The sequence below is a fragment of the Rossellomorea sp. y25 genome (assembly GCF_038049935.1).
Classification (GTDB): domain Bacteria; phylum Bacillota; class Bacilli; order Bacillales; family Bacillaceae_B; genus Rossellomorea.
Genome location: NZ_CP145886.1, coordinates 3,934,297 through 4,049,639, shown reverse-complemented (window position 1 = coordinate 4,049,639; position 115,343 = coordinate 3,934,297). Strand labels below are relative to the sequence as shown.

Annotated in this window: 109 protein-coding genes, 1 tRNA gene, 1 other RNA gene, 1 pseudogene and 3 riboswitches (2 of these 115 only partly in view); of the genes and pseudogenes, 100 read left to right on the top strand and 12 right to left on the bottom strand. The window is 43.1% G+C overall.

The window, feature by feature from the left end:
• The 7 genes and pseudogenes from flgK to AAEM60_RS20355 form a co-directional block, all read left to right on the top strand.
• Positions 1 to 1,559, top strand: the 3' portion of a protein-coding gene (gene flgK, locus AAEM60_RS20385) for a flagellar hook-associated protein FlgK (protein ID WP_299743049.1). It extends 4 nt beyond the left edge of the window; the window shows 1,559 of its 1,563 coding nt (coding positions 5-1,563); the start codon falls outside the window, past its left edge; the stop codon is at positions 1,557 to 1,559.
• A 14-nt stretch (positions 1,560 to 1,573) separates the two neighbouring features.
• The gene (gene flgL, locus AAEM60_RS20380) at positions 1,574 to 2,479 is read left to right on the top strand and encodes a flagellar hook-associated protein FlgL (RefSeq protein ID WP_299743052.1); all 906 of its coding nucleotides are present in this window, start codon (positions 1,574 to 1,576) and stop codon (positions 2,477 to 2,479) included.
• Positions 2,480 to 2,554: 75 nt separating this feature from the next.
• Positions 2,555 to 3,145 carry a DUF6470 family protein gene (locus tag AAEM60_RS20375; RefSeq protein ID WP_341356995.1) on the top strand — a complete coding sequence of 197 codons (591 nt, stop codon included), beginning with the start codon at positions 2,555 to 2,557 and terminating at the stop codon, positions 3,143 to 3,145.
• A gap of 18 nt (positions 3,146 to 3,163) precedes the next feature.
• Positions 3,164 to 3,607 (top strand): flagellar assembly protein FliW, encoded by a 444-nt coding sequence (fliW, locus tag AAEM60_RS20370; protein ID WP_341356994.1) that lies wholly within the window; start codon positions 3,164 to 3,166, stop codon positions 3,605 to 3,607.
• 4 nt (positions 3,608 to 3,611) lie between these two features.
• Positions 3,612 to 3,833, top strand: a complete 222-nt coding sequence (gene csrA / locus AAEM60_RS20365) for a carbon storage regulator CsrA (protein ID WP_341356993.1) — start codon at positions 3,612 to 3,614, stop codon at positions 3,831 to 3,833.
• Between the two features lie 158 nt (positions 3,834 to 3,991).
• On the top strand, positions 3,992 to 4,723 hold the full coding sequence (locus AAEM60_RS20360; protein WP_341356992.1) for a flagellin: 732 nt from the start codon (positions 3,992 to 3,994) through the stop codon (positions 4,721 to 4,723).
• A 337-nt stretch (positions 4,724 to 5,060) separates the two neighbouring features.
• Positions 5,061 to 5,174, top strand: a pseudogene (locus tag AAEM60_RS20355) (flagellin); the annotation flags it as partial.
• 435 nt (positions 5,175 to 5,609) lie between these two features.
• Here AAEM60_RS20355 and AAEM60_RS20350 read toward each other — a convergent pair.
• Complete coding sequence (locus AAEM60_RS20350) at positions 5,610 to 6,464, bottom strand: DNA endonuclease (RefSeq protein ID WP_341356991.1); 855 nt, start codon at positions 6,462 to 6,464, stop codon at positions 5,610 to 5,612.
• A 145-nt stretch (positions 6,465 to 6,609) separates the two neighbouring features.
• On the opposite strand from AAEM60_RS20350, the gene flaG reads away from it, so the two are divergent.
• From flaG to cobD, 33 genes are all read left to right on the top strand, one after another.
• Positions 6,610 to 6,969 carry a flagellar protein FlaG gene (gene flaG, locus AAEM60_RS20345; RefSeq protein WP_341356990.1) on the top strand — a complete coding sequence of 120 codons (360 nt, stop codon included), beginning with the start codon at positions 6,610 to 6,612 and terminating at the stop codon, positions 6,967 to 6,969.
• Between the two features lie 15 nt (positions 6,970 to 6,984).
• A complete protein-coding gene (locus AAEM60_RS20340) occupies positions 6,985 to 8,508 on the top strand; it encodes a flagellar hook-associated protein 2 (protein WP_341356989.1) in 1,524 nt (507 codons plus the stop codon).
• A gap of 22 nt (positions 8,509 to 8,530) precedes the next feature.
• A complete protein-coding gene (gene fliS / locus AAEM60_RS20335) occupies positions 8,531 to 8,935 on the top strand; it encodes a flagellar export chaperone FliS (protein ID WP_341356988.1) in 405 nt (134 codons plus the stop codon).
• Positions 8,932 to 9,273: a flagellar protein FliT gene (locus AAEM60_RS20330; protein ID WP_341356987.1), complete on the top strand. Its 342-nt coding sequence runs from the start codon at positions 8,932 to 8,934 to the stop codon at positions 9,271 to 9,273. The genes fliS and AAEM60_RS20330 overlap by 4 nt, the downstream gene beginning before the upstream one ends.
• 88 nt (positions 9,274 to 9,361) lie before the next feature.
• Positions 9,362 to 9,706 carry an MmcQ/YjbR family DNA-binding protein gene (locus AAEM60_RS20325; RefSeq protein ID WP_341356986.1) on the top strand — a complete coding sequence of 115 codons (345 nt, stop codon included), beginning with the start codon at positions 9,362 to 9,364 and terminating at the stop codon, positions 9,704 to 9,706.
• 6 nt (positions 9,707 to 9,712) lie between these two features.
• Positions 9,713 to 10,468, top strand: a complete 756-nt coding sequence (locus tag AAEM60_RS20320; protein ID WP_299743083.1) for an ABC transporter permease — start codon at positions 9,713 to 9,715, stop codon at positions 10,466 to 10,468.
• A 238-nt stretch (positions 10,469 to 10,706) separates the two neighbouring features.
• Complete coding sequence (locus tag AAEM60_RS20315; protein WP_341356985.1) at positions 10,707 to 11,270, top strand: transposase; 564 nt, start codon at positions 10,707 to 10,709, stop codon at positions 11,268 to 11,270.
• Positions 11,271 to 11,639: 369 nt separating this feature from the next.
• A complete protein-coding gene (raiA, locus tag AAEM60_RS20310; RefSeq protein ID WP_113971339.1) occupies positions 11,640 to 12,218 on the top strand; it encodes a ribosome-associated translation inhibitor RaiA in 579 nt (192 codons plus the stop codon).
• A gap of 156 nt (positions 12,219 to 12,374) precedes the next feature.
• Positions 12,375 to 13,211: a DUF1028 domain-containing protein gene (locus AAEM60_RS20305; protein ID WP_299743091.1), complete on the top strand. Its 837-nt coding sequence runs from the start codon at positions 12,375 to 12,377 to the stop codon at positions 13,209 to 13,211.
• Positions 13,212 to 13,340: 129 nt separating this feature from the next.
• Positions 13,341 to 14,471 (top strand): SEC-C metal-binding domain-containing protein, encoded by a 1,131-nt coding sequence (locus AAEM60_RS20300; RefSeq protein ID WP_341356984.1) that lies wholly within the window; start codon positions 13,341 to 13,343, stop codon positions 14,469 to 14,471.
• A gap of 604 nt (positions 14,472 to 15,075) precedes the next feature.
• Positions 15,076 to 17,586: a preprotein translocase subunit SecA gene (gene secA / locus AAEM60_RS20295; RefSeq protein ID WP_341356983.1), complete on the top strand. Its 2,511-nt coding sequence runs from the start codon at positions 15,076 to 15,078 to the stop codon at positions 17,584 to 17,586.
• Positions 17,587 to 17,959: 373 nt separating this feature from the next.
• A protein-coding gene (gene prfB, locus AAEM60_RS20290) for a peptide chain release factor 2 (RefSeq protein WP_156142358.1) occupies positions 17,960 to 19,061 on the top strand; the annotation gives its coding sequence in 2 pieces (ribosomal slippage) (positions 17,960 to 18,031 and positions 18,033 to 19,061; 1,101 coding nt in all).
• A 545-nt stretch (positions 19,062 to 19,606) separates the two neighbouring features.
• Positions 19,607 to 20,479: a YitT family protein gene (locus AAEM60_RS20285; RefSeq protein ID WP_341356982.1), complete on the top strand. Its 873-nt coding sequence runs from the start codon at positions 19,607 to 19,609 to the stop codon at positions 20,477 to 20,479.
• A gap of 79 nt (positions 20,480 to 20,558) precedes the next feature.
• Positions 20,559 to 20,873 (top strand): cytochrome c551, encoded by a 315-nt coding sequence (gene cccB / locus AAEM60_RS20280; protein ID WP_299743105.1) that lies wholly within the window; start codon positions 20,559 to 20,561, stop codon positions 20,871 to 20,873.
• A gap of 509 nt (positions 20,874 to 21,382) precedes the next feature.
• Positions 21,383 to 22,069 (top strand): cell division ATP-binding protein FtsE, encoded by a 687-nt coding sequence (ftsE, locus tag AAEM60_RS20275; protein ID WP_299743108.1) that lies wholly within the window; start codon positions 21,383 to 21,385, stop codon positions 22,067 to 22,069.
• The gene (gene ftsX / locus AAEM60_RS20270; RefSeq protein WP_299743111.1) at positions 22,059 to 22,943 is read left to right on the top strand and encodes a permease-like cell division protein FtsX; all 885 of its coding nucleotides are present in this window, start codon (positions 22,059 to 22,061) and stop codon (positions 22,941 to 22,943) included. The genes ftsE and ftsX overlap by 11 nt, the downstream gene beginning before the upstream one ends.
• A 39-nt stretch (positions 22,944 to 22,982) precedes the next feature.
• Positions 22,983 to 24,332, top strand: coding sequence for a peptidoglycan DD-metalloendopeptidase family protein (locus AAEM60_RS20265; RefSeq protein ID WP_299743114.1), 1,350 nt, complete (start codon positions 22,983 to 22,985; stop codon positions 24,330 to 24,332).
• 170 nt (positions 24,333 to 24,502) lie between these two features.
• A riboswitch (cyclic di-GMP riboswitch) is annotated at positions 24,503 to 24,592 on the top strand.
• A 131-nt stretch (positions 24,593 to 24,723) separates the two neighbouring features.
• Positions 24,724 to 24,954: a hypothetical protein gene (locus tag AAEM60_RS20260; RefSeq protein WP_341356981.1), complete on the top strand. Its 231-nt coding sequence runs from the start codon at positions 24,724 to 24,726 to the stop codon at positions 24,952 to 24,954.
• A gap of 198 nt (positions 24,955 to 25,152) precedes the next feature.
• A complete protein-coding gene (gene rpsN, locus AAEM60_RS20255) occupies positions 25,153 to 25,422 on the top strand; it encodes a 30S ribosomal protein S14 (protein WP_282138593.1) in 270 nt (89 codons plus the stop codon).
• A gap of 30 nt (positions 25,423 to 25,452) precedes the next feature.
• Positions 25,453 to 25,698, top strand: coding sequence for a type B 50S ribosomal protein L31 (locus AAEM60_RS20250; RefSeq protein WP_299743124.1), 246 nt, complete (start codon positions 25,453 to 25,455; stop codon positions 25,696 to 25,698).
• 60 nt (positions 25,699 to 25,758) lie between these two features.
• Positions 25,759 to 26,133: a hypothetical protein gene (locus AAEM60_RS20245; protein WP_341356980.1), complete on the top strand. Its 375-nt coding sequence runs from the start codon at positions 25,759 to 25,761 to the stop codon at positions 26,131 to 26,133.
• A 334-nt stretch (positions 26,134 to 26,467) separates the two neighbouring features.
• The gene (locus AAEM60_RS20240; RefSeq protein ID WP_341356979.1) at positions 26,468 to 27,037 is read left to right on the top strand and encodes a class I SAM-dependent methyltransferase; all 570 of its coding nucleotides are present in this window, start codon (positions 26,468 to 26,470) and stop codon (positions 27,035 to 27,037) included.
• A gap of 33 nt (positions 27,038 to 27,070) precedes the next feature.
• On the top strand, positions 27,071 to 27,694 hold the full coding sequence (locus tag AAEM60_RS20235) for a hypothetical protein (RefSeq protein ID WP_299743132.1): 624 nt from the start codon (positions 27,071 to 27,073) through the stop codon (positions 27,692 to 27,694).
• Positions 27,687 to 28,268: a redoxin domain-containing protein gene (locus AAEM60_RS20230; protein WP_341356978.1), complete on the top strand. Its 582-nt coding sequence runs from the start codon at positions 27,687 to 27,689 to the stop codon at positions 28,266 to 28,268. The genes AAEM60_RS20235 and AAEM60_RS20230 overlap by 8 nt, the downstream gene beginning before the upstream one ends.
• Positions 28,269 to 28,359: 91 nt before the next feature.
• Positions 28,360 to 28,743, top strand: a complete 384-nt coding sequence (locus tag AAEM60_RS20225; RefSeq protein ID WP_299743972.1) for a DUF302 domain-containing protein — start codon at positions 28,360 to 28,362, stop codon at positions 28,741 to 28,743.
• Positions 28,744 to 28,868: 125 nt separating this feature from the next.
• Entirely contained in the window at positions 28,869 to 30,008 is a 1,140-nt protein-coding gene (locus AAEM60_RS20220; RefSeq protein WP_299743138.1) for an aminotransferase class I/II-fold pyridoxal phosphate-dependent enzyme, read from the top strand.
• Between the two features lie 95 nt (positions 30,009 to 30,103).
• A riboswitch (SAM riboswitch) is annotated at positions 30,104 to 30,222 on the top strand.
• A 332-nt stretch (positions 30,223 to 30,554) separates the two neighbouring features.
• A complete protein-coding gene (locus tag AAEM60_RS20215; protein WP_341356977.1) occupies positions 30,555 to 31,850 on the top strand; it encodes an O-acetylhomoserine aminocarboxypropyltransferase/cysteine synthase family protein in 1,296 nt (431 codons plus the stop codon).
• A 402-nt stretch (positions 31,851 to 32,252) separates the two neighbouring features.
• Positions 32,253 to 33,326: a homoserine O-acetyltransferase gene (locus tag AAEM60_RS20210; protein WP_341356976.1), complete on the top strand. Its 1,074-nt coding sequence runs from the start codon at positions 32,253 to 32,255 to the stop codon at positions 33,324 to 33,326.
• 174 nt (positions 33,327 to 33,500) lie between these two features.
• Positions 33,501 to 34,946 carry a S41 family peptidase gene (locus AAEM60_RS20205; RefSeq protein ID WP_341356975.1) on the top strand — a complete coding sequence of 482 codons (1,446 nt, stop codon included), beginning with the start codon at positions 33,501 to 33,503 and terminating at the stop codon, positions 34,944 to 34,946.
• Between the two features lie 234 nt (positions 34,947 to 35,180).
• Positions 35,181 to 36,377, top strand: a complete 1,197-nt coding sequence (locus AAEM60_RS20200) for a PDZ domain-containing protein (protein WP_341356974.1) — start codon at positions 35,181 to 35,183, stop codon at positions 36,375 to 36,377.
• 87 nt (positions 36,378 to 36,464) lie between these two features.
• On the top strand, positions 36,465 to 37,172 hold the full coding sequence (locus tag AAEM60_RS20195) for an adenosylcobinamide amidohydrolase (protein WP_341356973.1): 708 nt from the start codon (positions 36,465 to 36,467) through the stop codon (positions 37,170 to 37,172).
• A complete protein-coding gene (gene cbiB, locus AAEM60_RS20190; protein ID WP_299743156.1) occupies positions 37,169 to 38,134 on the top strand; it encodes an adenosylcobinamide-phosphate synthase CbiB in 966 nt (321 codons plus the stop codon). Before AAEM60_RS20195 ends, cbiB begins: the two co-directional genes overlap by 4 nt.
• Positions 38,106 to 39,185, top strand: coding sequence for a threonine-phosphate decarboxylase CobD (cobD, locus tag AAEM60_RS20185; RefSeq protein WP_341356972.1), 1,080 nt, complete (start codon positions 38,106 to 38,108; stop codon positions 39,183 to 39,185). The genes cbiB and cobD overlap by 29 nt, the downstream gene beginning before the upstream one ends.
• 46 nt (positions 39,186 to 39,231) lie before the next feature.
• On the opposite strand, the gene AAEM60_RS20180 is transcribed toward cobD, so the two are convergent.
• The 4 genes from AAEM60_RS20180 to AAEM60_RS20165 form a co-directional block, all read right to left on the bottom strand.
• Positions 39,232 to 40,467, bottom strand: a complete 1,236-nt coding sequence (locus AAEM60_RS20180; RefSeq protein WP_341356971.1) for a dicarboxylate/amino acid:cation symporter — start codon at positions 40,465 to 40,467, stop codon at positions 39,232 to 39,234.
• A gap of 176 nt (positions 40,468 to 40,643) precedes the next feature.
• Positions 40,644 to 42,053 (bottom strand): HAMP domain-containing sensor histidine kinase, encoded by a 1,410-nt coding sequence (locus tag AAEM60_RS20175; protein ID WP_341356970.1) that lies wholly within the window; start codon positions 42,051 to 42,053, stop codon positions 40,644 to 40,646.
• Positions 42,019 to 42,711 carry a response regulator transcription factor gene (locus tag AAEM60_RS20170; protein WP_299743165.1) on the bottom strand — a complete coding sequence of 231 codons (693 nt, stop codon included), beginning with the start codon at positions 42,709 to 42,711 and terminating at the stop codon, positions 42,019 to 42,021. Before AAEM60_RS20170 ends, AAEM60_RS20175 begins: the two co-directional genes overlap by 35 nt.
• A gap of 23 nt (positions 42,712 to 42,734) precedes the next feature.
• Positions 42,735 to 43,967, bottom strand: coding sequence for a hypothetical protein (locus tag AAEM60_RS20165; RefSeq protein WP_341356969.1), 1,233 nt, complete (start codon positions 43,965 to 43,967; stop codon positions 42,735 to 42,737).
• Positions 43,968 to 44,135: 168 nt separating this feature from the next.
• Here AAEM60_RS20165 and AAEM60_RS20160 point away from each other — a divergent pair, with 168 nt between their 5' ends.
• Positions 44,136 to 45,086: a polysaccharide deacetylase family protein gene (locus tag AAEM60_RS20160; protein ID WP_341356968.1), complete on the top strand. Its 951-nt coding sequence runs from the start codon at positions 44,136 to 44,138 to the stop codon at positions 45,084 to 45,086.
• 58 nt (positions 45,087 to 45,144) lie between these two features.
• On the opposite strand, the gene AAEM60_RS20155 is transcribed toward AAEM60_RS20160, so the two are convergent.
• Positions 45,145 to 45,996, bottom strand: a complete 852-nt coding sequence (locus AAEM60_RS20155; protein ID WP_299743171.1) for a DUF1206 domain-containing protein — start codon at positions 45,994 to 45,996, stop codon at positions 45,145 to 45,147.
• 186 nt (positions 45,997 to 46,182) lie between these two features.
• Positions 46,183 to 46,320: riboswitch (cyclic di-AMP (ydaO/yuaA leader) on the top strand.
• A gap of 242 nt (positions 46,321 to 46,562) precedes the next feature.
• Here AAEM60_RS20155 and AAEM60_RS20150 point away from each other — a divergent pair.
• From AAEM60_RS20150 to AAEM60_RS20120, 7 genes are all read left to right on the top strand, one after another.
• Positions 46,563 to 47,219, top strand: a complete 657-nt coding sequence (locus AAEM60_RS20150; protein ID WP_299743173.1) for a TrkA family potassium uptake protein — start codon at positions 46,563 to 46,565, stop codon at positions 47,217 to 47,219.
• Between the two features lie 3 nt (positions 47,220 to 47,222).
• Positions 47,223 to 48,545, top strand: coding sequence for a TrkH family potassium uptake protein (locus AAEM60_RS20145; protein ID WP_299743175.1), 1,323 nt, complete (start codon positions 47,223 to 47,225; stop codon positions 48,543 to 48,545).
• 220 nt (positions 48,546 to 48,765) lie between these two features.
• Entirely contained in the window at positions 48,766 to 49,845 is a 1,080-nt protein-coding gene (gene serC, locus AAEM60_RS20140; RefSeq protein ID WP_299743177.1) for a 3-phosphoserine/phosphohydroxythreonine transaminase, read from the top strand.
• Positions 49,846 to 49,847: 2 nt separating this feature from the next.
• Positions 49,848 to 51,023, top strand: coding sequence for a phosphoglycerate dehydrogenase (locus tag AAEM60_RS20135; protein WP_299743179.1), 1,176 nt, complete (start codon positions 49,848 to 49,850; stop codon positions 51,021 to 51,023).
• A 70-nt stretch (positions 51,024 to 51,093) separates the two neighbouring features.
• Positions 51,094 to 51,864, top strand: a complete 771-nt coding sequence (locus AAEM60_RS20130) for an alpha/beta hydrolase (protein ID WP_341356967.1) — start codon at positions 51,094 to 51,096, stop codon at positions 51,862 to 51,864.
• A gap of 77 nt (positions 51,865 to 51,941) precedes the next feature.
• On the top strand, positions 51,942 to 52,583 hold the full coding sequence (locus AAEM60_RS20125) for an HD domain-containing protein (RefSeq protein WP_299743183.1): 642 nt from the start codon (positions 51,942 to 51,944) through the stop codon (positions 52,581 to 52,583).
• A 72-nt stretch (positions 52,584 to 52,655) separates the two neighbouring features.
• Complete coding sequence (locus AAEM60_RS20120) at positions 52,656 to 52,886, top strand: CsbA family protein (RefSeq protein ID WP_341356966.1); 231 nt, start codon at positions 52,656 to 52,658, stop codon at positions 52,884 to 52,886.
• Positions 52,887 to 52,957: 71 nt separating this feature from the next.
• Here the strand turns inward: AAEM60_RS20120 and AAEM60_RS20115 are convergent, their stop codons facing one another.
• Entirely contained in the window at positions 52,958 to 54,955 is a 1,998-nt protein-coding gene (locus AAEM60_RS20115) for a peptidoglycan recognition family protein (protein ID WP_341356965.1), read from the bottom strand.
• 623 nt (positions 54,956 to 55,578) lie between these two features.
• Between AAEM60_RS20115 and uvrB the strand changes: the two genes are divergently transcribed.
• The 6 genes from uvrB to AAEM60_RS20085 all read left to right on the top strand — a co-directional run bounded on the left by uvrB (position 55,579) and on the right by AAEM60_RS20085 (position 63,118).
• Positions 55,579 to 57,561 carry an excinuclease ABC subunit UvrB gene (gene uvrB / locus AAEM60_RS20110; protein WP_299743190.1) on the top strand — a complete coding sequence of 661 codons (1,983 nt, stop codon included), beginning with the start codon at positions 55,579 to 55,581 and terminating at the stop codon, positions 57,559 to 57,561.
• Between the two features lie 7 nt (positions 57,562 to 57,568).
• Positions 57,569 to 60,442, top strand: coding sequence for an excinuclease ABC subunit UvrA (uvrA, locus tag AAEM60_RS20105; protein ID WP_299743193.1), 2,874 nt, complete (start codon positions 57,569 to 57,571; stop codon positions 60,440 to 60,442).
• Between the two features lie 630 nt (positions 60,443 to 61,072).
• Positions 61,073 to 61,387, top strand: coding sequence for a DUF4870 domain-containing protein (locus AAEM60_RS20100; protein WP_113970834.1), 315 nt, complete (start codon positions 61,073 to 61,075; stop codon positions 61,385 to 61,387).
• Between the two features lie 22 nt (positions 61,388 to 61,409).
• Positions 61,410 to 62,537, top strand: a complete 1,128-nt coding sequence (locus AAEM60_RS20095; RefSeq protein WP_341356964.1) for a DUF4097 domain-containing protein — start codon at positions 61,410 to 61,412, stop codon at positions 62,535 to 62,537.
• 21 nt (positions 62,538 to 62,558) lie between these two features.
• Positions 62,559 to 62,762, top strand: a complete 204-nt coding sequence (locus AAEM60_RS20090; RefSeq protein ID WP_299743205.1) for a PspC domain-containing protein — start codon at positions 62,559 to 62,561, stop codon at positions 62,760 to 62,762.
• Positions 62,762 to 63,118, top strand: a complete 357-nt coding sequence (locus tag AAEM60_RS20085; RefSeq protein ID WP_341356963.1) for a phage holin family protein — start codon at positions 62,762 to 62,764, stop codon at positions 63,116 to 63,118. The genes AAEM60_RS20090 and AAEM60_RS20085 overlap by 1 nt, the downstream gene beginning before the upstream one ends.
• A 127-nt stretch (positions 63,119 to 63,245) precedes the next feature.
• On the opposite strand, the gene AAEM60_RS20080 is transcribed toward AAEM60_RS20085, so the two are convergent.
• Positions 63,246 to 63,911 (bottom strand): N-acetylmuramoyl-L-alanine amidase, encoded by a 666-nt coding sequence (locus AAEM60_RS20080; protein ID WP_341358029.1) that lies wholly within the window; start codon positions 63,909 to 63,911, stop codon positions 63,246 to 63,248.
• 266 nt (positions 63,912 to 64,177) lie between these two features.
• On the opposite strand from AAEM60_RS20080, the gene hprK reads away from it, so the two are divergent.
• The 15 genes from hprK (at position 64,178) to trxB (ending at position 77,778) form a co-directional block, all read left to right on the top strand.
• Complete coding sequence (gene hprK, locus AAEM60_RS20075; RefSeq protein ID WP_299743211.1) at positions 64,178 to 65,113, top strand: HPr(Ser) kinase/phosphatase; 936 nt, start codon at positions 64,178 to 64,180, stop codon at positions 65,111 to 65,113.
• Positions 65,114 to 65,177: 64 nt separating this feature from the next.
• Entirely contained in the window at positions 65,178 to 66,014 is an 837-nt protein-coding gene (gene lgt / locus AAEM60_RS20070) for a prolipoprotein diacylglyceryl transferase (RefSeq protein ID WP_299743214.1), read from the top strand.
• A 19-nt stretch (positions 66,015 to 66,033) separates the two neighbouring features.
• Positions 66,034 to 66,999, top strand: coding sequence for a nucleoside recognition domain-containing protein (locus tag AAEM60_RS20065; RefSeq protein ID WP_299743217.1), 966 nt, complete (start codon positions 66,034 to 66,036; stop codon positions 66,997 to 66,999).
• A complete protein-coding gene (gene ppaX / locus AAEM60_RS20060; RefSeq protein WP_341356962.1) occupies positions 66,971 to 67,621 on the top strand; it encodes a pyrophosphatase PpaX in 651 nt (216 codons plus the stop codon). Before AAEM60_RS20065 ends, ppaX begins: the two co-directional genes overlap by 29 nt.
• Positions 67,618 to 68,157: an acyltransferase gene (locus AAEM60_RS20055; protein WP_341356961.1), complete on the top strand. Its 540-nt coding sequence runs from the start codon at positions 67,618 to 67,620 to the stop codon at positions 68,155 to 68,157. Before ppaX ends, AAEM60_RS20055 begins: the two co-directional genes overlap by 4 nt.
• Before the next feature lie 218 nt (positions 68,158 to 68,375).
• Positions 68,376 to 69,563 (top strand): ATP phosphoribosyltransferase regulatory subunit, encoded by a 1,188-nt coding sequence (locus tag AAEM60_RS20050; RefSeq protein ID WP_341356960.1) that lies wholly within the window; start codon positions 68,376 to 68,378, stop codon positions 69,561 to 69,563.
• Complete coding sequence (gene hisG / locus AAEM60_RS20045; RefSeq protein ID WP_299743228.1) at positions 69,560 to 70,183, top strand: ATP phosphoribosyltransferase; 624 nt, start codon at positions 69,560 to 69,562, stop codon at positions 70,181 to 70,183. Before AAEM60_RS20050 ends, hisG begins: the two co-directional genes overlap by 4 nt.
• 198 nt (positions 70,184 to 70,381) lie before the next feature.
• Positions 70,382 to 71,653, top strand: a complete 1,272-nt coding sequence (gene hisD / locus AAEM60_RS20040; protein ID WP_341356959.1) for a histidinol dehydrogenase — start codon at positions 70,382 to 70,384, stop codon at positions 71,651 to 71,653.
• Between the two features lie 57 nt (positions 71,654 to 71,710).
• Positions 71,711 to 72,295, top strand: coding sequence for an imidazoleglycerol-phosphate dehydratase HisB (gene hisB / locus AAEM60_RS20035; protein ID WP_299743978.1), 585 nt, complete (start codon positions 71,711 to 71,713; stop codon positions 72,293 to 72,295).
• A gap of 3 nt (positions 72,296 to 72,298) precedes the next feature.
• On the top strand, positions 72,299 to 72,934 hold the full coding sequence (hisH, locus tag AAEM60_RS20030; protein ID WP_341356958.1) for an imidazole glycerol phosphate synthase subunit HisH: 636 nt from the start codon (positions 72,299 to 72,301) through the stop codon (positions 72,932 to 72,934).
• A complete protein-coding gene (gene hisA / locus AAEM60_RS20025; protein WP_299743236.1) occupies positions 72,931 to 73,665 on the top strand; it encodes a 1-(5-phosphoribosyl)-5-[(5-phosphoribosylamino)methylideneamino]imidazole-4-carboxamide isomerase in 735 nt (244 codons plus the stop codon). The genes hisH and hisA overlap by 4 nt, the downstream gene beginning before the upstream one ends.
• Positions 73,659 to 74,417, top strand: coding sequence for an imidazole glycerol phosphate synthase subunit HisF (gene hisF / locus AAEM60_RS20020; protein ID WP_299743239.1), 759 nt, complete (start codon positions 73,659 to 73,661; stop codon positions 74,415 to 74,417). Before hisA ends, hisF begins: the two co-directional genes overlap by 7 nt.
• The gene (gene hisIE, locus AAEM60_RS20015; RefSeq protein ID WP_341356957.1) at positions 74,414 to 75,043 is read left to right on the top strand and encodes a bifunctional phosphoribosyl-AMP cyclohydrolase/phosphoribosyl-ATP diphosphatase HisIE; all 630 of its coding nucleotides are present in this window, start codon (positions 74,414 to 74,416) and stop codon (positions 75,041 to 75,043) included. Before hisF ends, hisIE begins: the two co-directional genes overlap by 4 nt.
• A 125-nt stretch (positions 75,044 to 75,168) precedes the next feature.
• Positions 75,169 to 76,680, top strand: a complete 1,512-nt coding sequence (locus tag AAEM60_RS20010) for a tetratricopeptide repeat protein (RefSeq protein ID WP_299743245.1) — start codon at positions 75,169 to 75,171, stop codon at positions 76,678 to 76,680.
• Positions 76,681 to 76,830: 150 nt separating this feature from the next.
• Positions 76,831 to 77,778 (top strand): thioredoxin-disulfide reductase, encoded by a 948-nt coding sequence (gene trxB, locus AAEM60_RS20005; protein WP_299743248.1) that lies wholly within the window; start codon positions 76,831 to 76,833, stop codon positions 77,776 to 77,778.
• An 83-nt stretch (positions 77,779 to 77,861) separates the two neighbouring features.
• Here trxB and AAEM60_RS20000 read toward each other — a convergent pair whose 3' ends face one another.
• The gene (locus tag AAEM60_RS20000) at positions 77,862 to 78,014 is read right to left on the bottom strand and encodes a Fur-regulated basic protein FbpA (protein WP_299743251.1); all 153 of its coding nucleotides are present in this window, start codon (positions 78,012 to 78,014) and stop codon (positions 77,862 to 77,864) included.
• 182 nt (positions 78,015 to 78,196) lie between these two features.
• Here AAEM60_RS20000 and AAEM60_RS19995 point away from each other — a divergent pair, with 182 nt between their 5' ends.
• The 13 genes from AAEM60_RS19995 to AAEM60_RS19935 all read left to right on the top strand — a co-directional run bounded on the left by AAEM60_RS19995 (position 78,197) and on the right by AAEM60_RS19935 (position 94,747).
• Positions 78,197 to 78,511 (top strand): MerR family transcriptional regulator, encoded by a 315-nt coding sequence (locus tag AAEM60_RS19995; protein WP_299743253.1) that lies wholly within the window; start codon positions 78,197 to 78,199, stop codon positions 78,509 to 78,511.
• A gap of 508 nt (positions 78,512 to 79,019) precedes the next feature.
• Complete coding sequence (locus tag AAEM60_RS19990) at positions 79,020 to 79,736, top strand: GDSL-type esterase/lipase family protein (RefSeq protein ID WP_299743256.1); 717 nt, start codon at positions 79,020 to 79,022, stop codon at positions 79,734 to 79,736.
• A gap of 435 nt (positions 79,737 to 80,171) precedes the next feature.
• On the top strand, positions 80,172 to 80,630 hold the full coding sequence (locus tag AAEM60_RS19985) for an 8-oxo-dGTP diphosphatase (RefSeq protein WP_113970858.1): 459 nt from the start codon (positions 80,172 to 80,174) through the stop codon (positions 80,628 to 80,630).
• A gap of 48 nt (positions 80,631 to 80,678) precedes the next feature.
• Positions 80,679 to 81,572 carry an RNase adapter RapZ gene (rapZ, locus tag AAEM60_RS19980; protein ID WP_044338286.1) on the top strand — a complete coding sequence of 298 codons (894 nt, stop codon included), beginning with the start codon at positions 80,679 to 80,681 and terminating at the stop codon, positions 81,570 to 81,572.
• On the top strand, positions 81,569 to 82,531 hold the full coding sequence (locus tag AAEM60_RS19975; protein WP_341356956.1) for a YvcK family protein: 963 nt from the start codon (positions 81,569 to 81,571) through the stop codon (positions 82,529 to 82,531). Before rapZ ends, AAEM60_RS19975 begins: the two co-directional genes overlap by 4 nt.
• Positions 82,532 to 82,588: 57 nt before the next feature.
• Positions 82,589 to 83,533 carry a DNA-binding protein WhiA gene (gene whiA, locus AAEM60_RS19970; RefSeq protein ID WP_299743267.1) on the top strand — a complete coding sequence of 315 codons (945 nt, stop codon included), beginning with the start codon at positions 82,589 to 82,591 and terminating at the stop codon, positions 83,531 to 83,533.
• A 27-nt stretch (positions 83,534 to 83,560) separates the two neighbouring features.
• Positions 83,561 to 83,818, top strand: coding sequence for an HPr family phosphocarrier protein (locus AAEM60_RS19965; protein ID WP_044338500.1), 258 nt, complete (start codon positions 83,561 to 83,563; stop codon positions 83,816 to 83,818).
• A gap of 403 nt (positions 83,819 to 84,221) precedes the next feature.
• Entirely contained in the window at positions 84,222 to 85,823 is a 1,602-nt protein-coding gene (locus AAEM60_RS19960) for a diguanylate cyclase (RefSeq protein ID WP_299743280.1), read from the top strand.
• Between the two features lie 97 nt (positions 85,824 to 85,920).
• Positions 85,921 to 86,871: a HEAT repeat domain-containing protein gene (locus AAEM60_RS19955; protein WP_341356955.1), complete on the top strand. Its 951-nt coding sequence runs from the start codon at positions 85,921 to 85,923 to the stop codon at positions 86,869 to 86,871.
• Entirely contained in the window at positions 86,868 to 88,280 is a 1,413-nt protein-coding gene (locus AAEM60_RS19950) for a glycosyltransferase (protein WP_299743286.1), read from the top strand. Before AAEM60_RS19955 ends, AAEM60_RS19950 begins: the two co-directional genes overlap by 4 nt.
• Positions 88,277 to 91,510: a hypothetical protein gene (locus AAEM60_RS19945; RefSeq protein ID WP_341356954.1), complete on the top strand. Its 3,234-nt coding sequence runs from the start codon at positions 88,277 to 88,279 to the stop codon at positions 91,508 to 91,510. Before AAEM60_RS19950 ends, AAEM60_RS19945 begins: the two co-directional genes overlap by 4 nt.
• A gap of 2 nt (positions 91,511 to 91,512) precedes the next feature.
• Entirely contained in the window at positions 91,513 to 91,884 is a 372-nt protein-coding gene (locus AAEM60_RS19940) for a response regulator transcription factor (RefSeq protein ID WP_299743292.1), read from the top strand.
• A complete protein-coding gene (locus tag AAEM60_RS19935; protein WP_299743296.1) occupies positions 91,871 to 94,747 on the top strand; it encodes an ATP-binding protein in 2,877 nt (958 codons plus the stop codon). Before AAEM60_RS19940 ends, AAEM60_RS19935 begins: the two co-directional genes overlap by 14 nt.
• Before the next feature lie 47 nt (positions 94,748 to 94,794).
• Here the strand turns inward: AAEM60_RS19935 and clpP are convergent, their stop codons facing one another.
• Entirely contained in the window at positions 94,795 to 95,391 is a 597-nt protein-coding gene (gene clpP, locus AAEM60_RS19930) for an ATP-dependent Clp endopeptidase proteolytic subunit ClpP (protein ID WP_098352025.1), read from the bottom strand.
• 580 nt (positions 95,392 to 95,971) lie between these two features.
• Here clpP and AAEM60_RS19925 point away from each other — a divergent pair.
• The 17 genes from AAEM60_RS19925 to AAEM60_RS19845 all read left to right on the top strand — a co-directional run bounded on the left by AAEM60_RS19925 (position 95,972) and on the right by AAEM60_RS19845 (position 112,573).
• Positions 95,972 to 96,043, top strand: a tRNA-Arg gene (locus AAEM60_RS19925).
• Between the two features lie 251 nt (positions 96,044 to 96,294).
• Positions 96,295 to 97,635, top strand: a complete 1,341-nt coding sequence (gene rpoN, locus AAEM60_RS19920) for an RNA polymerase factor sigma-54 (protein ID WP_299743306.1) — start codon at positions 96,295 to 96,297, stop codon at positions 97,633 to 97,635.
• A 133-nt stretch (positions 97,636 to 97,768) separates the two neighbouring features.
• On the top strand, positions 97,769 to 98,014 hold the full coding sequence (locus AAEM60_RS19915) for a glutaredoxin family protein (protein WP_341356953.1): 246 nt from the start codon (positions 97,769 to 97,771) through the stop codon (positions 98,012 to 98,014).
• 149 nt (positions 98,015 to 98,163) lie between these two features.
• Entirely contained in the window at positions 98,164 to 99,183 is a 1,020-nt protein-coding gene (locus tag AAEM60_RS19910; RefSeq protein WP_341356952.1) for a sugar-binding transcriptional regulator, read from the top strand.
• Positions 99,184 to 99,237: 54 nt separating this feature from the next.
• On the top strand, positions 99,238 to 100,245 hold the full coding sequence (gene gap, locus AAEM60_RS19905) for a type I glyceraldehyde-3-phosphate dehydrogenase (protein ID WP_044338275.1): 1,008 nt from the start codon (positions 99,238 to 99,240) through the stop codon (positions 100,243 to 100,245).
• A 182-nt stretch (positions 100,246 to 100,427) separates the two neighbouring features.
• Positions 100,428 to 101,612 carry a phosphoglycerate kinase gene (locus AAEM60_RS19900; protein ID WP_341356951.1) on the top strand — a complete coding sequence of 395 codons (1,185 nt, stop codon included), beginning with the start codon at positions 100,428 to 100,430 and terminating at the stop codon, positions 101,610 to 101,612.
• A gap of 59 nt (positions 101,613 to 101,671) precedes the next feature.
• Positions 101,672 to 102,436, top strand: a complete 765-nt coding sequence (tpiA, locus tag AAEM60_RS19895) for a triose-phosphate isomerase (protein ID WP_299743325.1) — start codon at positions 101,672 to 101,674, stop codon at positions 102,434 to 102,436.
• The gene (gene gpmI / locus AAEM60_RS19890) at positions 102,429 to 103,964 is read left to right on the top strand and encodes a 2,3-bisphosphoglycerate-independent phosphoglycerate mutase (protein ID WP_299743328.1); all 1,536 of its coding nucleotides are present in this window, start codon (positions 102,429 to 102,431) and stop codon (positions 103,962 to 103,964) included. The genes tpiA and gpmI overlap by 8 nt, the downstream gene beginning before the upstream one ends.
• Before the next feature lie 13 nt (positions 103,965 to 103,977).
• Complete coding sequence (gene eno / locus AAEM60_RS19885) at positions 103,978 to 105,270, top strand: phosphopyruvate hydratase (protein WP_044338271.1); 1,293 nt, start codon at positions 103,978 to 103,980, stop codon at positions 105,268 to 105,270.
• A gap of 532 nt (positions 105,271 to 105,802) precedes the next feature.
• Positions 105,803 to 106,030, top strand: coding sequence for a preprotein translocase subunit SecG (gene secG / locus AAEM60_RS19880; protein ID WP_044338270.1), 228 nt, complete (start codon positions 105,803 to 105,805; stop codon positions 106,028 to 106,030).
• A 362-nt stretch (positions 106,031 to 106,392) separates the two neighbouring features.
• Positions 106,393 to 107,139: a carboxylesterase gene (locus AAEM60_RS19875; protein ID WP_341356950.1), complete on the top strand. Its 747-nt coding sequence runs from the start codon at positions 106,393 to 106,395 to the stop codon at positions 107,137 to 107,139.
• A 27-nt stretch (positions 107,140 to 107,166) separates the two neighbouring features.
• On the top strand, positions 107,167 to 109,509 hold the full coding sequence (rnr, locus tag AAEM60_RS19870; RefSeq protein WP_341356949.1) for a ribonuclease R: 2,343 nt from the start codon (positions 107,167 to 107,169) through the stop codon (positions 109,507 to 109,509).
• A 120-nt stretch (positions 109,510 to 109,629) separates the two neighbouring features.
• On the top strand, positions 109,630 to 110,100 hold the full coding sequence (smpB, locus tag AAEM60_RS19865; RefSeq protein WP_044338267.1) for an SsrA-binding protein SmpB: 471 nt from the start codon (positions 109,630 to 109,632) through the stop codon (positions 110,098 to 110,100).
• Positions 110,101 to 110,250: 150 nt separating this feature from the next.
• Positions 110,251 to 110,614, top strand: a transfer-messenger RNA (tmRNA) gene (gene ssrA / locus AAEM60_RS19860).
• A 274-nt stretch (positions 110,615 to 110,888) separates the two neighbouring features.
• Entirely contained in the window at positions 110,889 to 111,281 is a 393-nt protein-coding gene (locus AAEM60_RS19855; protein WP_341356948.1) for a DUF3139 domain-containing protein, read from the top strand.
• A gap of 138 nt (positions 111,282 to 111,419) precedes the next feature.
• Positions 111,420 to 111,809 carry a cupredoxin domain-containing protein gene (locus AAEM60_RS19850; protein WP_299743359.1) on the top strand — a complete coding sequence of 130 codons (390 nt, stop codon included), beginning with the start codon at positions 111,420 to 111,422 and terminating at the stop codon, positions 111,807 to 111,809.
• A 203-nt stretch (positions 111,810 to 112,012) separates the two neighbouring features.
• A complete protein-coding gene (locus tag AAEM60_RS19845; protein ID WP_299743362.1) occupies positions 112,013 to 112,573 on the top strand; it encodes a hypothetical protein in 561 nt (186 codons plus the stop codon).
• Between the two features lie 2 nt (positions 112,574 to 112,575).
• Here the strand turns inward: AAEM60_RS19845 and AAEM60_RS19840 are convergent, their stop codons facing one another.
• The gene (locus AAEM60_RS19840) at positions 112,576 to 113,988 is read right to left on the bottom strand and encodes a PQQ-dependent sugar dehydrogenase (protein WP_341356947.1); all 1,413 of its coding nucleotides are present in this window, start codon (positions 113,986 to 113,988) and stop codon (positions 112,576 to 112,578) included.
• A 279-nt stretch (positions 113,989 to 114,267) separates the two neighbouring features.
• Here AAEM60_RS19840 and AAEM60_RS19835 point away from each other — a divergent pair, with 279 nt between their 5' ends.
• Positions 114,268 to 114,786: an undecaprenyl-diphosphatase gene (locus AAEM60_RS19835; protein WP_299743367.1), complete on the top strand. Its 519-nt coding sequence runs from the start codon at positions 114,268 to 114,270 to the stop codon at positions 114,784 to 114,786.
• Between the two features lie 117 nt (positions 114,787 to 114,903).
• Here the strand turns inward: AAEM60_RS19835 and AAEM60_RS19830 are convergent, their stop codons facing one another.
• Positions 114,904 to 115,343: the 3' portion of a hypothetical protein gene (locus tag AAEM60_RS19830; protein WP_299743369.1), read on the bottom strand. It continues 49 nt past the right edge of the window; 440 of the gene's 489 nt are visible here — the last part of the coding sequence; its start codon lies off the right edge, out of view — the gene reads right to left on this strand; the stop codon is at positions 114,904 to 114,906.

Below are 115,343 nucleotides of genomic sequence, written 5' to 3'. Positions count from 1 at the left end.
GATCCACTTTTATGGGCCTTGAAACGGCTAAACGTGGGATGTACACCCAACAAGGAGCCCTTTATACGACAGGTCATAACATCTCCAACGCAAATACCCCCGGTTACACCCGACAACGTGTCAATTTTGCACAAACAGAACCTTACCCGGCACCCTCCATGAACCGTCCGCAAATTCCCGGTCAAATTGGAACAGGCGTTGAAGCCGGTTCGATCCAGCGGGTTCGTGATTCTTTCTTAGACACGCAATATAGAGGGGAAAATAATAAGCTTGGCTACTGGGATACGAAAATGGAAGCCATGAAGAAGATGGAGGAAGTGATGAATGAACCATCTGATTCAGGTTTGTCGAAAACGATGGATATGTTCTGGCAATCCCTTCAGGATCTAGCCGTCAATCCTACCAACTCAGGTGCCCGGTCTGTCGTGCGTCAGCGTGGAATCGCCGTTGCTGAAACGTTCAATTATTTATCATCGTCTTTAACAAGCGTGAGAAACGATTTGAAAAGTGAATTGTCTGTGAGTGAAACGCAAGTTAACTCTCTTACAAGACAGATTGATAGCATTAATAAACAAATTGCCGAAGTAGAGCCCCACGGCTATCTTCCGAACGATTTGTATGATGAACGAGATCGTTTAATTGATGAGTTATCAAAACAGGTCACAATTAAAACAAGTTACCAGTCGAATGGTGGAGGGTCTTCTCCTATGGCTGAAGGTTCCGTGACCATCACATTAGTAGGGAAAGACGGAAAGAATCCGGTGAATCTGGTTGATAAGAGTGGAGCTAAGGAACTCAGTCTTTCATTTAATGGAGAACAAGATACGGTGGATTCTGTAACCATCGGTGGGGAAACGATTGCTATAAAAGAATTTTTATCAAAAGGTGAAGGGAAATTGAGGGCCCTTATCGATACATATGGATTCGAAAATGAAAAAGGTGAGGCAGAAGGATCTTACGTCGCCATGCTCCAAGAATTAGACAACATGGCGTTTGAATTTGCGAAAGCCTTTAATGATCAGCATCAACAAGGCGTAACAGCGGAACAAATCAATAATCCGACCTCCGCAGCAGAAACACCTAAATTCTTTCAGGATTCAAAAGATCCTTCATCAGATCTGGATCCGGATAATAAAGAAGGATTCGCTCAACGAATTCAAATAGCTGATGAACTTAGCAATCTCGACAACATAGCCACAGCCAGTGCAGAAAATCCCACCCTGGGGGATGCAACAAATGCGCTGGCCCTTGCTGATATCATCACAACCACTAAATTACCTTATGGGGAAAAAGAATCATCTTTTCAAGGTCATTTCGAATCAGTTATTGGAAGCATGGCGGTTGAATCACAGGAATCTTTGAGGCTTGCGAGCAACTCGAATGTCCTGAGATCAGCTGTTGAGGAACGCAGGATGTCGGTAAGCGGCGTTTCCCTTGATGAAGAAATGACCGACATGATCAAATTCCAGCATGCCTACAACGCCTCTGCCAGAATGATCACACTACAGGACGAAATGCTCGATAAAATCATCAACGGCATGGGAACCGTTGGAAGGTAGGTAGGTGAACGAATATGCGCGTAACGCAAAGTATGCTGACGGCGAACTCGATGAGAAATCTCAGTTCTTCTTATGGGCGGATGGGGCAACTACAGGACCAGTTGGCGACGGGGAAGAAGATTACCAAGCCTTCCGATGATCCTGTCGTTGCGATGAAGGGTATGTTCTATCGCTCCAATCTAACGGAAATCGAACAATATAAAAGGAATCTATCAGAACTTTACTTATGGATGGAGAATTCAGAGTCCGGGATTGATCATGCCAATCAGGGACTGCAGCGTGTTCGGGAATTGACACTGCAAGGGAAGAACGGATCCCTCAGTGAAGAAGACCGTAAAGCGGTGGCCGTTGAAATTGAACAAATAAAAAAGGACCTTGTCAGTGTGGCTGAAACAAAAGTGGCAGGCCGTTACATTTTTAATGGAACAGATGTCGGAAATTCTCCAATGAAGGATGGATCACCTGCAGATGGGACCGCCCCGAGGGTAGCTGATAACATACTCAATGGAACAAATGGTGAATACGCCATTGAAGTTTCACAGGGCGTATCACTAAAAGCAAACGCCAACCCATCAAATGTTTTTAGTCAACAACTATTCAACACAGTACACTCAATCCAAAAAGCATTAGAATCGGGAGATGTTTCAAGCCTTGATACGGAACTTGAAAACTTGGATGAAGTGATGAATACACTTTCAGCGGAACGTTCAGACCTGGGCGCCCGATACAATAGGCTGGAAATGATCGATGACCGATTGGCTCAGCAGGAAGTGACCGCCAGCCGTATTCTCTCGGATAACGAAGACGCAGATATCGAAAGAGTGATCACCGACCTGAAAACCCAGGAAAGTGTCCACCGTGCCGCCCTTAGCGTAGGAGCAAGAATCATGCAGCCGACATTAATGGACTTCTTACGATAAAAGCAAGGGGACTAACCCTTTAAGGTGTTTTGTCACCTTAGGGGACAGTCCCTTTTTCATTGGAGGTGAACAGTCTTGAACATTCCACAAATACGGTTACAATCCACTCCGGCGGAACTCGGGATCCAAACGACTCCGGGACGAATGGATATCGAACAACCCAAAGCAGAACTAGATATTCAACAGCCGGCGGGGAAAATGGAGATTGAACGGAGGCCATCCAGATTAACCATCGATCAAACAGAGGCCAGGGCAGATATGGATTTGAAATCCGTGCGCCTCAGGATAGAAGAATACTCTCAACAAGGATACGAAGCCTGGTTGGCGGGTCTCGCCCGGGTGGCCCAGGATGGCGATGAACTCATGATGGTTGAACATGGAGGAAACGCGATAGCAGACCAGACAAAACGAAACAGCGAAAGTCCCATGTACGACTTTAATATTGGTTGGATCCCCTCTGCCGGAAGCGTCAAGATCGGGTATGATCCGGGAAGTGTAAGAGTGAACTTCGAACCTCAAAAAGTGATTAACAATTCTCGTCCACAGAAACCGACCATCCACTATACGCCTGCCAAAGTCGACATCAGTCTGAAACGATACGCCGATTTACAAATCGACTTCGCGAACTTGAAGCATGTCGGCATAAACTACGAACAAGAAATATAAAACGAAGGAATGAGAAGGATGAACATAGATACAAAATACCACGGCGTCATTGACATCCATTCAGAGGAAGTGCTGATATTTGAACACGGAATCCCCGGATTTGGAGAAGAAAAGCAATTTATTCTGCTGCCCCTCCCTGAAAATGAATGGTTTCACATCTTGCAATCGGTGACCACACCCCAACTTGGATTCGTGGTCACGAATCCGTTTGTATTCTTTAAGGAATATGACTTTGAATTGGATCAGGCGAGTGTGGAGTTACTAGAGAACCCTTCGGAAAAAGAGGTGCAGGTGCTTTCGATTTTGACTGTACGCGAAACCCTTCATGAATCAACCGCAAATCTCCAGGCTCCGATCATTATTAATCTGGCAAATCGCAAAGGAAAACAAGTCATCCTGAACAACACAGACTACCAAACCAAGCACCAGATCTTTGCCCAGCCTGCAGGAAAGAAGGGGTGAGGGGATGTTAGTACTGACAAGAAAAACGGGAGAAATCATTCAGATTGGGGATGACATTGAACTGACCGTGATTTCAGTAAGTGGTGATCAGGTCAAACTGGGAATCAATGCCCCGAAGAACGTAGATATCCATCGGAAAGAAGTGTACCTTTCTATCCAAGAAGAAAACACGGAAGCTTCGAAAGGCATCGACAATTTGTTTAATCTTTTGCCAAAAAATGAGTAATTATTTTTCTGAAGCTATTAAACACTAGTCAAAACGACCGATATTAGTAGTGTAAGCAATGAGGAAAAGGGCGGCCGACCTTTGTGACTCGTTGCAAACTACTAAACTTTTATAGTTCACATGGATGTGGGCTTACTTTCAAGGAGGAAATTTTAGTTATGAGAATTAATCATAATATTGCGGCTTTGAATACTTATCGTCAGTTGGGTAATGCAAATTCAGCACAATCAAGTTCAATGGAGAAATTATCTTCAGGTTTACGTATTAACCGAGCTGGCGACGACGCGGCGGGTCTGTCTATTTCTGAGAAAATGCGTGGTCAAATTCGTGGTTTAGACCAAGCATCTAAAAATGCTCAAGATGGTATTTCTTTAATTCAAACCGCTGAAGGTGCTTTAAATGAAACTCATGCTATTTTACAACGTCAGCGTGAGTTAGTTGTTCAAGCAGGAAATGCTGGTACACTTGAAGGTGATGACCTTACAGCAATTCAGGATGAAATTACTGAGTTGAATGCTGAGTTAGATGGTATTGCTGACCGTACAGAATTTAACGGTAAAAAGCTACTTGATGGAAGTTATACGGCTGATTTGCAAATTGGAGCAAATATTGGACAACAGCTTACTCTAACAATTGATTCAGGAGTAGCGACTGAGGGTTTTGATTCTGCTTCGTTAACAGTTAGCGGAATAGTAGCAGATGGTACTTCTTTTGATGCTGATGTTGCATTGGTAGATGCAGCAATCGCGAAAGTTTCTGCAACTCGTTCTAAACTTGGAGCTAATCAAAACCGTCTTGACCACACAATTAGCAACTTAGATAACTCCTCCGAAAACCTAACTGCCGCAGAATCACGTATCCGTGACGTAGATTATGCTTTAGCTGCTTAGCAGTGACAAGCACAGTCGTCCTGGCTGGTAACGGCTAGAGATCATAATTGGGTGAATTGCTGGAAACCCCTTAGAGCTTTTCTTGCCACAACGTAGTTGGAAACGACAAGCGTGATGGCTTTAACAAAAGAAGAGATTGGGCAATCAGCAGCCAAGCTCCTGTCTTGAAAGAGTGGAGAAGGTTCAACGACTAGGATAGACCATCTAAAAGCTAAGCTCATGGTGATGAAATCCGTAGGTGAAACAATGGTCATCAGCATTGTGAATCCGAAGTGCCCAACCCCTGCTAAAGGGTGAAGATATAGTCTGGTCATTTATGAAAGTAAATGTTCGCACGATGGCGAAAGAAATGATGAACCAAACAAAGAATTCTATTCTTTCTCAAGCAGCGCAAGCAATGTTGGCTCAATCCAATCAAATGCCTCAAGGAGTTTTACAACTTCTGAAATAGTTGATTAGAGGGCGTCCAGTTTGGTAACGAGCTGGAGTATTACTGGGTGAATTGCTGGAACTTCCTAAAGCTTTATCAACCACAACGAAACTGGAAACAGTAGGCGGAATGGTCGGAAAATGATAGAGATGCAACAATGGATAATCAGCAGCCAAGCTCCTGTGAGGAAACTCTGGAGAAGGTTCAACGACTAGAGAACACGGTCTAAGGCAAAGCTATGACTATGAATCTCGTAGGGCAGGAAATCCTGTTCGAAGTGCCCAGCCCCATACATACAAGGGTGAAGATATAGTCTATTCTATGATTGAAAGACATAGTCGCAAAGCAAGCGAACCAACAACCACAAGGAGTTTTACAACTTCTTCGTTAATTTTAAGTGGTTTACGAGAGACTCTGGGCTTCCTAGGGTCTCTTTTTTTTCTTCTTATAAAAAAATCACAATATCCCCTCTAGTCGTAATTCTCGTATCTTATACACTACAGACCAATAGCTTCTACATAAACTTTTCGCAATGTCTTTATCTTTTACACCACTCCTCTTCAGTAATATTATTTTTCTTACTTCGTCTTCAGTAAAATTTTTGAATCTACTCGACGAAGAAGCGACGATTTGATAATTAGGAAATTGTTTTAACAACTCTTGCTCCTCGCGTTTTAGCCTCCATTCCCAATTGGATTTATAGTACATACTTTCACAAGTCAAAGTAATTGGGGAAAGTAAATTCAGGAAATTGTATGTTAGGTCAGTTGAGGTTCCTTTTAAAATATAACCGTGACCATCTCTTCTTTTGTTTAGATTAAATTCAATTTGAAAGGTATCTAAAATGTGTTGTTTTAATACTTCAAGTTGCTCTTTGGGGTAGCTTTGAAGGTATAAGTAAATGTGAGGAGTTAAGTAAATCTTTTTATTTCGATGATTAATTCTTTTAGAGATTGATAGAGAACCGTCATCTAGATATAGAGCTGTTAAGAAGTAGGGGGAGGTACAGTATTTTAGAAGTTTTATCGGGACTTGCTTAGAGCGATTACTGTAGAAGTAAGGAAATAACTCAGTGAAAAGGGGATCAGATTTTGAACGCATGGTTTGGCTTTTCTTAGTAAGGTAGAAGAGACCTGGGAAGAAGGTGGCTTTCCAGATACGATAATTCTCTTGTTCTAAACCATAATGTTCACGATAACTATGATTTTTCCTGCGTGAGTTACGGTATATCTTTGTGATTTCACCATCACCCAGAATACTTCCTACTAGTAAATTTCGTTGAATAGAAGATAGATTCAGGAACTTCTCCATCCATAATACTCCTTTCGATTAGGAACTTATGTTCTGTTTCTATTATACTAAATCATCTTTATTGAAACAAAATAAAACCCTACCTCCCTAAACTTTCCCCACCAAAAACCGATATAACCCATATAACCCTCAGGAGGATCAAACGATGATTGATAAAGTGACAGGCAAAGTTTCCGAAATACAATCATTTACTAGATTAAAAAACCAAACAAGCGAAGAAGGGAAACAAATTCAAGCTCAGGAACGACACCATGAAGAAACCTCAACCAGAGAACCTGTCACCAAAGAAAAAATGGAAGATGTCGTTCATGGGATGAATGAGTTTATGTCCACTTCGAATACACACCTCAAATTTGAATTTCATGATAAATTACAGGAATATTATGTGACGATCGTGGATGATCTCACGCAGGAAATAGTGAAAGAGATACCAGCAAAGAAAATGCTCGATATGCATGCCGCGATGACGGAATTTGTTGGGTTAATGGTCGATAGGAAGATTTAACGGAAGGAGATACAAATGGCTGATATGCGAATTGGTGGACTTGCGAGTGGCATGGACACGGATCAAATCATTAAAGACCTGATGAAGGCAGAGCGAATTCCCTTAGATAAACTGGAACAGAAGAAGCAGTTCCTTGAGTGGCAGCGTGATGACTATCGGGATATGAATAAGATGATGTTTGACTTTAGTAACCTTATTTTCGATGGGGTGATGAGGAAGGCGACGTATACTCAGAAAACAGTATCTGTCTCGAACCCGAATGAAGTCTCTATTAGAAATATTAATTCTACTACCGACTTCTCAGGAATATTGAAGGTGGAAAAATTAGCTACTGCCGCTACTATGTACAGTTCGGCGATTACCCAGTCAGATGGGGGAGAATTCGATCCCAAAAAGAAGTTGAGTGAATCGTTCGGGATGACGGGTGAACAGAGCATCAAAGTAAAGGTAATCAAAGCCGATGGAACGATGGCGGCTGATTTTACCGAAATCAAATTTAATGCTGAAGATGAAACGTTGGACAGTTTAATCGCGAAGATCAATGCGCAGACCGGCGTCACGATGTTCTATGATCAACACACAAAGCAAATGTCTGTCATGAGTAAAAATACAGGTTCCAATGCTGGCGGTGCTGAAATCGAGCTGCAGGGAGATCTGTTTACTACCCATCTGAATCTTGATGCTGACAATGATACTGCCGTGGCTAATAATAGAGGCTCCATTGGAGAGAATGCCAAGTTTACATACAACGGAATGACGACTGAACGATCGTTCAACACATTTACTATCAACGGTTTTGAGCTAACGCTTAAGAATGCATCCAATACCAATGTAACCTTCGCGTCACAGCCTGACACGGATAAAATACTAGAGAAAATCGTCAAATTCGTCGACGAATACAACAAACTCATCGAAAAAGTAAACGGCGAAGTAAACGAAAAGAAATACCGTGACTTTCAACCGTTGACTGCTGAACAAAAAGAGTCGATGGAAGAAAAGGAAATCGAATTATGGGAAGAAAAGTCCCGTAGTGGAACGTTGCGGAATGATTCAGTGTTAACGTCGGGCCTGAACAAAATGCGAACAGACATGTACACACCTGTTTTAGGCGGTACATCAGGCATCGACCAGCTGGCACAAATCGGTATCAAAACGTCAAGCAATTACCTTGATCGTGGAAAGCTGATCATTGATGAAAGCAAGCTGAAAGAAGCCATTTCCAAAGATCCGAATGCCTTATACGAGATTTTTGCGAAAAATGGAGAGACCCCAGGTGAACAGGGAATCGCCCGCCGCCTTCGTGATACGTTGAAAAATACCATGGACAGCATTGAGAAAAAAGCCGGTAAAGCATCAAGTACGAATAATACATTTACCCTTGGTCGCCTCTTAAACAATATGGACAATCAAATGGATCGATTTGAAAATCGTCTGATCCAAGTCGAAGACCGCTACTGGCGCCAATTCACCGCCATGGAAAAAGCCATCCAGCGTTCCAACCAACAATCCATGTTCCTTATGAACCAATTTGGCGGCTAATCACAATTAAAGGAGTGTTACTATGGCCATCAACAACCCGTATACAGCATATCAGAACAACTCGGTCAACACCGCGTCACCAGGTGAGCTCACCCTTATGCTCTATAACGGAAGCCTGAAATTCATCCATATCGCAAAAAAAGCGATAGAAGATAAGAATATTGAACTGAAGAACACAAATATCCAAAAGACACAGGCCATCGTGAATGAGCTGATGGTTACGTTAAACATGGATCTTGAAGTCTCTCAAAACCTCATGTCCTTATACGACTACATCAACCGTCGCTTAACAGAAGCCAACATCAAAAATGATGCTTCTATTCTAGTAGAAATAGAGGGACTCATCACAGAGTTCCGCGATACGTGGAAAGAAGTCATCCAACTGAATCGCCAGAAGCAGCACGCAGGACAGGCTGGGCAGGCATGAGCTCGGTCGTTCTTTGTTATACCATCACGAAGCAATTGAAAGAAGCATTAGAACACATAGAAAATCGAGAATCCACGATCGAAATAATAGAGTCTCTTTTAGAAAAAAGACAGGGTATAATCATTGCAATCAAGCCTCCATTTACTGAAGAGGAACACGTACTTGGAAAGCAAATGATTGTATGGAACCAAGAAATAGATAGGAAACTCTCACAAATGCAGTCTTCAATAAAACGAGATTTGAACGGGTTATCCAAGAAAAAAACCTCCGTACAGAAATACTCCAACCCATACGAATCTTTACAACATGACGGCATGTTTTACGACAAAAAGAAATAGCGAAAAAACCTCGACCAACTCGAGGTTTTTTTCTTTTTCCAAATACTCTCATGCTATAATAATAGAAAAAATGCTGGAGGAAGCCGGGATGAAAAATCGTCTGGTAGATGAAATCAGAAGTCTTTGCGTCACCTATCCTGAAGTCCATGAACACATAGACGGCTTTGGACACACTTCTTTTCGAGTGAAAGACAAACCATTTGTGATCATTGGCGAAGAGAACAATTTCTCCTTATCTATTAAAACCCTCCCCACCATGCAAGAAATCTTACTGGAGCAGCCTGGCTACATAAAAGCTCCCTATATCGGTAGACACGGCTGGGTGTTGGTAGAGATAGAGGAAGTAGGATGGCAAGCAATTGAAGCCTTGATTCACGAAGGCTATTTGAGAGTGGCACCCAAGAAACTGGCAAATCAAGTTCGAAACGGATGAAGACATATGATCAACCTAATCACCAATGAACTTATAAAACAACTATCACGTCCCCGCATGTGGATTTCCCTTGGGGTCATCGTATTCATCAACACCATCGCATCCCTTTTCGTCTACATGCTATTCGACGGAATCCAATTCTCCTTCTGGGAATATATGAGAATCAGCTCGAACCTGCTCATTGTCCTGCAAGTCTTCTGCCTCATCATAGCAGGGGACATCGTATCAAGCGAGTTTTCGTCAGGTACCATCAAGCTACTGCTCATACGTCCGGTCAACCGTGTGAGGGTTCTTCTCTCAAAATACTTAACGGTTATCGTCATAGCAACACTTCTGACCACTGTACATTTTGTATTTTCGTCCATACTGGGCATACTCTGGTTCTATGACAGCTTCTTTGATTTCAGCGTGAACGTTTTTATTGTAGCGGGAGCATATGTGCTGAGATTTCTTGAGCTGGTCGTGATTTGTTCCTTTGCTTTCACTCTGTCTGTACTGACGAGAAGCAGTTCCTTTGCCATTGGATCGACCATCTTTCTGACATTCTCTGCAGGGACATTCTTACTTGTAATGAACGAAAGGGGAATGGAGTGGGGGAAGTATTTGTTGTTTGCAAATACGGATCTGCAGCAGTATTTCTTCGGAACACCACCTTTTGAAGGGATGACGTTTTTATTTTCTATTGGCGTTATTGTGGTGTACTTGATTGGATTTGGTGGATTGGCCGGGTGGTTTTTTGGTCGGCGGGATGTGGATGTTTAGGAAGTCCGTTCTTGATAGGGTGCCAGGCACGGAAGCATGATTTGGTGCCTGGCACCGATTAGGGGAAAAGTGCCAGGCACAAACAGGCAGAAAAGTACCTGGCACCAAAGGGTCAATTTGTACCTGGCACCAACTTTCACGTAGGACACCCATCAATCCGACAAAAAAGAGGTTTTTTTAATCTAAATGTCGAATGTAATTATTTGTCTAAAATACTCAAAGAAGAAAGGAAGATTCAATGCCTCGAAAGCCTAGAATTTGGTATCCTGGAGCTATATACCATGCGACTGCCCGTGGAAATAGAAAGAACAACCTCTTCCGTGACCGAAAAGATTATCAATACTATTTACTCCTGATACAAAAAACAAAGGAGAAAATCCCCTTCATTCTTCACTCATATTGCCTCATGCCAAATCATATCCACCTCATAATTGAAACCATTGAACACCCTTTGTCTCAAATCATCCATTACCTCCACTCTAACTACGCTAAGTATTTTAATAAAAGGTACGATTATATTGGTCATGTATTTCAAGATCGCTATTATGCCAAGTTAATCAAAAACTGGAAGCAGATGATGGATACCAGTAGTTATATCCATCTGAATCCTGTAAGGTCCAGGTATGTAAAAAGCCCGGAAGATTATCATTGGAGCAGCTATAAAACCTTTATAAAAGTCGGTTACAAGAATCTTGTAGATCCCACAAAGATATTAACAAACCTTGGTGATAATCCTCATGATAAGTACAAATTTTATGTGGACACCAAATTGAATACGAAAGATTGGGACGTAATTAAATAATAATGGGTGCCAGGCACAAAACGAGTTAAAAGTGCCAGGCACCAAACATGATAATAGTGCCTGGCACTTTCAGGTCTACCAAGACATTCACAATTCCGCCCCAAACCATTCACAAATCCTCCAAATTCCCACCGTTTATTCTCCTCAAAAAGTGAGAAAATAATAATAGAAAGAGTGAAAGGTGAACCCTACATACTCGCAGCCATCACCTCACTCTAATATTCTCCAAGCTCTTATCCCACACCACTTTCGACACCACATTACAAACTTTACGAAAAATTGACAAAAAATTTAGAAAGTTTAAGGAGGATTCACAAAGGGAATGGAGAATATATAAACATAGCTTTATTTTTAAAAGGAGGAGTTTACATGTTGAACTACAACATTCGAGGCGAGAACATTGAGGTAACTCCAGCGATTCGCGAACACGTGGAGAAAAAGATTGGCAAGTTAGACCGTTACTTTAATGAAACTCCTGATGCAAATGTACATGTTAATTTAAAAGTGTATCCTGATAAAAATACGAAAACTGAAGTGACTATTCCAATGCCGCAATTAGTGTTACGTGCAGAGGAACGCAACACGGATATGTATGCGGCCATTGATCTGATTGTAGATAAATTGGAGCGTCAAATTCGCAAACATAAAACAAGAGTGAACCGTAAGATGCGTGAAAAGGGCAGCCCGAAGGAGTTTTTCGCGGCTCAGGAAGATCTGAATCACGTTTCTCCAAATGGTGCAGCTGCGGTTGAACTGGAGGAAGAGGACGATACAGAAGTAGTAAGAACGAAGCAGTTCAATCTTAAGCCTATGGACAGTGAAGAAGCGATTCTTCAAATGAATATGCTGGGTCACACGTTCTTTATCTTCACAGACGCAGAGACAAATGCAACGAATATTGTGTACAAGCGTCGTGATGGGAAGTATGGCTTGATTGAAACGAACTAACTATTAAATGAGAAGATCCTGCAGTCTACATGACTGCAGGATCTTTCTAATAAGAAGGATTTTTGACAATTATTGTAGAAGTTTGTAAGTAGACATTATGTTTTCACCCTCAAAGATAGGATATTTATAGTAGAAGAACTTAAGGAGGACTTCACCATGACATATTCCATTGTAGGCTATGACCCGGAAGAGAAAGAGTGGGGGATTGCGGTACAATCCAAATTCCTCGGTGTCGGTTCTGTCGTGCCTTTTGCGAAAGCGGGAGTGGGAGCAGTGGCGACTCAGTCTTACGCAAATACCTCTTACGGGCCCCACGCACTTCAATTAATGGAAGAAGGAAAGACGGCAGAGGAAGCGCTGGATATCATCACACAGGATGATCCGGAGCGTCCTTTACGACAAGTAGGGTTAATTGATGCTGGAGGAAATCCCGCCACTTTTACAGGAGAAGGCTGCTATGATTGGGCTGGTGGACAAACAGGTAAGCACTTTGCTGCTCAAGGAAATATTTTAGTGGATGAGAATACCGTAAAGGCGATGGCAGAGACATTCGAGTCGACGACCGGATCTCTCGCTGAACGATTACTCCATGCACTCGATGCCGGTCAGGAAGCGGGGGGCGATTCCCGAGGCATGCAGTCTGCTGCGCTTCTAGTAGTGAAGGAAAGTGGTGGATATGGTGGCTTCAATGATCGGTATATCGATCTGAGGGTGGATGATCACGCTTCTCCTATTAAAGAATTGAAACGAATCTACCTGTTGCATCAGCTCTACTTTAAAGAGTCAGAGCCTGGTAGAGTCGTATTGCTGGAAGGTGAAATCCACGATGAAGTGGAGAGGGAACTTACACGTCTCGGCTATGCAAAAGAAAGACAGTCTCTTCATCAGAGCTTGAAAGACTATCTCCACACCGAGAATTTTGAAATGCGTGAACAGGATGAGAATTATATCGATTTAGATGTCTTGGATTATATGAAAAAACAAGGAGAATAGATTGGAAGGGAACCAGTCCAAAAGTGATTGGTTCTTTTTTCTTGTTCTAAAACAGTTTAAGGAACGCTGGAAATGTTATATAATGAACATTTGTGTACGGGACTCAAGAAGTTGGAGGTAAATACAAACATGAGTACAGTCGGAAGAAACGAACCATGCCCATGCGGCAGTGGGAAAAAATATAAGAAATGCTGTGAAAAAGAAAATGTTGTGAATATAGATACGCTGGTAAGCCAGGAGCTTGATGTGCTCCAGGCGCAGCTTTATGATTATATTGCTACGGCACAGTCAAAAGAGATGGAAGAATCCTATCACCACTACTTGGCGAAAATGGATCTGATGCAAGCGGATCCGGATATTTATGAAATGGCATTTGTCAGCTGGTACGGAGCGACTCAAAAGGATTCTGACGATGTTCGTTTGATCGAACGTTTTGTTGATAAGCAGTTGAGCACGGTGACTCGTCCTCAGACAGCTGAAGTACTGGAGTCTTGGAAAAACGTGCGTGTGACAGCAGGTACCGTAGAGAAGGTAGATGACAATACGTTACGTGTGGAAGAAGCCATCACTGGTGATGTGCTGATTGTAACTGAAAAGTTCGGTAAGTTAGAAGAGAATAGTTTCTTCTTGGGATTATTATTGCCGAATGGGGAGAAGTATCTTCCATTCGCTCAGTACTTCATTTATCCTGCGATTGAGAAAGCAGCGATGGAATTGGTTAAGATTCGATTTGAACAAGGTGAGTTTGAAACTCTGCATGACTACTTATCTGGTCAATACCTGGAAATAGCTGATGTCGGATTCGTTCTTTATAGTGCTGAGAAGAAAAAGACCGGAAAATCATCTGCGCCTAATAAAGCAAGTGATGCGGCAGACGCACCTTCTGGTTCAGATGAAAAGTCTGAAGACGCAATCGAAGGAGTTGAAATCTGGAAGACTCCTGAATATGTTGAAGCGATCACCTCTCTTCAAAACTTCCTGACTGAAAAAGGGGAAGATAAAGAAGAAAGTGAGCTGCTAGTAGCCGTATTGGAGAAATACTTCTACACAGAGCGCCCAACGATCCGCAATCCGAAAATCTATTCGGGAGCACTTGTGGACATGGCGAAAAACATAGACGAAATCAGCATCCGCCACGTTCAAAAAGAACTGGCCGAATACTTCGATGTCTCTGCCAACAGCATCTCAAGACGCAGTAAACAGATCTGGGAAAGCTACCAGGACACCGTCTACGAACTACTGAAAGCAACAAAAGCCTGACCATTCATATAATCAACATTCAAAAGTCGTCTGCATAGGCGACTTTTTTGTTTTTTGAGGGACGGACCTCACCTTTCACCAAATTTATGAGGGAATGCTGTAAAGTCTCCTACTCTTGTCGGATTGATGTGGTAGGTGAGGTCCGTCCCTCATCCCACTCATTCCCCTCATCCCAGAGCCACAACATATGAAATTAGTATGATAACGCCAAACATAGGATGACTTCTATATTCGTTGAGGTCCGTCCCTGAAAGGGAACCCCAATCGACGCTTTTTCTAGAGGGATGGACTTCGCAAATCATGATGAATCCAGGAATCCGGGTTGATAGTAAAGCATCTACCCATTGAAAGCTCTGTGATTGAGAGGTCCGTCCCTCCCTGAGTTGTAACCCATATAGGATAGTGGTAAGATTGGTAGGGAATATATCGTGTTTTTGTGGGAGGATATTTGGATTTTGTAGCGAATTTTTAGTAGAGTGATTGGAAGCTGATGATGGTGACTTTTTACATGAGTTTTTCAACAATCTCATCTGAATTTCATTTTCATTCGTTATACTAGTGACGTTCGACTCTCATTTAAACACAGATAAAGGAGCGTTTATACATGCTTGGTCTATTAAACAAAGTGTTCGATGCGAATAAAAGAGAATTAAAGAGGCTTGAAAAGCTGGCTGATCAAATAGAAGAATTAGGTCCCGATATGGAGCGTTTGACGGATGATGAAATCCGTGAAAGAACAGAACGATTCAAGGAGCGCTATCAAAAGGGTGAAGACCTTGAAGATATGATGGTTGAGGCTTTTGCTGTCGTAAGGGAAGCGGCTCGCCGCGTTCTGAACCAATATCCGTACCGCGTCCAGCTTATGGGTGGTGCCTCCCTTCATGGCGGGAACATCTCCGAGATGAAAACCGGTGAAGGTAAAACGCTGACAGCGACTATGCCTGTATATTTGAACGCGATCACTGGAAAAGGCGTTCACGTTATTACAGTCAATGAATACCTGGCCAGCCGTGATGCCGAGGAAATGGGCAAGCTATACAATTTCTTGGGACTTACTGTAGGCCTGAACTTAAACTCGATGTCTAAAGACGAAAAACGTGAAGCATACAAAGCGGATATCACGTATGGTACGAATAACGAATTCGGATTCGACTACCTTCGTGACAATATGGTCCTGTACAAAGACCAAATGGTGCAGCGTCCTCTTCATTTTGCCGTAATTGATGAGGTTGACTCGATCTTAATCGATGAAGCACGTACACCTCTGATCATTTCCGGTAATGCACAGCGTACGCCACAGCTTTATATTCAGGCAAATGCCGTCGTACGTACACTGAAAAAAGATGAAGATTACACATATGATGAAAAGACCAAAGGTGTTCAATTAACCGAAGAAGGAATCAGCAAAGTGGAAAGAGCCTTCCACATCGATAACCTGTTCGATATTTCACACGTAACTCTTAACCACCACATCAATCAAGCGTTAAAAGCTCACGTCAGCATGCACCGTGATGTGGATTATGTGGTTCAGGAAGGTGAAATCGTCATCGTTGACTCTTTCACAGGACGTCTGATGAAAGGTCGTCGTTACAGTGACGGACTTCACCAATCGATCGAGGCAAAAGAAGGTCTTGAAATCCAGAACGAAAGCATGACCATGGCAACGATCACGTTCCAGAACTACTTCCGTATGTACGAAAAGCTTTCCGGTATGACCGGTACGGCGAAAACGGAAGAAGAAGAGTTCCGTAATATCTACAATATGAACGTTATCGTAATCCCAACGAACAAGCCAATCGTTCGTGATGACCGTGCCGATCTCATCTATGCTTCTATAGAAGGGAAATTCCTTGCTGTAGTCGAGGATATCAAAGAGCGTCATGAAAAAGGACAGCCTGTACTGGTTGGTACGGTTGCCGTTGAAACGTCAGAGCTTATCTCTAAGCTATTGACGAAAAAAGGCGTTCGCCACAATGTATTAAATGCGAAAAACCATGGCCGTGAAGCGGAAATCATTTTAGAAGCCGGGCAGCTAGGTGCTGTAACGATCGCGACTAACATGGCCGGCCGTGGTACGGATATCAAGCTTGGAGAAGGCGTCATCGAACGTGGCGGTCTAGCCGTTATCGGTACCGAGCGTCACGAATCACGCCGTATCGATAATCAGCTTCGTGGACGTTCCGGACGTCAGGGAGATCCAGGTGTGACTCAGTTCTATCTTTCAATGGAAGATGAATTGATGCGCCGATTCGGATCTGACAATATGAAGAGCATGATGGAGCGCCTTGGGATGGATGACACTCAGCCAATCCAAAGTAAAATGGTCAGCCGTGCTGTAGAATCGGCTCAGAAACGAGTGGAAGGAAACAACTTCGATGCTCGTAAACAGCTTCTGCAATACGATGATGTTTTACGTCAACAGCGTGAAATCATTTATAAACAGCGTTATGAAGTAATCGATTCAGAAAACCTTCGTGAAATTGTTGAGGGTATGATCAAATCAGCGATCGAACGTCAGGTAGCAGCCCATACAGCAGAAGAAGATATGGAAAACTGGAACCTTCAAGGCATCGTTGATTATGTGAACGCGAATCTTCTTCCTGAAAACGATGTAACAGTCGATGATCTCCGCGGAAAAGAGCCGGAAGAAATGATGGATCTGATCTATGAAGATGTGAAACACCGTTACGATGAAAAAGAAGAAGAGCTTACTCCGGAGCAAATGCGCGAGTTTGAAAAAGTCATCCTGCTTCGCGCAGTTGATACGAAATGGATCGACCATATCGATGCCATGGATCAATTGCGTCAAGGTATCCACCTTCGTGCCTACGGTCAAACCGACCCACTGCGCGAATACCAGCATGAAGGATTCGCCATGTTCGAAAGCATGGTACTCGCAATCGAAGAAGACGTGGCAAAATACGTCATGAAAGCTGAAATCCGCAACAATCTTGAACGTCAGGAAGTAGCCACAGGTCAAGCGGTGAACCCGAAAGAAGAAGGCGGTAAAGCTAAGAAACAACCAGTCCGCAAGCAAGAAGACGTAGGGCGCAACGACCCATGCCCATGCGGAAGCGGCAAAAAGTACAAACACTGCCACGGCATAACTGGATAAATAAAAGAAATGAGATGATACCTGGGACTTATTTTGCTAAAATAAGTCCCAGGTACTTTTCCGTTTTTTATGGGTTCTCGGCCCATGTATTTTTTTATAGGGCCAAGGGCTTTCAAGAACAATTGTTGCAAAATAATTTAATTTTTTCATCGCTCTGTTCATTGATTCTTTGTATGATTGTAAGGGGATTTGCGAGACTCCTGCGGAAAAACGAGCTGGGCTAGACCCCGCAGCGAAGCAAGGAGGCTTGCCGGTTCGTCCGCGGAAAGGGAGCGAATCCCCTTATAATCAACACCCACACTAATTGAACAGAGCAACCGATTATTTTGAAAAAATAAATGCACAACCCAAATAACTATAGAGGTGACCACACATGGAACTATCAGAAATCAGAGCAGAGTTAGAAAAATCAGCTAAGACATTAGCGGACTTCAGGGGGTCTCTTTGACTTAGAAAACAAAGAGGCGAGAATTCAAGAACTTGACGAAATCATGGTTCAACCCGACTTCTGGGATGACCAGCAAAAAGCCCAGGGGCTGATCAATGAAGGAAACGGATTGAAGGATCTTGTGAATGAATACAAATCATTGCTTGAATCCCATGAAAACCTTGAGCTTACCCTTGAGCTTATCAAAGAAGAACCGGACGAAGAACTTCAAAAGGACCTTGAAGAGGAGTTGGGTGATTTAGTCAAACGATTAAATGATTACGAACTTCAGCTTCTTCTAAGTGAAGAACATGATAAGAACAATGCGATTCTTGAGCTGCATCCAGGTGCAGGTGGGACCGAGTCTCAGGATTGGGGTTCCATGCTTCTTCGCATGTACACGCGCTGGGGTGAGAAACGAGGTTTCAAAGTAGAAACCCTTGATTATCTTCCTGGAGATGAAGCGGGAATCAAGAGTGTAACCCTTGCCATTAAAGGTCACAATGCGTATGGGTATTTAAAAGCTGAAAAAGGCGTACACCGTCTTGTACGTATTTCTCCATTTGATTCGTCCGGCCGTCGTCACACATCCTTCGTGTCTTGTGAAGTCATGCCTGAGTTTAATGAAGAAATCGAAATCGAAATCCGTACGGAAGACCTGAAAATTGATACGTATCGTGCAAGTGGAGCCGGTGGGCAGCACATCAATACGACGGATTCGGCTGTCCGTATCACTCACTTACCGACGAATGTCGTGGTAACATGCCAATCTGAACGTTCTCAGATCAAGAACCGTGAGTCAGCCATGAAAATGCTTAAAGCAAAACTGTATCAAAAGCGAATTGAAGAACAAGAGCAAGAGCTTGCTGAAATTCGTGGAGAACAAAAGGAAATCGGGTGGGGAAGCCAGATCCGTTCCTACGTGTTCCATCCATACTCCATGGTCAAAGACCACAGAACCAACACAGAATCCGGTAACGTACAAGGCGTCATGGACGGCGACATCGATCCATTCATCAATGCCTACCTTCGTTCCAAAATTCAATAATAATTCCCAAGCTGAACCCACCTATCCAACGGAGGGTTCAGCTTTTTTCTGAATTTATTTAGGGACGGACCTCAAAGAGAGATGAGTTTCTTCCATTATATGTATAAATGTGAGGTTGGAATATACTCTAAATACACGGGCAAGCGCACAAACTACTGGTATTATTACGTTTGTAGAAAGGTGAATCTGAATTTTCCTTTGCGAAAACCGGACTTCAGTTGTATAACCTCCCATTTCTCAAGGTCCGTCCCTCACCACTATAACACCCCAACCCATTAATGCTTTACCACGTTATTGAAGTGTTATTTACACCACTATGTGCCCATGCTATACTCTCAAAGGTTGATTCAGAGCATGTTTGAAGGGTGAATTTTTCTATTTGTCACCTCAATTCATTACCTCTACGATCAGTTGAAAGAGACTATTGGTGAACAACCTTCCTCTTAACAGACGAGACGAAACCCTTGATTATAGGTCCGTCCCTCTGCATAAAGGAAGAGGTTGTACTCATACTATAAATACATAGGTTAAAGGAGTCGTACTGGATGGGTTTGAAAGAGAGACGTCGTGAGCAGGCATTTAATCCGCGGAAAGAGAAGTTGTTAGAGTATTTGTTTGTTGTGATTGGGTCAACGATTGTGGCCATTGCGTTTAATGTGTTCTTACTGCCGAATGAGGTTGCTTCAGGGGGAGTGAGCGGGATATCCACCATCCTTAAAGGTCTGTTTGATTGGAAACCTGCCTTTGTTCAATGGGCATTTAATATTCCGTTATTCATTGCAGGGTTAATCTTCCTGGGCCTTCAATTTGGTGTCAAAACAGCCATCGGTACGGTCTTCTTGCCATTAGTGGTGTTCTTAACAGAAGGTTGGGAGCCTTGGACAGAAGACCCTTTATTAGGCGCATTATTCGGCGGAATCGGTGTAGGATTGGGTTTAGGAATCGTCTTTCGAGGTAAAGCATCCACGGGAGGGACGGACCTGGCAGCCCAGATTGTAAACAAATTCACAGGTTTATCCCTTGGGACATGTGTGGCGCTTATCGATGGAATGATTGTTCTATCGGCTGCGATCGTGTTTGACATCGAGCGTGGTTTATATGCCCTTATCGGCTTATACGTAACTAGTAAAACAATTGATTTAGTTCAAGTCGGCATCAGTCGTTCAAAGATGGCTCTTATCATTACAAACAGACAGGAAGAAGTTCGCGAAGGAATCCTGAATAAAATTGATCGTGGTGTGACAAAACTATCTGCATACGGTGGTTATACGGACGATGAGCGCCCGATCCTTATGTGTGTGGTCGATCAAACAGAATTCACAAAACTGAAACAACTGGTCAAAACCATTGACCCCTCTGCTTTCGTCGTCACAATGGACGCCTCAGAGGTGTTAGGTGAAGGTTTCAAACGGGTTTAACCTTGGTATAATTAACTAATAGAGGGACGGACCTTGATACTTCCCGTTACTCTTAAAATGTTTTCCTAGGGGGATAAAAATGAAGAAAAAGCTACTTGGAATTGTTTTTGGCGCTTCATTGGTACTTGCAGCCTGTGGTGGCGGAGGCGAAGAAAGTACAGAAACAAGCTCTGGCGGAGTAGACCCTGAAAAAATCGTAAATAATAAATGCACCAGCTGTCACGGTGGAAACCTTGAAGGCGGAATGGGTCCAGCCCTTAATAAAATTGGTGCTGAATTAAACAAAGATCAAATCTTGGAAGTCATTCAAAATGGTAAAGGTCAAATGCCTGCAGGACTCATCAAAGGTGAAGAAGCAGAAGCAGTGGCAGAGTGGTTGGCGAATAAGAAATAAGTGAGGAAGAAGAGTCCCTGCGTGAGGATTCTTCTTTTTTTATATATCCACAAATTTTATCCTCTCGCTTTTTTAAATATTTGTTACAAAAGCTAATCCAATAACCGCTCTTAGAAATCAGCACTTAAACCGTTCGCGATTATAACCTAGTAACTTAATCAGATTAGCACCAGATTAGTATTCCTATAACAAGGATTCTCAATCTTTCGAATCTGGTGTTAGTACCTGATACTAGATACAAAAGACTACATTTTTCGTGAAAAATAGGTACAATTGTCAGTGAAAAAGGTAAAAAATTCACATTATTTTATGTTTTGAAACGTAAATGTAATAATTTTTTTCCTTAACATCGTATAAAGTGATGTTATAATAATTTTCGGGAGAGCAATTCGAGGTTTTTCGCCATTTCGTGTCTAATTATGGTAAAAACATTGTTGAGTTCATACCATGTACATATGTCGATAACAGCCAAGAGGGGAACTACATAATACAAATTAGGTGATTTTATAATGATAGAAATGAAAGACGTATATAAGCAGTACAACAATGGTGTCATGGCTGCTAATGGTTTTAACGTCCACATTAAGCAAGGCGAGTTTGTGTATGTTGTGGGTCCAAGTGGCGCCGGAAAATCTACTTTTATTAAGATGATGTATCGTGAAGAAAGACCTTCTAAAGGAGATATCATCGTAAACGGTATCAATCTGGCAAAATTAAAAAATAGTAGAGTTCCATACTTAAGAAGAAACGTTGGGGTCGTGTTCCAGGATTTTAAGTTGCTACCATCGCTTACTATCTATGAAAACATTGCCTTCGCACTTGAAGTAATAGAAGAACACCCTAAGCAAATCAAAAAGAGAGTTATGGAAGTACTTGACCTGGTAGGGTTAAAGCATAAAGCAAGAATGCTTCCTGATGAGCTGTCAGGGGGAGAGCAGCAGCGTGTATCAATTGCACGATCCATTGTGAATACGCCGAAGCTTGTGATTGCAGATGAGCCTACAGGGAACCTTGATCCCGAAACATCTTGGGATATCATGAACATCTTTGAAGAAATAAGCAACCGTGGTACAACAGTGATCATGGCTACACATAACCGGGAGATCGTAAATACTATCAAGCATCGGGTAATTGCCATTGAGAATGGCCGAATTGTTCGTGACGAACAGCGAGGTGATTACGGTTATGAAAGCTAGAACGTATGGTCGACACCTTAGAGAGAGTTTCAAAAGCATCGGACGTAACGGCTGGATGACGTTTGCATCAGTGAGTGCCGTTACCGTAACCTTACTGCTTGTCGGTGTGTTTATGGTACTAATGCTAAACATGAACAAGGTTGCAACCGATATTGAAAAAGACGTTGAAGTTCGCGTCCTACTCGAGGTTGGTACTGAAAAAGCTCAAATTGATGAAATAGATAAGAAGATTAACCAAATAAGTGGAGTCGAATCCGTCGAGTACTCCTCTAAAGAAGAGGAACTTCAGAACCTTGTGAAAGATCTGGGAGACGATTTCAGATTATTTGAACAAGATAACCCATTATATGATGTGTTTATTGTAAAAGCAGAGAATCCTCGAGACACAGGGAAGATTGCTGCTGAAATCAGCAAGTATGAGAATGTAAATGAAGCCCTGTATGGTGAAGCGAAGATCGAGAAATTATTTAACGTACTGGAAATGAGCCGAAACGTTGGCCTGGTGTTAATCATCGGTCTGTTGTTTACCGCCATGTTCCTCATCTCAAATACAATAAAAATTACGATTGTCGCAAGAAGAAGGGAAATCGAGATAATGAAACTCGTGGGTGCAACCAACTGGTTTGTACGCTGGCCATTTATACTAGAAGGATTATGGCTTGGAATTTTAGGTTCTATTATCCCGATCGCTCTTGTAACAACAGGTTACTACTATGCCTATGACTTTATTAAACCAAAACTACAAAACCATTTTATTCAGATATTGGATTTTACCCCCTTTATCTATCAAGTAAACGGATTAATTCTATTAATGGGTTGCTTGATCGGGGCATGGGGAAGCTTTATGTCTGTTCGTAAGTTCTTAAAAGTGTAAAATTTGATAGGTTGATAGAAGCTGAAAGGAGCATGCCGCTTGAACAAGAAGTATTTCATATCATTATCAATTGCAGCAGCATTAACAATCGGAAGTCTACCAACATTGGGGACAACTGCTAACGCTCATTCCTCCGTGGAGGATCTAAAGAAACAGCAAGATGACATTTCTTCTAAAAAAGAAGAAATTAACGGAAAGATTGATGAGAAAAAGTCAGAAATTAACCAAAACATCAATAAACAACAAGAAATCCAAACACAAATTGCTGAAATCAGTACAAAATTAAAAGATACTGAAAATAAGATAGCTGAAAAAACAAAAGAGATTGATGAAACAACTGCAGAAATCAATAAACTTAAAGAAGAAATTGAGGTTCTAAAGAAAAAGATTGAAGAACGAAACGAACTATTAAAAGAACGTGCACGTGCGATCCAGGAAAAAGGCGGCTCTGCAAATTATCTTGATGTACTACTTGGCGCGGACAGCTTCGGTGACTTCATCAACCGTGTAACAGCAGTAAATACAATCGTAAGTGCCGATAAGAAAATCATGGACGAACAAAAACGAGATCAGGCTGAATTAGAAAAGAAACAAGAAGAAGTAGAAGCAAAGCTTGCAGAATTAGAATCTACTAAAGCAAGTCTTGAATCTCTTAAACAAGATCTTGATAGTCAAAAAGCTCAAAAAGCTGAGTTATTCAAGCAGCTTGAAGCACAACAGGCTTCTCTTGAAGTAGAGAAAAAAGATCTTCAAAAAGAATCGGATGAGCTTTCTAAAATGGAACACCAGCTTGAAGGTGAAATCCAGGCTGAACAAGCACGCTTAGCAGAACTTGCACGTCAGCGTGAGATCGAGCGCAAACGTCAAGCGGAAGCAGAAGCGGCAAAACGTGCAGCAGCTCAACAACAAGCAACAACAAGCAGCAGCGGTGGTTCTTCTTCAGCTCCTGCTGAAACAGCTCCAAGTGCACCAGTAAGTGCCGGTGCCTGGACATCTCCAGCTTCCGGAACGATTACAACAAACTTTGGCTGGGACGTGTTGAACGGTAAAAAGCGTTTTCACTATGGTACAGATATCGCAGCGCGTGGCAGTGTTCCAATCTCTGCAGCTGCTGATGGATATGTCATCAAGAGTCACTATAGCTCAAGCTATGGAAATGTAGTATACATCACTCACTCAATCAACGGTCAAACATTCACAACTGTTTATGCCCACATGGCTTCTTCATCTGTAAGCACTGGACAAGCAGTTAACAAGGGAGACAGAATCGGTTACATGGGTAACACAGGATACTCTTTCGGACAGCATTTACACTTTGAACTTCATGCAGGTTCATGGAATGCATCGAAATCAAATGCTGTAAACCCACGTCAATATATTAACTTTTAAATTCTAATTAGAAACCCCGCTCATGAGCGGGGTTTCTTTTATGCGATAGAATCGATATACTTCAATTCTTATAGGTATAATGAGAAAAAGGAAGTAAAAACTCTCATTAGTATTTTCATATCCTTTTTCTTCTAGTATAATGACAACTATATAACTGAATTTGTATAGTCCTTCGACAAAGGCAAACTAATTGAAAAATTAGGACGCAAAACCACGGGTCTACCATTTTAAATGAGAATAACGATGGCCGGGTTACCGAAAACAATGGATTACAATGAATACTATTCCGAACGTTTATTAGTATCATTTAGCCTGCCTTTTTGGTGGGCTTTTTTATCTTACGACGTGTTTGGTAGGATTTGAATCTGTAGTAAGGATGATGATGTTGGAATTGACTGAATTAAAAAGGCAATTAAGAAGTTTTTGTAGAAGGAATAGGACTGCTTTGAGGTCTACTGATGTAGGTGAATATACAGCTGAAGAAATCACAGAGATAATTATCGAACGTATAGGTGCTGAAGAGGTTAAGAAAATCCTAATGGACATTGAAGTCATCAATCGCCGTAGCGGAGATACAGTTAAATACTTTATACTTATTTTAGAAGGTTTAAAAGCAGCATAGGACATATAAAACCGAATACCGGGTTGAATGGTATTCGGTTTTAACTATTTTAAATAGATTTCATTTTAGATCGGTTCTGGAAAGTTCACTCCAAAAGATAGCAGGTAAATATCATTGCAAAAAGATAGAGAGTATGTTTTAATGACATTATGCCGTTATAAAACGTAATGATTACGATTAAAGAAGGAGTGAATCATTTTGGCCAAGAAATCAAAGGTAGTAAAAGAGAAGAAGCGTCAGGAGCTTGTTCAGAAGTATGCAGATTTGCGCAGGGATTTAAAGGAGAAGGGTGATTATGAAGCGTTAAGGAAGCTGCCGAGGGATTCCTCGCCGACGCGATTAAACAGTCGCTGTGAAGTTACAGGGAGACCAAGAGGCTATCTCCGTAAATTTAAGATGTCCCGTATCGCTTTCAGAGAGTTTGCTCATAAAGGGCAAATACCCGGCGTCAAAAAATCAAGTTGGTAATACATTAATCTTCAAGGTGGGGAATTAAGAATGAAAAAAGACATTCATCCAGAGTATCAACAAGTGGTATTTATGGACACGAACAGCGGTTTTTCCTTTTTAACTGGATCTACGAAAACATCCAATGAAACGATTGAGTGGGAAGACGGGAACACGTATCCTTTATTAAAAGTAGAAGTAAGTTCGGACACGCATCCATTTTATACAGGAAGACAGAAGTTCTCTGATCGCGGAGGCCGTGCAGAACGCTTCTTGAAAAAATACAACATGAACTAGTGCATGTCGTACCACTACAAAGAATAGGTTAAGGTATAAACTTATGCCGAGGTGAATACGATGAACGAACATTTAATGGAAATTGTCGCACGGGATATTGTTAAAGGCCTGCCAAATAAAAAAAGGGACATCTATCAATATGTGGTCGGACTTGAAGATGAATTGGCGAGCCGATCCGAGACGTCTGAGGAATTTATGGCCTTACTTGTGAAAAACTCTCCTCATCAACAGGCAGCCACTCATTTTAAAATGAGCTTTGGAGAGCTGATGAGGCGGATGAGGGAAATCGAACAAGAGATTAATGCGAAATTAGATCAAAAGCTGCAAAATGTAACGTGGATTGATTATACAGACACCATTCGATCGATGAAAGGAACAGAAGCAATAAATTCAAGATACTTCTTCTTTTCCATGAATCATGCATATACTAAATAATAAGTAGAAGTTTAGAGTTTAAATCGTAATCATTTCGTTATAAAAGCAATACTTAGTAGGAAATAGCAGGGAACCGGTGTTTTTCTTTCTATACTGTCCACTGATCAATCACTGCAAAAAACATAGAGGAAACCCCTATACTACAAAAGCAGAAATAAAGGATTCTCCTTCATGGGGAATCCTTTTATAATTCAAAATTTCGACACACATTACTCCATGCTATCTGTAATAATTCTCCTATAGGATACACTATGAGTAAATAACTTGCTTGTATATAAAAGATTTAAGATACTAATACATATAAGGGTATATTTAACGAATGGAGGAATTCCCAATGGCCGGAGATTTATTTGAACACCATAGAGCTTCAAAGCTCCTGGATCCAAGACGTCAAGAGCTCGTACCGGTGGAAAAAGTTCTCGAACTTCTCAAACTCAATGAAGACGATATCGTCGCCGACTTGGGCTGTGGGAATGGCTACCTGACCCTTCCCATTGCGAAAACGGTTGAATCGAATGTCCAGGCAGTAGATCTGCAGCAGGAAATGCTGGAATACTTGAAACACCGTGCAAATGAAGAAAATGTAGACAATATCGTTTATGTGAAATCGTCCCTTGAATACCTCAGTTTCAATAAAGGCACTTTGGATAAAATTGTATCTGCCTTTGTCTTGCATGAAGTTCCCGATCTGATCAAAGTATTTCAGGATTTACACGATATGCTGAAGGAAGATGGCATTTGGCTGATCCTGGATTGGGAAAAGGTAGAATCAGAAATGGGACCGCCTTTAGATCATCGCATTTCTTCCGGGGAACTCGATCGACAGCTCAAATCATCCGGGTTCCGCACAACAATAGGTCACTTGCATCCATCGGTTTATTACATTGTCGTTAAAAAAGAATAATAAATAAACCAGAACGTGACTGGAGGGAGTTGAATGGCTATGATTGAACAGTGGTACACCATAGGCTCCTTCACATTCCCGGCTTCGTGGGGAGCCATTATCTCTTCGGTCATACTCACTTTCCTGTTCCTCTTCTTCTGGGATAGAAAGGCAAGCGATTGGTATTCCAATGGTATTTTTACCTTTTTACTCGTCTGGAAACTGAGTGTGATTGTGGTTGACTTCCAAACGGTTATGAAGCATCCCATTACCATCCTCTACTTTCACGGAGGAGTCGTTGGGTACTGGTTGGGACTGATAGCGGCGCTTACTTACATATTTGTTAAAAAAGTGGATCATCCGTCTACTATCATCATTTCATGGATGGTCACAGTTCTTGTCTTTGAAGCTGTCCTTCATATGCTTCATCACCACTATCTTCTAGCTGGTATTCAAGTACTGCTCAATCTATTGATCACTGTCTTTTTTATTAAAAAAGCCAGTGATTCCGGTGGTGATATCTGGGCAGGACAGTTATTAGTCATGTTTACTTTAGTACAGTTATTTCTAAGTGCCTTCATCGGCGGCTTTGAATTTACCGTCACCACCTGGACATATCTGATCATGATGACCTATCTCATCTTTCTCTTAAACATAAGGAGGAAACACAATGAATAAACGAAATTTTGCTTTGGCCATCGTTGCGCTTCTTATCGGCATTTTCTTAGTGAACTTTTTTCAGGATCAACAGGAAAAGAAGGCCAGGGAAGAGGCTGCACAATTAGCCAATGAATCCATGGATCTTTCTAATGCACAGCAGGGGCTCGCAAAAGGGGACCGCGCTCCGGATTTTAAATTAACCACCTTAGAGGGTGAAGCCGTAAAGCTTTCAAATTATCAAGGTAAGAAAGTGATCCTGAATTTCTGGGCAACCTGGTGTCCGCCATGTAAAGCTGAAATGCCCCATATGCAGAGTTACTACGAAAACAATGCAGAGAAAGAAAACGTTGAAATCCTTGCCGTCAATCTGACGTCCATGGACGATGGGGAAAAAGCAGTCCACCAATTTGTCGACGGTTATGAACTGACCTTCCCTGTCCCAATGGATAAAGAGGGGGCGGTCGGTGACGAATACCGTGTATTTACCATCCCGACCACCTACATGATCGACACCAAAGGCATCATCCAACACAAAATCGTCGGCCCCATGAACGAAGACATGATGGGTAAAATGGTCGAAGGAATGGAATAATGGAGAGGGACGGACCTCTGAATATCGATGTTTGACCTTATACTCTATGAGGTATTAAATGAATGTGATAAAAAAAGGAGGAGATGTGAACATGTTTCATTACACAAAGGAAGTTTCAATGAGTGTGAAAGAAGCAGTGGAAGCGGTAGAAACTGTCCTGAAAGATGAGAGCTTCGGTGTACTATGGAATCTCGATCTTGCCCAGAAATTGCAGGATAAGGGCCTTGATTTCAACGAAGAAGTAGTCGTATTAGAGGTGTGTAATCCACATGAAGCTAAAAAGGTGCTGGAAGAAAGCATGCTCGTAAGCTACTTCCTTCCTTGCAAAGTGACGGTATACACAGAAGGCGGTACCACCAAGATCGGTATGGCAAAACCAAGCAAGCTGATCGAGATGGTGGATAACGATGAACTAAAAAGCCTGGCATTGGATATTGAAAATCGCCTGATCGGATGTTTGGAAAACGTTCAATAAAACGCAGTGCACCTGTTGCAATTTGGCAGGTGTTTTTTTATGCCTCCAAAAGATCTTACTCCTCACAATCTTCTGAATATGATACACTTTTAAAAATACATAGATTCAGGAAGGATGAAAGAGAGATGAAATTCACAACTAAGGTCGTGCACAGTCAGTTAAAAGGAACAGAGGAAATCCGCAGTAAGACGACTCCGATTTATCAGACCTCTGCTTTTTCTTTTACTTCTTTAGAGGAGTTGGAGGGTTTCTATGAAGGGAAGTCTCCTTATCTCTACACAAGAACGGGAAATCCAAATACAGACGAGCTTGGAAAGATGGTGGCAGACTTGGAAGGAGCCCCGGCAGGTGTAGCAACTTCTTCTGGATTATCGGCCATCCTTGTTGGTATCCTCGCTGTTGTGCAATCAGGGGATCACATCATTGCTGCCGAGGATTTATACGGGGGTACGTTCCATATGCTGAAAGAAGAGCTGAAATCACTCGGTATTTCTACTTCATTCGTTGATTTTACAAGTTTAGAGGAATTAGAGGGAGCCATTACTCCACAAACCAAACTCATCTACAGTGAGACCGTCACAAACCCGTTTATGCGAGTGGAAGATATCCCTAAAATGGTCGGATTCGCTGAAAAACACAACCTGAAAACAATGATCGATAACACATTCGCCACACCGTTTCTGCGCCACCCTTTCTTAGAAGGGGTGGATCTGGTCGCTCACAGTGCCACGAAGTATATCGGAGGACATAGTGATATCACAGCAGGAGTCATAGTCGGGAAGGAAGATCTTGTTCAAAAAGCGAGAGAAAAAGTCGTCAACATCGGTTCGAACCTGAGTCCATTTGAAGCCTGGCTGACATGCCGCGGAGCGAAAACACTGGCTCTCCGAATGGGGACCCAAGCAAGGAATGCCGAAGTTCTTGCGGCGGACCTTCGAGCAAATGAATACGTGAAGGAAGTTTATTACCCAACGGATTTATCCGATAAAGGAAATGGAGCCATCGTAACGATCGAGCTATCCAACACATGTGACATCAGCACATTCTTCAAATCACTTGGCTGGATTAAAATCATCCCTTCTCTTGCCGGCGTGGAGACTACGGTCTCATATCCATTAGGAACGTCTCATCGTGCCCTGCCGAAGGATGCGCAGGAAAAACTCGGAATAAACACACATGTCGTGCGCATATCGTTAGGTATTGAGGATGGGGAAGACATCGTCGTGCAATTTAACGAAGCGATTACAGCTTCGGTTAAAAATTAAATAATGTAAAAATTCTAAAAATACTCTTGACGTTGAGGTCGGTTACCCCTTATAATTCATCTCAACGCAAGAATTTTCACATTGACAACTACATGCTCTTATCCAGAGAGGTGGAGGGACTAGGCCCGATGAAACCCGGCAACCTTCATGTACGCAGTAATGCGTCGCATGAAAAGGTGCTAATTCCTGCAGGCGATTGCCTGAAAGATAAGAGGAGGACCCTATTAAATTAGACCCTCTTCTTAGGAAGAGGGTTTTTTATTTTTTCCTCTTCTATCTTCTTAAGGAAACATACTTCTTCGATTTTTCAGTTTCAGAGTTCGACAGCAGAATTTTGGTGGAAATTTAACAGGAGAAAATGGGACGATATTTAACAGTTAAAATAAGTCGAAAATTCAACTGTTAAAAAAACGCATTATTTTAACAGTCAAATATCATTCTGAATTCAACAGTCAAAATTCTAACAAACTTTAACAGGCAAACGTCCAAAACATTCAACCGCAAAACGGAAACCCAATCACCAAAACCATTTAGGAGGAATTCTCTATGACAAAATCATTCGATTTCGACACACTACTACTTCACGGCGGCCAGGAGCCGGATCCATCTACAGGTTCGAGGGCAGTGCCGATTTACCAAACGACATCCTACGTTTTCGATAACAGTGATCATGCGGCAAAATTATTTGCCCTTGAAGTGCCGGGTAACATTTATACGCGCATCATGAACCCGACTGTAGACGTGTTGGAAAAACGCCTTGCTCTGTTAGAAGGAGGAATCGGAGCACTTGGTGTATCATCCGGAATGGCCGCTATCTCACTATCAATCTTAAATATCGCCGGAGCAGGTGATGAAATTGTAGCAGCTACCAATCTCTATGGTGGAACCTATAATCTATTCTCTACCACTCTCCCGAAATACGGTATCAAGGTGCATTTCGTAGATCCGACAGACCCGGAAAATTTCCGCAAAGCGATCACTCCTAAAACGAAAGCGGTATTCGCTGAAACAATCGGGAATCCAAGTCTACATGTGCTTGATATTGAAGCGGTAGCAAAAGTGGCACATGACCATCATATCCCGTTGATCATCGATAATACCTTTGCCACTCCATATGTATGTAAGCCGATCGAGTGGGGAGCGGATATCGTCATCCACTCTGCAACAAAATGGATCGGAGGTCACGGTACAGCAATCGGGGGAGTTGTCATTGACGGTGGGAAGTTCGATTGGAATCATGAAAAGTTCCCGGGTTTCACAGAAGAGGACCGAAGCTATAATGGACTGCGCTACGCACAGGATGTAGGACCGGCAGCATTCATTACAAAATTAAGGGTGCAGCTGCTTCGTGACTTAGGGGCGTGCTTAAGTCCGCAAAACGCATTCCTTCTGTTGCAGGGATTAGAAACGCTTCATCTTCGCATCGAACGTCACACAGAGAATGCCTTTAAGATTGCGGAGCATTTAGATCAGCATAATGGCGTTGCGTGGGTATCCTATCCAGGGTTGCCTCAGCATCCGTCTCACAAGCTTGCTCAAAAATACTTGAAAAACGGAGCGGGTTCCATCGTCGTATTTGGTATTAAAGGTGGGAGAGATTCCGGACGGAAAGTAGTCGATAACATTTCTCTTTGGTCTCATGTGGCCAATGTAGGGGATGCAAAATCACTGATCATCCACCCGGCATCCACGACCCATCAGCAATTAAACGACCAGGAAATTCGTGCTACAGGGGTAACCGAGGATCTTGTGAGACTTTCTGTTGGATTAGAGTCTGCGAAGGACCTGATCGAGGACTTGGACCATGCTATTGAAGTGGCGTTGGAAACATCACGGGTGTGATAGAAACTGGAGAATATGGCCCTAAAATCGTCATTGAAATCACTTTACAGGGTGAAAAGGTGGATTTAGATACTATTTATAGAGCATCCGGGGTCTACTTAAGGGAGATATCAGCGAAAACCTGATTTTATCAGCGGAATTTCGAATATATCAGCGAAAACCTGATTTTATCAGCGGAATTTCGAATATATCAGCAAAATCGGGATTGTATCAGCGAACAGGATGCACGCGCCGTCCCCTAGAATGAATATCTGAATTCTTGACGAAAGTCTTAACGACGAATTCTCAACGCCCTAATGGCAATATCCAAAAATCAGTCCAAAGTCAACTGTTTTACAAGCGGGGCTATCTGGTGTGGAATCCTGATCCCCCCGCTACAACACCAAAAAAGGAGGTGGAGGAATGGAGAAGTCATACACGTATGAAGTAAGCTCCATTACCATCCCATCCCTCACATTAGAGTCAGGCACCACGTTAAAAAATGTAGATCTTACGTATGAACGGACAGGAAACAAAGAAGGACCCTCCATCCTGGTTTGCCATGCCCTCACAGGGACCCATATCGTAAAGGGAACGAGTGAAGACCGGGGCTGGTGGGATGGACTGATTGGTCCCGGGTCGTATATTGATACCGAACATTTTAATGTGATTGCCTTTAATGTATTAGGAGGATGTGAAGGAAGTACGGGACCAACGTCAACCAATCGACATACCGGAGAACGTTACGGTCCGGACTTCCCGGGTGTTACGATAAGAGACATGGTCCATGCCCAATATGAAGCACTCCAACAACTTTCGATCGACCGCATCGAAGCGGTTATCGGAGGCTCACTGGGAGGGATGCAGGCCCTGGAATGGGGAGCCCTGTATCCTGCCTATATAAATAAAGTTTTCGCTCTTGCCGTCACACCTTCCTTGAATGATTATGGTCTCGCTTTTAATCACATCGGGATCACAGCGATTGAAGAGGACCCCGGATTTCAAAAGGGACATTATCCACCAGGCGCTATCTTAAAAGGATTAGAGATTGCCAGAATGGTTGGGATGGTCACGTACCGGACTCAGGAACTGTTCGATCAGCGTTTCCAACGTGAAAAGCAAAACGAACAATTCAATGTCGAAAGCTATCTCGATTACCAAGGAAAGAAATTAGGAAAGCGGTTTGATCCAAACAGCTATCTTACCCTGCTGAAAGCCATGAACTCACATGATATTGGAAGGGGGAGAGGAGGAACAGAAGAGGTAGCGAAGAATTATCAGTGCGAACTGATTTCGATTAGCTATGAAGGTGATTTAATTTATTCACCTCACTATCTAAAGGAGTTTACACATCTCGTACCAAAGAGTGAACACTACTTCATCTCCACCGCCTTTGGTCATGACGGATTCCTGGTTGAATTTGAAAAGTGGGGAGGAATCATTGCTTCTCACCTCAAAAACCATCACGTTCAAAGAGTTTTTACAGGGACAAAATGAGAGCTCTCTTATCATAACTCGTCCCCCTCCGGCATATAGTTAGATAAGCAAAGACATTGCACCGCCTTAGCGCGTTTTTGTGTGGTGTCTTTTTCGTTGGATAAGAAAGGCTGGCGTCCTTAGTCGCGCCACTCTTATCTATACAAAGACCAACAACAAGCTGGAGGGGAATATATGGAGTGGACGGGCAGAAAGCTCATCATCACAATCATCATCAGTATGCTGATCGGTGCTGGAGGAATGTATGGCGGCTTGGAATGGACGGGCAAGGGTGGGGACGAGCTTGCTCAGTTTGACGGAAAAGGCGAGCTCAATGACAAGCTGCACAAAGTAGAAGTGGCGTATGACTTGATTAGTGACAAGTTCTTTCAGGATGTGGATAAAGGGCAGCTGGTGGAAGGTGCGATTCAGGGAATGCTGAAGACTCTGGATGACCCTTATTCCGTTTACATGAATGCCGAAACGGCATCGCAATTTAATGACGCCCTGGATTCTTCTTTTGAAGGAATCGGAGCAGAAGTCACAATCATGGACGGAAAGCTGATCATTGTCGCTCCTTTTAAAAATTCTCCTGCGGAAGAAGCGGGACTGAAACCGAATGACCGTATCATTAAAGTAGACGGAAATAGCATCGAAGGACTTGACCTGTACGAAGCTACTTTGAAAATCAGAGGGAAAAAGGGTACTGAGGTTCAATTGGAGATTACGCGGGAAGGACTGACGGACCCCATCAAAGTATCTGTGAAACGTGATGAAATTCCTGTTGAGACGGTCCTCTCTGATGTGAAGGAAGTCAATGGAAAGAAAACAGGCTACATCCAGATTACTACTTTCTCGGAAAATACAGCCGTTGATTTTAAAAAGCAATTAGGCGAACTTGAAAAGAAAAAGGTAGAAGGATTGGTTCTGGATGTGAGAGGGAATCCAGGAGGTCTCCTTTCAAGTGTAGAAGAAATTCTTAAAGAATTCGTAACGGAGAAAAAGCCGTATGTTCAAATTCAAGAGCGAAGTGGAGAAGTGATGAAATCTTTCTCAAACAGTAAAGCAAGAAAGGCTTATCCTGTAGTGGTGTTGATAGATGAGGGAAGTGCCTCGGCTTCTGAAATCCTGGCTGGAGCGCTAAAAGAAGCAGAAGGGTATCCGCTCATCGGAACGAAGAGCTTTGGGAAAGGCACCGTGCAACAAGCCGTTCCTATGGGAGATGGAAGCAATATCAAGCTGACGATGTTCAAGTGGTTGACACCAAATGGAAACTGGATTCATAAAAAGGGGATCAAACCGGATATCCCTGTCAGACAGCCATCCTATTTCTATGCCCACCCGCTTCAAGTGGAAAAGCCCCTTCAAGAAGGAATGAACAATGAACAGATTCAAAACGCCCAGGAAATGCTTCAAGGACTTGGATTTTCCATTGACCGCGTGGACGGATATTTCAGTAAGGAAACGGAAAAAGCCGTAAAGGATTTCCAGAGTCAGGAGAGTACTGATGTCACCGGAATCATTGATACTGTAACGGCGGAAAGATTACAGGAAGAAATCTTTGAAGCGGTTCAGGATGAGAAGAATGACCTGCAGCTGCAGGCGGCTTTGGAATATATAGAAAGAACAGCAACGCGTTAATCATTTGGGAGCCGACCATCATGATGGTCGGCTCTGTTTTAATTTTGGGAATTACACATAATCACCTGTTTTTCCTGTCTAACCGACATCATTTCCCGGGAAAATATGCGGAATGCTGTCGGAAATGAAATCGAATCGTAAAAGAATCAAATAAAATTGCAATAGGTTTTAGGAGAGTAGTTTGATAAAATAGTAGATAATGCAAATTTTCTTACAAAAGGTGGTGACGGATCATTGGTTGAGCTTTGGTTGCTGGAGTTCGTGAAGGGATTTGGAAAGTTATTTCTTCATCCTGTTTTATATGTGTCTGTATTTTTCGCTATCATGACGGGCTATTATCGTGTCAAAAGGGAACGAAGGGATTTTAATACGAGATTGCTGGATGGATATCATGATACGCGGGTTTTATTTTCATATGGGATTGTACTTGGGTTGCTGGTTTCTGTCGTAATAGTTGGAGCGGGGGTTGTGATTCCTTTCGCTGGAATCATGCTTATAGGGATGGTGTCCATCCTGTTTGCATTAACGAGTCGTTTTCAGCTTATGTCTGCGACCATGACTGTAGGCTTTTCGTACTTCATCCTGTTTGCGGTGGATTATTTCCAGTGGGAAATCCCCTATGTGGATACATATGTAGAAAGCTTGAATGTAGGAATGCTGAGTTCCATCGTCGTCCTTCTTGGTGTGTTGACGATGATTGAAGGAAGCCTGATTCGAATGAACGGGGGGAAGCATACTTCACCTCGTTTGCTAAAGAGTGCCCGAGGTCTTAAGGTAGGGGCTCATCAAGGGAAGAAATTATGGCTTGTACCGATGTTTTTGCCAATTCCTGCTGGAACATTGCCCCCTCCATTTGAATGGTGGCCGGTGTTAACAATGGGGACAGAAACGTATTCGCTCCTTTGTGTACCGTTCCTTCTTGGTTTTCAGCAGCTTGTTAAAAGTACCTTGCCTGAGGTTGCGATCAAGCAAACTGGTTACAGGGTTTTCTGGCTGGGTGCATTCGTCTTGACACTAGCTATAACAGGATTCTGGGCTCCTATGTTTTCAATCGCAGCAGCTGTTGTGGCAATGTGTGGACGGGCATGGATTTCCTATCGCTTCCGAAGTGCTGAAAACTCTAAGCCATACTTCTTTAAAAGACAGTCAAAGGGAGTCATGATTCTTGGAATTCTACCCGGTTCTCCTGCAAAGAAACTGACACTGGAAGTAGGGGAAATCGTACTGAAAGTAAATGGAGTCGAAGTGAATACAGAAAGAGCGTTTTATGAAGCCCTTCAAAAGAACGGGGCGTACTGTAAGCTTGAGGTACTTGGAACAAACGGGGAAAACCGTTTTACGCAAGGAGCCCTTTATGAAGGTGATCATCACGAGCTGGGAATCATTTTTGCGGATGAGTCATCGGGGTGGGAGCACCATCGGGTTTCATAGACTTTTCTTTCAAGCAAACTACTGACAGTAGTTTGCTTTTTTAATAGAAATAATGTTATTGATATGGCCTGGGAGGAGCAGATAATAATGAATAACGGAAATAAAGAGTTTCAAAATCTTTTAATCATCAATCAGCACTTACTTAGTCACTCCAAGGACCAGATCATCCTTCAATCACCACTCCCACTAAAAACAGTATCCTCTGGAGTCACCAATGCCGGAACAGGTTGGTATTCAACATTTGTCAATCGCCATGTATCAAAAAGCTATAATAGTGAGGACCACCATGAAGAAATGGAAAGATTCCTTATGCAAATGGGTGCCCAGGTAGAAGACACGGTTGGGATGATGACGGCTGTTCAATTGGAAGATGTCTGCTGGGGATTTTATGAGGGGGGATCATTTTCTGTATTTATTGTCGTTACCGCAGGAGTAGGTAATGCCGTTGATGCGAGTATGAGTGACCGTCATTCGTTTGATCATTCACCGGGCACGATTAACATCTGGGTGTTTATCAATGGGAGAGTATCAGAGGCCGCAAGCATACAGGGGATTATGACTGCAACAGAAGCCAAGGTGAAAGCTCTTGAGGCTCATAATGTAAAAGATCCCATAACAAGGAGTGGAGCAACGGGTACCTCTACTGACAGTATATTAATCGCTAGCACTGAAGAGGGAGTGCTTCTGAAATATGCTGGAACGATCACCCCCTTAGGAAAATGGATTAGTAAAGGAGTTTATGAGTGCACCATCCAAGCGATATCCAAGTATAAGAAAAGGGTGGGTGCCTTATGATGATTCATCACTTGATTGCTATAACCATTGCCTATGTGCTGGACCTATGGATCGGAGATCCACCAGAGTGGCCACATCCTGTTAAATGGATGGGAAAAGCGATTTCTCGTTTAGATCGTAGCTTGAATAAAGGAGGATTTCTAAGAAGTAAAGGCATAGTGATGGTATCGATATTGGTAGTATCGGCATTTATTCTTACCTCCTGCATCATTTGGGCAAGTTATTCTATTCATACAATTATGGGAGTCTTGGTAGAAGCAATCATCATCATGACGACCATCTCCCAGAAGAGCCTTAAATTGGCGGCTTTAGAAGTATTTCACCCACTTGAAAAAAACGACATGAAAACAGCAAGGGAGAAGCTTTCTTATATCGTGGGCAGAGATACAGAACACTTAAATGAAAGTGAAATCGTAAGAGGAACTGTTGAGACCGTTGCGGAAAATACTAGCGATGGGATAACGGCTCCATTGTTTTGGGCGTTGATCGGAGGTGCCCCACTAGCCATCGTGTACAGATGTGTGAATACGTGTGATTCCATGGTGGGATACAAGAACAAGCGGTACATCGATTTTGGGTGGGGGTCAGCCAAGATGGATGACGTACTGAATTGGATTCCAAGTAGAATAACGGGAGTCATCCTATATTTCTGTAAACGTCCTGAATATTTCACTTACAAAGAGGGGTTTGGAATTCTACTTGAAGATGCAAAGAAACACCCCAGTCCAAACAGCGGCTGGGGAGAGGCGGCTGTAGCTGCGAATTTAGGAATACAACTGGGAGGACTCAATACATATAAAGGAATAGTCTCTGATCGGGCGAAAATGGGAAGGATGGTTTTCGAATTAGAACGAAATCATATCCAGAAAACCATTGCCCGAATGCAGAAGGCTTGTTTCATCTTCATCATTGTTCTTTGGATAGGAGGAATTCTTGTTGGTATTACCAGATCATGGATCTAATCCACAGTATACATATAAAGCAATGGATATCAGGATGCCTGGCCAAATCGTTGATCTAAGTGCAAACATTAATCCACACGGTCCACCAGCTGTCTTAAAAAAAATATGGAAAGATCTATTAGATGAGATCATTACGTATCCTGACCCGCATTCTGCAGCATTACGAAGAAGCATTGCAAGGAAGGAAGAGATAGAGGCAGAAGCGATACTCATTGGTAATGGCGGCGCAGAACTGATCCATTTAATTGGTAGATGGCTGTCCCATTCCAATGTTCTGATCATCCATCCCACTTTTTCAGAATATGAGAAAGCTTGTCAAATCAATGATTGCACTATCCATCATTTTATTTTAAAAGAGAATGATTGGGACCTGGATGTGAATCAATTGAAAGCAACCCTGCCGAAAATGGATGCTGTCTTTATATGTAATCCTACCAATCCCACGGGTGTGTTGTATTCTGCTTCCAAGTTAGAAGAAATCATTATAGAAGCTAATAATAAAAATTGTTACGTGATTGTGGATGAAGCATTTTATGATTTTCCTTTGGAGGAGGTAACAATAGCCCCTCTGGTAAAGAAATATACAAATCTCATGATTTTAAGAAGCATGACGAAAATGTTCAGTATTCCTGGGATCCGCCTGGGTTTTCTTATGGCTGGGGAGACAGTAGTGAAAGAATTGGAAACCTATCAGGTTCATTGGAGTGTAAACGGGATCGCTCAAAAAGTAGGGGAAACACTCTTGGAGGAAAAGGATTTTATCCGTCATACTCAATGCATGGTGAAACGGGAGAGGGAGAAGCTATTTGCATTTTTCGACGAATGCCAATTTGACTATTCACCAAGTCAGACAAACTATTATCTCTTAAGGGATCCGGAGCTTAACGGCCAAACTGAGTTATTCCGTTTTCTGTTAGAAAATGGGATTGTGAGCCGCCATACCCTTAATTTCAAAGGGTTGGATGGAAGGTGGTTAAGGTTTGCTGTTAAGGGAGAAAAAGAGCACGAAAAATTGATGGATGCCTTAACGGAATGGAAATCCCGTCCTTAAATAAAACAAGCTTGAGTCCAACTCAAGCTTGTTTTTTATTCAATATTTAGATGGAAGCAGCTTCTTGTTTGTCTCCATTCTCCGTCTTATCAATAATCGACGTACCAACCAAATCCCCCGTCACATTAAGAGCTGTACACCCCATACCAACAAGGGCATCGATCGCAGTTAGCAGGGCAACCGTCTCCATCGGCAACCCAAGCTGGGCGAAGACAGTGGCAATCATGATGATACCTGCCCCGGGAACACCGGCTGTACCGATTGAAGCCAGGGTTCCGACGAGGACGACGACCAGCATATCATTCAAGCTTAGTGGATTTCCGATTACATTAGCCGCGAAAACAGCGGACACTGCGATCCGGATTGCAGCGCCATCCATATTGATTGTGGCCCCGAGGGGTAAGCTGAATCCGTATAAGCTCTTCGACAGACCAAGGTTTTTCGCTGCGTTTAAAGTAAGAGGCAGGGTACCGGAACTGTTTTGAGTCACAAATGCCGTAATCATGGGTGTTCTAGCTTGAGCAAAGAACCTGCCTGGCCTGATTTTAAAGAAGAGTAACGCGATGATATAAATGGCAATTTGGACAAACAAAGCAATGTAAAGAACCAGGATCATGTTCCCTAGAGACAAAAGTGTATCCAATCCTTGTTTCCCGACCGTTTCCGCCATGATGGCGAAGATACCGACCGGCACATATTGAAGGATCACCTTCATGATCGCAAGGGTCGCTTCGTTTAACCCGTTCACGACTGTATATACTTGTTCACCCAGTTCATGATGCTCGGATGATGACCTTAAATAGGAAATGGCAATACCAAACACAAGAGCGGTAAAGATGATTCCCAGGAGGTTCATTTCCGTGAATGCCGTGACGATATTCTCCGGAATAATGTTCAGGAGTACACTGGTCATCCCTGGATTTTCCGGTACTTCAAATTTCTCCGTTGTATCGAGGGTCATGCCCGTTCCAGGGTTGAAAATACTGGCAACGGCAATGCCTACCACAATGGCTAATGCTGAAGAGAATAAATAATATAAGAACGTTTTTCCTCCCATTCGTCCGAGTTTGCTCACATTGGTCTGGTTCACGCCGACCATCAATGTAAACAGGATAAGAGGGATGATAAGAAATTTCAGCAAGCGAATCAATATATCGCCCAAGGGAGAAAGGACGGATGCATCTTTTCCGAATATCAGTCCGACCGCAATCCCCAGTACAAGAGCAACGGTTATTTTCACAATAAGGGACGTATCTAGATAACCTTTCCAAAGAGATTTCATTGTAGCCACTCCTTCTATTTAGTAGATTTCCCCAAATATCTCAAAAATACTATTTCTATAATTCTGATAGGTTTAGTGAGGATTCATTGTCATAAGATACAATAGAATGAAAGGAGTGTCAAAATTCATGCCTAATCGATTATAAAGAAAGAGCCTGGATTCAAAATCCAAGCTCTTTAAGAACGTAAGGGAATGGTAAAACCGGCCGTTGTACCTGAACCCTTATCACTTTTCACAAAAAATTTTCCATGGTGCAATTCAACGATGTTTTTACAGATCGCTAATCCTAACCCTACCCCATCTGAATTCTCCCTCTCCTTATAGAATAAGGTGGCAATGTGTTGCAGGTGTTCCGGGTCGATTCCCTGCCCCTCATCTTTTATTTCGAAGGTAAAATGGGAATTCGTCTGGATATAACGAATGAAAACCGTTGAATTCGGGTCCGAGTACTTTATTGCGTTATCTAAGAGATTGATCAACACTTGTCGGATACGATTTTCATCGGCGAATAGATCCACTGTCTCATCGCTTTCCAACATAATGGATATACCTTTTTCTTTCCGTTTTTGATTCAGCTGTAGAATGACTTCATTCAGAGGTCGAATGAAAGAAAAGGTAGTGGGGTGAATCGTAAATGATCCATTTGAAAAACGCGAGAAGTCCAATAGATCCTCTACCAGTCCAATTAATCGATTCGTTTCCTTTGAAATGATGGTCAACCCCGTTTTGTTTTCCTGAACATTTTGTAAATCACCCGTCAGCAATGTTTCGCTCCACCCTTTAATACTTGTAAGGGGAGTGCGAATTTCATGGGAAACCGAAGAGATGAACTCATTCTTCATTTTCTCGGTTTTAAGGAGTTCCCTAGCCATGTCATTAAAGGATGTACTCAAGGTTTGGAATTCGTCCTTGTACTGTCCGACAATTCTTGTTTCCAATTCTCCTTTGGCAAGCTTCTGTGATGCTTCGGTCAGTTCAATCACAGGTTTCGTTAAATTACGTGCAAAAAGTGTACTCACCATAAAAACGATAAGCAAAATAACGAGTCCAATTAAAAACAAAGAAAGCAAGATTGTTCGGAAATTGTTATCCAGTGATTCCAGGGATGTTATAAACCGGATCAATCCAATGGTGTTATTCTCTCCATTTAATGGTACAGACACAGCCAAGATATGCTCACCTGTTATAGGGTGGTTGCCGATCCAAGTTCCGCTGCCATTTCGAAATGCCTCCTCAATATCCTTGAAATCAGGCTTTTCATCCGGAATAAAACCACTAGAAGAGGATAATAAGTCTCCACGTGCGTTTAATATTTGTGTTTCGGCTTGAGGGATGGAGAAATTATTTTGGAGATTAGTCAATTCATTCCTCAAGGTAAAGGAATGCAGGTTCATATATTTATTGGCAAACTGTGATGAATTCACAGCATGATTCTTCAGCATATCTATTGTACCGATGTAGTAATAAGAATAGATTCCAGAAACGAGAATGCCCAAAAATAACAGAATGGTTAAGGTAATAAGAGAGACGTTCTGAATGAGTAATCTTCTTTTAATTCCCATTTTCGTCATTCCAGCGATACCCATATCCCCAAACCGTAAGGATATAGTGAGGACGGGAAGGGTCATTTTCAATTTTTTGACGTATTCGCCGAATATTTACGTCCACAATCTTCGGATCCCCTGCGTACTGAAGTCCCCATACTTCATCCAAGAGATCATTGCGGGAGATCGCTTCTCCATTTGCCTTGAAAATGATGCTGAGTAATTCATACTCTATCGGGGAAAGGTCAATCTTCTTTCCTTGAACGAATAGAAGTCTCTTCTGTTCGTTTAGCGTGATGGGGGATTGGCTATCCTCCTTGTCCCGATGAACATTCATTCTTCTGAGTAACGATTCGATTCGAGCAATGAGTTCATTTGGACTGAATGGTTTCGGGATATAATCATCTGCCCCATTCATCAATCCGTGTACCTTATCCATTTCCTGCACTTTGGCTGTTAACATGATGATTCCAATGGATGGATTCCAATTTCTTATCTCTTTACATGCTTCAAATCCGTTCATACCGGGGAGCATGACATCAAGTAGGACAATATCGATGGGGGGGTGTGCTCTCTTGATCAGGTGGATTCCGTCCTCTGCGCTCCCAGCTTGAAAGACGGCGTATCCGTATCGCATTAAGTTAATCTCGATAAAGCCACGGATGGATTCTTCATCTTCAATAATCAAAATGTTCTTCATCCAACTACACCTCCATTTTGTCATCAGATTGGCTGGAAAAGGCGCTTGCCTATTGCCGTTGAGTATTTTGTTACATATGTGAATTGATTGCTTTCATACAATAGACTCCACCCTTTTGGCAGTGGTTGACCCTTGTCAATCGCGTATACATCATATAGCACGCTGCCATCTTTAGTAGAAAGAAATTCCACATAACGTCCGTCTTCTGATTCCTCTATATATACAGAGGGCCAGTCCTGGGGGATCTCGAACCTGTATAAATAAGCTGCATTGTCGTAGTATCGATGAATGAGCTCGGCTTGTTTTTGGTCGCTGAGCTGATAATACTCATTGATGAAAGGCATGTCAGAATAGGCAAGATTATCATCGCCTGCCTCTTTTTGAAGAGTGAATTCAAGGATTCCATCTCCGTTGGAATCTTCACTATTCACGGCATATGCCCTGAAAAGCTCTTCCTCCTTCATGTTTTCCGGTAAGACATTCCTCAACTTCTCACCCTCTACACCAATAATGAATGACGTAGACGAATGAGCACCTACACCTGCATCCAGTATCGCTCCTTTTAATGAAGGGGAAATGGACCCGGCTAAGGAGTGGTAGTAAGGGTATACATATGGATCTAATTTCAGCTCATCTAACACGTTCATTTTATGGTTGCTGAATTGATAAAGACGAACAGAATGAGACTGGTTTGGTACCAGTGATGCGAGGAGGATTTCCCCTTGAGTATCTTTCGTGAAGTTCCCTGAAAAAAACGCACTATATTGGGATTCAAACAGCTTCTGAGGCTTACCTTTACTCAGGTCGTACACGATCAATGCTTTGTCTGAGGTGTCTTCTGAGAAAGAGAACCCAACCAATATTTCTTGGTATCCATCCTGATTTAAGTCGAGAAATTCCACTTTATGTAGTTCCCTTCCAAGGTCTTTCAATTTCATTTTTTCCTTCCAATCCCCTTTTTCTTCCTTTAGAACAATGGCTTCTATTTGAGAGGTTTGATCAGTTAGTCTATAAAATACGATCAATTCGTTCATTTGATCGTGATCCAAATCTGCTTCAATCATTTTATTCGCTTGTTTGTCTTCAATCGGTGAAACCCATTCCGCCTGTGAGGGAACATATTTTCCGATCGCTTGTTTCACTTCCTGCTGTTTAACCGGAAGTTCAGGCGGCTTCAGTAACGATGTATTGGATTGGAATAATGAGCAACCCGTACACACGAAAAGACAACCCATAAGGAACAAAATCTTCTTCAATTGATCATCACATCCTGCCTATAGCTTTCACTAGTATAGTGTAAACTCAATCGACAAAAGTAACAAAAAAGTTACAAAAGTCGCCTTGCTTTGTAACCGGCAAGTAACCCTTTTCATCGCCTATGACCCTATCATTTAACATAACAAGAATGGAGAAAGGTGATCGATATGGGGAGACAACGGAAAAAAAGAAAATGGATTAAGCCCATTGAATTGGGAGGCTTGGCGGGCGCGATCGTATTATTACTCATTCTTTCAACTTCGTGGGTATTGGACACCGGGGAAGCGAAGATTTCAAAGGAACCAACGACTCAACAAAAAGCAGTCCAGGAAGAACCTTCTGAAAAAGAGGAAGGCGAAGCGGGACAACCTGTAGTAGGGAATGAGGACCATGACAGCACTCAAGGAGAGGAACAAGGAGTTAATTCCAATGAAGCAGAGAGTGTGAAAGACGAAAATTACTATGAGGAAGTGAAAATAGAAGACCATTCGACCAATGTGAATGAACAAGGGAACTTCGAGGATGAAAAGACGGTTTACATCACATTCGATGATGGTCCTAATGAAAATACGAAAGCGATTCTTAAAGTGCTTAATCAATATGGGGCAAAAGCGAGCTTCTTTATGCTGGAACCGAATATGAAAAAACATAGTGAGGCCGTTCGACAGATGGTGGAAGAAGGGCATAGCGTCGGGTTGCATGGTGTCACCCATGATGTATCCGAAATCTACCAATCTAGTAAATCGGTTGTAGGGGAGATGGTGACGGCTCAATCTACGTTAGAGTCCATTACAGGTATTCGAAGCGAGTTGATTCGCGTTCCTTATGGGTCCGTACCCAATATGAAACCGGAATATTTGACAGCAGTAAAGAAAGAAGGATTTAGATTATGGGATTGGAATGTGGATAGTGAAGATTGGAAATTTCATAGTGGGGAGTATGTTCAGAGTGTTGTGGATCAGTTAGCTTATTTTCCATATGAAAATCAGTCAAAAGTCATTCTTATGCATGAAAAGCATACGACACTCGCTTATTTAGATTCTTTACTTAAGAAGTTGAATGATCAAGGATATAATATGAAGACTTTAACAGAAGAAATGGATCCAGTTACATTTTAACATTGATGCCAGAAGAACAAGGAAAAAGGAGCTGCCGATTGGCTGCTCCTTTTCATTCTTAATAAATGCTCATATGACGGTTTTTTCCTGTTAGAATCTGAAATACGCCATAAAGGACCAATCCTGCCGCCACAAATCCAAGCAGCCATTGTCCATAAGGTTGTTGAGCGATCTTGGAAAGTGCCCCGTCCAATCCTTGTGTTTTATCAGGATCGGCTGTGATCGCCGTTTGAATAAAGAAATAACCGATCAGTAAAAAGACCATGCCTCGGGAATATAACCCTAGCTTTCCTGTCTTTCTTCCCATTTCCCATTCTTTCTCGGACATTTCATGCCGTTTAAATTTATTCGTGTATTTCTCAGTATAAGCTTTATGAATTTCATAGAGTGCATATCCAATAATGATAAGTCCGACAATCCCGACAATCCATTGACCAAAGGGCTGAGACAATAACTTAGCAGATAAGGTCTGTTTAGATCCCGAACCCGACCCGGAGCTTTTGGCATGCATTGCAATCGCGAAAGCATTATAAGTTAAAGAACCGTATGCAATCCCGCTGATCAGATTAGCCAGCCTTCTAAACATGGATTTCCCGTCGTTTTTCACATGTTCTGGATCCTTTACCACTTGAATGAGGCGCCAAAGAACGATTCCAATCAGACCAAGACCTAATATCCAGAGAAGGACTTCCCCGAAGGGTTTGCTCGCCACTGCTGCAAAGGCACCGCTCGAGTCCGAAGTGCTTCCTCCTATTCCGAGTGCCGCCATAACGGCTAATGCACCGATCAGCATATAAACAATTCCTCTCGAAATATATCCAATTCGTGCAAACCCTCGAATCCAAGGTTTTATATCATTTGATGAAACAGATGAACTGCTTGATGTTGTAATGGATGAAACTCCTGCCATAAACACTTCTTCCCTTCTGGTTCTATTTTCGCAATACTTATGTATGCTATTCCCCGGATATAGAAACATCAACCACTACTCGCTTTTTCAATAGCAAAAAACTTTACGAAAAGAGACTAAAAAATTTTACATAAAACCTATTTACAACGAATTAGGAGAGGAGTAATATATCTATCATCAAATAAATATTCTTAATCGCTTAATTCATTTTTGAAGCGGGGGACCCGAGTATTTAAAGGGGTGAATCCTTTCTTTTGAAAGGTAGGGCTACTTCCATAACCCGAATCCGTCAGCTAACCTCGTAAGCGTAATGGGAGAGGATGATACTTGTGATCGATTATGGATGACCACAGGCTTAGTTCCTGTTGGTCTTTTTGCGTTGTTTTAGAAGTCCGGCTCCGGAGGCTGGAGGCCAGAGGACATGAGTCAAACCTGCCAAAAAGGCAAAGGAAGTCTTCGCCAGGTTCGTCTTATGTTACCGTCTCTGTTTGAGCTGTCTGCGCTTTTGTTGTAAGGAAGAAGTACTAGATGGTTAAGCTATTAAAAAGGTTTTGGAGGATTTCATCATGAAAAAGCAGTTTGCCGTTATTGGATTAGGGAGATTTGGAGGAAATCTGGTTCAGGAATTAGCTGACCTGGATGTTGAAGTGTTAGCCATAGATATTCATCACGATGTTGTCCAACAGTATATAGACATTGCCACGCATGCCGTGCAGGCGAATGCGATGGATGAATCTGTGTTGAAATCCCTTGGGCTCAGAAATTTTGATCACGTGATCGTGTCCTTTGGGGATAATATAGAGGCAAGTATTCTTACCACTTTACTTTTAAAAGAATTAGGGGTTAAAGAAGTATGGGTGAAAGCTTCGAACGCTTATCATCAGAAGGTGTTGGACCGGATCGGGGCCGATAAAGTCATTCACCCTGAACGTGACATGGCACGAAGGATTGCCCATCACATTACGTCAGAAAAGATCATTGATTATATCGAAGTATCGAAAGAACACAGTATTGTAGAAGTGCGTGCGTCTAAAAAGGTCGCGGGCAAATCCTTAAATGATCTTGATGTCCGGGCAAAATTCGGTTGTAATATCATTGCCATTCACCGAGGGGAGGAAGTCATTGTATCCCCTTCTGCCGATGAAGTCATAAAAATGGAAGATCTACTGATCGTCATTGGACATAACAGGGATATCAACCGATTTGAAAAAGAAGGTGTATAACTTATGAAGCATAAGGTGATCCGGTTAAGCCCTCCTCAGCTTCTCGTTGTGACATTCCTATTCTTTATCATAGTAGGAATGGGTTTGCTTAAGCTGCCGTTTGCCACCACGGAATCGATTACATGGCTTGATGCCTTGTTCACGACGACTTCCGCCATGACGGTTACAGGGCTTGCGGTCGTGGATACAGGAGATGCCTTCACCCTTTTTGGAGAAGTGGTCATTATGAGTCTGATCCAAATCGGAGGGCTGGGTATCATGTCCTTTGCCGTCTTGATCTTTATGATGCTCGGAAAGAAAATTGGGTTTAAAGAACGACTTCTTCTTCAACAGGCGTTAAATCAGACTTCCGTAGGAGGAGTCATCAAGCTTGTAAAATATTTATTCATCTTTTCGTTCCTTGTAGAAGGCTTCGCTGTTCTTTTATTGGCATCGGAATGGGTACCGGAATTCGGATGGAGAAGAGGGCTGTACTTCAGTTTATTTCATTCTATTTCTGCGTTTAATAATGCTGGATTCTCTCTTTGGTCCGATAGTTTAATGGGTTACGTGGGAAGTCCCGTCGTCAATATCACGATTTCGTTTCTGTTTATTTTAGGAGGGATCGGATTCACTGTTTTAGTGGACCTATGGAAATCGAAAACGATCAGAAGGCTGTCACTTCATACGAAGATCATGGTGGTTGGGACATTTGTTCTCAATGTATTCGCTTTTATGATGATTTTCATCCTGGAGTATAATAACCCGAATACACTGGCTCAATTGCCACTACTGGATAAACTATTCGCTTCGTATTTTCAAGCGGTCACCCCCCGCACGGCTGGTTTTAACACGCTTGATTATAGCAGCATGGAGCGCTCCACATTGCTTCTCACGATTCTTTTGATGTTCATAGGAGCCGGTAGTGCTTCCACGGGTGGAGGAATCAAGCTTACCACCTTTGTCGTCATTTCATTGAGTGTGTTTGCTTTCTTAAAGGAGAAAAGAGAGATTCGTATTTTCCGTCGTACGATTGATCAAAACTATATTTTTAAGGCCTTGGCGGTGTCTATGATCAGTGTGCTCCTTGTCTTTACGGCTCTCTTTTTTCTTGATATGACAGAAAGGAATGCTTCTTTCATGGCTATTCTCTTTGAAGTGGTATCAGCCTTTGGAACGGTGGGATTGTCCATGGGAATTACCGGATCTTTGACATCAATAGGTAAATGGATCATCATCATCGTGATGTTTGTCGGGAAACTGGGGCCCCTCACACTGGCCTTCTCCCTATCCAGACCAGACAAAGAAAAGATCCGCTATCCAAAAGAAGATATTTTAACAGGTTAATGTTCATACAATCGGCTCCCTTCATCTTGCCCTTCGCGGGTAAATGGGGGAGCCGGTTTTTTTATGTCCGTTTTTAAAAACAACAAAGAATCAATCCATAACCACGCATGAGCCTAAAAACGGTTATGTTAAGCGTTTTCATCATGGGTTTTTGATATTGACTAAACCACTGGGCGCGATTATACTGTTGAAAAATTCTGAACTTTAGGCGGTGCTGTTGTTGAAGCGTGTGTATAATTTTTCTGCTGGTCCTGCGGTGTTACCTGAGCCTGTTCTGAAAAAGGTTCAAGGCGAATTATTGAACTATCAAGAAACGGGTATGTCTGTGATGGAATTGAGTCATCGATCTGCTCCTTTCCAAAAAATAATAGAAGAAGCTCAAGGTTTATTGCGTGAACTGCTCTCGATCCCGGATGATTACCATGTCGTATTTATGCAAGGTGGAGCATCCCTGCAATTTTCCATGATTCCTCTTAATCTGCTCGGTTCACATCAAGAGGCTGACTATATCCTGACAGGCAGCTGGTCGAAGAAAGCTGTCAAAGAAGCGGAGAAGGTTGGGAATGTTCGAACCTTATCACCTCAAGAGAAGTTCGATATCCCTGCTTATACACCAGAAGATTTTTCACCACAGTCAAGCTACATACATATTACCTCCAACAATACCATTGAAGGAACACGTTACCATGAGTGGCCTGAAACAGGAGGCATCCCACTTGTAGCCGATATGTCCTCCCACATTCTTTCTGAGAAAATAGATGTTTCCTCTTTTGGACTGATCTACGCAGGTGCTCAGAAGAATCTGGGTCCTTCCGGTGTAACGGTGGCGATCATTCATGATAGTCTGGTCGGTCAAGCATCGAATACATGTCCTACGATGTTGAATTATGAAACGTATGTAAAGCATGATTCCCTCTTTAACACGCCTCCGACCTTCTCCATATACGTATTAAAGCTTGTGCTGGAGTGGGTAAAGGAGAATGGCGGGGTGGAAGGGATGCAGGCTGAAAATGAGAGGAAAGCCGGTCTCTTATACCACTGTATAGATGAATCATCTTTATTCCATAACCCTGTCCCGGAAAATAATCGTTCCTTAATGAACATTCCTTTTTCAACACGTGACGAGGAGCTGGATGCACGGTTTCTAAAAGAAGCCAAAGCAGAAGGGTTTGAATTTTTAAAAGGGCATCGTTCCGTGGGTGGAATGCGTGCGAGTTTATATAATGCCATGCCTTTTGAAGGGGTGGAAGCACTAGTCGATTTCATGAAAAAATTTGAGTCTGATCAAGGAGGATTATGAGAATGATTTCAATCAATACGTACAATGCCATTAGCCAAAGCGGACTTTCACTGATAGAGGATGACCTGAACTACCATTTGAATGGGAATGGGGATCCAGATGGAATTCTTGTAAGATCAAAGAACTTGCATGATTATTCTTTCCCGGCTTCAGTCAAAGCCATTGCACGGGCAGGAGCAGGAGTCAACAATATCCCGATCGATCTCTGTACGGAAAAAGGAATTGTGGTCTTTAATACGCCCGGTGCCAATGCAAACGCCGTGAAAGAGCTCGTCTTGGCTAATTTGATCGCTTCTTCCCGTAACCTGTATTCTGCAGTCGGCTGGACGAACACGTTAAAAGAAACAGAGGAAGACGTACCAAGTGTCGTAGAAGCAAAGAAAAAAGAATTCGTAGGAAGTGAGATTAAAGGGAAGAAGCTGGGTGTTGTAGGCTTGGGAGCGATTGGCGTCCTTGTCGCAAATGATGCACTTGCCCTTGGGATGGATGTGGTCGCCTATGATCCATTTATATCCGTTGACGCGGCGTGGCGTTTATCACAGGATGTGAAGCGAGCTCATCATATAGAAGAAGTATGGGCAGAGTGTGATTTCGTTACGCTGCACATTCCATTAACGGACAAAACGGCAAGCTTTGTGAATGAAGAAGGCTTCACGAAGATGAAAAAGGCTATGACGATCTTAAACTTTTCAAGAGGTGAGCTAGTGGAAGAAGGGGCTCTCGAAAAGGCCCTTGAAGCAGGAATTGTCCGAAAGTATGTGACGGATTTTCCGAATAACAAGGTATTGAACATGAAAAACGTCGTCCCTGTTCCTCACTTGGGCGCATCTACCGTTGAATCTGAAGAAAACTGTGCCATCATGGCGACAAAGCAGCTGAAAACGTATCTTGAAACAGGTAATATCAAGCATGCTGTTAACCTGCCTGATGTGGAACTGCCTTATAGCGGTAAAATGCGAGTAACGGTCATGCACCAAAACATTCCGAATATGGTCAGTCAAATCGCCAATGTTCTTTCAGGGTACGCGGTCAACATCGCAGATATGATCAACCGCAGTAAATATACGTGGGCCTATACCATGATCGATTTGGATCAGAAACTCCTCGAAGAAGAAGAACATCAAGTGAAAAGCAGGATAAAAGAAATACACGGTGTTGTTTCCGTCCGTCTCATTTAAATATAGTGACTAGAACTCCCTTAACCCGAGAACAATGTGTAGTAAAGCGGTTGAGGGAGGATTTATTTTTATGGCGATGATCTACTTTAAGAATAGAGATCTTTATTTTGACGATTTAGGAAAGGGGACTCCCCTGGTCTTGATCCATCCCCCGGGTATGGGGAGGATGACATTTATAAAGCAGCATGTGCTTTCCAGGCACTTTCGCCTCATCATTCCGGATTTAACAGGTCACGGGGACTCCTTTACCATGAAACAGAGTATAAGTATTTCGGAGTTTGTAGAAGACATAAAGGCGGTTCTCGACCACCTGAACATTGCTGAATGTGTGATGCTCGGATACTCTGCCGGAGGAGTAGTGGGACAAATGTTTGCCTGTACTTATGTAGATCGGGTTTCCTCCCTCATTCTGGTAGGGGGATACCCGAAAGTCACGAATCCCAAGCTGAAATGGATGCACCAAATGGGAATGAAAATGGTTCGGGAACATCCGGACCGCCTTTCCGGGATTATTTCCAGAGCGCATTTCAAGGACAAGCTAGAGCGTGAGAAACTCAGGGGTCATATGAATAAGGCGAACCCCCATATTTGGTATCAGTTCTACGAGCAATCACTTCATTATGATGGGGTAGAGCAGGTAAGTAAGCTACCCATCCCGCTACTCTTAATTTACGGGGAAAGGTCGGATTGGATCAATTCTCAACTTAAACTGTATAACGATTGCTATCCTAAGAAAATATATATCATTCCAGGTGCCTCTCACCAAATTCCCACACGTTATCACGATGCTCTAAATAATATACTGTTAGGAGAATTAGAAGGGTTGGCAGCTGAGGGGTAATGGTTTATCTTTGCTCTTACTTCTTCTACTTGATACTATTTTCATAAAGTAAAGTCGACCAATGAGAGGAGAATACGATGGGAATTCATCACTATTTTAAAAGCTTATCCGACCTAGAAACCCTCATTCGCTGTCCGGGGCGATTCAAGTATCATGAGCATAACGTAGCCAGTCATTCATTTAAGGTTACCAAAATCGCACAATTCCTGGGAACGGTGGAAGAACAGAGCGGGAAAGAACTTGACTGGAAAGCACTGTATGAAAAAGCCTTGAATCATGACTACGCGGAACTGTTTACAGGTGATATCAAGACCCCTGTAAAATATGCATCGGGGGAGTTACGTGAGCTTTTCAGCCAGGTGGAAGATCAGATGGTCAATAAGTTCATCACTACAGAATTTCCCCCGCAATTTCAAGAAGTGTACCGAGAACGTTTTAAAGAGGGAAAAGACGAATCCCTTGAAGGAAGAATTTTGTCTGTCGCAGATAAAATCGATCTTCTGTATGAATCCTTTGGAGAAATTCAAAAAGGGAATCCAGAGCCTCTATTTATTGAAATTTATCAAGAAGCACTTTCCACCATTGTGAAATACAAGGACCTGGAGTGCGTACATTACTTCTTGGAATACATTCTGCCTGATATGCTTTCTGAGAAATTCATCCCTCATAGTGAGTTGAAGGATAGGACCCAGAAATTAATTCAGCAGGGTGAAGAGTAGGAAAAACCTTTCCAGATAGGGAAAACTTCGGTAGAATATGTGTTATTCCCTTATCTTTAAGGAGAGTTGAACGTGTCCAAAATCATTTTAGGTTTATTTTTACCAGGATTGCTTGTCGTTCTGTTCACACGGGTGACGTACAATCATTATGTCGGTTTTATCTTGACCGTAGCCCTCATTGCAGCTTCGGTTTCAAAGGGCTATACGGACTCCTGGTTGCTGATTGTCGTAGACGCGGCTTCATTGACCGTCGGATTCTGGTATAGTGACCGGATGATGAAAAAAGCGAAGAGAAGTGCATGATTTGGGTGACAGATGAATAGAAGTTCTGAAAAAACACGGACTGACTTTTTTTAAAAGTCAGCCCGTGTTTTTTATGGAGTAGCTACAACATCGACATCGCTGGCTTTTACAAATGCCAGGCGATGGTTTAAGTGGATAAGATAAAACTCATCATTCCCCCAGACGATTTTATGTGTCGTCTCTGGATTGTACGTGTAAACAGGTGCACTGTAGTAGCTTCCTTTTACTTTTTCGGTTGCTACATACTTTTGATCAGAAGTCAGCGTGTACTGAAGAGGGGACATTCCTCTTACCGGGATGCCATCAGGAAAAGCTTCTTCTTCTGGATAAGCCAGTCCGTAAACAGGGATACCCGAAGTTCCATCTTTAGGTGTGATCACAATACCTGATGCTTTTGTTGTATTCGTTCCCTTAGGGTTATAAAACCACGCTTTTTGTCCTGCGTACCAAATCGCTGTCCAGTCATCTTGTTCTTCTGCCTTGTAAAAGGTTTGCCCTGTAACCGCCTTGTTACCCCAATTGGACGCATCGAGTGGGTGGGCGTTCGGTAGGGCAGCGTCTTTGATTAACGGAGCATCAAAGCTTGGGGCTGTATACAAATACACAAAATTTGCCGATTGTTCAGGTACAGGTTCTCCCGATGGGGTCTGAAGGATTGGCTTGTTTGTTTCGAAATTCGGACGGATTTGGACGATGCCTTTTTGTCCTTTTCCTGACTCCAGGGGAGCTCCAAGGATTTGCATATAATGTGCCCAATCCCAGAATGGACCTGGATCCCAGTGCATAGCAGGTTGTCTTGCAGCTGTCGTCCCAGGTATCTCATCATGTGCAATGATATGATCGCGGTCCAATGGAATATTGAACTTTTTAGAAAGATGTTTTACTAATCGGGCTGATGCATGATACAGTTGTTCGTTATACCAGGCTGCCCCCTCAATGGCGATACCTTCGTGCTCGATACCAATGCTCTTGGAGTTGAAATACCAGTTTCCGGCATGCCAGGCCACATCTTTATTGTCCACCATTTGCGTGATATCACCGTCGGAAGAACGGATCACATAATGAGCGGAAGCCTGGGTCCATTCCCGCTGAAACACGGTTTTGGTTAAATCATAGCTGATTTCTGTGTCGTGGAGGACGATGTACTTGATTTCCTGATTGTCATGCGGTCTGTTTGCAATGTCGTAATTGCCGTATGAAGTTTCATAGTAGGTCCCGCCGCCCCAGTCAATCTTCTTGTAAGCTGCCGGAACGTAATGACATGAAAGGCTATTCGGACAATCGGCCCCAGTTTCTTCAGTATCCATTTTTAAGTTTAACGATTGGATTGATTCTTGATTAGGGCTGGTTTGGTTAGGCGCTAACGTTAAGGAAGATCCATCCTCTGTTTGTTTCGTCACCCCATTATTGATTGTCTCGTATACACGGTCCGCAAAGTCCTTCGCTCCCGAGTAGTCGTTTGAACCGCTGTATTTTGCGACTGCCCCATACCATCCATTTATGTCAGAGGGTGTTTTTCCAGTGGTATCTTTGGCATACTGTGCCAGAAGTGCTGCAGCACCGCGGATATTTTGCTTTTTATTTTGTTTTAACGTTTCTGGTTGAAGAGAGAGTAGTTCAGCTGCGGTATTCAGAGTGTGAAGTTTTGGATCATGGATGTCTAATGTAGATTCGATTTTCAGTGTTGATTTTTCTAAGGGCTGAGCGTCTGCGTCCTCTTTACCGGATAAAAACATATGAGCGGGTTCATCGCTGTGGGTATCTTCTAAACGATCAGTATTAACATCCGTCAGATGCATCAATCCGTAGCCTCCGGAAGCACTTGGCTTTCCGTCGTGATGCTCCCACAGTGATACGTTATACCCCACTGCAAGTAGAATTTCAACTGGGACATTGAATTCCTGCGCAGCTTGTTGGAACGCTTTTTGCAACTCGAGTGAATCGACAACTTCAGCTTTTGCCACTCCATGAGAGGTGATCGATGGTGCCATCGGGGTAATGGTGGAACTCAACAGAAATCCCGTTAAACTAAGGGAACCGGCGACTTGTAGCCATTTAGATTTTTTCATACATTCCTCCTGAACACTATGTATTTTTTGTAGAACTTATAAAAAAGCTTATTGGAAATAAGACAGAATAGTCAATCAATTATTAGGGATATGCCTAGATGAATATTTGTGTCGGGATAAGCCTTATGATGTGGTAGAAAGCATTTCAGTGAGAGGTTTCTTAATTGTGGATAAATAAAGAATAGTGTGAATAAATGAAGTGTTGGACGGGTTATTCACAGATTGAATACGCATTCATCAACATTGTTCACAAGAATTTTGACGAATTGTGAATAAGTTTAGGGATTTTCCACAAGGAATATCGACTTATACACATAGTTGTACACAGGGTGTGTATAGAAATGCTCGGATTGTGTCGAAAATTTCTTTGTCACCTCCCGTAAAATGTCGAAATCTCAATTCAAGCCTCTAATTTGCTACTTCACCGAATGTTATCCACAACCAAGAGGACGTTTCATGAGGTCCGACCCTTAAATATCAAGAAAAACGAACTTTTGTTCGCTTATTATTGGTTAATAATGTAGGAAATGTGGTAGAATGTGTATAGATGAATGGACAGTGTTTAAGATGGGTATAAGTAGGTAAATACAAGGTAGCAGTCCTTTATTATAGGAGGTTTCACGGTGAAAGATCAATTCGAGCTCAAGTCTAAATATAAACCAGAGGGAGATCAGCCCCTGGCAATTGAAAAATTGGTTAAAGGTATAAATGAAGGGAAACGTCATCAAACCTTACTTGGGGCAACAGGGACCGGAAAGACATTCACTGTTTCCAATGTAATCAAGCAGGTTGAAAAGCCGACCCTCATCATTGCTCATAATAAAACGTTGGCAGGACAGCTCTACAGCGAATTCAAAGAGTTTTTTCCTGATAACGCCGTTGAATATTTTGTCAGTTACTACGACTATTATCAGCCGGAGGCATACGTTCCTCAAACGGATACGTTTATCGAGAAGGATGCCAGCATCAATGATGAAATCGATAAACTCAGGCACTCTGCTACATCTTCTTTGTTTGAGCGAAAAGATGTCATCATCATTGCCAGCGTGTCCTGTATTTACGGTTTAGGTAACCCGGAAGAATATCGGGAGCTCGTCCTTTCCCTCAGAACCGGGATGGAGATCGAACGAAATCAATTGCTGCGTAAGCTTGTGGATATACAATATGAACGAAATGATATCGACTTCCAGCGTGGAACCTTCCGTGTGCGAGGCGATGTAGTGGAAATTTTCCCGGCTTCCCGGGATGAACACTGTATGCGTGTAGAGTTTTTCGGAGATGAAATCGACCGGATTCGTGAAGTGGATGCCCTGACCGGCGAAATCATGGGCGATCGAGATCATATCGCGATTTTTCCTGCTTCCCACTTCGTAACCCGTGAAGAAAAATTACAGGTAGCCATCAAGAATATTGAAAAAGAGCTTGAAGAGCAGCTAGCCATCATGAAAGAAGAAAATAAACTGCTAGAGGCCCAGCGTTTAGAGCAGCGTACCCGTTACGATCTGGAGATGATGCGGGAGATGGGCTTTTGCTCGGGGATTGAAAACTACTCCCGTCACTTGACACTAAGGCCGGCCGGGTCGACTCCGTATACTCTTCTGGATTATTTTCCAGACGACTTCTTAATTGTGGTCGATGAGTCCCATGTGACGTTACCTCAAATCAGGGGGATGTTCAACGGGGATCAGGCCCGTAAAAAGGTGCTTGTGGATCACGGATTCCGCCTGCCTTCAGCCATGGACAATCGTCCCCTGCGCTTCGAGGAGTTTGAAAAGAAAACCCAGCAGCTTCTCTATGTTTCGGCAACTCCGGGACCATATGAGTTGGAGCACAGTCCTGAAATGGTCGAGCAGATCATCCGCCCAACCGGACTGCTGGATCCACTCATCGAGGTGCGGCCAATCGAAGGGCAAATTGATGATTTGTTAGGTGAGATCAATGAACGGATTGAGAAAAACGAGCGTGTCCTGGTGACCACCTTAACGAAAAAAATGTCCGAGGATCTCTCTGCCTATCTGAAGGAGATCGGGATAAAAGTCCAATACTTGCACTCAGAGATCAAGACGTTAGAGCGTATTGAAATTATCCGGGATCTCCGTTTGGGGAAATATGATGTGTTAGTCGGGATCAACTTACTTCGTGAAGGATTGGACATCCCCGAAGTGTCACTTGTCACCATATTGGATGCTGACAAAGAAGGCTTCCTGCGTTCTGAACGTTCCCTCATTCAAACGATTGGCCGTGCAGCCCGTAATAGTAACGGTAAAGTCATCATGTATGCGGACAAAATTACCGACTCAATGCAAAAAGCACTTGATGAAACAGAACGTCGTCGGACGATACAGGAAGAATACAATGAAAAACACGGCGTGACCCCGACGACAATACAAAAAGAAATCCGGGATGTCATCAGGGCAACACATGCCGCAGAAGAAGCAGGGGTTTATGAAGGAGAACAGACAAAGGTTTCGAAAATGTCTAAACCGGAGCGACAAAAACTTATTGCTAGCTTAGAAGTGGAAATGAAGGAAGCAGCCAAGGCATTGGACTTTGAGCGCGCTGCACAGCTTCGTGATACCATTCTTGAGCTCAAGGCGGAAGGATGAACGAAATATGGCGCGAGATCAAATAATCGTACAAGGAGCCAGAGCTCATAATCTGAAAAATATAGATATTAAAATTCCACGGGATAAACTGGTCGTATTAACCGGGCTTTCCGGTTCCGGGAAGTCTTCCCTGGCCTTTGACACCATTTATGCAGAAGGACAAAGACGTTATGTAGAATCCCTCTCTGCCTATGCCCGTCAATTTTTAGGTCAAATGGATAAGCCTGATGTCGATGCCATCGAGGGGTTGTCCCCGGCGATTTCCATCGATCAAAAAACAACGAGTCGTAATCCCCGTTCAACAGTAGGGACGGTAACCGAAATTTACGATTACCTTAGACTGCTGTTTGCAAGAGTAGGGAAACCGATTTGTCCAAATCACGGGATCGAAATCTCCTCCCAAACGATTGAACAAATGGTCGACAGGATACTTGAGTACCCGGAAAGAACAAAGCTTCAAGTACTGGCGCCTGTTGTGTCTGGACGAAAAGGAACGCACGTGAAAACCCTTGAAGAAATCAAAAAACAAGGGTTTGTTCGAGTTCGTATTAACGGTGAAGTCCAGGATCTTGGGGAAGAAATCTCCCTGGAAAAAAATAAAAAGCACTCCATCGAGGTGATCATCGACCGAATCGTTGTGAAGGAAGGTGTGGCAGCCCGACTTTCTGACTCACTTGAAACAGCACTCAGATTGGCAGACGGTCAGGTGATCATCGATGTAATCGGGGAAGAAGAGCTTTTATTCAGTGAGCATCATGCATGTCCATACTGCGGGTTTTCCATTACGGAACTGGAGCCAAGAATGTTTTCCTTCAATAGTCCATACGGTGCTTGCACAAGCTGCGACGGATTAGGGACAAAGCTTGAGGTCGATAAGGAGCTTGTGATTCCCAATTGGGATCGCACTCTCGACGAGCATGCCATTGCTCCATGGGAACCAACAAGCTCCCAATACTATCCATCTCTTCTAAAGGCCGTATGTGATCACTATGAAATTCCGATGGATATGCCTGTAAAGGATATTCCAAAGCAGCAAATGGATAAGATCCTATTTGGGTCCGGCAAGGATGAGATTTACTTCCGTTACGAGAACGATTTCGGTCAAGTTCGTGAAAACTATCTTCGTTTCGAAGGTGTCATCCCGAATGTTGAGCGACGTTACCGTGAAACAAGCTCTGATTATATCCGTGAACAGATGGAGAAATACATGGCACAGCAAGATTGTCCAACCTGTAACGGTCACCGTTTGAAAGAAGAGAGCCTGGCAGTCAAAGTAGATTCTCTTCATATTGGGGAAGTAACCGCATTTTCTATTGAAGAAGCAGAGCAGTTTTTCCATAAACTCGAGCTATCCGAAAAGGATATGAAAATTGCCAACCTTATTTTGAGGGAAATCCGTGAACGCCTCGGTTTTCTAGTGAATGTAGGTCTTGAATATCTCACACTAAGCCGTGCAGCAGGAACCTTATCAGGAGGAGAAGCTCAGCGTATTCGTTTAGCCACTCAAATCGGTTCACGTCTGACAGGTGTCCTGTACATCCTGGATGAGCCATCGATTGGGCTGCACCAAAGGGACAATGATCGACTGATTGACACTTTAAAGAACATGCGTGAAATAGGAAACACATTAATCGTAGTGGAACATGATGAAGATACGATGATGGCTGCGGACTATCTTATCGATATAGGACCAGGTGCAGGTGTTCATGGGGGAGAAGTGGTGTCTGCCGGGACTCCTCAGGAAGTAATGGACGATCCGAACTCATTGACAGGTCAATACCTGTCAGGGAAGAAATTCATACCCCTTCCACAGGAAAGACGTAAGCCTGATGGCAGGTATTTAGAAATTGTAGGAGCGAAAGAAAATAACCTGAACAATGTAAAAGTGAAGCTGCCATTGGGGATTTTCACAGCGGTGACAGGAGTGTCGGGATCAGGTAAAAGTACGTTGATCAATGAAATCCTGCATAAGTCACTGGCTCAAAAGCTTCACAATGCGAAATCGAAGCCTGGTGAGCATAAAGAAGTGAAAGGGATTGAGAACCTTGATAAGGTCATTGATATCGATCAATCACCCATCGGCCGTACCCCAAGATCGAATCCTGCCACTTATACCGGGGTATTCGATGATATCCGTGATGTGTTTGCCACAACCAACGAAGCAAAGGTTCGTGGCTATAAAAAAGGCCGCTTCAGCTTTAACGTAAAAGGCGGCCGTTGTGAGGCATGCCGCGGGGACGGAATCATCAAGATTGAAATGCACTTCCTTCCCGATGTGTACGTTCCATGCGAAGTTTGTCACGGGAAACGATATAACCGGGAAACACTTGAAGTGAAATACAAAGATAAAAATATTTCCGATGTACTTGAGATGACAGTCGAAGACGCAGTGAAATTCTTCGAAAACATCCCGAAGATCAAACGTAAGCTGCAAACCATCTTTGATGTCGGACTTGGCTATATCACATTAGGTCAACCCGCCACTACGCTATCAGGGGGAGAGGCCCAGCGCGTGAAGCTTGCTTCAGAATTGCATCGTCGTTCTACTGGCCGCTCTCTCTACATTTTAGATGAGCCGACAACAGGACTTCATGTGGATGACATTGCACGACTCTTAGTGGTACTTCAGCGTCTTGTAGAAAACGGGGATACGGTCCTCGTCATCGAACACAATCTCGATGTCATTAAAGCAGCCGATTACCTTGTAGATCTTGGTCCTGAGGGTGGGGACAAAGGTGGAACCATCGTCGCAAGCGGAACCCCTGAAAAAGTGGCTGAAGTACAAGGTTCCTACACAGGAAAATACCTGAAACCTGTGCTTGAGCGCGATCGTGAACGGATGAAGAAGAAGATCAGGGAAAAAGAAGAAGTGACGAATTAGTGACTAAAGAGGCTGGGACAAAAGTGTTTTAGTCTAAGTAAAACTCGAACAAATCTGCTTCCTAGTAGGCAGATTTGTTCGGGTTTATTATTTAATTTCGGTACATTTGATTTTAGCTGTTTCCAGCGGTTGATTGGAGTGCAAGACGAAGACTCCTGCGGGAAAAGTAGCTTATGTGAGACCCGTCCAGCTCCGGGGCTTAGAGGCACATGTCATAAGTCAAATCGTCCAAGAAGGCAAAGAACGCCTTCGTGGCCGCTTCGCCTTATGCCACCCGCCTCTGAACAAAGCCCCTCCGCTTTTCTTCCCGCAGGCTTGCCGAGGAGGCTCACGGGCTACCCGCGGAAAGCGTAGTCTTGCACGGAAATCATTAGCGGTATAAAGAACCTCCACCACTATTGTTCATTTTTATATCGTGGTTTTTTAGTTTTGTCCCAGCCTCTTTTTAACTAAAACACTACACCATTACCATCTCCATCCACCAACCCAAACCACACCTCCATACCTACCTAAAATCAGCCTCAAGTTGGAGTGAAGAACATTCCCACTATGTGAAAATAAGATTACAAACAAATGCATTGAAACCTTTTGCTTCACGTATCGTAAATAGTAGTAGAGGAGATGATGAAGATGGAGACCAATAAGGTATTATCCGCCCTGTGCTATTTCAGTATATTTTTTGCAGGCTTCCTTTTTCCGCTGATCGTTTATTTTGTATCAGATAATCCTTATGTGAAAAAGGACGCAAAAGCAGCCTTTTTATCTCACTTATTACCGGTCGTTGCGGTTCCCCTTGTCATTGCAGGCTTGTTTTTGGATATGGGGGTTTTCGCCAGTGGTGCGGGATTGCCGATATTCACCGTCATCATGATCGGTTTAGCCATATTACTTAGTGTTGTCGTAGTCATTTGGAACGTGTATAAGGGCATCAAAGTACTTTTATAATCAATAAAGGGGATGAAAGAATATGAATGAAGAACGGAAACGCATTTTGGATATGTTGGAAAATGGGACGATTTCGGCACAGGAAGCAGTGGCGTTATTGGAAGCACTTGATCAAAAGCCGAATACATCTAAGGCAAAAGAGAAGGATTTCCTTGATGAGTTTGTATCCATCTTTCAAGATGAGAAAAAGGGTGAAAAAGATCACTCGTCCCATTCGGGGAATCCGAAAGATAAGCTCCTTGATTTCATGAATTCGGCGTTAAACAAAATCAAAAATTTCGACTTCGACTTTCAATGGAATCAATCGGTTGAATTATCTCATGTTTACCAGCAGCCCAATACTCATTTTGAGAAAATTGATATAGATGTGGCCAATGGGAAGGTTGAGCTTATTCCGTGGGACGGTGAGGAAGTCCGTGTGGAATGCGAGGCCAAGGTTTTTCGTACGGAAAATCACGAAGAGGCGAGAAAGCAGTTCATGGAGAATACATCCTTTGCCGTCGACGGGGATACGCTGTATTACTCGACGCAATTAAAGTGGATGAAAGTGGATTCTAAGCTATACATTCCAAAGCATCAATATAAGAGGGTTTCTGTCCGTTTATTCAATGGAGGTTTAAAAGCCGAGAATTTAGAGGTCCAGGATCTTCGTGCCAAGGCGGCGAATGGGAAGATTCATATCGACCATCTGACGACGAAGAAAGCCGAGGTCGAAACCTCCAATGGTGCGATTTCCATCATGAATGCGAAAGCAGACCATATTGAAGCGGAATCCATTAACGGCAAGGTGCATGTTGAAGGAGACATCTCTTATTCAGATGTGCAGTCCCTCAATGGAAACATCGTTTGTGCCTTAACGGGGGAAAAAGCGGATACACTCCACGCAAAGACGGTAACGGGTAACATCGATTTACTCGTACCTGAGAACATCAACATTTCCGGGGAGGCAAAATCAAACTTCGGTAGTTTTAAGCTTGAGTTGCAGGGTATTGATGTACTAGAAGAAAAAAACGAAGTGGTCCAAAAGTCGATTCGTTTCAGTCGCAAAACCAACTCGTTAGATAAGCTTCATCTTTTTGCAGAAACAAAAGCAGGATCTGTCCTCATAAAAAAGCATGAACAGAAGAATGTTAATAAGGACAACGCATAAGATGAGAAAGAAGGAATAAAGATGAAAAAACAATTAGCACGATCAAGGTCAAACAGAAAGCTTTCTGGGGTGATTGGGGGATTGTCCCGTTATGTGGGAATCGATGCTACGATTCTAAGGGTGATTTTCATCATCCTTCTCATTCCGACGGGATTCTTTCCTCTGGTCGTCGTATACGCTTTATTAGCCTTCGTGCTGCCACATGAGGAGGAAGCCATCAGATAATGAGATGGATTATAGGAATTTTAATCAATGCAGTAATCTTTATTGCATTAGCAGGTTTTTTCGAGGGGTTCGAAGTGTCCGGCATAGGCGCTGCTATAGGAGCGAGCTTTATCCTGTCGATCCTGAATGTTCTTGTGAAGCCCATTTTGATCATCCTGACTTTGCCGGTTACGATTTTGTCACTGGGACTGTTTCTCTTCGTCATTAATGCCATCACGTTACTCCTGACAGATGGTTTGATGGGAAGCGGCTTTGAGATATCCGGCTTTGGCATGGCTTTTCTGGCATCGATCATTTTGTCTCTTGCCAATCTGGTGATTCAAAAAACGGTCCTTGAACCTATGAAAGAGAAGTAATAAAGAAAAGACCCTGTCTCGGGCCATGAGACAGGGTCTTTTTTCGTAATGAACAAAAGCAAGCTCACAAACACTTTACGTATGTCATCGAAGCATTTAATGGTGCGTAGCACAGGTCACCGTTCTGTTACTTTGATTCTATATAAATATAAGGAGCGAATCCTGCTTTTTTTAGATGGTTTGCCAGTTGAAGGGCATTTTCTTCGTTTGAAAATGCTCCTAACTGAACTTTGTAAAGGGAGGTGTGCTCTTTAGACTTCAATTGGTAGAAGGCAACAAGGGCTTTGGCGATGGCTTTTCCACATATTTGACGGTAGGTTCTGGTTCTTAACAGGGCTGCTTCTTCACGGTTTGTCATAAACCCGCATTCAATTAAAACAGAGGGCATGTCCGTTTCCCTTAGTACATGAAAGTTGGCAAACTTTACACCGCGATCCCGTCTTTGGGTAGAGGCGACCAAGTGAGATTGAATCTCTCTTGCCAAGGCAGTACTTTTGGAAGGCTGTGTAATGTAGGCATACGTTTCAATGCCCGATGCATCGTTCCAGCCTCCTGAACCAAACGCATTTGCGTGAATCGATACAAATACATCCACCTTTAGGTTGTTTGCTCGATCCGTTCTCAATTGTAAGGGGATATCCTTTGAATCTGAGTGAGAATAGTAAACTTCCACATCATATTTTGCCAACTCATTTCTGCAAAATGCTGCGACATCCCTGTTAAATTCATACTCTCTCATTCCATCCGGTGTCCTCTTCCCCGGAGTCTCATAACCATGCCCGGCATCCAACATAATCTTCAACCTCATCATCCTCCCTTAAACGAACTTCTCACCTCTCATATATGTAAAAAGTCGTTTCAAGGGTACCGCTGAAAAGGGACGGACCTTCAAATTTCAGGAAGGAGCAGGCATATAGCTGAACCGAGAAGAGGAAATACGCATCCTTCCCCTTGTCACAAGTAAGCTGCCTTGCGCTTTTCTCTATAATTGCTAAAATAGGTTAGAGTACGAAACGTTTATAAATATGAGGCGAGTGTAACGTGAAGGAGGAGCTATTAGTGGCAAAAGTTCGCACTAAAGATATCGTCGATAAGTTTAAATTAGAGCTTGTCGGTGGAGAAGAAGGTTTACATAGACCGATCACAACAAGTGATATTTCCCGTCCGGGATTAGAGATGGCCGGTTATTTCAACTACTATCCCGCAGAGCGTATCCAATTATTGGGAAAAACCGAGTTATCTTTCCTGGATTTGCTGGATGATACAGAACGTAAGCGCCGAATGGAAGCTCTTTGTACAGATATCACGCCTGGTATCATCATCTCCAGAGACCTGGAAATCCCGCCTGAGCTAGTGGAGGCATCGAATCGATATGATGTTCCTGTCATGCGTTCTTCAATGAAAACAACACGATTCTCTTCGAGGCTCACAAATTATTTGGAAAGTAAGCTTGCTCCTACAACGGCCATCCACGGTGTATTGGTGGATATCTATGGAGTCGGAGTATTGATCACCGGAAAAAGCGGTGTTGGTAAAAGTGAAACAGCTCTGGAACTTGTGAAGAGAGGACACCGGCTTGTAGCAGATGATTGCGTAGAAATCCGTCAAGAAGACATGGATACGTTAATCGGCAGCTCTCCTGAGTTAATTGAACATCTGTTGGAAATCCGCGGCTTGGGCATCATCAATGTGATGACGTTATTCGGAGCAGGAGCTGTGCGCAATTATAAGCGCATCACACTTTGTATTAATCTCGAGCTATGGGATAAAGCGAAGCAGTACGACCGACTTGGTCTGGATGAAGAAAAAATGAGAATCATCGATACAGATATTACCAAACTAACCGTACCTGTTCGTCCTGGACGAAATCTTGCGGTTATCATTGAAGTCGCTGCCATGAACTTCCGTCTGAAACGTATGGGTGTAAATGCAGCAGAGCAATTTACAAGCCGTCTGTCTGATGTGATTGAAGATGGAGAGAATGAAGATATCTGATCCTTACATAAAACGTAAAGATGTTATCAATCACATGCTATCTAATTAATAAAGGAGAGACAAAATGAACGAGAACATTACGCCAATCGATCCCATTGCCATTTCTCTTGGGCCGATCCAAGTACACTGGTACGGTGTCATTATCGGGCTTGGGATCGCATTAGGACTCTATTTAGTCATTCGTGAGAGCAAAAGATTGGGTCTTCATCCCGATACATTCATCGATTTGCTCGTTTGGGCAATTCCTATCGCTATCATTTGTGCACGTGCTTATTATGTCATCTTTGAATGGAATGATTATTATGCCGATCACCCCGGGGATATCATTAAAGTGTGGAATGGTGGAATCGCCATTCATGGCGCATTGATCGGATCGGTTCTTACCACCATTGTTTTTGCCAAAATAAAGGGGCTGCCATTCTGGAAGCTTGTTGATATTGCGGCACCGAGTATTATTTTAGGTCAGGCAATCGGACGCTGGGGCAATTTTGTTAACCAGGAGGCTCATGGTGGAGAAGTGTCCCGTGCGTTTCTTGAAAACCTGATGCTGCCTGATTTCATTATCAATCAAATGTACATTAATGGAGCATATTATCATCCTACATTCTTATATGAGTCTCTTTGGAGTTTCGCAGGCCTGATCCTACTTCTTGTCATGAGAAGGAAAGCAAGCAGCCTCCGTCGTGGGGAACTTTTCCTTACGTATGTGGTTTGGTACTCCATCGGGCGATTCTTTGTCGAGGGATTGAGAACGGATAGTCTGATGCTGGGACCTTTACGCTTTGCTCAAGTGATATCCATTGTTCTTATTATTGGATCTCTTGTATTGTTCTTTTACAGAAGAAAAGCAGGCCTTGCGAAAAAGGCATACGATGAGAAAACGGATAGCGTAAACGCTTAACAAAAGGGGAGTAGGGAGAATGTGGATGTCATCATTGAAAAATGGCGGCCTCGTAGGATTGAAAACCACTTGGTCATTAGGGAAGGTCATCTTTCCAATCACGCTGATTGTGTTTTTGCTTCAATACACGCCTGTCCTTCCGTGGGTCATGGAGAAAATCTCTCCTTTTATGAAGCTCCTCGGTCTTTCAGGTGATGCGGCCATTCCTCTTGTATTAGGGAATTTCCTTAACTTGTATGCAGGTATCGGGGGAATCCTATCCCTTGATTTAACGGTAAAAGAAGTATTCATCATTGCGGTGATGCTCTCCTTCTCTCATAATTTGTTCATTGAATCAACGGTAGCTGCAAAAGTGGGCGTGAAGATCTGGCTGATTGTGGCGGTAAGGATCGGATTGGCTCTGCTGTCTGCTGTTGTGATCAACCTTGTTTGGAAAGGTGGAACTGATATCGCCAAGTACGGAATGATGCCTCCTCAGCAAGCCGAGCCGGATGGATGGGGAGAAATCATTCTCCTGGGAATTGAGAAAGCAGGGTTTGGTGTCCTGCAATTAGCTCTTATCGTCATTCCTCTTATGATGATTATTCAAGTGATGAAAGATTTGAAATGGATGGATGTTTTTTCACGCTGGATGTCCCCTGCCACCCGGGCACTTGGCATGAATGCAAATACTTCATCCACGATGGTAGCGGGACTCGTCATCGGGCTGGCATATGGAGCAGGAGTCATGATTCAGGCAGTAAAAGAAGATGGCGTGAGTAAGAAGGATGTCACGATTGCCTTCATCTTTTTAGTCTCATGTCACGCAGTGGTGGAGGATACGTTAATCTTTATCCCACTCGGGATCCCTGTCCTGCCCCTTCTGATCATCAGGCTGGTCACTGCGATTTTGTTAACGATGGCGGTTTCCTACATTTGGAACAGGGTAGATGCAAAGAAAGAAAAGGAGAGACATTATGAGCAGGATTACAACAATATTATTTGACCTAGACGGAACATTGATCAATACCAATGATTTAATTATTTCTTCCTTTTTGCACACATTGAATCATTATTATCCAGGACAGTACGGGGAAAAGGACGTTCATCCTTTTATGGGGCCACCATTGGAAGAATCATTTGGAGGGTTGGATCCCGATCGTGTGGAAGAGATGTGTGCCCACTACCGTGCTTATAATCATGAGCATCATGACGCACTAGTGACTGAGTTTGAAGGGGTGTATGAAACCGTTCAAGCCCTCTATGAAAATGGATATAAATTAGCGATTGTCTCAACGAAAGTCCGTGATGTTGTTTTAAAAGGGCTGGACCTTATGAATCTTCGTCCCTTCTTTGAAGTCATCATCACCCTGGACGAAGTAGAGAACGCGAAGCCTCATCCTGAACCGATTGAGAAAGCTCTCGTGACATTGGGGTCCTCGCCTGAAGAAGCAATCATGATCGGGGACAATCACCACGACATTTTAGCCGGGAAAAATGCAGGAGTGCTTTCGGCAGGTGTCGCGTGGAGTGCAAAGGGAAGAGAGCATCTGGCTCTCTACGAACCGGACTTCATGCTGGATAATATGAAAGACTTATTACCGATTGTTGGAGTTCCTACTGCATGAGACGAACGACCCGCTACCCTGTAGAAGGAGCAAATTCTCTCTGGCATGTTTACAAAACCGTTCCTTTCGGGAAGGTCGTCAAAAATTTCATCGTGATTCAACTGGCAAGGTACACACCCTTTTTGGGGATGAAAAACTGGTTGTATAAGACGTTTTTGAGGATGAAGATCGGTGAACATACGTCATTTGCCCTCATGGTGATGCTTGACGTGATGTTTCCGGAGAAAATATCGGTCGGGCGTAATACGGTCATCGGGTACAATACGACGATCCTCGCCCACGAATACCTGATCAAGGAATACCGATTAGGTGATGTGGAAATCGGATCGGAAGTGATGATCGGGGCCAACACCACGATATTACCGGGTGTTCAGATTGGCGACGGAGCCATCGTATCGGCAGGAACTCTAGTACATAAAGATGTCCCGGCAGGCGCATTCGTCGGTGGAAATCCCATGAGGATCATCTATACCAAAGACGAACTTGCCGAACGCTGGCGAGAAGATGCCATCTACGGATTGAAAAGAGAAGAATAAGGGAAAAGGCAAAGATAGACTGAGTTCTATTTTTGCCTTTTTTTTTTGAAAAATCCACAAATCAAACGGTTGACGAATAAAAAAAGAAGCGCTACACTACAAATAACTTTATTTTATTAGCACATTAGCGAACTAAAGGATTTCTGAATAATCTACAATTAGTAGCAATCCCCAAATCGGGGGAAAATAGATGAATTAATACGCCAAAGGTGGTTCTTATGACTAAGTTATTTATGTTCGAGAAGCCATTGGGAATGAGAGATACATTTCCTGATTTATACGAAATCAAAGATCAGACGAAGAATAAAATGGAACAAGCGATGAAGCTCTGGGGTTACAAATTTATTGAAACTCCAAGCCTTGAATATTATGAAACGGTTGGTGAGGCATCTGCCATCTTGGATCAACAGCTATTCAAACTCCTGGATCAGCAGGGGCATACCCTCGTGTTAAGACCTGATATGACAGCGCCGATCGCCCGGATTGCCGCATCAAAATTGTTGAAAGATGAGGCACCGCTGCGACTGGCCTACTCAAATTCAGTATTTAGAGCACAACAGCGGGAAGGCGGACGTCCGGCCGAGTTTGAGCAGGTCGGAATCGAATGCATCGGCGACGACTCAGTCAGCGCCGACGCTGAAGTGATTGCGTTAATGGTATCGGTCCTAAAAGAAGCTGGATTGGAAAACTTCAAAATTTCAATCGGGCATATTGGATTTGTTCAAGAGCTGTTCACTCAGATCGTTGGGACAGAAGAGCGTGCGAATACGTTAAGAAGATACTTATATGAGAAAAATTATGTTGGATATCGCCAGCATGTCAATGAGCTCGCGCTTTCGTCCATCGATAAGCAGCGACTATTCCGTTTTCTTCAATTGCGTGGATCTGAAAATGTGATAGGAGAAGCGCATTCCCTTTTAGAGGGGGAAAAAGGGCTTAACGCTCTCAAACAGCTAAAAGACCTATGGAGTATTTTAAAAGATTATGAAGTGGAGCAATATGTGAAGTTCGACTTGAGTCTGGTGAGCCACATGAGTTATTATTCCGGGATATTATTTGAAGTGTACGGAGAAAATGTAGGGTTTGCGATCGGAAATGGGGGCCGCTACAATAAACTGCTTGAAAAGTTCGGGAAAAATTCAGGTGCGACAGGATTTGGGCTGCGTCTTGATTATGTGCTGGAAGCTATGCAGGTTCAGTTATCCTCAACCCTTCAGCAATGTGTGCTATTCAGTGATGAACGCAGGAAAGAAGCGATCCGTTTGGCTCATGAGCTGAGAAGTGAAGGAATCGAGGTTGTTCTTCAGAACTGGAAGGGCGTAGGAGACGTGGATGAGTTTACGAAGGGCTTCAGCAATGTACACTTCGTTGTGGGGCAGGACCCGAAAGGCGGTGAAACATCATGAGTTCATTAACCATTGCCATGCCTAAAGGCAGGATATTTGAAGAAGCAGTAGAACTATTAAGGAAGGCAGATTACAATCTGCCGCCTGAATTCGATGATTCGAGAAAGCTGATTATCGAAGTTCCCCAGGAAGATTTACGGTTCATCCTGGCGAAGCCGATGGATGTTCCGACATATGTAGAGCATGGAGTCGCTGATTTAGGGATTGCCGGGAAGGACGTTATGCTCGAAGAAGAACGGGACGTATACGAGCTGTTGGACTTACGGATCAGCGGCTGTTATCTGGCGGTAGCAGGACTCCCGAATACAAAGATGAGTGATGTGGCACCGAAAATCGCCACAAAATATCCGAATGTCGCATCTTCCTATTTCCGGGAGCAGGGAGAGCAAGTGGAAATCATTAAACTCAACGGTTCCATTGAGCTCGCTCCTTTGATCGGCCTCGCTGATCGCATCGTCGATATCGTCTCGACGGGAAGAACCCTGAAGGAAAATGGACTGGTGGAATACGAAACCATCGTCGACATCACCTCGCGACTCATCGTCAATCCCGTCAGCTACCGTATGAAAGACGAAAAAATCGAAGACCTCGTCACCCGGCTGACACGCATCATCGGTTAATGGGTAAGAGTGGGTAAGAGGGACGGACCTTGCCTGGAGCCCGTTAATAAAGGGATTACAACACGTATAAAGAGACTCCGAGGTTCGGAAGCTTGTTCATTCACGTCAAGGTCCGTCCCTCCAAATATAGATTACATAGGGAATACGGCATCTGCTGTGGTGAGCAGGTCCGTCCCCGTCGAAGGCTGGTGAAATGGTATGAAGATTATTAAGGATATTAACGGGGCGTCGATTAAGCGCTCGATCGATAGTGGTACGGAGGAACAGCGAAGAGCAGTTCAGGGGATTATTTCTTCTGTGCAAGAGAATGGAGATCAGGCAGTCCGTGAGTATACGGAGAAATTTGATGGGGTTCAATTAGAGAACTACAAGGTTACACAGAGTGAAATCGAGGAAGCCTTTGCTTCTCTGGATTCTGAGATGGTCTCGATCATTGAAGAAGCTGCGGATAATATCCGTGACTTTCACTTTAAGCAAAAGAGAGCCTCATGGTTTACCACCAATGAGGATGGGACGATGCTTGGCCAAAAGCTGACGCCACTTGATTCAGTAGGCGTGTACGTGCCAGGCGGGACGGCTGCATACCCGTCCTCTGTATTAATGAATGTATTGCCGGCTAAAGTAGCCGGGGTCAAACAAATCACGATGGTTTCGCCACCGGGTAAGGATGGGAAGCTATCTCCCGGCGTATTGGTCGCAGCTAAAATTGCCGGTGTGGAAGACATCTTTAAAGTTGGCGGTGCTCAAGCCGTAGCCGCACTGGCGTATGGGACTGAATCCATCACCTCTGTAGATAAAATAACAGGTCCAGGGAACATCTATGTAGCCCTGGCAAAACGAGAAGTGTTTGGCGATGTGGATATTGATATGATCGCCGGCCCGAGTGAAATCGTGATTTTGGCCGATGAACATCAACGCCCTGATGAAATTGCCGCTGACCTTCTTTCCCAAGCGGAGCATGACGTTTTTGCATCTGCCGTTCTTGTGACGAATTCGGAGACACTTGCTGAGGCGGTGTCCTCACAGGTTGAACAACAACTGACTTCCCTGCCACGTGAAGAGATCGCCCGTCAATCCATCACCGATTACGGAGTGATCTATGTGACGAGAGACATAGAGGAAGGAATAGATGTTGTGAACAAGCTCGCTGCAGAGCATTTGGAAATACTGACAGAGAAGCCAATTGAAACGATGGCCAAAATCCGTCATGCCGGAGCGATCTTTCTCGGCCGCTACAGCTCCGAGCCTGTCGGGGACTATTTTGCAGGACCGAATCACGTTCTCCCGACCAATGGGACAGCGCGTTTTTCAAGTCCGTTGAATGTAGACGAATTCATGAAAAAGACAAGTGTCATTTCATATAGTGAAACAGCACTGCGACAAAATCATCAAAAAATCGCGAAGCTTGCCCGCTTAGAGGGACTGGAAGCCCATGCAAGAGCAGTTGAGATTCGATTCGATAAAGAATAATAGGGAAGAGGGACGGACCTCACAGAGGTCCGTCCCTCCAAAAAGGAGGACATCATGGTGAGAAGTGCAGAGATTGTTCGAAAGACGAATGAGACCGATATTCGCTTGAATTTTGGGATCGATGGAGAGGGGAATTCGGAGATTAAGACGGGCGTCCCGTTTATGAGTCATATGCTGGACTTATTTACGAAGCACGGGCAATTCGATTGTGTGATCGAGGCAAACGGTGATATTGAAGTGGATGACCATCACACGACAGAAGATATCGGCATTTGCTTAGGACAGGCATTACTGGAATCGCTGGGAGATAAAAAAGGGATTAAGCGCTACGGCTCAGCAATGGTTCCGATGGATGAAGCCCTTGCCCAAGTCGTAGTGGACCTGAGTAATCGTCCGCACCTTGAGTTCCGTGCAGAACTTCCAAGTCAGAAAGTCGGGACTTTCGATACAGAGCTTGTACATGAATTCCTTTGGAAGCTTGCCCTTGAGGCGCGAATGAATCTTCATGTCATCGTTCATTATGGTCACAATACACACCATATCATCGAAGCGATCTTTAAAGCACTGGGACGTGCCCTGGATGAAGCAACCACGATCGATCCCCGGGTAAAAGGGGTTCCGTCTACGAAGGGAATGTTATAATTCATGATCGGCATTGTAGATTATGGGATGGGGAATCTGTTCAGCGTCAGTAAAGCACTCGAACGGTTGAACGTTCCTTATTTTATCAGTGATCAACAAGAGGAGTTACTGAACGCAGATGGGTTGATTTTACCGGGAGTCGGAGCATTTAAAGATGCTATGAATCTTCTTGAAACCACTCACTTAAGAGACACTATCCTCACTTTTGCCCAAAGCGGGAAGCCGCTCTTAGGCATTTGTTTGGGTATGCAGCTACTGTTTGAAGAAAGCAAGGAGAATGGAGCAACAAAAGGATTGGCTCTTCTTCCGGGAGAAGTGCTTCACATCCCGAAAAAGGACAGTCAAGGAAACGCATTCAAAGTCCCTCACATGGGATGGAATCTTCTGCGTTACCAAAAAAAATCCCCCCTTTTAGATGGGTTATCAGAAGGCTATGTGTACTTCGTTCATTCCTATTATGTGCACGAAGGATCCAAAGACGTGATAGTGGCAAGTGCTGACTATGCGGGAGTTGAAATCCCTGCAGTCGTGAGCCGGGAAAATATATTTGGAATGCAGTTTCACCCTGAAAAAAGCGGTGAGCTTGGAATGAAGCTGTTAGAAAACTTTACAAAACGGGTAAAGGAGGCGGTCTCATGAGTTTTACGATTTATCCAGCGATCGATATGCGTGGCGGAAAATGCGTTCGTCTCGTTCAAGGTGACTATAATCAAGAAACGATTTATGGAGACTCTCCGTTTGATATGGCGAAGAAATTCGCCGATGAAGGGGCCGAGTGGATTCACATGGTAGATCTTGATGGGGCAAAGGAAGGCTCCCGGATCAATGATGAATTCGTGATCGCCGTTGCAGAAAAGCTGGATGCCAAGGTTCAGATTGGCGGAGGTATCCGGTCGAAAGAGGACATCGCGCACTATTTAAGCCGAGGTGTGGATCGTGTGATCATTGGAAGTATCGCCGTTTCCAACACAGAATTAGTGAAGGAATGGCTGTCGGAATATGGTGATAAGATTGCCATCGGACTCGATGCAAAGGATGGCTATGTGGCAACTCATGGCTGGTTGGAAACTTCCTCCCTTACAGCGGTGGACCTTGGAAAAGAACTGGCTGAAGCTGGTGCAGAAACATTCATCTTCACCGATATTGCCACAGACGGAATGCTATCTGGTCCCAATGTTGAAGCGGTTGTCGATCTTGCCAAACAAACGGGGAAATCAGTGATTGCGTCTGGAGGCATTAGCTCACTTGAAGATCTGAAGACTTTAAAGCAATACGAAAACCAAGGTGTCTCCGGTGCGATTTGTGGAAAATCACTATATACAGGAAAGTTCACGGTGAGAGAGGCCATAAATGAGGTGAAAACATGTTAACGAAACGGATTGTTCCGTGTCTGGACGTGAAGGATGGAAGAGTGGTAAAAGGCATTCAGTTCGTGGAGCTGCGAGATGCAGGAGACCCCGTTGAACTTGCTAAAGTGTACGATGAGCAAGGTGCCGATGAACTTGTCTTCCTGGATATTTCAGCCTCACATGAAGGACGGAAAACGATGGTGGAAGTCGTTCAGCATGTCGCTGCGGGATTGGCGATCCCTTTTACAGTAGGTGGAGGGATTAACTCAGTTGAAGATATGAAAGCCATCCTGCGTGCAGGGGCAGACAAGGTATCCCTTAATACAGCTGCCGTACTGCGGCCTGAGCTTGTCCGTGAAGGAGCGGATTATTTCGGATCTCAATGTATCGTAGTGGCCATCGATGCCAAACTTGATGAAGAGAGCAAAGGTTGGAAAGTTTATACCCATGGAGGCAGAAAGCTGAAAGACCTGGATGCCGTGGAATGGGCGAAGGAAGTAGAATCACTCGGTGCGGGAGAGATCTTGTTAACGAGCATGGATAGCGATGGAGAGAAGCAGGGGTTCAATCTGGCCCTGACGAAGGCAGTCAGCGAAGCGGTTTCGATTCCGGTGATTGCTTCAGGCGGAGCAGGAAATGCCAGGCACTTCAAAGAAGTATTCACCGAGGGCAAAGCCGATGCGGCCCTTGCAGCCTCCATCTTCCACTATAAAGAAACGAGCGTTGAAGAAGTAAAGAGCTACTTAAGAGAGCAGGAGGTGCATGTACGATGACAAATGACAGTTGGATCGCATCCGTGAAGTACGATGATAAAGGATTGGTACCTGCCATCATCCAGGACGCTTCGACAAAAGAAGTTTTAACACTGGCCTACATGAATGAAACGTCTCTCAAGAAAACGGTTGAGACAGGAGAAACGTGGTTTTACTCCCGTTCACGCCAGGAGCTGTGGCATAAAGGTGAAACGAGCGGGAACACCCAAACGGTCAAGAATATCACGTGGGATTGTGATAAAGATGCCATCCTTGTCCTCGTCGATAAACAAGGTCCTGCCTGTCATAAAGGGGAAGAGAGCTGCTTCCATGAAGGAGTGTACGGTGAGGAAAAATCATCAACAGAAAATATCCTCCTCACTCTGGAAAAACTCATTGAAAATCGTGAAATCAACCGACCAGAGGGAGCATATACAACCTATCTCTTTGAAGAAGGTGTAGACAAAATCCTTAAAAAAGTAGGCGAAGAGGCGTCAGAAGTGATCATCGCTGCGAAAAACAGGGACAGTGAAGAACTGAAATGGGAAGTCGCCGACCTGTTCTACCACGTCCTTGTATTATTAAGAGAACAAAAACTTCCACTTCAAGATGTGTTGGAAGTCCTTGTGGAACGTCATAATAAATAACCTACTGAGGGACGGACCTTCGCGCATACGCGTAAAGGTCCGTCCCTCAAAATATGGTAGTTTAGTACGGGGGTATTGTATGATATACTACTGTAGTTATACTATGAACGTTTCGGAGGACTTTGATGAGAAAAGGGTCAAAATTAGGTAGTGAACAAGCGAAAGTGTTGTCTTTTGTCCCGACTGGCGAGTATTACTACAACAAAGGGATGAAGGCTTATCAACGTCGAGAGCTTAAAAAATCATTAAAATATTTAAATAGAGCATTTCAATTAGAACCAGTAGAACCGATGATTGCCTGTCAATTATCGATTGTGTATACAGAGCTTGGTGAATACAAGCGCTCCAATGATCTATTGCATCAAATCTTGGATGATCTGGATCCAAGAATGTCAGAGTGTCATTATTTTTTGGCCAACAATTATGCCCATTTAGGCTTATTTAAAGAGGCGTACGAACAGGTTTCGGCTTATCTTGACAAAGAAGAATATGGTGAATTCGTCGAGGATGCAGAAGATTTATTAGAACTTCTGGAGCTCGATTCCGATCTGATTGTGGACGATTTATACGAGCATGATGAGCTCATCGTCCAACAGGAGAAAGCAAGAGACCTTCTTGAATCAGGACATTTTCAAAAAGCCGTGGATACCTTACAGGCGGTCATTCAAGATTATCCGGAATTCTGGTCAGCTTATAATAATCTGGCACTTGCCTATTTCTATTTAGGTGAAGTCGATCAAGCAGCTGCTACGTTGGAAGAGGTGCTGGAGAAGAATCCTGGAAATCTTCATGCCCTGTGCAATACGGCTGTTTTTTATTTCTATCAGAAGCGTCATGACGAACTGGACGAATTGATACAGGGTCTTGAGAAGGTCCGTCCCTTACTTCATGAGCATCGTTACAAGCTGGGGGCTACGTTTGCGCTTGTTGGTCATTCGAAGCGGGCGTATGATTGGTTGAAGTCCCTTCAGAAGATTGGCTTCGAGGGCGATGCGAGCTTCTATTATTGGTTGTCGTATTCTGCTTATGAAACGGGTCATGAGGATACTGCCCGTAATGCGTGGAAAAGGGTACTTGATATCAACCCGGAAAAAGAGGGACTCGAGCCTTGGAACGATCAAAAGCAGGCAGAGGGCTTTGAAAATCACGTCACATCGATTTTAAAAAAACTGCAAAGTGAATATACGGAAGAAAAGTTATTCGGTCTGTTTCTTACGTCTATTTCAGATAATCAGAGAGCCATCCTGACTCACGCAGACTTTTGTGATGTGGAGGACCTGTCGATTGTTGAAAAGGTGTATTTAGCACAAGTGTTAAACAGCAACGGAAACAGCTCGATTAAAGTGAATCAGGAGATACGGAATATGCATCAAGTGGCTCTGCACCTTTATGGGGATCACCGACCGATCACGAGCGTGGAGTCCGGATTGTTTCTTACTTGGTTTACAATTGCCTACAGAGGCATAAAAGAACGGGAAACTTTCAAGAATGCCAAAGCTTTTGCAGCGGCAACCGAATTTGTATGGAATCGGCTGCGAAATGAAAAGGTCACGAAGAAGCAGCTATGTGATCGATTCAATTTATCTGCGAGTACCTTGACAAAATACATTGCAGTCGTGGAAAGTTACCTTCCGTGAGCATATTTTTGGACGATGGGAACCTATTTTTTATAGGATAGGTGTAGGAAGTTAATACTATGGGTGGAAGGTTTAGCACCATTACGTTTACGATCCATAGTATTTAAATAAAGAACATGCTTACGACTGTTTCGGAAGGAGAATGTCATTATGTCTGAAGAAAAAATTTATGATGTAATCATTGTAGGTGCGGGCCCCGCAGGAATGACTGCAGCTGTTTATACGTCTCGCGCAAGTCTTTCAACGCTTATGCTTGAAAGAGGAGTGCCGGGTGGACAAATGGCGAATACGGAAGAAGTGGAGAACTATCCAGGCTTCGACCATATTCTGGGACCAGATCTTTCAAATAAAATGTTCGATCATGCGAAGAAATTCGGTGCGGAATACGCATACGGGGACATTAAAGAAATCGTTGACGGAGAAGACTTCAAAATCGTCAAAACCGGTTCGAAAGAATTCAAAGCGCGTGCCGTCATCATCACGACGGGTGCTGAATACAAAAAAATCGGCGTACCAGGGGAAAAAGAGCTTGGCGGACGCGGAGTATCTTATTGTGCAGTATGTGACGGAGCATTCTTTAAAGGAAAAGACCTTGTGGTCGTAGGTGGAGGAGACTCTGCTGTAGAAGAAGGGGTTTACCTGACAAGATTCGCTAACAAAGTAACGATCGTTCACCGTCGCGATGAGCTTCGTGCTCAAAAGATCCTGCAACAGCGTGCCTTTGATAATGAAAAAGTTGATTTCATCTGGAACCACACAGTGAAAGAAATCAACGACAAAGATGGCAAAGTAGGCAGTGTGACCCTTGTTTCTACAGAAAATGGAAAAGAGACAGATTTCCAAGCAGATGGTGTCTTCATCTACATCGGAATGCTTCCACTGACAAAACCATTCGCTAACCTTGGAATCATCAACTCTGAAGGTTATATTGAAACAAACGAACAAATGGAAACAAAGGTTCCTGGAATCTTTGCAGCCGGAGATGTCCGCGAAAAACAACTCCGCCAAATCGTTACCGCAACGGGTGACGGAAGTATCGCCGCTCAAACGGCTCAGCATTATATCGAAGAGCTAAAAGAAAAAGTTAAAAACGGTTAATAAGTAAGCCTTACGAGAAGGAGAGACTTTTCGTAAGGCTTTTTTTGTTTTATTAGGGTAAGAGTGTAGGATCAGTACATGAGTTATTCCCTCTTATGTTTGTTAAAAACATACACCAGTTCCGACAACGTCAGCTTCTTCAATCCTTCATCACATGGCTTGTAAACACCAGCTTCTACTAACCGACGAATAAATTGCTGCCTCTCTCGTTCAACGGCTTCACGTAAAAATGGCATGCGTGTTCACTCCTTTTGGATTCTTATCCATAGTGTAAAGGGAATGAATGTGGAAATCTTCTAGTTTGTAAAGTTTTCTTCCAATTTAGAATTCTTTGTGAGGTTTTCTAACATAATAGTCCAAATCCGTTAGAGGGACATGTATAATCAAGATATTCCCTGCCTAGGAGGATGAGGAGAGCGTGGAAAATGAACCTTCCTATAAGGATAAAAAAGTGATATCAATCGGTGTCGTGAGTGAATTGACCGGATTAACCGAGAGGAAGATCCGTTATTACGAAGAGAAGAATCTGATCTTTCCACAGCGTTCGAATCGAGGCTATCGCAAATACTCCTTTTCCGACGTAGAACGATTAATGGATATCGCCGACCAGCGAGAAGAAGGGGTCACGACAAAGGAAATCAAACATGAATTATCCAGAAAAGAGAGAAAAGAAGCAAAGCAGAAAATGATAAGGGGCCAGCTCAATGCGCGGTTTGGAGTTCAGAAGAAATAAGGGGACGGACCTCTGGAGCGGAGATCGTTCGTTTTTGACGGGGTTTTGTGAATCTGCAAAGTGTGTATTAGGGTATATGATGCTTTGTGTGTGGTAAAAAAAGTAAAATGGCTGGATTTTTCCTGATTTCGGCCGGATTAATCCCAAAAACTGCTGTATTTTTATCGATTTCGGCTCTATTATTAACAAAAGCGGCCGGATTTTTTCAACTAAACCTCAATGAATACCCTATACTGCATAGGGTACTACCGCTCATAAAGGGAAAATCCGTGAGGACCAAGCCAATAATAGACTCATGCCGTGTAAAGTGAACTTAGACTCATGCAATAGCCATCTACAAGACAATTTCTACATCCAAAAAACGCCCCTCGACACGAATAAGAAAAGAAATGAAAAACGATTCGATCGTCAGGAAACTTCCAAAAATAAACAGGATTACAACCCTCTAAAAAGGGAATAACCAACATTATGAAAGTCATCCTGGTTTTTTCGGAAGGTCGGATCATGAATGAAAATATGGAAAATCGTTTCTTTAGTAGCGTTGTTTGCCCTTATTCCCATCGTGTATTTTAGTTTTTATGCCGATGAGACCCAATCATCATCCAAGAAGCGGGTAATCGCATTGGGAGATTCCCTGACATATGGATATGGTGATAAACAAGAAGCGGGTTATATTGGACGGTTGGAAGAGAAAGTAAATAAAGAGCATACAAAGATATCTTATAGCTTTCAAAACCTCGGAGTACCGGGGCAGCAATCGGATCAGCTCTTGGGACAGATTGTGAAACCAGAGGTAGCAGAGGATTTAAGTGAAGCAGATGTCTTTATTATAAACATCGGGACCAATGATTTGATTAAAAACAATGGTGGAGACTTATTTCCTCTTCATCATGATAAGATTGTTGAGGCGAAGAAGGATTATCTCGACCATTTGGATAAAATCTTAAATATCGTTGGAACAGCCAATAAAGAAGCTGACATCATCGTGTTAGGTTTATACAATCCATATCCAGATAAAGATAGTGATAAAATCGAGGCATACGTGGATGATTGGAATGAATCCATGATGAAAGAAGCGGAGAAACATGAGAACGTGAAATACGTCTCCACCAATCCCTTATTTAAAGGGAAGTCCAAGGAAAACTATTTCCATGATTCTCTTCATCCAAATGGTAAAGGATACGAACTACTTGCAGATCAAATCATGAAAAACTATGAATTCTAACCCTGAAATGACAATATTCAACAGAATCTATGAAGTTTCGTAAATCCTGTTGTTATACATTAACAATTCCGTAATACCGTTTTAAATCTGTTGTAACACTAGTGAAACAATTTTCGGGTAATATAGAAAATAAGAAATTGACCCCCTTTTAAGTAATAAATCCCGTTGACGACACAGGACTCGCCTGTGTCTATTTTTTTTTGCTTTTTTTTCCCTGTTATAGTGCCTCCGATGTGCCTGTACCTATTATTTACAATTCCCCATGATGTCAAAACATGTCCCAATATCTTTCGATTTCAATCGACAACCTTCAAACAGCAAGCCAAGACATTGTAGCTTGTCTTCAATCATAGTATAATATAAGGAATGAGAATGACTGAAAGTGGGACTAATGTATTCATTGGCTCCCTAATCATCAAGATTGAGGTGAAGGTAGTGCAACGTGTCACAAATTGTTTATATCTGGATGGAGACAAGGTGCTCCTTCTCCAAAAGCCAAGAAGGAATTGGTGGGTCGCTCCAGGTGGGAAAATGGAGTCCGGCGAATCGATCAGGGATGCTGTCATTCGTGAGTATCGTGAGGAAACGGGCATCTATTTAAAGAATCCTGATTTGAAAGGTGTCTTTACGTTCATTATTAAAGAAGGCGATCAGATTAAATCGGAGTGGATGATGTTTTCTTTCTTTGCAACCGAAGCGGATGGGGTCAACCTTCAGGAATCGGAAGAAGGTAAGATTAAATGGCATCCGATCGAGGATATTAAGGACCTTCCGATGGCTGAAGGAGATTATCATATACTGGACTACCTCTTACACGGAAAGAATACGATTTATGGAACGTTTACCTATACTCCTGATTTCAAGTTATTGTCTTATCGATTAGATCCAAGTTGATCAACAAACTTTTCAAATACAACATTACGATAAAAGCGGGGGAAGAGTATGAGTACAGGTTCTACAAACGATGTTCAATTAGTAATCATAACAGGGATGTCCGGAGCTGGTAAAACCGTTGCCATTCAGAGCTTCGAGGATTTAGGATTTTTCTGTGTGGACAATCTGCCGCCAACTCTCCTGCCAAAGTTTTTGGAACTGATGAAAGAGTCCGGTAATAAAATGAATAAGGTCGCGCTCGTTATGGACCTAAGGGGAAGAGAATTTTTTGACCATCTTTTTAAAGCATTGGACGAATTGGCGGAAACCTCCTGGGTGACACCGCAGGTTTTATATCTTGATGCAGATGATTCCTCTCTTGTCAGACGATACAAGGAAACACGACGTTCTCATCCGCTGGCTCCTTCAGGTTTGCCTCTTGAAGGAATTCGTCAGGAGAGAGAGCTCCTTGAAGAGTTAAAAGGTCGTGCGCAGTTAATTTATACAACTTCAACCATGAAGCCCAGAGAGCTTCGGGAAAAGATTCTAACGGAATTCTCGGTGAATAAAAAGACGATTTTCACGGTGAATGTCGTGTCTTTCGGTTTCAAGCACGGTATCCCGATAGATGCCGATTTGGTGTTTGATGTACGCTTCCTGCCAAATCCGCATTATATTGATCATATGCGGCCGAAAACGGGGTTGGATGAAGAAGTGTCCACCTATGTGCTGAAATGGAATGAAACGAATAAATTCATCGAGAAAGTGACCGATTTACTGTCGTTCATGCTTCCACAATACAAGCGTGAAGGAAAGAGTCAGCTTGTGGTCGCGATTGGATGTACAGGCGGGCAGCATCGATCGGTTGCGTTGGCAGAGTATCTTGGCCATCATTTTGAAAAGGACTATCAAACGAAAATTTCTCATCGAGATATTCAGAAGAGAAAGGGTCTAACAACATGACACATACACCCAAGGTCGTCGTGATCGGAGGAGGAACGGGCCTGCCCGTCCTTCTTCGTGGATTAAAACGACACCCTATCGATATATCGGCCATTGTCACTGTCGCTGATGACGGTGGCAGCTCAGGTCGTTTGCGTGACAGCTTGGATATTCCTCCTCCGGGAGATATACGGAATGTCCTGGCTGCTCTTTCAGAAGTGGAGCCACTGGTGGAACAAATGTTTCAGCATCGTTTTGAAACAACGAATGAACTTTCCGGTCATGCTTTAGGAAACCTGATTATCGCTGCCCTTGCTTCCATTACAGGTGATTTTGTTCATGCGATTCAGGAAATGAGCAGAGTATTGAATGTGAAGGGGAAGGTTTTGCCTTCGGCGAATCAAAGTGTCATCTTAAAGGCGGAGATGGAGGATGGAACGATTGTCACTGGAGAATCGGCCATTCCGAAAGCCGGGAAGAAGATCAAACGGGTCTTCTTAAAGCCGGATAGCATCAAGCCATTGGGAGAAACCTTAAGGGCCATTAAGGAAGCCGATTTAATTGTGATGGGACCGGGAAGTCTATATACTAGTATTTTACCGAATCTCCTTGTTCCAGGGATTGGCGAAGCGGTATGCCGGGCGAAAGCGAAGAAGATGTATATCTGCAACATCATGACCCAGGCGGGAGAAACACTGGACTATTCAGCAAGTGACCATGTGAAGGCTTTATACGATCACCTGGAAACGCCAAGCATTGATTATATCTTAGTCAACAAAAAGCAGGTACCGAAAGAGGTGCAGGCCCGATATAATGAAGAACAAGCGAGTCCCGTTCACTTTGATATGGAAAAATTAAGGTCCATGGGCTTAGAAGTGATTGCAGAAGAGATTCTCTCCTATGACAACCATCTTGTTCGTCATAACACGGAGAAGGTCGCTGATATCATTTATTCTTATCTTGAAAAATCAACCAGATAAACTACGAAAATTTCTTTTGTATAAGGTTGTGCAAGCGTTTGCTAGGAGGTGATGGGGATGTCGTTTGCGTCCGAAACGAAAAAAGAATTAACCAACATTGAAGTAAAAGATTGTTGCGCGAATGCAGAATTATCCGCGTTGATTCGTATGAATGGTTCATTGTCATTCTCGAATCAAAAGCTCGTCGTCAATATTCAAACCGAAAACGCCGCCATTGCCAGGAGAATCTATACATTGATCAAAAAGGGATACGACACCCCGGTAGAGCTATTAGTGCGGAAGAAGATGCGGCTAAAGAAAAACAATGTCTACATTGTACGAATCAAAGAAGATTCAAAGATGATTCTCGAGGATTTGAAAATTCTAGGTGAGGGTTTCACCTTTATTCATAATATATCGGAAGACTTAATCAAGAAGAAATGCTGCAGACGTTCATATTTAAGGGGAGCGTTCCTTGCAGGAGGCTCTGTTAACAATCCGGAAACCTCATCCTATCACTTAGAAATTTTTTCTCTTTATTCTGAACACAACGATGCGTTGTCCGAGCTGATGAATTCCTTCGGGTTGAATAGTAAAACCCTTGAACGAAAAAAAGGCTTCATTACGTATTTGAAGGAAGCAGAGAAAATCACGGAGTTTTTGAATATCATCGGGGCCCACAATGCCTTGCTCCGATTTGAGGATGTACGGATTGTCAGGGATATGAGAAATTCCGTTAATCGTCTTGTAAATTGTGAGACGGCTAATTTAAATAAAACCATCGGTGCTGCTTTAAGACAGGTCGAAAACATTAAGTTTATTGAAAAGCATGTAGGATTACAGGTATTACCCGATAAACTAAGAGAAATCGCAGAATTACGAGTGAATTATCAAGACGTTACATTGAAAGAACTAGGGGAAATGGTGTCAGGCGGCACCATCAGTAAATCAGGGATTAATCACCGCTTAAGGAAAATTGACCAGCTTGCTGAGAAACTCAGAGCGGGAGAGAAGATGCAATAATTAAGGGCAAAGGGGAGAGAAATGATTATGGTGGAAAAACAAGTGGAAGTGAAATTGAAAACAGGTCTTCAGGCACGTCCGGCGGCATTATTCGTTCAGGAGGCGAACCGCTTCTCATCTGAAATCTTCTTAGAAAAGGATGGGAAGAAGGTAAATGCAAAAAGCATCATGGGCTTAATGAGTTTAGCCATTTCTACAGGTTCTGCCATTACGTTAGTAGCGGACGGAAGTGACGAAGAAGAAGCATTGGTTGCACTGGAGAGATTTGTACAAAAAGAAGCATAGATCTACTTGATAAAAAGCCGATGACCGGGGAGTGGTCATCGGCTTTTTTTATTGGATTTCTGATGTGGCGCGATTACGTACGTGGCCGTTCTGCTTACCATGGGCTCCGCTTTCTCTGTGAGTAATACCCGCACAAGATGATTTCACCCGAGGCAAACATCAGGTGAAAAATTAAACCTTTTTCCATAAATGTTCAACTTTAAGATGGAAGAATATTTGCTTTTTTGTTACATTGTACTTTTAAGGTGAAATGGATAAAAAGACACATATTATTTCCAGTCTCCACCTATTAAACTAGAAAACACGAGAGTATAATATAATGAGTTTGGAAGAAAAGAATAAAAAGAAAATGAAGGCAGTATGAATGTAAAAAACGCTGACGATAAAGGAAGACGATGCCGGAATGGAAAAATACACAAAGCATTTCTTTAATAATATTCGAAAAAAATTGCAAGAGTGGGAAACAGCCGTCGCCATCCCCCATGAAGAGGTGTACAGGTTCATCCACTCGTTGGCTGGATCAGCTTCGGTCCTTGGCTTACATAAAATCGGGGATAGGTCCCGCGAATTGATGGACCGGTATGAGGAAAAAGAAGGCCGGACGTGGACGATTTCGGAAGTGAAGGAAGAACTGTTCGATATCATCCAGTACTGTTATCAATATGAGGAGGAATCAATCGGAGTATTACCAGGTAAACAAAGCAGGTCTGGGGAAGAACCTGTTATATTACTCATTGATGATGATACGTCCTTCCTTATGTACATGAAGGAAGAGCTGGAGAAAATCGGGTGGTATGTCGTCCCTATCGCCAACCCTGATAAGGCGATCATATCCTACTATGATGTGAGGCCGGATTGTGCCATCATCGATATTTATATGGACGGTACGAACGGATTCGAAGTCCTGGATTTTTTCAAGAAGAAGTTGAAGCAGCAATTCATTCCTACTGTCATGGTGAGTGGGGAGAACAGTAAGGAAGTCCGTATGAAAAGCTATCAGATGGGAGCCGATGATTTTATTGCAAAACCATTTGAGCTTGATGAGTTTATTGTCCGTGTAGAGAGGCAGATGGAACGGAAGAAACAGATGGAAGAGCTTGTACTGATCGATGAATTGACCCTGGTTTATAATCGTAAATACCTGAGTCAGGCTTATGCTCAAGTGCAAAGTAATTGGGCGAGGACCGGGGACTCGTATTGTTTGGCCGTCCTTGATTTAGACTATTTCAAAGGAGTGAACGACCGGTACGGCCATCTTGTTGGGGATCAAGTCTTAAAGAAATTTGCCTCACAGCTAAAGTCCGAAACAAGAGTTCAGGACACTGTCTTTCGCTTTGGGGGGGAAGAATTTGTCGTATTGTTCCCTAATACGTCTATAAAAGAAGCGTGTACTCTTGTCGATGATATACGTAAGAGGTTCAGTCAATTGAAGTTTCAGGCAGAGTCTGACTTTTTCTGTACCTTCTCAGCAGGGGTCACAGAAATTGCTGATCCGACGAAGCCTTTCGATACATGGCTTAAGCTTGCCGATCAGGCCCTTTATGAGGCGAAAAGCAGCGGCAGGAATATTGTGAAGATGGATGGGAAAGCAAGTGAGCATACTCCTCATAAAACGATGAAAATTGCTATTGTCGATGATGATCCAATCATCCGGACGGTGATGATGGACATCGTGTCGAAGCTGCCGGGTGAGCAGCATATTCAGTATGACATCCAGACATTCAAAGATGGGGCCGCTTTTATAGAGTCAGAGTGGCATATGACAAACCCTTGTCTGGTGATATTAGACGGGGTGATGCCGAAGATGGATGGGCTTGAAGTATTGGAGCGCCTCCGTTCAAGGAGTGATTCCGATCGCTACAAGGTGCTCATGCTGACATCCCGGAGGAGCGAAAAGGACATTTCAAGATCCCTTCAGCTTGGAGCGGACGATTATATGACGAAGCCGTTTAAACTATTAGAGCTTGAGGCCCGTTTGGGTCAAATGCTAAAAAGGATGAGATAGAACATTGTTCTCTGAGGAACTTTTTTATTTTTCTATTGTGCTGGTTGGTTTGCTTGTTGTGTTAACGGGCCTTTGCCTGTATTTAATGATAAAAAAGATGATCGACAATAAAAATCGGGGTAAGATCGAGAGGTTTAAAGAGGAGTATCAATTAGCCCTTTTTCAGTTTTTACATGAGGGCGTGAAGGATGAGAAGTTAATGCAAGGCTCGCCTTTACAGACCAGGGCGCTCATTGAGTTGTTGGCCGGCTTTTCAAAGATGTTTGCATCTCTCGACATTCAGGAACGATTGCAAGGGTTTGCAGAAGACCATTTTCAAACGTTCATTCTGTCACAGCTGAGGCACAGAAGGTGGAGCCTTAGGATGAATGCCCTTTACTGGATACAGGATTTCAAGATGGAAAGTATGACTGGAGCATTAAGGGAGCTCCAAGACTCCAAATCGATGAGCAGATCGGAAGAAATTCAATTGCTGAAAATCGCTGTTCTGTTCGATGAGGAAGACCTGCTTGCTAGATTGACTGGGACGAAGCATGATTTGACGGAATTTGAGTACAGTATACTGTTTCATTCATTCAGGGAAGATCAGTTTCAACCATTGGTCCTGGCTTTTGATGAACTCCCTGATGTGATGAAATATGCCCTCATCGATTCGATCGGGGTAAAAAATAGGATGGAACATGTTGCTTTCCTAGAGGACCTGTTGGAGGTGGACTCCACTGAACTAAGGGTCCGTGCATTGAAAGCGGTGGTGGGTATGGAGTTTTATCTTTCCATACCTAAACTTTCCGTTCACCTACGCGCTGAATCCTGGCAGGAACGGCTGATGGCCATCAAAGCATGTGAGTATATCCGTTCCCGGGAGCTCACTCCATACTTACAAGAGCTTATGAGTGATCCATCTTTTTATGTCCGGTCCCAGGCGGCGCAATCCCTCTTGCGCCTTGAAAACGGGAAAGCTTTGTTAGGAGAAATCGCTGCCCATGCCGAAGACGAATATGCAAGGGATATGGCTGGGCAATGGCTGGAAAGGGGGGCGGTTACATGAATATAACAGCAGAATGGGGAAACATCATGATGTTCATCGGATGGTTTGTTCTCATTTATATGATTCTTGTTATCTCTTTTTATACGATTCTCCTCGTGATCTCCCTTTTTCAATTAAGGAAAACCTACGGGCTGGATGATTGGCAGCCGTACGAAGAGCTCTTACACCTCCATCAGACGAAGCCGGTTTCCATACTGGTCCCTGCTTACAATGAATCTGTCGGTATCATGGCGACGGTGAGGTCCTTACTGAGTATTGAATACCCTGAATATGAAATCATTATCATAAACGATGGCTCAACCGATGATACCATGGAAAAGCTCGTTGAGGCATTCCAATTGGTGAAGATTAAATGGGTGATCCGTCAACAGCTTCAAACAAAGTCAGTAAAGGGAGTTTACCAATCAAAGCTGTACAAAAATTTGCTCGTTATCGATAAAGAAAATGGCGGGAAAGCCGATGCATTGAATGCCGGGATTAACGTGTCCAATTATCCATACTTCTGTTCCATTGATGGAGACTCGGTTCTTGAACGGACCGCCTTCTTAAAGGTGATGAAACCGATCATTGAATCAGATGGCGACGTGATTGCATCCGGTGGAAGTATTCGCATCGCCAACGGATGTGAAATCGAAAGTGGAGAAATTGTGAAAGTAGGGTTGTCACGTTCTCCAATCGTTGTCATGCAGGTCATTGAATATTTACGGGCGTTCCTTATGGGGCGCATCGGCTTAAGCAGGCACAATCTGCTGCTGATCGTATCGGGAGCGTTTGGTGTGTTCTCGAAGCGCTGGGTCGTGGACGCAGGAGGATATTCCCACACGGTAGGAGAGGATATGGAACTTGTTGTCAGGCTCCATCGGTATGTAAAGGAGCAAAGAGCGGACAAAAAGATTGTTTATGTTCCGGATCCAGTCAGCTGGACGGAGGCACCGGAATCATTGAAGTACTTGAGGCGCCAGAGGAGCAGATGGCATCGGGGTTTATTTGAAAGCCTTTGGATTCACCGCCGCCTTCTGTTTAACCCCAAATATGGCTCTATTGGAATGGTGTCCATGCCTTATTTTCTTATCATTGAATTCTTTGGTCCTGTCGTTGAATTGATGGGTTATATCATTATGATTCTATCGCTCTTTCTCGGCGGGGTTTATCTTGAATTTGCGATTTTATTATTTTTACTCTCGATCCTTTATGGCTCGATTCTGTCCATGGCAGCCGTTCTTCTGGAAGAATGGTCCGTCAGAAAGTATCCGAAAGCATCCGACATCGGGAGGCTTTTCGCCTATTCATTAACCGAGACATTATGGTATCGTCCGTTAACCGTTTTATGGCGCTGTGAAGGAATACTCGACGTGATCCGCAAGAAAAGGGGCTGGGGAGAAATGGCGAGAAAAGGGGTGTCAAAATGACGAAGCTGAAATCCTATTCATTTGTCTTGTTCATCGCAGGCATCGTCCTGCTGGTGTCTGCCCCTTTTTGGCTCTGGCAGGTTAAGAAAGAGAAGGACCTGGACCTACTGGTCATTGATAAAACGGTCCCTGATACGACGTACCGTGAACATAAAGGGCTGATGTGGCTTCTGAATCAGCAAAAATATGTACAAACGAATGGGGATCGTTACGATTTAAAGAAAGACTATGTTGGATTTGTTCCCAACAAAAATCAAACCTTTGATATTAAAAATATCCCTCCATCCACCGACCGGTATGATGCAGTCTACATAGCCGATACGTATGGTGTGTATGAAGAGGAGTTCCATAATGAAAATGTCTCTGGCAAGCGTTCCTCCAAGCTTTACGGAGGCTTGACGGACCAGGATATGGAAGTATTGAGAGACATGGCAATGAACGATGGAAAAACATTGATCGCCGAGTTCAATTCCATGGCACAGCCTACGGAAGAAGCAACAAGGAAGAAATTCTATTCCCTGTTCAATCTGGAGTGGTCGGGCTGGATCGGAAGGTATTTCCCTGAACTGACGAATAGCGAAGTGCCTGAATGGGTGAGGGATAACTACGAGAAACAGTATGGTGAATCGTATCAGTTCACGGGACCGGGTTATGTGCTTGTGGACGAAAAGGACCGGTTGGTGGTGTTGGATAAGGATGACATCGGGAAGAAAGGTGTCGTTTTTTCCACCACGCCTCAGGGTGAAGAGTTCATCGGCGAAGAAATCAGCACAGCTTATTCATATTGGTTTGATATCGTGGAAGCGATCAATCCTGATGAGGTCATGGCCAACTATACGCTGTCACTGTCAGAGAGTGGAAAGGACACCATGAAAGCACTGAATCTTCCTGTTACATTCCCGGCTGTGGTTCACGGCCAGAACCGTCAATTTGACACGTATTATTTCAGCGGTGATTATGCGGATCAGGCGGATGTGCCTGACCTGTACCAGACCGTCGGGTTTTCTACCTGGAGAAAATGGACGGGGTCCACCAGTCCGGATGACATGTCTCAATTTTACTGGAAGGCGTATACTCCCCTGATGACGGCGATCCTTAAGGATATCCAAAAGGATGGTGACCGTAAGGAGACCCAATTCGTTGAAATTACCAAAGAAAATGATGTGAAGCTCGCTGGGAAAACCGGCACAGACTACATTCAGGTGAAGAAGGATGGAAAGTGGGAAGACCTCCTCATAAAAGGGGTGAATATGGGAATTGCAAGGCCGGGTTCTTTCCCAGGTGAAACCGCGATTTCCAAAGAGGAATATCTGAGGTGGTTCAAGCAGATCGGAGGGATGAATGCGAACTCCCTCCGGATTTACACCATCCATCCTCCCGAATTTTATGAAGCTTTTTACGAGTACAATCAAATGGCAGAAAAACCGCTGTATTTATTCCACGGCGTGTGGGTCAATGAAGAGATCTTCTTAAGGTCCGAGGATGCCTTTGCAAAGGAAAACACCGACGAACTTTCGTCAGAAATCAAGAAGACCATTGATCTCGTGCATGGGAATGCTGAAATACCGGAACGAAAAGGTCATGCGTCCGGATCTTACACCTATGACATATCCCCTTACGTCCTTGGCTGGATTTTCGGGGTGGAGTGGGATCCCGAAGTGGTCCTTGCGACAAATGAAAAGCATAAAGGACTTCAGGATTTCAAGGGAGAATACATTGAGACGGAAAAGGCACAGCCTTTTGAAATCTGGCTCACTGAAAGAATGAATGAAGGAATCGCATATGAAACGGATACGTATCAATGGCAAAGGCCTGTGAGCTTCACGAACTGGGTCACGACCGATCTGTTGGATCATCCAAGTGAACCCCTGGAGAAAGAAGACATGGTGTCTGTGAATCCGAACGTCATGAAGGGCACCGACAAATTGAAAACGGGTTTATTTGCTTCCTATCATATTTATCCGTATTATCCCGATTTTCTGAATTACGAGCCGGAGTATGTCGATTATATCGACCAACGGGGAGAAAAGAACAACTATGCAGGCTATTTGAATGATATGAAGAAAGCACACTCCATGCCGTTAGTCGTAGCGGAGTTCGGTGTCCCGGGATCACGGGGACTGACACATGAAAACGTCTACGGCATGGATCAGGGTCATCATTCGGAAAAAGAGCAAGGTGAAATCGACCGGCGATTATTCGAAGATATCGTGGAAGAAAAAATGGCCGGTGGAATGGTGTTCGCCTGGCAGGATGAGTGGTTCAAACGGACGTGGAATACGATGGACTATGACAACCCCGACAGGCGCCCGTTCTGGCAAAATGCCCAAACCAATGAGCAGCAGTTCGGAATGTTGAGCTTTGACCCGGGGCTGAGTAAATCCAGCATGATCCACGTGGACGGAAGGACCGGGGATTGGACTTTTAATGGGATCAAACCTGCTTTTGACAAGGATGGACACAGCCTCTATGTGACGAGTGATGAACGCTTTGTCTATATACGGGTTGATTCAGAACGAATTTCTGAAGGGAAAGACACCTATCTACTCTTTGACACGATTCAAGACCAGGGGCAATCCACGATTCCGAATGTGAAGGATGTGTCCACAAAAGGGGTGGACTTTGCCCTTCACATAAAGGGAGAGAAGGAAGCACGTTTGTGGATCGACAGCTATTATGACACCCATCACTATCAGTATGGGCATGTGCTTCATATGATTGAAGAAGAGAAATATGCGAAAGTGAAAAACAACGGGGAGTATCATCCGATCCGATTGACGTTGAACAAATCATTGGATGTAGGGGGGAAGAATATCCCGTTTCAGTCCTATGAAACAGGCGTCCTCCAGTTCGGGACATCGAATCTTCAGGATAAAGCGTATGATTCTTTGACGGATATCGGTGTTGACTCTTCTCAAGGTCGATATGAAGTCCGTATTCCTTGGCAGTTGCTGAATGTGAAGGACCCAAGCCTTAAAGAAGCGATGGGGGATATTTGGTCAGGTAATGGATTGCAAAGCTCAACGACCCTGGAGTCCATCAAGATCGGTTTATACGAAAGAGATGGAGGCAAGGTCTTCTCATACCCTGCCAGTACCGGGGACGGATTCATCAATCCCGCAAAATTTCATCCGTACTCCTGGGAAACATGGGACCAGCCGACCTCCCATGAGAGATTGAAGCAATCCTACTATGAAATGAAAAAAGCATTTGAGAAAGAAGGGGAATAAGAATGGCGAGAATTCTCATTGCGGAAGATGAAGAAGTCCTCCGGATGTTGATGGTGGATACACTCGAAGACGAGGGACATGAGCTCGATGAAGCAGCCGATGGCCGGGAAGCGGTCGATCAGATCATGGAAAATGACTATGATCTCATTCTTCTCGATTATATGATGCCTCTTTTGAGTGGTCTGGAAGTGATTGAAAGGGTGAGGAATTCACCTGAAAAAAGTACGGTGAAAATCATGATGGTTTCTGCCAAGAGCCAGCAATCGGATAAGGACCTCGTGTTGAAATCCGGAGCCGATTATTTCATCGCCAAGCCGTACAGTCCGGCAGAACTCGTTCAGCGGATCGAGGACATATTGAATGAAGAAAATTAAAGAATTATTCCAAACAAGCCTACGCAATCAATTCATCGGATTGATGAGCGGCTTCATCGTCATTTTCTTCATCGTGGCAGCCTTTTTGTCTTTGTATGATCAATCCATTACGAATGAGTACCAGGTTCAGAGGAATCAGTTGAATCAAAAAGAAGACCTGGCTGAGCAATTGGACAGAGATTTTCAAAAGGCCTTCTTTGATGCGAGAGGATACCTTGCATTTGGAAGGCAGGAGTTCAAAAAAAGTATCTTTAATCAAGAGAAAAAAGTGGATGACACGTTAAAGAAATTAAAAGGGTTAAAAACAGAACCGGAAGATCAGCTCTTTTTTAAAGATGTAGAGGAATTTTCCAATCTTTATTTCAAGGATATGGCGCCGCGGATCATAAGCGATTATGAAAAGGGGGATATAGAGGCTGTGAAAGAGGCTTCGGCAGCCGGGGCCACTGCTACAATCGAAACGTTCCAAACCCAGCTCAACGGGTATACGGACTCCATTGAACAAAGCAAGCGAAGTGCGTATGATGAGTTGAAACGGAAAGAGTCAATAAGTCAAACGGCTTTTGTGATCTTCATTTTTCTTATGCTGCTGGTTCTGATGAGATTGATGAGAATGATTGCAAAACAAATCGGTCATCCTCTCAACCAGGTGGCCTCTGCCGCTGAACAAATTGCAGAAAACGATTCATACCAACAGTGGACGTTTGAGAATAAACGGAAAGATGAAATCGGTAAGATGTCCAGGGCATTCGAAAAGATGATTTATAAAATCCAGGAGAAGGAAGAGCATCTCCTGGCCCAAAATGAAGAACTGCAGGCCCAGCAGGATGAGCTGGAATCCCAGCAGTCTGAACTTGAGCATCTGCTGAATATGACGATGAACAGGGAGTCGCAGCTCGAACGCCGGAACGAATTCATTCATGGGATTTCGGGCTCCCTGAACAAACAAGAGGTACTGGAAAGCATTGTGAAGAGTATGAGTCAGGTGATGGGAGCTTCACGGGGCATGATTGTTCTCATGGATGAGCAAAAGTCAAATGCATCATTTGGGATCTCTCAAAATGGTGTTGCACAGTTCTTGACGTACATTTATAACGGGATCCATCAACGATTATTCGATTCGAGGGAACCTTTCTCCCTCAAGCGGGAAATGCTGCCTCTTGAGAAGGGGTATCATGAAGAAACCCTCTACTCGTATGACTTATTTTTACCTGTCCTTTCCGCCGATCAACAAGTGGAAGCCATCATGGTATTTAGCCGTTTCGGAAATGATTTCGATAAGCAGGAGTTGGCTGAGTACACGAGTCTGGCAAAGCAAATCTCCATTTCTCTGCAAAAGATCAGACTGTTTGAAGAAACCGAGGCAAACCGTCAATTAACGCAGGATATCCTGAATAATATTCAAGAAGGAATACAGCTCATCGATAAAGACGGCAACAACTTATTAATGAATACGAAATTAACGACCTTGATCGAGGGGGAGATCGATGAACTTCAACAGGCATGCTATCAAACATGGAAGCAGGCACTGATCGATCGGGTCGAAAACAAAGAAAAACTGGATGAATATTATGAGACCATCGTGAAGGAAGGGAAGACAGGTAAACATCTTCTTACCTATCATCTGGTGGACAGTAAAGAAGTCTTCCAGGTATACTCCGAATCTCTTTATCGAGGGCAGGAGCAGGTCGGCACCATATTCGTCCACCGGAATATCACAAAAGAATTCGAAGTCGATCAAATGAAATCAGAATTCGTCAGTACGGTCAGTCATGAGCTTCGCACCCCGCTGTCGAGCGTGCTTGGCTTTACGGAACTTATGCTGACGAAGGAGTTAAAACCGGAAAGAACAAAGAAATACTTAACGACGATTTATCAAGAAGCAAAGCGGCTGACGTCCCTCATCAACGATTTCCTTGACGTCCAGCGCATGGAGTCGGGACGCCAAACCTTCGAGAGGCGATTTGAGGATGTTGTCCCGATCATTCAGCATGTGATCGATACCCAAAAGGTCAATGCCCCCCATCACTTCTTTAATATCGCAAGGGAGACGGATTGTACGATCGTCCTGGGAGATCGGGATAAGTTGTCCCAGGCATTCACCAATCTGGTCAGCAATGCCATCAAGTATTCACCTGATGGGGGTACCATAACGATCTATTTACGGGAAGAAGAGGATAGTATTCTCATAGATATCAGGGATGAAGGTCTCGGCATACCAAGTGACTCGATTCCAAACTTATTCACCAAATTTTATCGTGTCGACAATTCTGACCGCAGAAGAATCGGTGGCACGGGATTAGGACTTACGATCGTAAAAGAAATCATCGAGATCCATGACGGGGAAATCACTGTGTCATCAGAGGAGGGGAAAGGAAGCGTGTTTACCATCCGCTTACCTCTCGTGACCATCGAAACCTTCAAAGAGGATGAACACTGCGGGGATGGGATGAAAATTATCGTCATTGAAGACGATATCAATCTTGCTTCCTTACTGAAAGCGGAGCTATCCGACAGTGGTTTCAAGGTGCAGCACACTCCGTCAGGAAATGATGCCTTGAAAGAAATGCAGGAATCGAAGCCTGATGCCGTTGTCCTCGATATTATGCTCGAAGGCAGCATGTCGGGATGGGATGTACTTGAAAAAATCAAATCGGACCAAAATTTTGCACAAGTACCGATTATTATATCTTCCGCATTAGATGAAAAAGAAAAAGGACTCACGCTCGGAGCCAATGATTATTTAGTCAAACCATATCACCCTAGTAAGCTATCCAAAACGATCTTACATCTCCTCTTGAAAAAAGGGATGAATGGTGAGGTTTTAGTACCGATTAAGGAGAAAACGTTTGAAATAGAGTAAAATAAAAACCCCCTCACGGCTCAATTCCGTGAGGGGGTTTCATTCTCTTACTTATTATTCATATCGTTACGAGTGATGATGCGATCGATCAATCCATATTCAAGCGCTCTTTCCGCTGTCATGAAGTTATCGCGATCAGTATCTTTTGAAATCACTTCCAATGGTTGACCAGTGCGATCAGCCAGGATTTGATTCAGTTTTTCACGAAGGAATAGAATACGCTTCGCTGCAATTTCAATTTCCGTTGCTTGACCTTGTGCTCCACCAAGTGGTTGGTGAATCATTACTTCAGCGTTTGGAAGGGCTAAGCGCTTACCTTTAGCACCAGCTGCAAGAAGGAACGCACCCATTGAAGCGGCCATACCTATACAGATCGTTTGTACATCAGGCTTAATGTACTGGATCGTATCGTAAATTGCCATACCTGCCGTAATGCTTCCACCAGGAGAATTTATGTAGATTGAGATATCCTTCTCCGGGTTTTCAGATTCAAGGAAAAGAAGTTGTGCTACAATGGAGTTTGCCACATTGTCATCAATGCCGCTTCCAAGCATGATTACACGGTCTTTCAATAAACGTGAATAAATGTCATACGCACGTTCACCGCGGTTTGTTTGTTCAATTACTGTAGGAATTAAATTCATCCTCGTTCCTCCTTAGAAATCCTTTTTATTTTTCTGAATTACTTATTCACTTTGTACTGTAATCATACACCCATGGTCAATAAAGGTCAAACTAAACGCTTCCTTTATTCCCCTGTATGTAAATCCTTTCTACATCATACCCACTCATTCCTTTTTTAAACGGGGGTGATGTGGTAAGTTTGTTGTTATTTAAGTTAGTAGAAGGTCAATTTCAGTGAATTATGTATCTACCTTCTAAAACAGTATAGAGTGAATCATAGACCGTTCCTTTCCGCTACAGGCACTTGCTTTCCGCGGGGCGTGAGTTGAGCCTCCTCGGGCTTTGCCCTGTGGGGTCTCAACTTTCCCGCTATTCCCGCAGGAGTCAAGTGCCTTCCGCTTCAATACACTCTGTGGTTCTTTAATAAGATAGATAAAGAGTACAGGAGATCTTGAAGAGTTAACTAATTACAAAGAACTTCCCACTGCAATTCTTAAAGGATATTAATAGATAATCTAAAAAAGACATAAACGAGAATATCTATTGCAAACAAGCATTTTCTGGCTTATAATATGTATTCGTGACGGTCATTCATTTCATGCCCTCGTGGTGCAACGGATAGCACGTAAGATTCCGGTTCTTAAAATGGGGGTTCGATTCCCTCCGAGGGCGTACTTTAATCCAGAGAGTTCCTGTGTTTGTAGAGAGACATTACAAGCACAGGAACTCTTTTGCGTTGTAGCTAATTAATAGAGCTAATTGGACAGGGACCTTTATATAAAGTTTAATAGTAGCCTCGGTTCTCCTCACATTTTCCCACTCGTTCCTTCATATTTATAGTACAAACCCACCAACTACCAACGAATTCCCATTAACGAACAGCCAATTTTATTGTAGAATAGACAAATGGGAGGTTAGTAATCATGAATTTGAAAGCAGGACTTTTTCAAAATCAACAATTAAAACTTCAAATGACGCAGCAGCTTTCTCAAGCCATCACCATCCTCCAATATTCTACGATGGAACTGAATGCTTATTTAGAAGCTAAGCAATTAGAGAATCCCCTTATACAATTAGAACCGCCTAAACTAGACCCCCTCCATCAACGAGAACCTTATACTTATAAACGAAATGCCGGCAATCACGAAAATACGGTGGATTGGTATGAATATGTATCCGTGCCAAAGAGGACTCTTGCGGATGCGCTATCTGTTCAATTAAATTTGAAATCGCTTACTTCTTTGGATAGAAAGGTAATGGAAGAATTAATATACAGCTTGGATGACAATGGGTATTTGAGAGTAGACGAAGAATCCTTCATTCAAAAACATGGTTTGGAAATGGCTCGACTAGAAGACTATATTAATAAGCTTCAGGAATTAGAACCGGCCGGGATAGGAGCGAGATCCCTGAAGGAGTGCATATCCCTTCAGCTGCAACGGAAATCCAATGTTCCCCCTCTGGTTACGATGATTGTCGATAACCATTTTCAAGCTTTTGCAGAAAAGAAGTGGAAGGCAATCGCCAATGATCTTGCCGTTGAGCTAAAAGACATCCAGCAGGCGGCTGATTATATCCAGCATTGCAATCCGAGACCCGGCTCAAAATATTCCCAGCATATCGCTGAATACATTATTCCTGAGCTGGTCGTAAAAGTGATCGATGGTCATACAGTGGCTGTATCGTTATATGATGGTACAACCGTAAACGTCACATATAATGAAGAATATACAGATTTCCTAAAGCATCACCCGGATAAGGAAGTCCAGTCCTATCTTCAGGAAAAGGAGCAAGACTTCGAGTGGCTATTGCAAAGTTTAAGACAGCGAAAGCAAACGATCCTGAAAGTAGGGAAGATGCTGGCTGAAAAGCAAAAAGCATTCTTCTTAAAAGGTCCATCCGCGATCCATCCTCTGACGTTAAAGCAAGTGGCCAATGAAATCGATGTTCATGAATCCACCATTAGCCGGGCTGTAAAAGGAAAGTATATGCAAACACCTTATGGGATCTTCGAGTTGAAGTACTTCTTTACCTCGGCGATCAAATCGGTCAAGCTCGAGGATTCAGAAGTAGCTTCTGCCAGGGCGGTGAAAAATGAGCTGCAAAGGCTGATTGATGAAGAAGATAAGAAAAAGCCTCTATCAGACCAGAAAATTGTCAATCTACTATTGGATAAAGGCTATGATGTTTCAAGAAGGACGATTGCCAAATACCGTGATCAATTAGGGATCACTTCTTCGACGATGAGGAAGAGGTACGAATAGAATCTTGGACTAGTGAGTGTACCAGGTACTCAATGGTTAATTTGTACCTGGTACACCGAAGCCATTTTGTACCAGGTACAAGGCCAACAAACGAAACGACGTTTCCTACAATTAAACAAAGCGAGGCAACAACATGAAACAAGTCATTTTTTACACACGCACACGATGCGGACTTTGCGAAGACGCAAAAATCACCCTGAAACTCCTTCAGGATGAGATGGGCTTTTCCATTGAAGAAAAGGACATCGATAAAAGCGATGTCCTCACAGAACGTTTCGGACTGATGATCCCGGTCGTGGAACTGGACGGGGAAATCCTTCAGTATGGGCAAATTGATTATTTTACGCTCAGCAAGCGTTTACATGAGAAAACCCGATAGTTTCTAGTTGAATTACGATTCATACCCTGATAAAATAAAATTTGAAAGCAGGGATGAATTTTTTTTAGAGGTAGTGGGACATAATATGTCTATGTGGGACCTTTAAAGTCCAACGCAACCACGCACTTCATTTGAAGGAGCTTTTATCTATGGAATCTTTAATTGACATACAAAAGCGATTATTACCTGACCTGCTTGAAGTTATGCAAAAAAGGCATCAAATTCTACGGTCCATCCGTTTCATGCAGCCTGTCGGACGCAGAAGTCTTGCCCAGAATATGGGGCTGACAGAACGCGTTCTAAGAAGCGAAGTGGAGTTCCTGAACAATCAAGATCTCATTGATATCAAAACCTCTGGCATGATCATGACGGAGGAAGGTATCCAGCTTTTAGAGAACCTTGAAAGCATGATGAGAGAGATTTCAGGAATCAACGTTATGGAACAGGAATTAAAATCTTTACTAAATCTTCATGAAATTGTAATCGTTCCTGGGAATAGTGATGAGTCTCCTTGGGTAAAAGAAGAATTAGGGCGTGCATCAGCTTCTAGTATGAAACGTCGCCTGAAAGGAAATACTATCATCGCTGTGACTGGAGGTTCGACGATGGCAGCCGTAGCAGAAAGGCTGACACCTGATTTCTCTGACGATACCTTGTTTGTTCCTGCTCGGGGTGGAATCGGAGAAGACGTTAAAAACCAGGCTAACACCATATGTGCCAAGATGGCTGAGCACACAGGAACGCGACATCGTGTTTTATATGTGCCGGATCAGGTTAGTAAAGAAGTATACAAATCCTTCTTGAAAGAACCGATGATCAAAGAGGTTTTGAATTTGATCAAATCGGCTAACATGGTTCTCCATGGGATTGGAGATGCTATCACAATGGCTGAAAGACGGAAGACCACTGAAGAGGATTTTGAGAAAATCACAGATGGTCATGCTGTCGGGGAGGCATTTGGTTATTATTTTAACGAATCGGGTGAAGTGGTACATAAGGTGCCAACGATCGGCCTGCAATTAGAAGATTTAAGTCACATCGAAAACGTCATCGCCGTCGCCGGCGGAAGCTCGAAGGCGAAAGCGATTCGGGCGTATATGAAGAGTGCTCCGTATAAAACCGTGCTTATCACGGATGAGGGAGCCGCAAGAGAGCTTTTAAAAGGGTAAGCCCTTTTGAAATATAAAAAATCATCCTTAACTATCTAAAGGAGGAAATTATTCATGGCAACAAAAATTGGTATTAACGGATTTGGACGTATTGGACGTAATGTATTCCGTGCAGCACTTAAAAATAATGACGTAGAGGTAGTAGCGGTTAATGACTTAACTGATGCAAACATGCTTGCTCACCTTTTACAATATGATACAGTTCACGGAACTCTTCAAGAGAAAGTAACTGTTGATGGTGACTACCTTGTAGTCGGCGGTAAAAAAGTAAAAGTATTAGCTGAGCGCGATCCTGCTCAACTTGGTTGGGGAGATCTTGGTGTAGATATCGTTGTTGAATCTACTGGACGTTTCACAAAGCGTGCTGACGCTGCGAAACATATCGAAGCTGGTGCGAAGAAAGTCATCATTTCTGCTCCTGCATCTGATGAAGATATCACAGTGGTTATGGGTGTTAACGAAGACAAGTATGACGCGGCTAGCCACGATGTTATCTCTAACGCATCTTGTACAACAAACTGCTTAGCGCCATTCGCTAAAGTTCTTAACGATAAATTCGGAATCAAGCGTGGAATGATGACGACCATCCACTCTTACACAAACGACCAACAAATCTTAGACTTACCACATAAAGATTACCGTCGTGCTCGTGCAGCTGCTGAGAACATGATTCCAACAACTACAGGTGCTGCGAAAGCTGTATCTCTAGTACTTCCTGAGCTTAAAGGGAAACTGAACGGTGGAGCGGTTCGTGTTCCAACTCCAAACGTTTCTCTAGTAGACTTAGTTGCTGAACTGGATAAAAACGTAACAGCTGAAGATGTGAATGCTGCGCTTAAAGAAGCGGCTGAAGGCGATCTTAAAGGAATCCTTGCGTACAGCGAAGAGCCTTTAGTATCAACTGATTACAACGGTAGCCCGGCTTCTTCTACAATTGATGCATTATCTACAATGGTTCTAGAAGATAACATGGTAAAAGTAATCTCTTGGTATGACAACGAGAGCGGATACTCTAACCGTGTTGTAGACCTGGCTGGTTATATCGCTTCTAAAGGACTTTAATCGATAAAGTTTTGTAAATTGACATCATTAGCATGGTGATTGATGGATAAATTTTGTCCCACCATCTATAATGAAGATGTGATGAAGGGGAGCGGGGAAGATTCCCCTCTCCCTTTTCTTATTGCCATTTCTATTTTTTTGAAAAAGATGTAGAAATTGAAAACTAAAGGAGGCCTTTTACGATGAACAAAAAGTCGATTAAAGATGTCGATGTAAGAGGGAAACGCGTATTTTGCCGTGTAGACTTCAACGTACCGATGTCTGAAGGCAAGATTACAGATGAAACTCGTATTCAAGCTGCTCTTCCTACTATTAAGTACTTAGTGGATGGCGGAGCTAAAGTCATTCTGGCTAGTCACTTAGGGCGTCCTAAAGGTGAAGTGGTGGAAGAACTGCGCTTGACCCCGGTAGCCGAAAGACTTTCCGAACTTCTTGGGAAAGATGTAGCAAAAGCTGATGAAGCTTATGGTGAAGCTGTTCAAACCAAGATCAGCGACATGGCTGAAGGCGACGTTCTTGTACTGGAAAACGTCCGCTTCTACCCGGGAGAAACAAAGAATGATCCTGAACTCGCAAAAGAATTTGCAGCGCTTGCCGATCTTTATGTGAACGATGCATTCGGTGCGGCTCACCGTGCACATGCTTCTACTGAAGGAATTGCCAAGCATCTTCCAGCTGTAGCTGGCCTTCTGATGGAGAGAGAACTGGACGTATTAGGAAAAGCTCTATCTAACCCTGAACGCCCATTTACAGCAATCGTTGGTGGAGCAAAAGTAAAAGACAAAATCGGTGTCATCGACAACCTATTAGATAAAGTGGACAACCTGATCATCGGTGGAGGACTTGCTTACACATTTGTGAAAGCCCAAGGCCATGAGGTAGGAAAATCCCTTCTTGAAGAAGACAAAATTGATTTAGCCAAGCAATTCATGAAAAAAGCAGAAGATAAAGGCGTTAAATTCCTTATGCCTGTTGATGTAGTCGTTGCTGATGACTTCTCAAATGATGCAAATACGAAGGAAGTGGATATTGATTCGATTCCTTCTGATTGGGAAGCACTTGATATCGGGCCTAAGACTAGAGCGTTATTCCAGGATACGATCAAAAGCTCTAAGCTTGTGATCTGGAACGGACCGATGGGTGTATTCGAATTAGAAACATTTGCAAATGGAACGAAAGCCGTAGCGGAGGCGTTAGCCGATGCAACAGATACATATTCTGTTATCGGTGGTGGTGACTCTGCAGCAGCCGTTGAAAAGTTTGGCTATGCTGATAAGATGAGTCATATTTCTACAGGTGGTGGAGCATCCCTGGAGTTCATGGAAGGAAAAGAACTTCCTGGAGTAGTGGCTCTTAACGATAAATAATCGCTTTTCAAAGACCAACAATTTTTGGAACCGATTATATAACAGAAAGGATGAGTACAATGCGTAAACCGATTATTGCGGGTAACTGGAAGATGAATAAGACTTTATCGGAAGCAAAATCTTTTACTGAAGAAGTACAAGGATTAGTTCCTGATCAAGAGGTTGTCGATTCTGTCATCTGTTCTCCAGCCCTATTTTTAGAAAGCTTAGTGAACATTTCAAAAGAATACAAGGTAGAAATTGGTGCTCAAAATATGCACTTCGAAGAAAACGGAGCATTTACAGGGGAAGTCAGTCCTGTAGCGCTTTCTGATTTAGGCGTAAAGTATGTCATCCTTGGGCATTCAGAGCGTCGTGAAATGTTCAATGAAACAGACGAGTCAGTGAACAAAAAGACTCTTGCTGCTTTCAAACACGGGTTAACTCCAATCGTTTGTGTAGGGGAGACGCTCGAGCAACGTGAAAATAATGAAACAAAAGAACTTGTTGGTAACCAAGTGAAAAAAGCACTTGCCGGCCTATCAGCAGATCAAGTGAAACATACCGTCATTGCTTACGAACCAATCTGGGCAATCGGAACAGGTAAGTCATCTACAGCTGAAGATGCGAACGAAGTATGTGCTCATATCCGTCAAGTGGTTGCAGGAGAATTTTCTCAAGAAGCAGCAGACGCAGTGAGAATTCAATATGGTGGTAGTGTAAAACCTGGGAACATTAAAGAATACATGGCCCAATCAGATATCGATGGAGCCCTTGTAGGTGGAGCAAGCCTTGAACCACAAAGCTTCTTGCAGCTTTTAGAAGGGGCAAGCACACATGAGTAAGTCACCAGTAGCGTTAATCATCTTAGATGGTTTTGCTTGCCGTAACACAAAAGAAGGAAATGCTGTAGCCCAAGCGAACAAGCCGAACTTTGATCGCTTGTGGAATCAGTACCCTCATAATCAATTAACTGCAAGTGGTGAAGCAGTAGGACTTCCTGAAGGACAAATGGGGAACTCCGAAGTGGGTCACTTGAATATTGGTGCAGGACGTATCGTGTACCAAAGCTTAACACGTGTGAATTTAGCGATTCGTGAAGGTGAATTCGAAACGAATGCCACTTTCCTTGACGCCATCAATCATGCAAAGGAAAAAGGCACAAATCTTCATATCTTCGGACTACTTTCGGATGGCGGAGTGCACAGCCATATCGAGCATCTTTATGCCCTTCTGGGTTTAGCGGCCAAAGAAGGAATGAAAGATGTTTATGTCCATGCCTTCCTTGACGGTCGAGACGTCGGCCCTCAAACGGCGAAGAAGTATATTGAAGACGCTGAAGCGAAAATGAAAGAAATCGGCGTGGGTCAATTTGCGACGATTTCTGGTCGTTACTATTCCATGGACCGTGACAAGCGGTGGGAACGTGTGGAGAAATCCTACCGTGCCATGGTTTACGGTGAAGGTCCAAGCTATCACGATCCGATGGAACTTGTGAACGATTCATATGAAAATGGAATCTACGATGAATTCGTCATTCCATCCGTGATGACGAAGGAAAACGGAGAGCCGGTTGCAACAATTAAAGACGATGACGCTGTAATCTTTTACAACTTCCGTCCTGACCGTGCGATCCAAATCTCAAATACATTTGCGAATGCAGATTTCCGTTCATTTGAACGTGGAGAGAAGCATCCGAAGAACCTTCACTTTGTCTGCTTAACACGATTCAGTGAAACGGTAAATGGATTTGTGGCATTCAAACCGACAAATCTTGATAATACACTTGGTGAAGTCCTTTCCCAAAACGGACTGAAACAATTACGTATCGCCGAGACGGAGAAATACCCTCATGTCACCTTCTTTATGAGTGGCGGACGTGAAGATGAATTCCCGGGAGAAAAACGAATTCTCATCGATTCTCCTAAGGTGGCAACGTATGACTTAAAGCCTGAAATGAGTGCGTATGAAGTAACGGATGCTTTACTTGAAGAAATCCGTGAAGACCGTCAGGATGCGATTATCCTGAACTTTGCAAACCCGGATATGGTCGGACACTCAGGGATGCTTGAGCCGACGATCAAAGCGGTTGAAACAGTGGATGAGTGTCTTGGGAAAATCATAGACCTTATCACTGAAAAAGGTGGAACAGCCATCATCACTGCGGACCACGGGAATGCAGATGAAGTTCTGACCGAAGAAGGCAAGCCTATGACGGCTCACACAACGAACCCGGTCCCTGTCATCGTAACGAAAGAAGGAATCGAACTTCGTGACGGTGGAATTTTAGGAGACCTAGCTCCAACCATGCTTGATTTATTAAATGTTAATCAACCAGCCGAAATGACTGGAAAATCACTAATTAAAAAATAAGGAGAGATTCTAAATGCCATTTATTACAGACGTATACGCTCGTGAAGTATTGGATTCACGCGGTAACCCAACAATTGAAGTAGAAGTATATACACAATCAGGTGCTTTCGGACGCGCACTAGTTCCATCTGGAGCTTCAACTGGTGAATACGAAGCAGTTGAACTTCGTGACGGTGAAAAAGGCCGCTACCTTGGTAAAGGGGTACAAAAAGCAGTCGATAACGTAAACAACGAAATCGCTGAAGAACTGATCGGTTATGACATCACTGAGCAAGTAGCAATCGACCAAGCGATGATCGCTCTTGATGGTACAGAAAACAAAGGTAAACTGGGAGCGAATGCAATCCTTGGTGTATCTATGGCTGTAGCTCGTGCAGCTGCTGACTTCTTCGGAGTGGAATTATACCAATACCTTGGTGGATTCAACGCGAAACAGCTTCCAGTACCAATGATGAACATCGTTAACGGTGGAGAGCACGCTGACAACAACGTAGACATCCAGGAATTCATGATCATGCCTGTAGGAGCTTCTACATTTAAAGAAGGTCTGCGCATGGGTACAGAAATCTTCCACAGCCTGAAATCAGTACTTAAAGGTAAAGGCTACAACACTGCAGTAGGTGACGAAGGCGGATTCGCTCCAAACCTTAAGTCTAACGAAGAAGCACTTTCTACAATTATCGAAGCAATCGAAAAAGCTGGTTACAAGCCAGGAGAAGAAGTTCTTCTTGCAATGGACGTTGCAGCTTCTGAAATCTACAATAAAGAAGACGGTAAATACCATCTTTCAGGTGAAGGCGTTGTCCGTTCATCTGCAGAAATGGTTGATTGGTATGAAGAAATGTGCAACAAATATCCAATCGTTTCAATCGAAGACGGTCTTGACGAAAACGACTGGGATGGTTTCAAACTTCTAACTGAGCGTATCGGTAAGAAAGTTCAGCTAGTTGGGGATGACTTATTCGTTACAAACACAACTAAGCTTTCTCAAGGTATCGAGCAGGGTATCGGTAACTCGATCCTGATCAAAGTGAACCAAATCGGTACACTTACTGAAACATTCGACGCAATCGAAATGGCGAAACGCGCTGGTTACACAGCAGTCATCTCTCACCGTTCTGGTGAAACAGAAGACAGCACAATCGCTGACATTGCAGTAGCAACAAACGCCGGTCAAATCAAAACGGGTGCTCCATCACGTACAGACCGCGTAGCGAAATACAACCAACTTCTTCGCATCGAAGATCAATTAGCTCACACAGCTCAATATCTTGGAGCGAAAACATTCTATAACGTTAACCGCTAATACAAGCAATTTGAAAAGCAGTCCCGTCTTTGGATGGGGCTGCTTTTTTGATTTTTGATGGCATTATTTTATCTATATCACCACCCTGGTTTGCCAAGACACGTTACAATTAACGTTTTTCAGCTAAAAAAAGGGTTTGACAAGCTAAAGAAGAACGTTTCAATGGTGATGTAGTCCATTACATTCGATTCTTTGCGGAGAAGACTGTTCCAAGGGGCTTTTAAGGGGGACTCGGATGGAAATCCGGCCGTTTTGGGTGGGAATCCAGCCGTTTTTGAGAAAAATCCGGCCGTTTCAGATGAAAATCCAGCCGTTTTCGAAAATAATCCGGCCGAAATAACCCAAAATCCAGCCGATTAACATTTTATCCCAAAATCGAATCGCATATCTCATTTTATTCCATCCCCACACCGACATGCGTTCGCGTCCCTAACCAACTCTTTCCACAATTCAAACAATATTACCTTGTCCACTGCATAATCCCTATGGTAAACTAGTAGTAATGTTATGTTCGTATCAGGAGGTGGGACTCATGCACACAATACTCGTCACTTTACTTATCATCGTATCAATCGCACTTATCGCCATTGTATTACTTCAATCAGGTAAAAGTGCTGGACTTTCAGGGGCCATCTCTGGTGGTGCAGAACAACTTTTCGGAAAACAAAAAGCTCGTGGTATTGACTTAGTACTGCACAGAATCACAATCGTATTATCGGTACTTTTCTTCGTACTAACCATTGCCATCGTAGCTATCTAATACGTACAAAAACCTGATCATTAAGGTCAGGTTTTTTTATTTATCATGTAAGTGGGGTAGCGGGTGATCCCTTCTATGCGTGAAAACAAACTTACTTTTCAAGCGAAATATTGGATTGTCTGACCAATGTTTGCTAAAAATAGAGAAGAACGAATCTTTAAAAGAGAGAAGCCTGCAGTATCAATCTTTTCCACAACTAATCAAACGTCTGTTTCACAAAAATCAAGAGAAAAACCTATTACATAATAATTACATAATAAAATCATTTAAACAATTGTTTAACAGGTTCAGGCCCTGCAAATCAAGGTTCCTATCAACTAATCAAACGTTTGTTTAAAATCAGATAAAAGGAGTTACTAGTCATGAAAACTGTATTACCAAAACCATTCACATTTGAAGCAGGTCCCCGTGCTGTTCTTTTACTACATGGATTTACTGGGAATTCTGCCGACGTCCGGATGCTTGGACGCTACTTGGAGAAGAAAGGCTATTCATCACATGCCCCTCACTATAAAGGACATGGGGTTCCACCTGAAGAATTGGTACATACCGGTCCTGAAGATTGGTGGCAGGATGTCATGGATGGCTATGAGCATTTAAAGAGTAAGGGATATGAAGAGATTGCGGTTGCCGGCCTTTCTCTTGGAGGGGTATTTTCTCTTAAATTAGGTTACACTGTACCTGTAAAGGGTATTATCCCTATGTGTGCACCGATGTATATAAAAAGTGAAGAAGTCATGTATAAAGGGGTCTTGGATTACGCCCGTGAATTTAAGAAGTTTGAAGGAAAACCGGAAGGACAAATTGAAAAAGAAATAGAAGAGTTTAAGAAAACACCGATGAATACGTTGAAAGCCCTGCAGCAATTGATAGCGGATGTACGGGAAAACGTGGATATGATCTATTCACCGACGTTTGTGGTACAAGCAAGACATGACCATATGATCAATACGGATTCTGCGAATATCATCTATGATAACGTTGAATCCGATGACAAAGACATTAAGTGGTATGAAGAGTCTGGTCATGTCATTACATTAGATAAAGAAAAAGAACAGCTTCATGAAGACGTCTACGGTTTCCTAGAGAAATTGGACTGGACGGTTTGATGAATTCGATGATCAGGAGGGATTGTCATGGACGAAAATATTAAAGAGCATGTGGATAGGCTCCTTTCCTATATGAAGGAAGAAGCATACAAGCCATTGACGGTACAGGAGCTTGAAGAAGCATTCGGAATTAAAGGGTCCACGAACTTCAAGGACTTCGTAAAGGCTCTTGTCGTAATGGAAGAGAAGGGGTTAGTCGTTCGCACTAGAAGCAATCGCTACGGCCTGCCTGAAAAAATGAATCTGGTAAGAGGGAAAGTATCCGCTCATGCAAAAGGATTTGCGTTTGTGATACCGGAAGAATCCGGGATGGACGATATCTTCATCCCTCCTAATGAAACGAATAACGCCATGCACGGCGATATTGTATTAGTAAGAGTGTCTACTTCTTCTTCAGGTTCGAGAAGAGAAGGAACCGTCGTCCGGATCGTCGAACGTGGTGTCGACCAAATGGTTGGTACGTTTACGGAAAGTAAGCATTTCGGATTCGTGATTCCCGATGATAAAAAGTTTGCCAGTGACATCTTTATCCCTAAATCTGCTCAAATGGGGGCAGCCGAAGGACATAAGGTCGTCGTGAAATTAACATCTTATCCTGAGGGACGTAAAAGTGCCGAAGGGGAAGTCATCGAAATCCTCGGGCATAAAAATGATCCGGGAGTCGATATTCTGTCGATCATCCATAAGCATGGGATTGACGTTGAATTCCCTGAAGAGGTCATGGATCAGGCGAATAAGGTGCCAAGTGAAATCGACGAATCGGAAATTCCAAACCGGAAAGACCTTCGTGATCAGACCATCGTCACGATCGATGGCGCAGACGCTAAGGATCTGGATGATGCCGTAACGGTGACGAAACTGGACAATGGGAACTACAAGCTTGGAGTACATATTGCAGACGTCACGTATTATGTCAAAGAAAGCTCCCCAATTGATCAGGAAGCCTTTGATAGAGGAACTTCAGTATATCTGGTAGACCGGGTAATCCCAATGATTCCTCACCGGTTATCGAATGGTATTTGTTCTCTTAATCCCAAGGTCGATCGTTTAACTCTATCCTGTGATATGGAAATTTCACCTGATGGCGATGTCGTGAAACACGAAATCTTCCAAAGCGTCATTAAAACTACGGAACGAATGACGTATTCTGATGTCAACAAAATTCTTGTCGATAAAGACGAAGAACTTCGAAAAAAATACGAGCCGTTAGTACCGATGTTCGAAGAAATGGAAGATTTAGCGCAGGTTCTTCGTACGAAACGCATGAAGCGTGGAGCCATCGACTTCGATTTCAAAGAAGCGAAAGTACTTGTCAATGATGAGGGAGAACCGACGGATGTGGTCCTGCGTGAACGCTCGGTAGCCGAAAAGCTGATCGAAGAGTTCATGTTAGTGGCAAATGAGACGGTTGCTGAACATTTCCACTGGATGGAAGTGCCGTTCATCTATCGTATTCATGAAGACCCGAAGGAAGACAAGTTGCAGCGCTTCTTCGAATTCATTACGAATTTCGGTCTGATTGTAAAAGGGACAGCGAATTCGATTCACCCTCGGGCTCTTCAAGAGATTGTGGAGGACGTCCAGGGGGAACCTGAAGAGATGGTCGTTTCGACGATGATGCTTCGTTCCATGCAGCAGGCGAAATATGACCCTGAAAGCCTCGGTCACTTCGGACTGGCGACAGAGTTCTACACTCATTTCACTTCACCGATCCGTCGTTACCCTGACTTGATTGTTCACCGTTTGATCAGAACTTATTTAATTGAAGGGAAAATTGATCAGGCAACCCGTGAAAAATGGGGTGCTCAAATGGGCCACATCGCTGAGCACACATCAAGCCGTGAGCGTCGTGCAGTGGATGCAGAGCGTGAGACAGATGAACTGAAAAAAGCAGAGTATATGGAAGACAAAGTGGGAGAAGAGTACGACGGTATCATCAGTTCCGTTACGAACTTCGGACTGTTTGTCGAATTGCCTAACACGATTGAAGGTCTTGTTCATGTGAGCTATATGACGGACGACTACTACCGGTTTGATGAGCGTCACCTCGCCATGATCGGTGAAAGAACGGCAAACGTATTCCGAATCGGTGACGAGATCACCGTTCGTGTCGTGAGCGTCAATAAAGATGAGCGTTCCATAGACTTTGAAATCGTAGGAATGAAGAATAATCGCAAGGAGCGCGAAGACCGCGTTCGCTCGATCCGCTCTGATAAAGGAAAATCGGACCGTGGAAAATCGAATCGATCTTCAGACCGTAAAAAGGACGGCGAGTGGTCAACGCGTCCGCCGAAAAACAACAAGAAGAAAAAGACGAATAAGAAACACTTTGAAAATGCGCCTCGAAGCAAACGTAAAAAGAAGAAATAAGGGGTGAGGAGCAATGGGATATCCTTTGCTCCTTTTCCTTTCCAAGTGTTTCGGTACAATTTTTCCGGGAGTTATGAGATAATAAACAGTAAACTCTAGAAAGAAAATGAGGGGATTCTAATGCCAAAGGGAGAAGGCAAGCTTATTGCCCAAAATAAGAAAGCTCGTCATGACTATGCCGTAGAAGAAACTTATGAGGCGGGTCTAGTACTGCAAGGAACAGAAATTAAAGCAATCCGTGGCGGCCGGGTGAACTTGAAGGATTCTTTTGCCCGTGTTCAAAATGGAGAAATTTTCGTTCATAATATGCATATCAGTCCTTATGAACAGGGAAATCGATTTAATCACGAACCTCTCAGAACACGTAAGCTGCTGCTCCATAAAAAGCAAATCAATAAGTTGATCGGTGATTCGAAGGAAGCAGGATATAGTATCGTTCCACTAAAGCTATATATCAAAAATGGTGTAGCTAAGCTTCTGATCGGTCTTGCCCGTGGTAAGAAGAAGTATGATAAACGTGAAGATTTAAAACGAAAAGAAGCGAACCGCTCTATCCAGAGAGAACTGGCTCAGCGTCAAAAAGGCATGTGATTGTACAGATTTCCGGAATCTGGCATTTGCAATTATCTCAGGATTTGTTATACTAATAGATGTCGCGAGGTAATCTTGTGGCTGTAAGAACAATTGAATAAGTGACTTACACGCTGAACTTATTCTTTCCCGTTCTTCCCTTTCTATCATGGGGACGTTACGGATTCGACAGGGATAGTTCGAGCTTAGGTTGCGAGCCGTGGGGATCGTCCACGATAAAACGTCAAAGCCAATAATAACTGGCAAAACTAACAATAACTTAGCTTTAGCTGCGTAATAGCGCTTTAGCTGTTCCTCCCTCCATCGCCTATGTGGTAGGGTAAGGGACTCACTCTTAGTAGGCTACGCCGGAGTCCACCGTCTGAGGACAAAGGAAGAGAACAATCAGACTAGCTGCACGGACGCCCGTCGATAGGCAGAAGCTGCAGTGAACTTGCGAATATATCGACTACGCTCGTAGACGCTTAAGTGGCGATGTTTCTGGACGTGGGTTCGATTCCCACCGTCTCCACCAAATACATATTTGGTGGTTTTTATTTTATCGATTTTAAGATTAGGCTTTAAAATACCGATATTATGTGCCAATTTTGAGCCATGCTCTGTTTGAATGCAGAAGCATGGCTTTTATTATTCACTTGAAGGACCAGTTTAATAGAATAACCTTTCTTACAACTTCCTAAATAAACTGACAATTAAATTGTGAATAAACCCCATTAGTGTATAATTACACTAATGGGGTATTCGTTTACAACTAAATTTAGAGTTTTTTAAAAAGGAGTAAAAAGGTAATGGTCAATTTTATCAAAAACAGAATATCAACTATCATTACGATCACATTGGTTAGTATTTTTCTTACTTATTTATCATACGTCGTCTATACAGATATAGGTGAGAAAAAGCGATATGAGGCAATATTTAGGTATTTGACAGTAGAGAAAGGATATAAAGAAAGTGATATATCAAAGATTGAAGCCGTACATTCAATACAGGCTTTTTTATTTTCCTATGAACCATGGAGTATACCGGTAGTATTTAATGACGAACCAAATGCTATTTATTATTATCATTATAACGACGGAGTAATTAGTCAGGGTGGTATTTCAGGTTATACAGAAAGTGAAGTATATAAACATTTTGAAAGTGTTAAGGGAGGGTTGGATAAAAGTAAATTGAGCGATTGATACATCCATTAGGACTTCAAAAGCAAGAGATCTGGGGCTCCAAGATAAAAAGTTCTATTTGAGGGGCGTTGAAACCAAATTTATAGAGTAATTTGCTATGAATTAGAAAAAATAGTGTTTAGGAAGGAGGGATAGCGAATGTCTATGAAAAGGGTAACAGGATTAGTCGTTGTGTTTGCAATGGTTATGGTGTTGACCACTCTAGGATCACAAGGCGTATTTGCCGAATCAGGTACTGTAACTCAGCTTATGGAGACGGAGAAAGTGATGATTGAGGTCGAGTTGAAAGATGATTACTTTAATCCGGAAGTCATCACGATTCCAAATGGGACAGCCACAACGTTGATATTGAAAAACAAAGGTAAGAAAGAGCACACCTTCACTGTGGAAAAGCTTGGGGTTGACGCCGAGGTCCAGCCAGGAAAAGAAAAAACGATTACTGTGAATCCGAAACAGCGTGGTACATATGAATTGATATGCCGGTACCATTTCCAGGAAGGAATGGTTGGGAAAGTAATCATCAAATAAAAAGCGGGCCTATATGGCCTTGCTTCTTTTTGTAAAGGAAATCCACTTATTATGACCGTGATCTCATCATGACAATTGAATTTCCTTCACAAACGGATGCTAAGTTCAGAAATGGATCTATGTATTATTCATAATAGTTCCACCTCTTATAAATGGTAAATAGTATATAGGATAACTGATACTAATTTGAATGGGGTGGAAAGGTGAAATATTTTAAACCTGTATTTGATGACGTTCGTTCATCTCAACTAATATTCACTCATCATAAAAAAACGATGAAGTTCAGTTTAGTGTCTATTTTTGCCTGTATTGCTGGTATTCTGCAGGCTGCTGGTGGCTTTTTACCAGGTATAGGATATTTAATAAGTCCCCTCGCCACTGCACCTATTCTGTTATGTTCCATGTTCTCCATTCCATTTGGAGGAATGTCCTATTTACTGACAATCATGTTGTTATTTATCCTGCAGCCCACTGAACTAATTGTCTTTCCTTTTACAACAGGATTGTTAGGACTTGGCATAGGGGGATCCTTTCACTTTTTTAGAGAGAGAGTAAGTATCATTGCTACAGGTGCCATTCTTTTAATGGCAGGAATTATGAGCCTGCTATTTATTGTTGACTTCCCGGTTTTAGGGCCTGCATCCCCTGGTTTCTTTTCATTACTTACAACGGGAATTATATGTGTATTTGCTTTTCTTTATAGCTGGTTGTGGGTTGAAATGGCTTTAATCCTTTATAGAAGATTAAAGAGGATGATTATTTAAGATCATGGAATTATTTCAAAAACAGTGCCTTGGTTAAGGTCAGTCACTTTCGTAGAGCTATAAACCCCTAAATATAATCTTGTCTGCTTTAGATTCGTCCCCAAACTAACATAATAGGCAGATTGAGACCCAAAATCATAATCGGTCTGTATCACACTAAACTCATTTTGTTTACCATTTAGCCTTACGGTGGTGTAAGCTAAGGCCCCTCTAACCTGAGGGTGGGATTCTTTCCGGGCAAGATCGGTGAACACAACGCTTCCTGTTAAACCAGGGATTCTTTTCCCCATATACGGCTGGACTCCTGTAAGTGCAGTTCCTTCAAACTTATCGGGTCTGGTGTCTTTATGAAAATAACTAGTTAATGGATGAAGTCGGTTTCCTGAAAGTGTTACTGCTTCATTGTAAAAGGCAATAGATTTCTCATCCCAATCCGGAGTTCGTGAGCAGGCTTTAATAATCGAAGCAGGAAAATCACCTTCCCAGCCCCGCCAGCCAAAGTTGATGAACTCTTCATAGTCATGTTTGAAATTCATGGAAGAAGCTTGAACAAGCTGAGTAACCTGTATTGGCTGATACTGAACAAATGAAAAAATCGACTCGACCAGATGCTGTCCGACATTTCCAACATATTTAATATACTGATTATAGTATCTTTGAAATGAAATGCCTGGTATATTGCGAACCCCCTTGGCCATTACGGTGAGCGTTTCCTGAATAGATGTGGGAAGTTCATTAAAACGAGTGACAATGGGTGGGTTATTGATGGGTGTATTCTTATTTACATCAATTTCAATTATTTTACCAGATATTTCCATGTTGTCCTGACTTAAGTTAAATGGATCATAGCCAGACCCGCCATCTCCGGTTGTTAAAACAAGGTTACCTGTTTCGGGTGAGAAATTTAAACTATTGAACCCATTATGATTATAAAATGGTCTTCTTAAATTAAGCAATGTCCGTCGTTTCCTGGGTGTCCCATTCGCATGTAATATCCATTCTTCGATCGTATCAATATGATCATATTGATTTTCCCTATTTGTCCACCTGAGGTTTAATGTTGCAGGATCACACGGGTCAGGCTTATAAGTATCATCAAGCGCACCTGATCCTTCTGTTCCAGCGGCTGAATAATGAAGATAAAACAGACCATTCAAAGTAAACTCTGGATGAAATGCCATCCCCAGTAATCCCCGTTCATCATAACCGCCTCCAGAAACGCCCAGTCTTAGAATTCGTGAGCGAATATCTAAAAACGTCCGGATAACTCCATTTCTTATGTAAAAGATTTCTCCTACCTGGGTTGCGATAAATAGTCTTTCCCTTGAGTCACCCGGGAGTAAAGCCGTTTTCAACACAGTGGGTAAATTGATCTTACTTACGATAGGCTGTAAACCAACTTTTACTTTTATCAACTGACTTTGCCCTCCTTCTTATTGTTTTCTTATGATAAGAATATGATTTGAACCGTCTATTAGTACAAAATCAGGCGGGAATCAGACAAGGCTTATGGAGCGTCAGCTTGGTTTACAACCCTTGTTTACTGATGATACTGTGAAAAGTTACTGACTATTGCTATCTTTATGAATTGGTTTTCCAATAACGGTATAAAAATGAATTCATAAATAGATTTTTACATACATCACGCTTTAATAGGGGATTTTATTGGTATCTATCAAAATGGAGGCATATTTATGGACTACAAACTATTCAGTGCAATCAACCTGCTTTCTGGTCGCTCGGAACCGGTTGATTTACTGATGATCTTTTTATCAAAAAAGATTCGTTATGTTTTTATATTTGTTTTGCTATTCATGTGGTTTCGAAATGATCATTATAGAAGAGTGTCGTGGAATGCAGTGATGTCTTCTGTAATTACTTTGTTTCTTCACACTTTGGTTAAGTTATTCTACTTTAAGCCGCGTCCATTTGCCAAACGGCGGGTCGGCATACTCATTCCATCAAGAACGGATTCTTCATTTCCAAGTAAGCATACCTTGCTGGCATGTGCCGTTTCTACGTCCATTTTTCTTTATGATCGTTTCCTTGGTTCGATCATGTGGATACTATCTGTGTTGACAGGTCTTTCCCGGATTTGGCTGGGACATCATTATCCATCTGATATTATCGGAAGTGCCATCATAGCCTCTATGACCAGCATGGTAGTGAGTAAAACTGCTGGTGGTTTTAAAGGTGAAGGAACACATCACTGAGTGAAGGTTCATTACATGAGCGTGGAAATTTACTATAAGAAAATAGCAACGGCAAAAACCTCTCTTCGTTCAATAGCGATGAGAGGTTTTTTCTTTAAATAACCACGGAATGACCTATTAACTTTCCACTTGCTCCTCTTTTTTAATCGTGCCGGAAAAAACGTTCTCATACAAATACTGAAATCCATACATAAATATCGATTTTAATAAAAAGAGTAACGACAGCTGCATTCGTGTAAACCTGATCAAGGTGACATATCCGATCCTCTTGAACCAATTCAACATGAAGATAGTGAAAAAAGAATCTACAATCAAATTAACCAGGAAATAGATCCAGAACTTCCCGTATGTGTATTTAAATATCCAAAATGACCCAACAAAAAAAGGACCTAGAATCAATGGCAGTTCAGCCAGTACATTCGGTTTGATGGAAAAAGGAAACCACCACCATTTTCTCCGGGTAGCCAAAATGCCCTCTGCTACTAAATATACGCACATAAACAGTGTACCGGGTAGAAATCTAATGAACGTTTTTTTGCGCAGAAGTGGAAGGGATA

Bases quoted from the DNA above. Each gene is read 5' to 3' on its own strand.
- flgL (WP_299743052.1), top strand. From the start codon at position 1,574: ATGCGCGTAACGCAAAGTATGCTGACGGCGAACTCGATGAGAAATCTC.
- fliW (WP_341356994.1), top strand. From the start codon at position 3,164: ATGAACATAGATACAAAATACCACGGCGTCATTGACATCCATTCAGAG.
- csrA (WP_341356993.1), top strand. From the start codon at position 3,612: ATGTTAGTACTGACAAGAAAAACGGGAGAAATCATTCAGATTGGGGAT.
- AAEM60_RS20360 (WP_341356992.1), top strand. From the start codon at position 3,992: ATGAGAATTAATCATAATATTGCGGCTTTGAATACTTATCGTCAGTTG.
- AAEM60_RS20350 (WP_341356991.1), bottom strand. From the start codon at position 6,464: ATGGAGAAGTTCCTGAATCTATCTTCTATTCAACGAAATTTACTAGTA.
- flaG (WP_341356990.1), top strand. From the start codon at position 6,610: ATGATTGATAAAGTGACAGGCAAAGTTTCCGAAATACAATCATTTACT.
- AAEM60_RS20340 (WP_341356989.1), top strand. From the start codon at position 6,985: ATGGCTGATATGCGAATTGGTGGACTTGCGAGTGGCATGGACACGGAT.
- fliS (WP_341356988.1), top strand. From the start codon at position 8,531: ATGGCCATCAACAACCCGTATACAGCATATCAGAACAACTCGGTCAAC.
- AAEM60_RS20330 (WP_341356987.1), top strand. From the start codon at position 8,932: ATGAGCTCGGTCGTTCTTTGTTATACCATCACGAAGCAATTGAAAGAA.
- AAEM60_RS20325 (WP_341356986.1), top strand. From the start codon at position 9,362: ATGAAAAATCGTCTGGTAGATGAAATCAGAAGTCTTTGCGTCACCTAT.
- AAEM60_RS20320 (WP_299743083.1), top strand. From the start codon at position 9,713: ATGATCAACCTAATCACCAATGAACTTATAAAACAACTATCACGTCCC.
- AAEM60_RS20315 (WP_341356985.1), top strand. From the start codon at position 10,707: ATGCCTCGAAAGCCTAGAATTTGGTATCCTGGAGCTATATACCATGCG.
- raiA (WP_113971339.1), top strand. From the start codon at position 11,640: ATGTTGAACTACAACATTCGAGGCGAGAACATTGAGGTAACTCCAGCG.
- AAEM60_RS20305 (WP_299743091.1), top strand. From the start codon at position 12,375: ATGACATATTCCATTGTAGGCTATGACCCGGAAGAGAAAGAGTGGGGG.
- AAEM60_RS20300 (WP_341356984.1), top strand. From the start codon at position 13,341: ATGAGTACAGTCGGAAGAAACGAACCATGCCCATGCGGCAGTGGGAAA.
- secA (WP_341356983.1), top strand. From the start codon at position 15,076: ATGCTTGGTCTATTAAACAAAGTGTTCGATGCGAATAAAAGAGAATTA.
- AAEM60_RS20285 (WP_341356982.1), top strand. From the start codon at position 19,607: ATGGGTTTGAAAGAGAGACGTCGTGAGCAGGCATTTAATCCGCGGAAA.
- cccB (WP_299743105.1), top strand. From the start codon at position 20,559: ATGAAGAAAAAGCTACTTGGAATTGTTTTTGGCGCTTCATTGGTACTT.
- ftsE (WP_299743108.1), top strand. From the start codon at position 21,383: ATGATAGAAATGAAAGACGTATATAAGCAGTACAACAATGGTGTCATG.
- ftsX (WP_299743111.1), top strand. From the start codon at position 22,059: ATGAAAGCTAGAACGTATGGTCGACACCTTAGAGAGAGTTTCAAAAGC.
- AAEM60_RS20250 (WP_299743124.1), top strand. From the start codon at position 25,453: ATGAAAAAAGACATTCATCCAGAGTATCAACAAGTGGTATTTATGGAC.
- AAEM60_RS20245 (WP_341356980.1), top strand. From the start codon at position 25,759: ATGAACGAACATTTAATGGAAATTGTCGCACGGGATATTGTTAAAGGC.
- AAEM60_RS20240 (WP_341356979.1), top strand. From the start codon at position 26,468: ATGGCCGGAGATTTATTTGAACACCATAGAGCTTCAAAGCTCCTGGAT.
- AAEM60_RS20235 (WP_299743132.1), top strand. From the start codon at position 27,071: ATGGCTATGATTGAACAGTGGTACACCATAGGCTCCTTCACATTCCCG.
- AAEM60_RS20230 (WP_341356978.1), top strand. From the start codon at position 27,687: ATGAATAAACGAAATTTTGCTTTGGCCATCGTTGCGCTTCTTATCGGC.
- AAEM60_RS20225 (WP_299743972.1), top strand. From the start codon at position 28,360: ATGTTTCATTACACAAAGGAAGTTTCAATGAGTGTGAAAGAAGCAGTG.
- AAEM60_RS20220 (WP_299743138.1), top strand. From the start codon at position 28,869: ATGAAATTCACAACTAAGGTCGTGCACAGTCAGTTAAAAGGAACAGAG.
- AAEM60_RS20215 (WP_341356977.1), top strand. From the start codon at position 30,555: ATGACAAAATCATTCGATTTCGACACACTACTACTTCACGGCGGCCAG.
- AAEM60_RS20210 (WP_341356976.1), top strand. From the start codon at position 32,253: ATGGAGAAGTCATACACGTATGAAGTAAGCTCCATTACCATCCCATCC.
- AAEM60_RS20205 (WP_341356975.1), top strand. From the start codon at position 33,501: ATGGAGTGGACGGGCAGAAAGCTCATCATCACAATCATCATCAGTATG.
- AAEM60_RS20195 (WP_341356973.1), top strand. From the start codon at position 36,465: ATGAATAACGGAAATAAAGAGTTTCAAAATCTTTTAATCATCAATCAG.
- cbiB (WP_299743156.1), top strand. From the start codon at position 37,169: ATGATGATTCATCACTTGATTGCTATAACCATTGCCTATGTGCTGGAC.
- AAEM60_RS20180 (WP_341356971.1), bottom strand. From the start codon at position 40,467: ATGAAATCTCTTTGGAAAGGTTATCTAGATACGTCCCTTATTGTGAAA.
- AAEM60_RS20175 (WP_341356970.1), bottom strand. From the start codon at position 42,053: ATGGGTATCGCTGGAATGACGAAAATGGGAATTAAAAGAAGATTACTC.
- AAEM60_RS20170 (WP_299743165.1), bottom strand. From the start codon at position 42,711: ATGAAGAACATTTTGATTATTGAAGATGAAGAATCCATCCGTGGCTTT.
- AAEM60_RS20160 (WP_341356968.1), top strand. From the start codon at position 44,136: ATGGGGAGACAACGGAAAAAAAGAAAATGGATTAAGCCCATTGAATTG.
- AAEM60_RS20155 (WP_299743171.1), bottom strand. From the start codon at position 45,996: ATGGCAGGAGTTTCATCCATTACAACATCAAGCAGTTCATCTGTTTCA.
- AAEM60_RS20150 (WP_299743173.1), top strand. From the start codon at position 46,563: ATGAAAAAGCAGTTTGCCGTTATTGGATTAGGGAGATTTGGAGGAAAT.
- AAEM60_RS20145 (WP_299743175.1), top strand. From the start codon at position 47,223: ATGAAGCATAAGGTGATCCGGTTAAGCCCTCCTCAGCTTCTCGTTGTG.
- AAEM60_RS20135 (WP_299743179.1), top strand. From the start codon at position 49,848: ATGATTTCAATCAATACGTACAATGCCATTAGCCAAAGCGGACTTTCA.
- AAEM60_RS20130 (WP_341356967.1), top strand. From the start codon at position 51,094: ATGGCGATGATCTACTTTAAGAATAGAGATCTTTATTTTGACGATTTA.
- AAEM60_RS20125 (WP_299743183.1), top strand. From the start codon at position 51,942: ATGGGAATTCATCACTATTTTAAAAGCTTATCCGACCTAGAAACCCTC.
- AAEM60_RS20115 (WP_341356965.1), bottom strand. From the start codon at position 54,955: ATGAAAAAATCTAAATGGCTACAAGTCGCCGGTTCCCTTAGTTTAACG.
- uvrA (WP_299743193.1), top strand. From the start codon at position 57,569: ATGGCGCGAGATCAAATAATCGTACAAGGAGCCAGAGCTCATAATCTG.
- AAEM60_RS20100 (WP_113970834.1), top strand. From the start codon at position 61,073: ATGGAGACCAATAAGGTATTATCCGCCCTGTGCTATTTCAGTATATTT.
- AAEM60_RS20095 (WP_341356964.1), top strand. From the start codon at position 61,410: ATGAATGAAGAACGGAAACGCATTTTGGATATGTTGGAAAATGGGACG.
- AAEM60_RS20090 (WP_299743205.1), top strand. From the start codon at position 62,559: ATGAAAAAACAATTAGCACGATCAAGGTCAAACAGAAAGCTTTCTGGG.
- AAEM60_RS20085 (WP_341356963.1), top strand. From the start codon at position 62,762: ATGAGATGGATTATAGGAATTTTAATCAATGCAGTAATCTTTATTGCA.
- AAEM60_RS20080 (WP_341358029.1), bottom strand. From the start codon at position 63,911: ATGTTGGATGCCGGGCATGGTTATGAGACTCCGGGGAAGAGGACACCG.
- lgt (WP_299743214.1), top strand. From the start codon at position 65,178: ATGAACGAGAACATTACGCCAATCGATCCCATTGCCATTTCTCTTGGG.
- AAEM60_RS20065 (WP_299743217.1), top strand. From the start codon at position 66,034: ATGTGGATGTCATCATTGAAAAATGGCGGCCTCGTAGGATTGAAAACC.
- ppaX (WP_341356962.1), top strand. From the start codon at position 66,971: ATGAGCAGGATTACAACAATATTATTTGACCTAGACGGAACATTGATC.
- AAEM60_RS20055 (WP_341356961.1), top strand. From the start codon at position 67,618: ATGAGACGAACGACCCGCTACCCTGTAGAAGGAGCAAATTCTCTCTGG.
- AAEM60_RS20050 (WP_341356960.1), top strand. From the start codon at position 68,376: ATGACTAAGTTATTTATGTTCGAGAAGCCATTGGGAATGAGAGATACA.
- hisG (WP_299743228.1), top strand. From the start codon at position 69,560: ATGAGTTCATTAACCATTGCCATGCCTAAAGGCAGGATATTTGAAGAA.
- hisD (WP_341356959.1), top strand. From the start codon at position 70,382: ATGAAGATTATTAAGGATATTAACGGGGCGTCGATTAAGCGCTCGATC.
- hisH (WP_341356958.1), top strand. From the start codon at position 72,299: ATGATCGGCATTGTAGATTATGGGATGGGGAATCTGTTCAGCGTCAGT.
- hisA (WP_299743236.1), top strand. From the start codon at position 72,931: ATGAGTTTTACGATTTATCCAGCGATCGATATGCGTGGCGGAAAATGC.
- hisF (WP_299743239.1), top strand. From the start codon at position 73,659: ATGTTAACGAAACGGATTGTTCCGTGTCTGGACGTGAAGGATGGAAGA.
- hisIE (WP_341356957.1), top strand. From the start codon at position 74,414: ATGACAAATGACAGTTGGATCGCATCCGTGAAGTACGATGATAAAGGA.
- AAEM60_RS20010 (WP_299743245.1), top strand. From the start codon at position 75,169: ATGAGAAAAGGGTCAAAATTAGGTAGTGAACAAGCGAAAGTGTTGTCT.
- trxB (WP_299743248.1), top strand. From the start codon at position 76,831: ATGTCTGAAGAAAAAATTTATGATGTAATCATTGTAGGTGCGGGCCCC.
- AAEM60_RS20000 (WP_299743251.1), bottom strand. From the start codon at position 78,014: ATGCCATTTTTACGTGAAGCCGTTGAACGAGAGAGGCAGCAATTTATT.
- AAEM60_RS19990 (WP_299743256.1), top strand. From the start codon at position 79,020: ATGAAAATATGGAAAATCGTTTCTTTAGTAGCGTTGTTTGCCCTTATT.
- rapZ (WP_044338286.1), top strand. From the start codon at position 80,679: ATGAGTACAGGTTCTACAAACGATGTTCAATTAGTAATCATAACAGGG.
- AAEM60_RS19975 (WP_341356956.1), top strand. From the start codon at position 81,569: ATGACACATACACCCAAGGTCGTCGTGATCGGAGGAGGAACGGGCCTG.
- whiA (WP_299743267.1), top strand. From the start codon at position 82,589: ATGTCGTTTGCGTCCGAAACGAAAAAAGAATTAACCAACATTGAAGTA.
- AAEM60_RS19965 (WP_044338500.1), top strand. From the start codon at position 83,561: ATGGTGGAAAAACAAGTGGAAGTGAAATTGAAAACAGGTCTTCAGGCA.
- AAEM60_RS19960 (WP_299743280.1), top strand. From the start codon at position 84,222: ATGGAAAAATACACAAAGCATTTCTTTAATAATATTCGAAAAAAATTG.
- AAEM60_RS19955 (WP_341356955.1), top strand. From the start codon at position 85,921: ATGATCGACAATAAAAATCGGGGTAAGATCGAGAGGTTTAAAGAGGAG.
- AAEM60_RS19950 (WP_299743286.1), top strand. From the start codon at position 86,868: ATGAATATAACAGCAGAATGGGGAAACATCATGATGTTCATCGGATGG.
- AAEM60_RS19945 (WP_341356954.1), top strand. From the start codon at position 88,277: ATGACGAAGCTGAAATCCTATTCATTTGTCTTGTTCATCGCAGGCATC.
- AAEM60_RS19940 (WP_299743292.1), top strand. From the start codon at position 91,513: ATGGCGAGAATTCTCATTGCGGAAGATGAAGAAGTCCTCCGGATGTTG.
- AAEM60_RS19935 (WP_299743296.1), top strand. From the start codon at position 91,871: ATGAAGAAAATTAAAGAATTATTCCAAACAAGCCTACGCAATCAATTC.
- clpP (WP_098352025.1), bottom strand. From the start codon at position 95,391: ATGAATTTAATTCCTACAGTAATTGAACAAACAAACCGCGGTGAACGT.
- rpoN (WP_299743306.1), top strand. From the start codon at position 96,295: ATGAATTTGAAAGCAGGACTTTTTCAAAATCAACAATTAAAACTTCAA.
- AAEM60_RS19915 (WP_341356953.1), top strand. From the start codon at position 97,769: ATGAAACAAGTCATTTTTTACACACGCACACGATGCGGACTTTGCGAA.
- AAEM60_RS19910 (WP_341356952.1), top strand. From the start codon at position 98,164: ATGGAATCTTTAATTGACATACAAAAGCGATTATTACCTGACCTGCTT.
- gap (WP_044338275.1), top strand. From the start codon at position 99,238: ATGGCAACAAAAATTGGTATTAACGGATTTGGACGTATTGGACGTAAT.
- AAEM60_RS19900 (WP_341356951.1), top strand. From the start codon at position 100,428: ATGAACAAAAAGTCGATTAAAGATGTCGATGTAAGAGGGAAACGCGTA.
- tpiA (WP_299743325.1), top strand. From the start codon at position 101,672: ATGCGTAAACCGATTATTGCGGGTAACTGGAAGATGAATAAGACTTTA.
- gpmI (WP_299743328.1), top strand. From the start codon at position 102,429: ATGAGTAAGTCACCAGTAGCGTTAATCATCTTAGATGGTTTTGCTTGC.
- eno (WP_044338271.1), top strand. From the start codon at position 103,978: ATGCCATTTATTACAGACGTATACGCTCGTGAAGTATTGGATTCACGC.
- secG (WP_044338270.1), top strand. From the start codon at position 105,803: ATGCACACAATACTCGTCACTTTACTTATCATCGTATCAATCGCACTT.
- AAEM60_RS19875 (WP_341356950.1), top strand. From the start codon at position 106,393: ATGAAAACTGTATTACCAAAACCATTCACATTTGAAGCAGGTCCCCGT.
- rnr (WP_341356949.1), top strand. From the start codon at position 107,167: ATGGACGAAAATATTAAAGAGCATGTGGATAGGCTCCTTTCCTATATG.
- smpB (WP_044338267.1), top strand. From the start codon at position 109,630: ATGCCAAAGGGAGAAGGCAAGCTTATTGCCCAAAATAAGAAAGCTCGT.
- AAEM60_RS19855 (WP_341356948.1), top strand. From the start codon at position 110,889: ATGGTCAATTTTATCAAAAACAGAATATCAACTATCATTACGATCACA.
- AAEM60_RS19850 (WP_299743359.1), top strand. From the start codon at position 111,420: ATGTCTATGAAAAGGGTAACAGGATTAGTCGTTGTGTTTGCAATGGTT.
- AAEM60_RS19835 (WP_299743367.1), top strand. From the start codon at position 114,268: ATGGACTACAAACTATTCAGTGCAATCAACCTGCTTTCTGGTCGCTCG.